Origin of the sequence: Roseibium sp., assembly GCF_051016195.1 — a bacterium.
Taxonomy (GTDB): Bacteria; Pseudomonadota; Alphaproteobacteria; order Rhizobiales; family Stappiaceae; genus Roseibium.
In genome coordinates this window covers 3,536,518-3,651,860 of record NZ_CP134616.1, presented here as the reverse complement: position 1 = coordinate 3,651,860, position 115,343 = coordinate 3,536,518, and the positions used below count along the sequence as shown (strand labels likewise).

Sequence of the window (115,343 nt, the reverse complement as noted above, 5' to 3'; positions counted from 1 at the left end):
GCTTCATGCCGCCAGAGAGCGCCATGATGGGATTTTTGCGTTTGTCCCACAGCGTGAGATCCTTGAGGATGCGTTCAACGAAGGCCCGATCGGGCGGCAGGCCGAACAATCCGCGGCTGAAGGAAACCGTGTCACCTACAATCTCGAACGGTGCCGTGGGCATTTCCTGGGGTACAAGACCGATCATGCGCCGCGCAGCCCGAAAGTCGGCAATTGCGTCATGCCCGCCGACAGTGATGCGTCCCGAAGTCGGCCGCACCAGACCGCAAATCGTGCTGATCAGGGTGGTTTTGCCTGCTCCGTTGGGGCCAAGGAGCGCAAACACCTCGCCTTCCCGGATGTCCAACGACACGGATTTCAGAGCCTGGAAGCCGCCTTCATAGGTCTTTTCCAGATCGCGGACAGAAAGAATGGGCGCCATGAAGACCTGAGCTGACAAGATAATTGAAGTTTTGACCAGACGGCCAAATGCGCGGGTATTGCAACATGTGGGCCGGGAACCTGCAAGATGCAAGGTTGGGTGGTTGTATCGGCATGGGGTCGGTTCGAAAAGCCGGAACCCAGGCGGAACTCCCTTTGGTGTCCGGTTTCAAACCCGCGCCCCAAAACGGCCAAATCCAAAAGGCGGCAGAAATGGCTGTACCTTAGTACAGTGTCTTTCGGTAGCTCTCTTCCAGCTTCTGGTCCATTGCGGTCAGTTCCTCATCGCTCGCAGGCGTCTCGGCTGTTTGATCCGTGATGATTTTCATAAGGGACGGCATGCCGCTGCGGTCCTGAAACCTGTCCGTGTCCCATAGATGCGACCGCCGGAAGGCCTTCGCGCAATGCATGAAGATGCTTGTTATCGTAACGACAATTGCGACTTTGGGACTGCGCCCGTTAACGCTCATCGCGTCGAGCAACTCGGGATCGACAACAAGGGCCGCCTGTCCGTTGACGCGCAGCGTGTCGTCAAAGCCCGGCACGACGAAAAGCAGTCCGACGCTCGGGTTGGAAACGATGTTGACGAGACTGTCGAGGCGGTTGTTGCCGGGACGGTCGGGAATGGCAAGCGTGTGCGGGTCGAGAATCTTGACGAAACCGGGCGGATCGCCGCGCGGACTGACATCCGCCTTGCCGTCCGCGTTTTGCGTCCCAAGGCACAGGAATGGTGAGCGTTCGATGAAGTCCCGGGCATGTTTATCGAGCGTTGCCATGCACTTTTTCGCGGCCAGTTCATGGGTCGGCGGGAACAAGCCCCTCAGCGCAGTCTCATCCTTGATCACATATTCCGGTTTTGGCTCGAACGCTGTCATTTCCTCACCTCGCCGCTTTGAGGCCTCTGCAGAACCAGATCGACGCCATCGGATGACCAGTTTTGTCTTGAGTGAGGCACTGGTTTGGCGCCGTCGCTTATCCCGGCTCGTTCAAGATCGATTGGGTTCGCAAACATGTATGAGGTACGTACCTCGTCTCTCTATACGCTGTCAACGCGAGCGACTTGAACCGGAGGCCTGGCGCCGGGCCTGCTTTTCGTCACCGGTTCAAGGCGGTGCCAATCGCGCAGGACGGCTTCAACACTGTTTCCGATCCGGAAACACTGCGTCATGACGCTTGCAGCTGGGTTTCCCGCGGATCCGCGCTATCTTGAGCGTGAACCAAACTATCGGGAGCCCGGCGCGCAGCACGCCCGCACCAAGCAGGAACGAAATCCATGTCCATCCGTCCGGTCACACATATTGGGTCCACTCAGCCGACACTCGAAGGCGCAGGCGTCAAGCTCGAAAGGGTCTTCGGCTTCCAGGACCCTGAAATGCTGGATCCGTTCCTGCTTCTGGACGATTTTCGAAACAACCGTCCAGAAGACTACCTGGCTGGCTTTCCATGGCACCCGCATCGCGGCATAGAGACGATCACCTACGTCCTAGCAGGCACCGTGGAACACGGTGACAGCCTGGGCAACAAGGGCGATCTCGGTGCCGGGGACGTTCAATGGATGACCGCCGGCCGAGGCATCATGCACCAGGAAATGCCCAAGGGAGATGCCAAGGGCCGCATGCACGGCTTTCAGCTCTGGGCCAACCTGCCCTCCTCGCTGAAAATGACCGAGCCGCGCTACCAGGATGTCACCGCGAACGAGATCCCGGTCGTCACCGACGATGACGGCGCGTCTGCCCGCATCATCTGCGGCGAATTCTGGGGCAAACGCGGCCCGGTCGACGGAATTGCAGCAGAACCCCAGTATCTCGACCTTCATGTGCCGGCGGGACGGAAAAAGCGCTTCAAGGTCGACACCTACAAGCAGACATTCGCCTATGTATTCGAAGGATCCGGCACATTCGAAGGAGCATCCGACCCGTTCGGTGTTCTGACCGAAAAGGAATTCGGCGGCGAAGAACTGAAGATCCGCGACCAGACCGGCGACCGCACGCTCGTCATTTTCGGAACCGGCGACGAAATCGTGGTGCAGGCAGGCGACGAAGGCATCCGCTTCCTGCTGGTATCCGGCGCGCCCATCAAGGAACCGGTCGCCTGGCATGGACCGATTGTCATGAACACACGCGATGAACTGGTTCAGGCCGTAACGGAACTGCAGAACGGCACGTTCATCCGGTAGATACGGGCCGTCACTGTCTCAACGGCGAGCCCGGGACCAGGTTCCCGGAAAACCGTGGCTCAATACGGCGGTCGGACAGCATCATATCGTTTTCCGGCCTTCCGTGACGCATCGGCCGGCGCGGCAAGTTGAACGGCGATTATCCTCCGCCTGACGGAGGCGGCACTTACAGCTCTTCGCAGATGCCGCCGCCTTGTAACGTTCACATTCTCTGGATAGGGGTCTCCGGCAAGCAAAAGGCCGGACCCTCATGCCTCTCAAACTCAGACCCGCCACCCTCGCCGACGCCCCCGTCCTGACCGGCATTCTTCACCGCGCAAAGGCGTCGTGGGGGTATCCGGACGACAAGATGGCGGCGTTTCGCGAAGCCTGGGGTATCCGAGAAACCACGATCCGGTCGATGCAGATAACGGTTGCCGAACAAGATGGGGTACCAATCGCCTTTTCGGGCGTTGTTCCGCAAGACGAAGAGACGCTGCTTGTCGATTACCTGTTTGTCGACCCCACAATGCACGGACGGGGAATCGGAGGTCTGTTGCTGAAACGCGCCGAAGACATTGCCCGGCAGAAAAAGCTCACGCGCCTCTGCCTGGAGTCGGACACCCATGCCGGTACCTTCTACGCAAAGCAGGGCTTTCGAACCTTTGACACCCGTCCAAGCGAGATGTCGCCTGGAAGCGACATGCCCCTCATGGAGAAAAGTCTTCCCGCCTGTGTGCACGAACTCTCGCGTGCTGAGTTAAGTGTCACGAACCGGCCCTGGCGTTTTGAAATCGAATACGCAAACGAAATCGCCGCGCATTTCGAAGAGGCAAAGAAACGGATTTCGCTTTTGTGGAATCGGCGCACGCTGAAGCTGACGGACTACACATTTCAAAACGGTATTTTTGAAGGATCTTGTTCGGAAAGCTCTTATGCTGCGCATCTCGCGTGGCGGGACTGGGGTGCGCCGGACGCCAGCGCTTTCAACCTCTTTGGATCAGCCATCATCCGGAGCCGGGGCGGCGCACTGCTCTACGGTGTCATGGGTCCTCACACGGCAACAGCGGGAATGATCTATCCGCCAGGGGGAAACCTTGACCTGAACGACGTCACGCCTGAGGGCAAGGTGGACGTGATCCGGGCAATCGATCGGGAATTGGAAGAAGAGACAGGACTGCGTGGTGCCGACTTGAGGAGGGCCGAATTGCTGGCTGCCTTCGACGGACCACGAATTTCCATCGCGCGGGTGTTCGATAGCGATGCGGAAACTGAAGATCTGCGACGAAGCATCATGGAGCATTCGGCTGCATCGGAAGAGCAGGAACTCTCCGATATTCATATCATACGGTCTCGCGATGATCTCGATGACCCGGCAATCGTGCCATTCGCGCGTGAAATTGCACATTACCTGTTGCGCTGACGCTGGCCCTGAACCTGGCCCTGGAGCCCGTAGCAAGGTCCGCACCCGAGGCTCTTGGAGGACCGTCAATGGTTTGTTCACCAAGAACACGCGGTAGGGACTGGCGGGACCCGGCCAGACATGCAAAAGTCCGCTCACCCCGGTATCAAGGGTCGGGAGAATCTCCAGGGAGAACAGAATATGGGCCGCCGCTACGCGATCTTGGATGTCTTTACAAACACACTGCTCGCCGGAAATCCGCTTGCAGTGGTTTTGGATAGCGAAGATCTGAGCGATGAGCAGATGCAGAAGATCGCTGGGGAATTCAACCTTTCCGAAACGGTCTTCGTGTTTCCGCCCGAGAACCCTGGCCAGACTGCCAACATGCGGATCTTCACTCCGAAAATGGAACTTCCGTTTGCGGGTCACCCGACCATCGGCACCGCCATTCTTCTGGCGAAGGAACGCTTTGGTGATGTCGATAGCGAGCAGGATGCGGTCGTTGTTCTGAAGCAGAAGATCGGGGCGGTGCGCTGCGCCGTCATCCTGAAACAAAATGCCGCCGGCTTCGCCGAGTTCGACGTGCCGAGCCTGCCCGAGCCCGCCGGACCGACCCACAACATCGAACTTATAGCCGCCGCGCTGGACCTCGAACCGACCGACATCGGTTTCGAAAACCATGCGCCTTCGCGGTTCCAGGTCGGGCCCCCGTTCAACTTTGTGCCGGTGCGCGATCTCGATGCCCTGTCACGCGCAAAACCGGTGACCGCGATGTGGAAGGCCGGTTTCGGCAACGAGGGCCACAGCCGCGCCTATATCTATTGCCGTGAAACCAGATCGCACGACAGCGCCTTTCACGCACGGCTGTTTGCTCCGGACATGGGCAGTCACGAAGACCCGGCAACGGGTGCCGCAGCGGCTGCCTTTGCCGGCGTCGTGAACTTTTATGACGGTCTCACGGAAGGCACCCACCATATCCGTATCGAACAGGGCTTTGAAATGGGGCGGCCATCCCTGATCGACCTGGAAATCGACATCGAGCACGGCGGCATGCACGCGGTTCGCATCGGCGGTCAGGCAACGCTCGTTGCCAGGGGTGAGTTGTTCGTCTGACGGCCGGTCAGTCCTTGTTTTCGCCGGCGGCGGCGCCGTCCTCCCCGGCCTTGGGTTGCGACCGCGCGTTCAGGATACCGGGCAGCACGACGGCGGCAACGATGAGCGCGCCGCCAATCAGGATGTCCGGGGTCATTTCTTCGCCAAGCGCCAGATAGGCAATCACGAAGGTGAAGACCACCGAAAGAACGGCGAGCAATGCTGCCGTTACCGTCGATACGGTCGCCATCGCCTCGTACCACAGATAGTACCCGAACGCCGTGGACAGCACGCCGAGCAAAACCACCAGGAACGCGTCCGTCGCGGTCGCTTCCAATGGATAAAGCAGCAGGCTGGGCGTCAACACGACAGCGCTCGGCAGAAGGATCTTCAACAGAACTTCCATGCGGTCCATGGTCGAGCGTGTCTGCTTGACCGCACGTGCGCTTCCAACAATGAATACGGCCCAGGAAATGCCGGCACCGAGCTCCCAGAAATCTCCGACGAGACTGCCACCCGCGCCGGCGTCGAAATCGTGCCGCACAGTCAGGTAGACGCCGGCAAGCGCCAGGCATGTCGCGAGAACATCGAACCATCGAACCCGTTCGACACCGGCGATGACCAGGAACAGCAGCACGAAGAACGGTGCCGTGTTTTCCAGAACCATCGCGTTCGTGGCGCTGGTCAGCTCAAGGCCGATATGAAAGGTGATGTAGTTCAGCGTGAACCCGGTGCTGGCAAGCAGCGTATGGCGGTCAAGCTGGAATAGGCCGAGGCGTCTGCCGGACAGCTTCAACATGACGAAGATCACGAAGCAGGCGATCCAGAGGCGGAAGACCGCGATCTGAAGTCCGTGAAGATCGCCCGTCAGATACCTGACGATCACGGAGTTGGCACCCATCAGGAAGGCGGCAACAAAGCCGAAGCTCAAGGCGATTGCATAAGGTCTCGTCATCAAGGCTCATGGTAGCGCCTGGGAAAGAACCCGGCAACGTCACCCCCTGCCCGCTCCTGAGACATCGCGGTCTTTACAGCCGGCTGGCGGCGACAGGTGCCCTGGCCGCCAGTCCGAGTGACCTTGAGGCTGACGAATCCTACTCCGCGGCCTCTGCCGGAGCCTTGGGTGCCGTCTTTTCCCACGCCGGTAGCGCTTCCATACGCTGCAGCCAGGCTAGCACCTTCGGAAACTCGAGCAGCGGAACCTGAGACTGCGGGTGAAGTGCCAGGGCCGAGTGACTGCCGACGGCAAAATCAGCGACCGTTGGCGTGTTACCCAGAATGAAGGTCCGATCAGCCAGATGATCTTCAAGAATGGTCACGAAACGGCGGAAATTCTCTTGTCCCGAAGCAACTTTTTCTTCATCCACAGGACCGAGACCGAACACCTGTTTGGCGACGGTTTCCCAGACGATTTCGCCGAGCGCCCGGTTGAAATGCTGCACCTCCCAGGACATCCAGCGCAGCACCTCGATGCGCATCGCATTGTCTGACGGACAGAATGCCTCCGCATTTTGCCGGTCAGACAGATAGATCATGATCGGATTGGCCTCCCACAGCTTGAGCTCACCATCCACCAGAACCGGCACTTTCACGTTCGGGTTGATGGCCCTGAATTCCTCGGTCTGATGCTCCCCTGCGAAGAGATTGAAGTTCCGGATTTCAGTTTCGCCGTCCAGCCCGAGATGATGGATCGCAGCCAGAACGCGGCGGCAATTGGGAGACAGGTCGGTCAAATAGAGTTCCATGATTTCAGCTCCTGTGCATGCCGGTTTCAGGGGTATCCCGCCCGGCCTTGTTGAGCACCTCACCTCAGGGCGACTTTACTCAACCATATAGTTGACTATAATGGAATTAGATGATAGTCAACCAAAAGGTTCACTTATGAGTGTGCAGCAAATGGCCCAACTGGACGCAACTTTTTCGGCACTGAGCGATGGGACACGGCGCGCGATCGTCGCCCGCCTTGCGAACGGCGAGACGACATTGTCGGATCTCGCAGCCCCTTTCGACATGTCACTGACGGCGGTGTCCAAACATCTCAGGGTTCTGTCCGATGCCGGCCTGGTCGACATCGAAAAACGGGGTCGCACCCGTCATTGCCGTTTGCGCGGCGCACCGATCAAGGAAGCCGTCGACTGGTTGAGCAAGTACGAATCCTTCTGGATCGACCGGTTCGATGCCCTCGCCCGTCACCTTGCCAAAGAGGAGAGCGACACATGAGCGTTCAGGAGATCGAAAACCAATTTCTCAAGTCGGAGCCGGGACAGGAACCCGTCATCGTGGAGGGTCTGTTTCGCGCTGCGCCGGCCCGCGTGTTCCGCGCCTTCACGGAACCCGACGAAGTGCAAAGCTGGTTCGTGCCGAAATCAGGCGGTCTGGTTTCGGTCGATATCGACCTCAAGGTGGGTGGCAAGTGGTGCTTTGTCATTGAGAGAACACAGGAAAAACAAATCCACTTCGAAGGCGAATACCTGGCCATAGAAGCACCGAACAGACTTGAGTTCAGTTGGCGACACGTTCAGGAATTCGCCGACGGAACGCGGGAGGCGACCGACAGTTCCCAGGTGGCGATCACGTTCACGGAGGCCGGCAAGGCAACCGAAGTGAAGCTTCGCCACGAGGCGATCAAGACCGAAGATGCCCGCCGCGGTGTCGGTGGTGGCTGGGACGGCTGCTTCAAGCGTCTTGCCGAAATCATTTCCGCTTAACACTTATTGCCGAGGAGAAGGACATGACCCGCCCGCAATTTGTCAGCCGCGAAGACTGGCTGCTTGCCCGCAAGGCGCTGCTCGAGAAAGAAAAGACCTTTACAAGGGAACGGGACGCGTTATCCGCCGCCCGCCGGGACTTGCCGCTGGTCCTGGTGGACAAGGAGTATGTCTTCGACACCGAGGACGGTCGGAGGTCGCTCGCAGAGCTGTTCGGACCGCACCCGCAGCTTGCCGTCTATCATTTCATGTTCGGTGAGAACTGGCAGGAGGGATGCCCGAGCTGCTCCTTCTGGGCCGACAACTACGACCGCCTCGACACGCACCTGGCTGCACGCGGCACGCGGCTGATCGCCGTCTCGAATGCGCCGCTGGAAACACTCCGGGCCTACAAGTCGCGCATGGGCTGGAGCTTTGACTGGGTCTCGACGGCGGGAAACGGCTTCGGGATCGACTTCGGCGTCACCTTCCCCGACAAGAAAGACCCGTCAGGCCGGGGCTACAATTACAGCGGCAACGACACGGTTCATTCCGAGGAACTGCCCGGTGTCAGCACCTTCCTGAAGCTCGACGATGGCCGTGTCGGCCACAGCTATTCCACCTATGGCCGCGGCCTGGACATTCTCAACATGGCCTACAATATTCTTGACCTGACCCCGATGGGACGGCAAGAAGACGACCTGCCCTACCCCCAGGCCTGGGTCCGCCGGCGGGATAGTTATGACGCCGGCGCTGAGGTGTGAAGCTCAAGCCCTCTAGTGCGGTGAATTTGAAGTTCGCATCATTGTTTCAGCAGACTCCGAAGCGAACTTCAAATTCATAAACCGCACTAGAAACATAGACTTGCTAGTCACCTTCTTGAATCTGAAGTTCGTTCGAAGACCGCTGCAAATGAGTCGAACTTCAGATTCAGGTGACTAGTGCGGTGAATTTGAAGTTCGCATCATTGCTTCTGCAGACTCCGAAGCGAACTTCAAATTCGTAAACCGCACTCGAAACATAGACTTGCTAGTCACCTTCTTGAATCTGAAGTTCGTTCGAAGACCGCTGCAAAATGAGTCGAACTTCAGATTCAGGTGACTAGGGTACGGACCCACAAAGCGTGCCGCGTTCAATCGCGGCCGCCGTTCCGTGTGAATACCGCCATCAGCCGGGCTGATCCCATCCAGCCCGGCAGAGAGAAACGAAACTCCGGCAACTGGCTTTGGAACAGAACGCGCTCGGGCTTCTTTCGGTGACGTTGTCGATGAGATTGCAATTCAGCTTTTTTTGAAACCAAAACGTCGAATAGTATTGAGCGATCCGTTGAGCTCTGGAATACTCTAAACATCAGCACTCATTCAGCTCAACGAAGAAACCGTCAATTTCAGTTTTTTTGAACTCGTATTATGAAAATTATTCTTTTGTTTCCGCCACTGCTACTTCTGGCATCCACTCAAATTCTTGCAGATGACATAAGCCACGATCTCCGGTGCCTGCGGGAGTACAACAGCTGGAACGATGTTGAAACGATCATGAACCGCGAAGCGCGGGGCTTCTGCTTTCATGCCAATTCGACCGATCTGCCGGAGCAGCCCGGCCTCCATGTCTTTGATCTGGGCACCGGGACGGGAGTCCTTTCCGTAGAATGTGAAATCGACGACTTGAAGGACATCGAACCAAGCTCAGATCGCTGCGTTCACGTATTCGCAGGCGATGGTTGGGGAGGTGTGAGAGGCAATCACGTCCTGATGCTCAAATCTTGCCGGATCGAAAGCACCCACCCCTGTGATCAATAGATCCTTGAGCACCGTTCCAATTGGCTCATGCGACGGCAAACCCCTCCCATCCGGAACGGGCGAGAGGGGAATCCGGCCGTGAAGCGCTCGCAATCACATGAAATGAATTCGGCTTCACGTCTTGTAATGTGCGCGAAAGGTTTCAGTGCCCGTTAAGCTTCCCCGGCCACTTTCTCCCGATCCAATGGTAAGGAATGGATAAAAGGAGAAGGTCATGGATGTTGGACCAGCAGGTGCAGTACCAGCAAGCACACAGGCACTGAAATCGGAAGCTTATACGTCAAACCCGACCGCACCGGGTCAAACCGAAACACCTGAAAGCAAGGCGCCTACGGCGTCCAGCACCCCGGCGGCACCCCCGCCAGGTCTCGGCGAAACCGTCGACATTCAGGCATAGCCGGTCACGCGGACACAGAAGCCGGTTCCGACGCTCCCGTGCACGTGTCGCGGGACGGGCCAAACAGAAAAGCCCGCCGGATCGGCGGGCTTTTTTTTCTGAGCCAATACTCGGGTTTGAGTGGCCTGAAATACCTTATCGCGCTCCGCGCAGGTACTTGTTGGCGTCTCGGAATGAACGATAAAGCTTCGATGGGAGCCAGCTGAGGCGCGACCGATTGTAGGTCAGGCCATCGCGGACAAGCAGGCAATGGGCTGTGTGTAAATTCATTTTATTCCTCCTTGTGTCCAACAATAGCGCACATAGTGCACCCAAGCAAGAAATTCAATGTTTGACGGTTAATGAAATTCATTAAATTTTATCAATGAGTCCGTCGAAGAAACTGTTACTCAGCGGAATACTGCCGGACTGGAGAGTCTATGACCGGCATTTTGGATCTGCGCATGTCGGGAGACCAACGCGGTCCGTTTTCCGCCCATCGCGCGCTTTCCGGCCGGCACGGACAAGCCCACCGGCTCATGAACGAAAACCTGCTGTTTCTTGATGGAGAAATCCGGTTTTGCCGCGGCAAAAGACGGTAGAACCAGAGACTGTCGCGCTAAAAAGGAAACGGCTTCGCTCCTGGAAGCGAAGCCACAATGCCTTGAGACTGCAGACTATTTTACGATGATGCTGAGCAGCTCCGGATTGCGCACGAGATTTCGCACACCGTGAGCATATTCTTCGTTGAAGATGTTGCCGCTCAGCCAGTAGTCCACGGACGCGATCGAGACTTTTGCGACTTTCGGTCTGACGCTCCAGGTCACGTGGAAGGGAGACCCCTTTTCGTTGTATCCCGGTCCCGTCGTTGATCCGGCATATTGCACGGGCGCGCCTGTGTCGGACGGAATGTTCGGCGCCTGATGAAAACCGCCAACGAGATCCACCTGGGTGAGCTTGACGAAGTCGAGCGCCTCATCATCATTCACCAGGACATAAACCTGCGCCTCGACACGCAGCTGGGGGTTGTTGATCGCCTCACTCAGACAGGAACCGAGTGTCGGGCCCGGATCGACCTTCGCGGTCGTGAAGACATAGTGAACCTCGATCGTGTCGCCCGGCTCAAGGTCGCCGTGGTCGCTGGAGCCGACCTTGTAGTCAAGCGGAGCGAGTTCGGCATCGGTCAGAGCGCCGTTGTATTTGTATCCCGTTCCGTAGCCATGCCCGTCGCCATTGCCGGCATATGTCGTGAATTCACCGCCGCGGTGTTCCGCACTTTCGTGAAAGTGGATGTTGCAGAGGTTCATTCGCACCCGCGGAGGCGCTGCACCAAACAAGCGCGAATTGGCCCCGTGAACGGAGCCGATGTCACGTGGCGACTGGGGCCCGAACCCGGCACCGCTGGTTTGTTTTGCCAGTACCTGCCGCTGATGCGCGACGACTTCGTTCGGAGCTGCCGCACTGCCGCCTTCAGAAGCCGGTGCATTGTCGGTGATGGCGCACGCGCAAACAAGTGCCGCCGCCGTGGCGTGGGAAAGTTTCATAAGGACACCTTTCAATGTCCCCCACACGAAATCTGTTATAAATGCCAGTGACGAAAATTCCAATTCCTAAGTTGCTGAACCACACATGAAATGCAGACTGCAGCCTCCAGAATCCTTAAACGTCTTGCAACCCGGCCCGTCCTGCCGTAAGAACGATCCCGTTAACCACCTGCTCACGCTTTTCCGTCAGGCTGGGTGGCTGAAACGCTGTAATGACCGAAGGCCCTGTTAAGACCCATGATCGCGACACGCGACATCAACGGTTCTAGCTACGACGCGCTGATTGAGCGCGGCGGCCTCATTCTACTTGGCGATCTCCTCCTTCTTAGATGCCCCTGAGCGTCGGCTGATCCGTGTTTTGAACGAGCGGAACGGACACTTAGGGGAGAGACTTGAAAACACCTTACGAATTCCGGATCGCGCCGCGTTGACATCAGCCTGAATTCCCTAGAACCGCCGATCCAAGCCAGGGACGAAACGACATGACTGCCACCCAAGAGACGGACCATATCCGCATCTTCGACACCACCTTGCGCGACGGCGAGCAGTCGCCCGGCGCCTCCATGACGCTGGAAGAGAAGCTGCAGATAGCCGAGATCCTCGACGACATGGGCGTGGACATCATCGAAGCCGGGTTTCCGATCGCCTCCAACGGCGATTTTGAAGCCGTCAGCGAAATCGCCAAGCGGTCGAAGAACTCTGTTGTCGCCGGCCTCGCCCGTGCCATTCACGCCGATATCGACCGGTGCGGTGAAGCCGTCAAGCACGCCGCCAAGGGCCGCATCCACACCTTCGTATCCACCTCGCCTATCCATCTGAAGTTCCAGATGAACAAGTCGCAGGACGAAGTGATGGACATCATCACGGACACGGTGACCCGGTCCCGCAATCTGATTGATGATGTCGAGTGGTCCGCCATGGACGCCACCCGGACACCGATCGACTACCTGTGCCGCTGCGTGGAAGCTGCGATCAGGTGCGGCGCGACCACGATCAATCTGCCGGACACGGTCGGTTACGCCACCCCGGAAGAATACAAGGCCATGTTCGTCGAGATCCGCGAGCGGGTTCCCAACAGCGATCAGGCTGTTTTCTCCGTTCACTGCCACGATGATCTGGGCTTGGCGGTTGCCAATTCGCTGGCCGGTGTCGCGGGCGGTGCCCGTCAGATCGAATGCACCATCAACGGATTGGGTGAGCGCGCCGGCAATGCGGCCCTGGAAGAGATCGTCATGGCCATCCGCACGCGCGGCGACGTCCTGCAATACACGACCCAGATCGACCCGCAATTCATGGTGCGCGCGTCGAAGATGGTCGCCGGTGCATCCGGCTTCGCCGTTCAGTACAACAAGGCGATCGTCGGCAAGAACGCGTTTGCCCATGAAAGCGGCATTCACCAGGACGGCATGCTGAAAAACGCCGAAACCTACGAGATCATGCGGCCTGAAGATGTCGGCGTCAAAGCGACCTCGCTGGTCATGGGCAAGCATTCAGGCCGCCACGCCTTCCGCGACAAGCTGCGCGAATTGGGCTTCGAACTGGGCGACAATGCCTTGCAGGACGCGTTCCGCCGCTTCAAGGATCTCGCCGACCGCAAGAAACATGTCTATGACGAAGACATCGAAGCGCTGGTCGAGGACGAAATCAACATCCTGGGCGAAAGCACAAAGGTCATTGCCCTGACGGTCATCGCCGGAACCGGCGGTCCGCAGAAGGCGATCCTGACCATGGATGTGAACGGTCAGCACATCACCAAGGAAGCGACCGGAGACGGCCCCGTGGATGCGACGTTCAACGCAATCAAGGCAATCGTGCCCCACGAGGCAACCCTGTCGCTCTACCAGGTGCATGCGGTCACCGAAGGAACCGACGCGCAGGCGGAAGTGTCGGTGCGGCTGGAAGCCGAAGGCCGGATCGCGACCGGCAAGGGCGCGGATACCGACACGCTGGTCGCGTCCGCGCGTGCCTATGTCTCCGCCATGAACAAGCTGGCCCTGCGCCAGCAGACCGGCAACCCCGGTGCATTACAGGCGGTTTGAGGATTGCCTTGAAACGATTTCGCAATTGACTGAATGAAAACGCCCCGGGCTCGCCCCCGGGGCGTTCTTTCTTTCGGCAGGATTCCAGGTCCGCACCCGATCCGGTCAGATCAAATCGCTCCGTTCGATCCGGTAGAAGGCGCAAGGGACGCCGTGCTTTTCCCGGTCGAACCAGTGTTTGAAACCGGTCTTTCTCATAACGTGTTGCGACGCGTTGTGTTCTGCATGCGCATAAGCGATCAGGAAAGTGTTATCCGTTGTTTCGAAAAACCATCGGGTCAGCGCTTCTGCAATCTCCGAGGCGTAGCCCTTGCCCCAGGCAGTGCGTTTCAGGCTGTAGGCAAGCTCATAACCGTCAGGATCAGTCATCCAGTCTATGCCGGCACGACCGATATAGTCGCCCCCATGTGTGGTCAGCTTGCAGCGGCCAAACCCTGAACCGTCATTGCGTTCGATGAACTCAAGCAGCCTGACTTTCACCTCGTCGGCGGTCATCGGCCTGGGACCGGGTGAGTGATAGCGGTTCACTTCCGGATCGGAGTGTTGCTCCAGCAGAAACGGAAAATCCGTTTCCTCGAATGGCTCGAGCCGGAGGCGTTTTGTTTCTAGGATTGTATCTGACAAGGCAACCGGCCCCGAAGGAGGGAGAGCGCACGCGGAAACAGTGCGATGTGGCGGATGCAAGCCGCGGGATTGAGGCTCGCAGGCTTTCTAGGACCCTTCAGGCGCTCATGAGGTAGGATTGCATCGACGGACTGAAGAGCTGGAACACGTCAGCCTGCATGCCTTCGATCTTCTTGCTTTCGCGGTGGCTGAAGCCGGCATTCTGCACCACGGCGCGCATGCTTCTGTTGTCGGTCCGCACGACTGCCACGAGATGCGAAAAATAGGTGTTTTCGAAAAACCAGCCGGTCAGCGCAAGGCAAAGCCGCTTGGCCAGGGTGTCGTCCTGATCGAGAATTTCATTGGATAGGCAGTAGTTCAGGCTGATTTCCGAGGTTTCACTGAGCGGCGTGAAGCCTGCCCATCCGAGAAATCGCCCGTCTTCCGCAACCGCTTTCCACTTGGCAAACCCGAGTTCGGCCTGGTTCTGAAGGGCGGAACGGACAAGCTCGGCGGCATCAGCGGAAATGGAACCTGTCGAGAATTCCGTATATCGATTTCCAAATGGGTCGGAGCGAAGGTTTTTGACGAGATTAATATCGGACGGGGAGAAGGGAACAAGCCGCACTGAGCCGCATTCGAGAATAATCGTCTGCACCATGGTCCTCCTCTGAAATCAGATCTTGTCAGGCGGTGTCCTGCCAAGGTCAAGAAACATCCGGAAACGGATGCCGGACGCCTAACCCTGAATTGTGCCAACTCGAAGGCATACAAAAGTATAATGTCAAAAAAGGCAAAAATATATGCGTATTACCAACAGGTTACCTTAAAACACCATGCTGCAGCGCACCGCCTTTAAGTTGACTAAGTTAAATTATAGCTGCGCAACGATCTCATCTGCTCCGATTCCCTCCGATGGATCAATCCGTTGCCAGTGCGGCATTTGATTGCGGAACCAGGTCTCCTGACGTTTCGCGTACTGCCGCGTCGCAACAGTGAGCCTGTGGACGGTCTCTTCATAACCCGTCTCACCGGACAGGAATTCGCGAATCTCGGCGACACCGATCGCCCTCATGGCAGGCAATTCCGAAGATAGTCCTTTGTCCAGCAGCGCTCTGACTTCGCCGATTCCCGCTTCGCCGAGCATGAGGCGGGCACGCTGCTCGATCCGCGCATGCAGCCAGTGACGCGGTGGTGCCAGTACGATCCGGATCGTCTCGTCTGCGGAAAGGAACGGAGCTGTCTGTGCCGAGGCCTGCCAGAATCTCAACGGTTTTCCGGTCGCGACAATCACTTCAAGCGCCCTGGAAAGGCGTTGAGGGTCATTGAGAGCCACCGAGGCCTCCGCGTCCCCTTCCCGTGCCAGCGCGGCACGTAACCCATCCACTCCCTCGCGGTCGCTCAGATCACGTGCAGCCTGACGAACGTCATCGGGTATTTCCGGCATGTCGGCGAAACCGTCGGTCAGTCCCTTGAAATAGAGCCCGGTTCCGCCGACAACGACGGGCGCCCTGCCGTCCGCCCGCAATCCGGCAATCTCAGAGGAAGCGCGCCGCAGCCAGGCGCCGGTCGAGAAAGCGGTGGACGCCGGCAGGATCCCGTAGAGCCGATGCGGCACCAGCTCTTCTTCTTCCGCGCTCGGACGGGCACTGACAATTCGCAGATCCTCGTAAAGCTGCATGGAATCCGCATTTACAATCACGCCATTGCATTCTGCAGCGACTTTGAGAGCGAAAGCGGACTTGCCGCTTGCGGTCGGTCCCGCTATCAGGATGACGCGGCCGTTGTCAGGCTGTTTGCTCTTGCGTTCCAAGGATGCGTCCATGTCTTTTGTTGCCACTTTGGTGTCTACCCCGACGTCTCCGGCCGTCGATCAGGATCTTGTCGACCGGGTCACGCAGGCCCTGGGACAAGAGTCTGCCGCAAAGATCCTGAGCCCTGGAGTTGCTGCCGACGTTCGAATTGAGGGCTCTGACGAAACCGCTGCAGCAACTGCGTCGCGCATTCGCGATATCATCGGCGCGGCACCGGTCGACGTCTTTGTGCAACCTGAGAAGGGTCGCCGCAAGCGCCTTTTGATCGCCGACATGGATTCCACCATGATCCGCCAGGAATGCATTGACGAACTGGCAGCCGAACTAGGGCTCAAAGAAAAGATATCCGACATCACCGAGCGCGCCATGCGCGGTGACATCGAATTCGAACCTGCCTTGCGGGAGAGAGTTGGCCTGCTCGCAGGACTCCCGGTCTCTGCGATTGGTACGGTGCTCAGCAACCGGATTGTGTTGATGCCCGGCGGCCGGACGCTGGTTCAGACCATGAAGGCGAACGGTGCCTATTGTGCACTTGTTTCAGGCGGCTTCACGCATTTCACAAAGTCCGTATCTGCCATGATCGGTTTCGACGAGAACCGGGCGAATACGCTTCTGGAGCAAGACGGCAAGCTGACCGGCAAGGTCGCAGAACCCATTCTCGGTCGCGACGCCAAGCGCGAACGCCTGGAAGAGTTGGTTGCCGAACGGGCTCTCGATTTCAGTGAGACACTGGCGGTCGGAGACGGCGCAAATGATCTTGCAATGATCGAACGCGCTGGTGCCGGCGTTGCCTACCGCGCCAAGCTGGCCGTCGCGGAAGTTGCAGACTTCCGGATCGACCACGGCGATTTGACAGCTCTCTTGTACTTGCAGGGTTACTCGGAAAAGGATTTTGTCCTGAGCTGATCGGCTGCGAGAGCCTAAAACATAAAGGGCGCCATATCGGGCGCCCTTTGTTTTTGCGGAGTTTGCTCCGGATCTATTCGTCTTCGATCCTGACCGGAACGAACCGGACATCACCGGTCGGATTTGACAGAAGCAGCAGAGCAGAACGGCGTCCGTCATCTTTCAGCTTGTCGATTTCCGATGCCACCTCGGCTGGTGTTTCCACCGGCTCCTGGGCAACTTCCTTGATCACGTCACCGGCGGTGATCCGCTTTTCTGCAGCAGACGTGTCCGGCAGAACCTCGGTCACCACAACACCGGTCACGTCGGCATCGATAGAGAACTGCTCGCGCAACTCATCGTCCAGTTCCGCCAGCATCATTCCGAGAACTTCGCTTTTCGCGACGGGTTCCTCGGCCGGTTCTTCGTCTTCGGTAACACTCGCCTCTGTCGGTGTGCTTTCTTCCAGACGTTCAAGGACAACGCTTATGGTGACTTCCTCACCCTTGCGCAGAACGACAACCTCGACTTCCTTGCCAATGGCGGTTTCGGCGACCATGCGCGGCAATTCGCGCATTTCCTCAACTTCATTGCCATCGAACTTGATGATGACGTCCCCGGCTTCGATCTTAGCTTTCGCTGCAGGGCCGTTTTCGGTGACACCGGCCACCAGCGCGCCCATCGCCTCGTTCATGGCAAGGCTCTCGGCGATCTCGTCGGTGACTTCCTGAATGCGGACACCCAGCCAGCCGCGCCGGGTTTCACCGAATTCGCGCAACTGATCGATAACGCGCATGGCGGTTTTTGCCGGAATGGCGAAGCCGATGCCGATCGAGCCGCCGGACGGCGAAATGATCGCCGTGTTGATGCCGATCACGTTGCCCTGCATGTCAAACAGCGGACCGCCCGAATTGCCCCGGTTGATCGACGCATCGGTCTGGATGAAATTGTCATACGGGCCGGAATTGATGTCGCGATTGCGGGCAGAAACGATCCCGACCGTGACCGTGCCGCCGAGGCCGAACGGATTGCCGATCGCCATCACCCAGTCACCGACACGGATCGTTTCGGAATTACCGAAATCGACTGCCTTCAGCGGAGTTTCCGGCTCGACCTTGAGAACGGCCAGGTCGGTTTTCTCATCTGTGCCGATGATCTCTGCACGGAGCGCGGTACCGTCGTTGAAATTGGCGGTGATCTCGTCGGCACCTTCAATCACGTGATTGTTGGTGATGATGATGCCTTCGGTTCCGTCAATGACGAAACCCGAGCCCAGCGACTGAACGCGGCGCGGAGCCTGTTCGTTGTCCCGGTTCTGGCGATTGAAAAATTCCTCGAAGAACTCCTGGAACGGAGATCCGTCGGGCACCTGGGGCATCGGGACCGACCTGCGCCCCTGTACGGTCTGGGCGGTCGAGATGTTGACGACCGCATCCGCCAGGTTTTCCGCGAGGTCGGCGACCGACACCGGACCCTGCGCCTGCGCGATCTGGACCGGTTGAAATGCGACCATTCCGCCAAGCACGAGCCCCGCCGCGGCAAACGCGATCCGGGACATGCGACGGCGAACAAAATTTGGAGCCATAGGGCTTTCTCCTCATCCCTTCCGATAGGACTGTCCGACAATGAACACAGCCGGTAACTTCTAACGACTTGTAGTCAGAATATAGAACGGGCGGGAGATTTTTGCCCCTCCCGCCCGGAAACTTTTCGTTATCCGCGTATGATCCACACAAATATAAGCCCCACGACGGCAACGACGACACCTGCAACGCGCAAGGTCTGGTCCGATGTTTCCAGGGCGCTCCGCATCATGCTTTTCATGCCGCCAGGCATGAGCGCATAAAGAACCCCTTCGATGACCAGAACCAGCCCAAGCGCGGTTACAAAGTCATTCATTGCGCGGCGAGAGAGGGCGACCGGGTCGAGATCCCCGTCCCGCCGTCATCACCGCTCCCGGCCGGCGCATTCACACCGGTCGGGTCCTTGAAGAACCGGAAGAAGCTGGAATCGGGAGACAGCACGAGGCTGGTATCACCTGATTGCAATCCAGATTCATAAGCCTGCATGGACCGGTAGAAGGCAAAAAACTCCGGATCGGCACCGAATGCTTCGGCAAAGATCCGGTTCCGCTCCGCATCGCCGTCACCGCGGATGATTTCTGCATCCCGGTTGGCCTCAGCTTCGATAACCGTCGCATCGCGATCCGCACGGGACCGGATACGGCGGGATTGCTCTTCACCCTGTGCCCGGATTTCCGTCGCTTCACGCTGACGTTCCGTCTGCATCCGTGCATAAATCGCCTGGGAGTTGGCGTCCGGAAGGTCCGCGCGGCGGATCTTCACGTCGATCACCTCGATCCCGAGCTCCTCGGCATTGGCACTGACGTCACGGCGGATGTTTTCCATCACGCCGGACCGGTCGTCACGCACCAGTGCCACGAAACTTGTCCGGCCGACTTCCGAACGCAGCGTCGACTGCAGCAGTGTCGACAGACGCCGGTTGGCCGTCAAAACGTTCTGAACACGCTGGTAGAAGAGAACCGGGTCGGAGATCCGGTAGCGCGCGAACGCATCCACGATCAGCCGCTTCTTGTCCGACGAAATCGGCTCAAGCGGTGGCATGTTGAGGTTCAGGATGCGCTTGTCCAGAAAGACGACGTTCTGAACGAACGGGATCTTGAAATAGAGTCCAGGCTCGGTTTTCGGAGCTTCGGTGATCTGACCGAAGCGCAGAACCAGCGCCTGCTGGGTTGGATTAACCACGTAGACCGACAAGTAACCGACAACGGCAACGACGGCGAGAACAATTACGAGAATACCGCTACGCATGATCAGTTACCTCCTGTCCGCGTGGCGGGCGCGCTGCCGCCTCTGTTCAACTCGTTCAGCGGCAGGAACGGCAGAACGCCGGAGCCTGAAGTGTCGCTGTCGATGATGATCTTGTTGTTGGATCCGAGAACTTTTTCCAGCGTCTCAAGATAGAGACGTTCCCGGGTCACGTCGGGCGCTTTTTCGTACTGTTCGTAGATCTTGCTGAAACGCTGCGACTGACCGGTCGCTTCCGCAATCGTCTGGTCCTTGTAACCGTTTGCCTGTTCCAGAACGCGTGCAGCCTGACCGCGGGCTTCAGGAACGATCCTGTTTGCGTAAGCTTCCGCCTCATTGCGAATACGCTCCTGGTCGGCTCGGGCCGCCTGAACGTCACGGAACGATTCGATAACCTGTGCCGGCGGGTCGACTCGCTGCATCTGCACTTCGGCAATCTCGACACCGGCACGATAGGAATCGAGCGTCGACTGCATCAGCGTGGCAACGTCATTCTGGATCGAAACACGGTTCTCGGTCAGGATGGAGTCAATGTTCGAACCGCCAACGACTTCACGCATCGCGCTTTCCGCGACCGCTTTCACCGTGGCTGCCGGTTCCTGGATGTTGAACAGGTAGTCGGTGACCCCGTCAGTCGTGTTCTTGATACGCCACAGCACCTTGAAGCCAACGTCGACGATGTTTTCATCGCCCGTCAGCATCAGGCTTTCCTCGGGAATGTCGCGTGCACGCACTGCCCCGGAAGTGGAGAAGGTCTCGTCCACACCAACCGTCGTTTCACGCTGAAGTTCGACCGCAGGCTTGTAAACCTCACCGATCGGGTAAGGCAAATTGTAGTTCAGGCCCGGGGATGTCAGTCCGACAACGTCGCCGAGAACCAGCTCAACACCGCGCTCGCCTTCATCAACCGTGTAGATGCCCGTGAGCAGCCAGCCGACAATGCCGATGCCGACCACAATCAGGACTCCCGCGAAACCGATGCCGCCACCGCCGCCGCCAGGAAGCACGGTTTTCATGCGGTCCTGGGTCTTTTTCAGCAGTTCTTCGAGATCCGGCGGGTTGCCACCGCCGCCCCCGCCCCGGTTCGGGCCTCCGCCCCAGGGACCGTTGTTGTTACCGCCGCCGCCGCCGCCCCATGGGCCGCCATTGTTTCCGCCACCCTTCCAGGGGCCGCCGCCGCCTGACTGATTGCTCCAAGGCATCAAGACTTCCTTCTTTGAACTCCGGCGTCAGCCGCCGGACATGGGCTTTCACCCGTTCTGACTCACCGTTGGTTATAGGGAGGTTACCGGAAGCTTTCAATGCGAAGCCCGGCATACTTTCCGCGTAAAACCCATGTGTTTTCCCGTGCCGCAGGTGGTGGGCAATTGTGGCGGTGTCAAGTCGCCGCCACCGAAAGATCTGGGCAAAGGGTTAATTGCCCGCCCCGCACCTTCGGGTCATGTCGACATGCGCAATGCCATCTTCGAGATATTCGTCCGACACAGTCTCGAACCCCAAAGACCGGTAGAAGCCCTCCAGATGGGCCTGCGCCGACAGATCGATCGTACCCGAGGGCAGGATTTGCTCAACCTTTTCGATCCCCGCAAGCATCAGTTTCCGGCCGAGCCCCGTTCCGCGCGCGCGCGGCGCAATCACCACCCGTCCGATCCTTGCCTTTTCCGCCGAAACGTCTTCGGTCACGCGGACGGTTCCGACCAGCGACCCGGACGCCGCGTCACGCACGAGCAGGTGCAGTGCTTCGGGGTCCTTTCCGTCGATGTCCTGATAGAGCGAGTTTTGCTCGATGACAAAGACATCCTGCCGCAGCTTGAGAAGATCGTGCACATCGATCGGCGACATTTGCTGCAGGCGGCACCATTTAGCGCTCTGGGAAGTTTCGAATTCCATTCTGATACTCAGTTCACGCCGGACAGGCGGCGATAGGTCACGAAGGTGAAACCGGCGCTGTCTTTTTCCGTCCGCTCTCCGGCCACACGGTTCACCTCTTCCCACACCCCCGGGTCGATGAACGGGAAACGCGTATCGCCATCCGGCTCCGCATCGACCTCAGTGATCTCCAGACGGGAGGCATCGCCGACTGCCTCAGCGTAGATCTGGCCACCACCAATACAGAAAAATTCACCAACCTCGAGGCCTTCGGCAAGTCGTTCGGCCTTTTCACGCGCGATTGGCCAGGATGTCGCTGTCTCGACACCCGCGGGCGCATAGTCGGGATCACGCGATATAACGATGTGGGGACGGCCCGGCAGCGGCCGCCCGCCAAATGACAGAAACGTCTTGCGTCCCATGATCACCGGTTTTCCGAGTGTGAGGCGCTTGAAATACTTCATGTCGGACGACAGCCTCCAGGGCATGTCGTTATCCGCACCGATGACACCGTTGCGGGCAACGGCAGCTATGAGAACAAGTTCCGGCAAGAGGGTCTCCGAATCCCGTTTCCTTTTCCGAGTGCGCCTCCTAGCATAAAAATCAATGTGCGGAGAGCTTTTCGCGCGCTCTTTTCAAGGGGCCTGTCGGATTTCCCGATCCGTGCGCGTCCTCGGCAAGGAACCCGGCAGGACAGGAAACTTCAAAATGTCAGACTTGATGGAAACCGTGTTGATCGAACGCACCCGGGCCCTGATCCCGGAAACGAACGTCGAGCAGAAAAAGATGTTCGGGTCGACCTGCTTCATGGTCAACGGCAACATGCTTGTGTGCGCATCAAAACGCGGACTGATGGCGCGAGTCGGCAAGGAGCAGGAAGCCGAGGCCCTGACAAGGCCCAATGCCGCCCCCTGCAGGCCGGCTGGCCGGCCGATGCCCGGCTTCATCCGGATCGAGCCCGAAGGTATTGAAAGCGACGCAGACCTCAAAGCCTGGGTCGACATGGCGCGCAATTATGTATGCTCATTGCCTCCCAAAGCACCGAGACCGGGAGGGAAACCGGCCAGGAGGACCGCCTGATGCCATCACAAGGTTTTTCGGCTGAGACATTTGCATTTCTTGCAAACCTGAAGGCCAATAACTCCAGGCAATGGTTTGATGCTCACAAGACGGACTACCAACGGGTCGTCAAGAAACCTGCCGATGGCTTGCGCGCCGATCTCACCGAGAAACTGGCCGGACTGACGGGTCAGGAAACAGTGTCCAAGCAATTCCGGATCAACCGGGATTTGAGATTTTCCAAAGACAAAACGCCCTACAACGCACATGTCAGAATGGCATTCTGGCCCAAGGGCAAGGCGTTTGAAGGAAGAGATGCGCAGCCGCCAAGTTTCTTTGTCTCCTTCGAACCCGAGCACATCCGCCTCGGAACCGGATGCATGGCGTTTTCCAAAGCGGCCCTGGGGTCGTATCTCCAAACCCTCGAAAACGGCAACGGGGACGAAATCGCGGCTCTCCTGTCGGACCTGGAGGCAAGGGGTTTCGAACGGTCGGCGGCGGATCTTTCCAAGCCGCCACGCGGATTTCCGAAAGATCATCAACACGCGGATCTCGCCCGCCACAAGGGACTGGCCGTCTGGATGTCGATCAAGGACACGGGTCCGGTTTCAGGCGGCGGGGCGGCAAGTTACCTCGTCGACGCCTGGAAACCCACACTGGCGTTCTGGACCTGGCTCGTGAACCTTTCCAAAACGTCCTGACCATGAGCAACTCACGCCTTTTCGCCACCACCGATTGCGCAGCCCATCCTTCGAGACAGCGCGCGCGCGCTTCATCAGGATGAGGTCTGGGAGGCGAAGCGGAGGCTTGTTGCGAGTCGGCAACAAATCTATTCGTCGTCATTGCCAGACTTGATCTGGCAATCCATGCCCTGACGTTGCCGCGCGGAAAACATGTGCCAAACAGAAGCGAATCGGCATGGATGCCATGGTCAAGCCATGGCATGACCAGTTGTGTTTAGACGGACCTCACGGCCCTCCTCAGGATGAGGTTTTGGTTTATTGCAATCACTGAAATTCTTATCAAAACACAACCTCATCCTGAGGAGCCGCGCCAGCGGCGTCTCGAAGGATCGGCCGTTGGCTCACAATGTCTTCTTTCCCCTCCGAGCCGCCAATTCAGGAAGCAGTTCATAGTCGCCCCGGATGAGAGCCTCCTTCTTCTCACGTCGCCAACCCTTTATCTGGCGTTCACAAGCAATCGCATCGGTAATCCGGTCGAAAACACAATTGAAGACAAGGGTGACCGGTCTGTGCCGCGCCGTGTAGCCGTCGTGGACACCTTGCTGGTGTTCACTGACCCGGCTTTCCAGGTCTTTCTGCGTAATACCCGTGTAGTAGCTGCCGTTTGAACACCTTAGAATGTAGACGATTGCCGCCATTCGCCCTCTTGTTTGAATTGTGCTTTCAAAAAAATCTACTAAAGATTGAGAAACTCAACAAGTGGCCTATCCTTCGAGACAGGCCTCCGGCCTTCCTCAGGATGAGGTTGTGTTTTCAGCAAAAGCAGCTGTAGCTGCCGCAAACTTTGCCTCATCCTGAGGAGCCGCGCCAGCGGCGTCTCGAAGGATCGGCCGCAAGCACCGATTAACGACACCAACCGCCCTTCAAGCCTTCTGCAGGTTGGCGAGGATGATTTCGAGCCACACCCTGGTTGGCGGGATCCAGGCCATCCAGTTGTTGTAGTTGCCCGAATAGATGACTGCCGCCACATCGGCTTGCGGACAGACGAACAGCCGCTGGCCGCCGTTGCCGAAACCACCGAACCAGGGCACCGGCCCGCCAAGCGCTGCGACCGGAGCCTTCCCGCAAAACCAGAAATAACCGTAGTCGACGCCCTCACCGGTCGCCAGAACGGGCCGGAGCGACGCCCTGAGCCAGGCCTCCGGAACGACGCTGCGCCCCTCCCAGACGCCGTCGTTGAGCACCAGGCGGCCGATTTTCAGAAGATCGGGTGCGGTCAGCCGGACGCCCGAGGCGGGCGAGTGCGTTCCATCCCTGCCCGCGGACCATTTGAACGTCTCGATGCCAAGCGGGTCGAAAAGGACGTTCTTCGCAAATTCCGGAAGCGTTTGCCCGGTGCCGATTTCGATGATCCTGCCAACCAGCGCCGTCGCCCCGCCGCTGTAGATCCAGCGTGTTCCGGGCTCCGCGACGAGATCGCGCTCCAGGATGTAGCGGTAACGATCCGGGGCATGTTCCATGGCGATCTCGCTGTTTTCCGGGTCCGTGTATGGCTTGGTCTCGTCCCAGTCCATGCCGAGGCTCATGGTCAGCGCGTGCTCAATGGTCCTCTCCATCCGCGCAGGGTCTGCGCCAAGGTCCGGATAGCCGGAAAATTCGCTCATTAGCGGCGTGTCGATGCGCGGGACCAGGCCCCTTTCCAGCGCAATGTCGTAAAGCAGGCTAACGATGCTCTTGGTGATCGAGCGCAGGTCATGGAGCGTTTCGGGCCCGAATTCGACATTGCCGATGGGCCGGCCCCAATCCTCGTCGGCTCCCTTGCCGTAGCTCTCAAGAACGGTCTCGCCTCCCCGTTCGGCCAGCACGACATGGAGGTGCCGGAGAAGGCCCGATTCCACGCCAGCCATAAGCTTGCGGCCGATCATCGGATCGAAACCGTTATTCTCGGCAGCGATCGCGTGCGGCGACAGAGATAGCGCATCGGTCGTTGGTGTCATGGGTTCCATCCTGATCGTTCGGCTTTGGCAATTGCTGACAACAGGCTACAAATCAATCTGAACAATATTGCGTCGATATCTGTGTCCCAATCCCGGACTTGACCTTCCAGCGGCTGGAAACATCATAAGACCGCACAAGCCAAGGCCTTCAAACGAAGCGGAGATGGATTTGGATCGCAGGTCATTTTTGAAAACCACGCTCGCCGGATGCGCGGCGGCGGCTTTGCCGCAGGTAACACTTGCGCAGGGTCAGGACGGTTTTCTGGAATTGAGAGCAGCTGCCGGTGAAGCAAAGCTTTATGGCGAGAAGGGCGGCGCCTCTCCCCTTTGGCTCTACAACAACCGTCTCCCGGGACCGGAAATCCGCGTCAAACAGGGCGACCGTGTCAAGGTCCGATTCATCAACGAACTCGACCAGCCGACATCCGTCCACTGGCACGGCATCCGCATCGACAATGCGATGGACGGGGTTGCGGGCGTCACCCAACAAGCAGTCCAGCCCGGCGAAAGTTTCGACTACGATTTCCGCGCACCGGATGCGGGTACCTACTGGTACCATGCGCACAACATGAGCTGGAACCAGGTGCCGCGCGGCCTCGCCGGACCACTGATCGTCGAGGACCTCGACGAGATATTCTCCAGTGATACGGATATCAACCTGGTTCTGAGTGACTGGCGCCTCGATGAGAACGGCGTGCTCGACACGGCGAGCTTTGGTGCACGTCATGATTTCTCTCATGCCGGCCGGCTCGGCAACTGGCTGACGGTCAACGGTGTCTCCCTGCCCGATATCCCCCTGCAGAAAGGCCGCTGGCACCGACTGCGCCTGATCAACGTGTCCGCCTCCAGGATCCTCGACCTCGCCCCGGAACGCATGGGCGCGAAGGTGATTGCGCTCGATGGCCAGACCTTGCCCGAACCGCGCGATGTCTCCGGGATCGTGCAACTGGGCCCCGCACAACGGATGGATCTTGCCCTGAAGCCCATGGAATCAGGCAGCCTTCCGCTTGAAATGATGACCGGACAGCCCTTCGCCTTTGCCAATTTTCAGGTCTCAGATGCCAATGGTCTGGACGGTTCCTTGAGGCTTCCCCCGGTCAACAGGCTGCCGGAACCGGATCTTGCCGACGCTCTTGAACTGCCCCTCGTGATGCAGGGCGGCGCCATGGGCGGCATGCGTGCGCTGCTGCAGGAGCGAACGGAAGACGAGGTCCGCAAGATGGTACAGGACGGCCGGTTCTGGACCTTCAACGGCGTAGCGGGCATGCAGGGCGAGCCGATGTTCAACGCCAGGCGCGGCGAGACGGTCGTTCTGGAAAGCCGTAACGACACCAGCTTCGCACACGCGATGCACATCCACGGGCATCACTTCCGCGTCCTGGAACGGGACGGAGAGCCGCTCGAACACCAGGACTGGCGCGACACTTTCACCACGCAGCCTCAGGAAACGGTCAAGATCGCCCTCGTTGCCGACAATCCCGGCAAGTGGCTGATCCATTGCCACATGCTCGGCCACGCGGCCTCGGGCATGATGACGTGGTTCGAGGTGGTTTGAGCAGCCGGGGGAAAAAGCGTTTACACCGCGATTGGTGCCGCAATATGCGGGTGCGGGTCGTAGCCGACCAGTTCGAAATCCTCGAACCTGAACGCGAACAGATCCGTGACGTCCGGATTGATCCTCATCTCCGGCAGCGGGCGTGCCGCGCGGGTGAGCTGTTCGCGCGCCTGATCGAAATGGTTGGAGTAAAGATGCGCATCGCCGAGCGTGTGCACGAAGTCGCCCGGCTTCAGCCCGGTCACCTGCGCCACCATCATGGTCAGGAGCGCGTAGGAGGCGATGTTGAAGGGTACGCCAAGGAACACGTCGGCAGAGCGCTGATAGAGCTGGCAGGAAAGTTTGCCGTCCGCGACATAAAACTGGAACAGGGAGTGGCACGGAGGCAGCGCCATCTCATCGACCAGCGCCGGGTTCCAGGCCGACACGATCAACCGGCGGCTCTCCGGGCTGGTGCGGATCATCTCAAGAAGTTTTTCGATCTGGTCGATGGACCGGCCGTCCGGTGCCGGCCACGACCGCCACTGATAGCCGTATACCGGTCCGAGCTCCCCATTTTCATCCGCCCAGTCATCCCAGATTTTCACGCCGTTCTCGTTGAGATAACGAATGTTGGTATCACCCGCGAGGAACCAGAGCAGTTCATGAATGATGGATCTGAGATGCAGCTTCTTGGTCGTGACCACCGGAAAGCCCTGGGCCAGATCGAACCGCATCTGGTATCCGAAAACCGACCGTGTACCGGTGCCGGTGCGATCGCCCCTGTCCACTCCCTCATCCAGAATTTTTGTCAGGAGGTCGAGATATTGCTGCACGGCAATGCCTTTCGGACGCGGGTTTGAGTGAATAACGATAACTTCGCAGATTCTCGTGAAAACGCATCCCCTGCCCGGCACTTTCCCCAGATCCCGGTGGCCGAGGTTATGGATGCCACGCAGCCTGTGCTGGCTGCGAAACACGCCTGCAAACGCAAAACCACTTTCAATTCAGGGCTGAAACACTTATATCAGACGTGCTGGTTCGCCAGCTATGGCAATAAACTGTCAGTGCAATAAACCTATCGGACCCGGGGGCGGTACCCGGCGCCTCCACCCAAGCCCACGGGGCTTTCCACCGGAAGAAACGTGAGTTTCGGCGGGGGCGAAATAGGATCGACGAGGGCGTAAAGACTGTGCTTTTGCTCGGCATTGTACCACCGTTATCGGGCTGTTCTAATAGTTGCAAACGACAACTATGCTATGGACAACGCTGTCGCTGCGTAATGCAGTGCCAGTAGTCCTTTAAAGTCCTGTTGGGTTAGCACCGGCAGGCGGGGTTCGAAGGCACCTGGCAACAGAAGCCTTCACTTTTCCATCCCCGAGAAACCAGAGACAAAGGCACAAGTCACGGCGTTATGCATGCATTGACTTAGCCTTCTCAGGAAAGACTCATTATTCTGGTATCACTTGGAAAATTGGCTTTTCTTTTTGCCGAAGGGCCGTCAAGGTGGGATAGACGGCACGAAATCAAAGCAAGATTCGACGAGAACTGATGTCTGAAGACCTTCTGCGATACGATATTCTGATCCAGGACGCACTCCGGGGCGCAGTCAAGAAGATCCTGGCCGAGGTCGGCCGCACCGGATTGCCGGGCGAACATCATTTCTACATCGCCTTCGACACGAATGCGCCGGGCGTTCGCATCTCCCAGAGACTAAAGGAACGTTATCCGCAGGAAATGACCATCGTGCTGCAGCACCAGTTCTGGGATCTGGCGATCGGCGAACATGCGTTTGAAGTTGGATTGTCGTTTGGCGGCGTTCCCGAGAAGCTTCTGGTTCCCTTTTCGGCGATCAAGGGCTTCTTTGACCCTTCCGTTCAGTTCGCTCTCGAGTTCGATCCCGGCAAGACCGCCGAGGAATTGCCTGAAGAACTGCTTGAAGCGGTTGAGGAACTTGCCAAGGCCGAACAGGAACAGCTGGAAAACTCGACCGAGAACACCGGTGACATAAAGGAAGCCGATGCCTCGCCGCCGGAGAAGGACGACGCCGAGAAACCCGCCGCCAAGGCATCCGATGGTGACGGTGGCGGGGAAGTTGTTTCCCTCGACGCATTCCGCAAGAAGACGTGATCAACGGAGACATGGATGAGCGCGGAGATCGTCAATCTGCGCCAGGCGCGCAAGCGAAAGCAGCGCGAGGACAGCGAAAAGCAAGCCCAAGACAACCGTCGGAAATTCGGCCGGACCAGGGCTGAGCGGGACGCTGCGCGCAGACGGCGAGACGAGCTGGAGAAAACGGTCGACGGTCACCGCCTGTCCCCTTCCGACGACGACACAGCCTGATCCTGATGCCGCTTGTCAAAAGGTCCCTGTCCCTTCACGGTCACCGCACGAGCCTCGCGCTCGAGCCTGAATTCTGGGATGTTGTCGACGGCCACGTAAGATCCGAGAAACGGTCGCTCGCCAGCCTGATCGCCGAAATCGACGACAGCCGCGATACAGAGGATCCATTGTCTTCAGCAGTCAGACTGTGGGTGCTGCGCCACGTCAAGGCAACCTGACTGGAGGCTCTCCAGCCTACTGCGCTCCGGGCAGTACCAGCGGAGCGCCCACATCCTGAGTGATCAGGTCCTCTATCGAGACCGGCGGGTCGAGCGGCGGAAGATTGGTGCCCGGTTTGGAAGGCGGTGTGGAGCTGGGAACCGACTGGGTCGTCTGCGGGCCGTCGTCTCCCAGAAGGGCCCGAATCCGCTCCGCGAAAGCTTCGTCGTTCCCGTCCTGCTGCAGGTTGCTCTGCTGTCTCGGCAAGGGAGCTGGAGCTGGTGCCGGCTCGCCCGGCTGGGCAGCCTCCTCTTCGATCCGCTGTTCCGATTGCTGTTCAAGCGCCCGCGCCTCTTCCTCCAGCCTCAGCCGCTCCAGTTCCTCCGCTGCAAGCGCGGCCGCCTCGGCCTCGCGCACGCGCCGCTCCCTTGCTTGTCGCTGACGTCTTAATTCGCGGACAAGCCGGTCTCTTTCAAGGATCTCCGCCTGCAGTTTTTCAACGCGCTCAACTTCCTGCTCGAAGGCACGAAGGGTGAGATAGGCGGTAAACGGCGCGATATCGACGCGGCGCACGGGCGTGTCCACCGGCCCTTCGAACAGCAGTCCAACCTGGGGTTCGGCCCCCGTGACCGCGTCCTCACCCGGATCGATCTTGAGCGAGAAATCGGCATCAAGATCGTAGGATCTCAGATCAAGCTCGGCCGATCCGAAGATTTCCGCCCGGGCTGAATCCACCACGACATTCCGTGCACTCAGCCGGCCGCCAACGAGCGTCAGCGTGCCGTCGACCCGATCGAAAGGCAGACTTCCCGCGCTCATGTGGCTGACGAAGACCTCCCTGATCCGGTCGTCCTGGAGTTCAAGTCCGGCATCGGCCGCGCGCGTCACGAGAGGAAAAGCCTGCGGATTGAGGCCCCGGAAGTCGCCCGCTTCCAGCGAGAATGTCCCGCCTCCATTCAGCCCTGAAACAATTGCGGAAATCGACCGCCCGGCCCCTTCGAATTCAAGAAACAGATCAAGTGTCCCCGACGCAACGGCCCGGTTGCCCGGCCTCCAGGCCAGTTGACGAACATCCGCACGGTCCAGCTTCACGCGCCCGGAGAACGCGGCTTCCGCGTCCGAGCGCTGAACGGACAGGCTCCCCGTCAAGCCGCCGCCTGCAAATGCACCGCTCAAACCATCGAGGCGCATCAGGGTCGGTGAGAGCCGTATCTCCGCACGCGGATTGGAAATCTCCGTCTGATCATCCAGCATCAGGCGGTCTGCTTCAAACGCAAGCGTGACATCAAGCCGGTCCAGAAGTGGTGCGCCGAAGGGAACTGCCGGCCAGATGCTGGAACCGTCCCCGGCGGCGAACCATTGATCAGGTCCCAGAACGAGTTCTGTGAGGCCACGCAAATCCGCCTGGCGTGACACGAGACGCCCGCTGAAACGGCGGTTGCGTTCGCCGGGAGCCGGTTCAAGATCACCGGCCAGCGCACCCTGGAACGTCGTCTTGCCGATGCTGCCCGCCGCATCACTGATTTCTATTTCACTTCCCTGTCCCTTGAAACCGAACGAAATTTCAGCCGGGAGTGTCCCGGTCATCACAGGCAGCACCCGACCGGCCATCAGGGCGATCGGCGCCAGATCGTCAGTCTTCGCGGAAACAGCGACATCGTATGTTGTGTCGGCATCTTTCGTGATCACCAGACCGCCATCCGCCGTCAGCTCGGACGTTCCAATCGCGGCATCCAACTGGACCGCCAACCTGTTCGACGGCACACCTGAAGCGATCACGTAAAGCCGCCCGCCATCGTTTTCGTTCAAGGGGATGATATCGAAGCCGAGTTGCTGCAGAAGCTTGCCGCCGTCAGGACCCTTGAGCCCGACAGAAAGCTGCACTTCAGCGTCGTGCCAATCGTCAACGCGCCCTTTCAACCCTGCGCTGAAAGCCGCTTCCGCTCCGCCGGCTAGCCCGTCCAGCGTGAGCGTCATATCCGTCTCGCCGCCGACCGCCGCTGCCTTGAACTCGCCCTGGAAGCTCGCCGGCACCAGACTCCCAGCCGCTTTCTCCAGCCGGTCCGCGAAGGCACTCTCCGGGAACACGCTTCCAGCCAGCGCAACAAGGCCGGACAAATCCCGCGCTTCCAATTCGCCGGCGACGGCTCCTTCAGGTGCGGAAAAGAGGTTCTTGATCTCGCCCGTCACATCCAGGCGTGCTCCCGCGAGATCCTCGGCAAAGAGCCGGTCGATGCGGACACCGCCGTCCGCATAGTCTGCCTCAAGCGCCAATCCCTTGCCGTCAACACCGCGCGCAACGACTTCCTTCGCCCTGAGGCGCACCGAAACGTTGAGCTCGGGCGTTTCAACCGGCGCGCCGTCGGCACTCGCCTGGGGCCGCATCAGGGCGGCGATGCTCTCGACCGCGTCGAGATCCAGGCGATCCGCCTCCAGGTTGAGCGAAAACTCATCGGCGCCGCTGCGCGGTCTGCGATACGCCAGACCACCGCGCGCTTCCGAACCGGCGAGCGTAAGCCGCAGATTGTTGAGCGCGGCGCCTTCCGGAAGAAGGTTCAGCCTTCCTTCAAGCGCGATCGGCTCCATGGCGGAGGCACTGCCGTCTTTCTGCCGCCACCAGCCCAGGAACGAGCCTGGCTGATCGGAACTGACGGACAGAGCACCCCGGTAGCTCATTGCCGGTTCAAGCCCAAGATCGCCCTGGGTCGCCACCAGGGTGCGCCCGGGCAAACGGCCGGCAAGCCGTGCAACCCGCCAGCCACCCAGCATCGTTTCCAGGTCGAGACGGACATTCTGGATTATCCCGCCACCGGCAACAACCGCGGGCACATCGAGTGAAATCGCACCGTCTATGGGGGGCAAGGGTACGGCACGCAGAGCGGAAATCAGTTGCCCGCCTGCGGAATTGATCTCAACAGGAGCCTGCGGACCGCCGCCAAGAAGACGGTCAAGATCAACCTGCTTTGACCGTGCCCGGACTTCAAATCGCTTGTCACCGGCGTAGACCAGATCGGCACTGCCGCTGACACTGAGGCGCCTGTCCTCCGGTCCGTACCTGAATTCGAACTCCGGCACCGCAACCTCGGCGATGTCAGCCGTGAAGCGGCCTTCGGACGACCAGCTCCTGCCGGCCTCTTCATCGAGCACAATGGAAGCGATGTTGAAGGTGCCGTCGAACGCCGGAGCTGCATCGGTCTGTTGCAGCATCCCGTCGAAGGCGAAGTTCACCGCCCAGTCTGTCGGCGTCAGTTCGCCCTTGATCCGGATCCCGAGATCCTCTTGCGCGCGGCCTGTGGCGATAGACAGGTTGTAGGTCGAACCCTCAAGCGTCAGACTTCCGGTAGCCTTGAACGGCCCGGCAAGGGAACGGGCACTGACGGCAAGATTGCCATCGTCGATCCGGTGGGTCTCGCCGGACCGGGCATCGACGATGGAAAGCGCACCGTCGCGTATGGTGATCTTTTCAAACGCAACGTCTTCGGGTGGAAGATTGGCGAGAGCGCCATCGGACGTGCGGGCGGTCAGCCAGTCCAGCCTGCCGCTTTCATCAAGCGAAAGGGCCAGATGAGGCCGGTCCAGCTCCATGTCGATGACCCGGATTTCCCCTTTCAGCAGAGGCGGCAACTCGATGCGGACGTTGAATTGCGACACGACGAGCAGCGGATCCTCGGCTTCCCCGACGCGCACATCGGAAAAACTGAGCGACGGCGCGGGCAAAAGCCGCAGATCCGCTTCCCCGAGCACAGTGACCTTGTGCCCGAGCGCACGCTCTGCGTAAGATTCGAACGTCGAACGGTAAACAGTCCAGTCAATAAAGAACGGCCCCACCAGCGCTGCGACAAGCACCAGAATGACGGAAATTCCCAACGTGATGTAAACGGAGTTCAGGCCTTGTCTCCTTGCTCACCAAAGTCACCGGCCCCAGCGCGGGACACTTAGCGCATCTTTCCGCTTTCGCAAACAGCTGGCCGGAAAGTTGCATTGACCCCTTACACATAAACCATCGCGGTTAAAACGAGCTTATTGAACTGATTCGATACAATATCATGACTGCGGCAGGATCTTGCCCGGGTTCATCAAATTGTGCGGATCCAACGCCTCCTTGATGGACTGCATGAGTTCGAGCGCCTCCCCGTGTTCGCGCTTCATGTATTTCTGCTTGCCCTGTCCGACACCATGTTCGCCCGTGCAGGTTCCTTCCATGTCGAGTGCACGAATGGCCAGGCGTTCTATGAAAGCCTCGCATGTTTTCATTTCGTCCGGATTGTCCGGATCCACGAGGACCTGAACGTGGAAATTGCCATCGCCCACATGCCCGACAATCGGTGCGAGAAGCCCCTCGGCTTCTATGTCGTCGGCCGTCTGAGTGACACATTCGGCCAGCCTTGATATCGGCACGCAGACATCCGTCGCAACAACCTGCGCGTCCGGCCTGAGCCCGCGTCCCGACCAGTAGGCATCGTGCCGGGCAGCCCAGAGTTTCGAACGGTCTTCGGCAACCGTTGCCCAATCGAAGGGGCCGCCACCGAATTCGTCCGCGATGGCGGAAAAGGTCTCCGACTGCTCCTTGACGCCTGCCTCCGAGCCGTGAAACTCAAGGAAGAGAGTCGGGGTTTCCGCCAGATCCAGCTTCGAATACGCGTTGCAGGCCCGCACCTGCATGCTGTCGAGCAACTCGATCCGCGCGACCGGCAATCCCATCTGGATTGTCAAGATGACAGCCTGGCACGCAGACTGAACGTCGGGAAACGGGCAGACTCCCCCGGAGATCGCTTCAGGCTGACCATGCAGGCGCAGGGTCAATTCGGTAATGATCCCCAGCGTTCCCTCGCTGCCGACGAAGAGCCGGGTCAGGTCATAGCCTGCCGACGATTTTCGTGCGCGCCCTCCGGTGCGTATGACATTCCCATCCGCCGTCACGACCGTGAGCCCGAGCACGGCATCCTTCATGGTCCCGTATCGAACCGCGTTGGTTCCAGACGCGCGCGTCGCGGCCATGCCGCCCAGGCTGGCATCGGCACCCGGATCGATCGGGAAAAAAAGCCCGGTATCCCGGATATAGCTATTGAGCTGCTTGCGCGTCACACCGGCTTCAACCCGGCAGTCGAGATCCTCAGAATTTACTTCAAGAACACTGTTCATTCTACTGAGATCAATGGAAATTCCACCCTCAGGCGCATTTACGTGACCTTCCAGCGACGTGCCCGTCCCGAAAGGTATGACGGGTACATTCGCCTCCGCGCAGATCTTGACCGCTTCGGCAACCTCTTGTGTCGTTTCCGTAAAAACCACGGCGTCAGGCGGCTGGTTCTCCAGCCATGTCGTGGTGTGACCGTGCTGCTCCCTCAAAGCTTGCGAGGTGGCGCACCGGTCTGCGAACCGGGCTTTCAGTCTTTCGATCACACCCGAAACGCTTCCGCTCGGGTCGTCTGAATGCATTACATTTGCTTCGATCGCCATCGCTGACCGTCATCCTTCCTGCGGGCCGAACCTTGGCCCCCTGTGTCTGGTGTGAATATGTTAGCGGAACACAAAAAGGTCAAAGCCAAATCCGGCTTGGCCTCAGCGCGGTGTTGCGCATTTGCAAAGGAGACCCGAATGACAGCGGATTGGGATGAAGGGCCTGTCAGAAGCGCCGTGATGACAGTGAAGGATGACTGGATCGACTATAACGGCCATCTCAACATGGCCTATTACAACGTGCTCTTCGACACTGCGGTCGACCACGTCTTCGAAAGATTGGGAATGGGGCCCGGATATCTCAAGGAACGGGGGGCATCGTTTTTCACCGCCGAGGTTCATGTGTGCTACCTGCGCGAACTGAGCGCCGGAATGCCGGTTGTCGGAACCCTTCAGCTACTCGATTTCGATTCCAAGCGCGCTCACTTCTTCCAGGAACTGCGCCACGCCGAAGAAGACTGGCTGTCGGCAACATCCGAGCAGATGAGCCTCCACGTGGATATGGTTGCCCGCAAGGTCGTCCCCTGGCCGGAAGACATCTGCGCCAATCTGTCCGCACTTGGCCGCGCCCAGGCCGCGCTTACGAGACCTGAAACAGCCGGCAGACGCATCGAGATCCCGAAAAAGGCGACATGACTACACTTTAGGGTGATTTTCGACGATAGAAGCGCAAGTAAACCTGTTCTTTAACGCCGACTCGGGCAAAATGGATCGCAATAGGCAATGTGATCGTTTTCCCGGCCCTAACTTATGCGCAAAATATTTGAAACCGCGGGTCAACTACCGGATATCCTTATCAGTTGGATCACGCCCAACGTGCGCCAGTTCAGGGCAAACAAATTGCCCCTTGTCTGGCTCCTCGCGATCCTTGTAGGGGCCTTGGTTGCGCTCGCCGCAATTGCCTTCAGAACGGCAATCGGGCTGATACAATGGCCCTGGTTACGCACGACAACCGAACTCACGATCCAGGCCGCCGTTCAGCAACCATGGTGGATCATCATGTTGGCACCGGCCGTTGCCGGACTGCTGGTCGGCTGGATCCTGCACAAGTACCACCCCTATCAGCGGGCAGGAGGCGTTGCCGACGTGATCGAGGCACGCGCCTATGGTGGACGCGGTCTGCCGCTCAAGGCGGGTCTCTGGTCCGCCCTTGTGACCGCGATCTCGCTCGGCGGAGGCGCCAGTGCGGGCCGTGAAGGCCCGGTCGTACATCTGGGTGCGACCCTCGGCACGGCGGTGTGCCAGTTCTTCAACCTTCCCGACTCTGCACGCCGCATGCTGCTTGCCTGTGCCGTTGCAAGCGGGGTTTCGGCCTCCTTCAACGCGCCGATTGCAGGTGTCCTGTTCGCGCACGAGGTTGTTCTCGCGCACTACGCCGTCTCCGCTTTCGTTCCGATCGTACTGGCATCCGTCGTCGGCACGCTGCTGTCGCGGCTCTGGTTCGGCAATGTCGCGGCATTCGAAATCCCGCAATACGAGATCACCTCCTATCTGGAGATACCCGCGTTCGCGCTTCTTGGACTGACCTGTGCGGCGGTCGCCATCATCTTTCAGTTCGCGTTGATCGGCACGGACTGGACGGCACGCAACATCACCATGCCCTTGTGGCTCAGACCCGTCATCGGTGGTCTCGCGGTCGGCGCGATTGGAGTTTTTTATCCCGAAATCCTCGGCGTCGGATACGAGGCGACCGACCTCGCCCTGAAACACGAACTGACCATCAACACCATGCTCACGCTCCTGGTCGTGAAGACAGCTGCCACCGCGATCACACTGGCGTCGCGGTTCGGCGGCGGCATTTTCTCGCCATCGCTCTATCTTGGGGCCATGACCGGCGGCGCATTCGGACTGATCGCGGCCTCCGTCTTTCCCGAAATGGCATCCAGTCATGGCCTCTACGCCATTCTGGGGATGGGCGCCGTCGCGGCTGCTGTCCTCGGCGCGCCGTTTTCGACAACGGTGATCGTCTTTGAACTCACCGGTGGCTATGCTCTTTCGATCGCTCTCCTGCTCGCCGTTTCAATCGCGACCGGACTGACACAGGCTGTCCACGGCAAGTCCTATTTCCACTGGCAGCTCGGCATGCGCGGGTGTTTCGTCAATGAAGGCGCGCACCAGTTCCTGAGCGAAACGGTGAAGGTCCGCGATTTCATGGATCCACCCCCGGAAAAGGACGAGGACCGTGTTTTCAACCCGGGCGAGGACGGCCCCTATCTTCATGACACGGACACACTTGAAAGCGCACTCAAGAGCTTCGATTCCTGCGGCAAGGCAACCCTGCCCGTCGTGCGCCACGGCGACGCGACCGAGGTCATCGGTCTGGCAAAACACGTCCGGGGTCTGCGCTACTTCAACGCCGCCCTGATCAAGGCGACCAAGGAAGAGCACCATTAAGCCCAAGTTGCTCAATGCCAATCTGTGGTAACGAATCCAAGCAATCTCCGTCATTCCAGACAGGTGCAGCGCGAGCTGCACAAAGATCCGGATTCCAGATCAGTGTGAGGCCCGGCAGACGATGCTGGCGGGCAATCGCCTCATATCGCTTCCGTCGCCTTTTCCAGCCAAAGACGTTCCTTCGCACCGACAAGCGGACCGATTTCTTCAAGCACGCGCGCATGATAGCGGTTCAGCCAGTCACGCTCGGCACTCGTCAGAAGGGACGCGTCGACCAGACGGAGATCCATCGGCACAAGCGTGATCGTTTCAAACCCGAGCATCGGCCGTTCACCGCCGCCAACAACCCGGGCTTCGGTGACGATCTCAAGGTTCTCGATCCGGATGCCATATTCGCCCGCCGGGTAGTAGCCAGGCTCGTTGGAGAGGATCATGCCGGGTTTCAAGGGAACCGTGCCGGTCTTGGCGATGCGCTGCGGCCCCTCATGCACGCCGAGATAGGCCCCGACGCCGTGTCCGGTTCCGTGATCGAAATCAAGACCGGCCTTCCACAGGTCGATCCTGGCAAGCGTATCGAGCTGGGCACCGCTTGTTCCTTCCGGAAAACGCGCCGTCGAGATTGCAATATGCCCCTTCAGGACCAGCGTGAAATGCCGTTTCATCTCCACCGACACGTCCCCGACCGCAAGCGTTCGGGTAATGTCGGTAGTTCCGTCTTCATATTGACCGCCTGAATCGATCAGGAACGGTCTGCCGACGGGAACTTCCAGATTGCTGGAGCGGCTGACTCGGTAGTGACAGATAGCGCCGTTGGAAGCGGCCGCTGAAATCGTGTCGAAGGAAATATCCTTCAGAACACCGGTTCCACGCCGGAACTCTTCCAGTTTCTGGGCAACCTGGATCTCGTCGAGGCCGCCCTTCGGCGCTTCCTCGTCGAACCAGCAAAGAAATCCGACATAAGCGGCGGCATCACGAAGATGCGCATTGCGTGCGCCCTGCAGTTCCGTTTCGTTCTTGACGGCTTTCGGAAGCAGGACCGGATCCTGAGCCTCGATCAGGTTCCCTCCGGCCTCCGTGATTGCGTCCGCGATCCCGATGCCGGCAAGAGCCGGATCGATCATGACTTTCGCCCCTGTCTTGCCGAGGTCGCTCAGGCCTGTCTTGAAGGCTGCGGGTTCGGAGAGATCAGTGAGCTCGGATAGCGCGTCCCGGACGGAATTGGAGAGTTTCCGGCCGTCGATGAACAGGGAAGGCTTGCCGGATGCCGGCACGGTCGCAAAGGAAAGCGGCAAAGGTGTGTGATCGACGTCGGAGCCCCGGATGTTGAACAGCCACGCGATGGAATCAGGCTGTGTCAGAACGCAGGCATCGGCTTTCTTCTCGCTCAGAACGGCTTGAATTTCCGAGATCTTGTCGGCGGACGCTTTGCCGGCCAGTTCCAGCGGATAAAGCGAAACCTGCCCGACCGGTGCAGCAGGACGGTCTTCCCAGACCGCATCGACCGGATTTTCATTCAAGGTGACAAGTTCGGCGCCCGCCTCCTCGCAGACAGACCGCAACCGGCGCACCTCGCGCACCGTATGAAGCATCGCGTCGATACCGAGTTTTTGTCCGGGTTGGAGGTTTTCCTTCAGCCACTCGGAAACCGGTTCATTGATGAGATGCCGTGCAGCAAAAACATCGAGATCGACCTGGTCACGCACCTGGATGGTGTAGCGTCCGTCAACAAAAATCGCGGCCTTGTCGCCCAGGATCGCTGCAACACCGGCCGAACCCGTAAACCCCGTCAGCCATTGCAGACGGCAATCGTTCGGCGGCACGTATTCGCCCTGATGCGCATCGGCACGCGGAATGAGAAGGCCGTCGAGACCGAGGCGGGCAAGTTCGGCCCTGAGAAGCGCTGCATGCGGCGCTCCGCAGGAGGGATCACTGAGATCATCGAAGGACTGGAACATGCCCGGCACGGTAGTGTGCGGATCAGCATGGATCAACCCGGATATTTTTCAAAACGCGTGCTTGTTCAATCCACTGCCGAACTACGTTTGCAATGCAGCATTTCATTTCGCATATGCGAAATATGCAAGCCTGTCATGCATTTGGAGGCCTACCTGAACGAACCCGCAGGCTGCATATAAAGAGCAACAACGAATAAAGACGTTTCTCCCTAGGGAAGCTCTTGAACTTCAAACGGGAATGATCACGATGACTATCGCAACCACGACTTCGACCCGTACCGGCAGCGGCTTTGTCCGCCGCGCATTCGACCGCATGGTCCAGGCCCGGTCTCACCAGGCGCGCCGCTACGTGAACGGCTACCTCCTGTCCCTCGACGATGCGACTCTGGCCGCTCACGGCTACGACCGCAAAGAGCTGGAACGTGAAGGGTCCCTGACCAATCCGTTCTGAGGGGCTCAGGCGCTAAGTTAAAGCACTGTGCACAAAAAAAAAAGGATCTGCCGGAAACCCGGCAGACCCTTTTTTTGTGTCTCGTCGCGTGTCGAGCGGTTCAGGCCTGATTGCGCCCGCGCACAAGGGTCAGCGTCAGCCAGCCGTCTTTCTCACGCCTGCGATCCAGAACGAACCCCTGGCAGCGGTATGCGGACAGGATGCGCGAACCGTCCTCGATCCGCAGGCCGGACAGGACCAGGGTCGCGGACCGGGCCATCTGGGCCCCGATCGACTTGGACATTCTCATGAGCGGCCGCGCCAGGATGTTGGCGATCACGAGATCAAACGGTCCGTATTCCCCGAACTGCCTGTCCTCGACCCCGTTCGCTGTGAAACCCCGCACCAGGTGACCGGCACCATTCAGCCTGGCATTCTCCAGAGCGGTCCTGGTTGCAACCGGATCGATATCGGTTGCCAGCACGGTCTGCTTGCCTTTGAGCGCGGCGGCAATCGCCAGCACCCCCGTCCCGGTGCCGAGGTCCAGGATACGGTCGTATTCGCGCAGCGATAGCAAGCGGTCGATTTCTTCAAGGCATCCGGCCGTGGTTCCGTGGTGGCCCGTCCCGAAGGCAAGCGCTGCCTCGATTTCAAGGCCGATCGCGCCCGGCGGAACCTTGTCCCGGTCATGGCTTCCATGCACGAGAAACCGGCCCGCGCGTACAGGCTGGAGCCCCTCCAGGCTTTTTTCAACCCAGTTGATATCGGGCAGCTCCTCTGCCTCGACCGGTGCCGCGAAGGCGTCGCTGCCGACACGGTCAAGAACCAGTTCCCTGGCCGCGTCAGCGTCCATGTCGAACAGAAGGATTTCGGCAGACCAGAACGTGCCGTCCTCCGATGCCTCATAAATCGAGACCGGGTTGCCCTCCTCTTCGAAAGCCTGCGAGAGGATCTCCGAAATCCGTTTCGCTTCCAGTTCCTCAGCCACGATCCGAACGCGGATGGTTTTCATGCCGGTGTCTGCCCAGATGGTTTGATCAAGGCGAGCGGTATAGCCTTGCGAGCCGCAACACACCAGCGTCAAAAACAATTGACTGGTCAAATTCGCGAACTGCGCCATGATTCTGGAGAGCGGAGGTGTGTGATGATCGGGAACAGACAGAAAATTTCGACGTTTCAGGCAAGGAACCTGTTGGCGGCTTTCCTTCTTTGTCTCGCAGCCGTCGCCAGCGGCGTCCGTGCGGAGACATCCACCGATGATCTGTTTGAAGCCTTGAAAAGCGCGCCGAGCGAAAAAGAAGCAAGGCTCATCGAGACCGAGATCTGGGAAGCCTGGATAGACGCGGCCCCTACCCCTGAACTGCGCGAGCAAGTTGAAAGCGCCATGCGCATGCGCGGTGAATACAACTATCAAGGTGCGCGCGAAGTCCTGGACAAGGTCGTGGCCGAGGCGCCCGATTACCCCGAGGGCTGGAACCAGCGGGCCTTCATCCTGTTCCTTCAGGGCGACTACGAAGCCAGCCTGGAGGACATAAAACGGGTTCTGGAACTGGAACCGCGTCACTTCGGTGCGCTATCGGGCCAGGCGATGATCTACATAACGCAGGGGCGGGCGGAACTCGCCCAGAAAACGCTGCGCGACGCCGTCAATGTGCATCCTTACCTTAAGGAACGCGCACTGCTCATCAAACCGAAGGGTGTGGATCTCTGATATCCGGCCGGTTTCTGCGCGTCAGTGCCGTTCGACGAAGCTGTCGATGACCTTCTTGACGCCGGCTTTCTCGAAATCGATCGTGAGCTTGTTGCCCTCGATCGAGGTGATCGCGCCATAGCCGAACTTGATGTGGAACACGCGCTCGCCGAGAGAATACTCGGACGGGGTCTCGCTGACGGACTTGGCGACAAGCTCACCCTCGATCGTGAGGGGCCCCTGCCGCTTCATGCGGGCGGACTTGTAGCCCCTGCCTCCTTCAGAAAAGCCGTCATCCGACTGCCGGGCCCGCTGAGCGCGCTGCCAGCCGGGGGTCGAGTAGCTGCCGCGCTCGAACGGATCGTTGCTGTCAAAGCGTGACGGACCGTAGCCGCCGCCGGCATAACCGCCATAGCTCGAAGAGGGTTCTGCTATCTCGACATGATCCGGAGGCAACTCATCAAGAAATCTTGACGGAACGGTTGATTGCCACAGACCATGAATCCTCCGGTTGGAGGCGAAATAGAGCTTCGCACGCTGCTTTGCCCGCGTGATGCCGACATAGGCGAGCCGCCGCTCTTCCTCCAGTCCGGCCCGGCCGCTTTCATCCAGTGACCTTTGATGCGGAAAAAGCCCCTCCTCCCATCCAGGCAGGAAGACCGTGTCGAATTCCAGGCCCTTGGCCGAGTGAAGCGTCATGATCGAAACGGCATCGCTGGCATCGGCGCTGTCCCGGTCCATCACCAGCGAGATATGCTCCAGGAAACCCGCCATGGATTCAAACTCTTCCATCGAGCGGATCAGTTCCTTCAGGTTGTCGAGCCTGCCCGGAGCTTCGGCGGACCGGTCGAGGCGCCACATTTCCGTGTAACCGCTTTCGTCGAGAATGATCTCGGCAAGCTCGGTGTGCCTCAGCTGGTCGAGCTGGCGCCGCCAGCGGTCGAAATTGTCAAGAACGGTCTTGAGTGCATTGCGCGGCTTTGGTTTCAGCTCCTCGGTATCGATCAGCTGCTGCGCGGCCTGCATCAGGGGGATGCGCTCTGCGCGAGCCAGCCCGTGCACGAGCTTCAGCGTGGCATTACCGAGCCCCCGCTTCGGCGTATTGACGATCCGTTCGAAGGCGAGATCGTCCGCCGGCTGCGTGACGCAGCGGAAGTAGGCTAGTGCATCGCGGATTTCCATGCGCTCGTAGAAGCGCGGACCGCCGATGACGCGGTAGTTGAGACCAAGGGTGATGAACCGGTCTTCGAATTCGCGCATCTGGAACGAGGCACGCACAAGCACCGCCATCTGGTTGAGCCCGTGCCCCTTGCTTTGCAGGGCCTCGATTTCGTCCCCGATCGTCCGCGCTTCTTCTTCGGAGTCCCAGACGGAGGCAACGGAAACCAGATCATGGTCCGGTTCGTGAAAATCGGTGAACAGTGTTTTGCCGAGACGGCCTTCATTGTGGGAAATCAGCTGAGAGGCAGCGGCAAGAATGTGACTGGTTGAGCGGTAATTCCGTTCCAGCCGGACCACCGTCGCGCCCTTGAAGTCGTGCTCGAACCGCAGGATGTTGTCGACTTCCGCGCCCCGCCAGCCATAGATCGACTGGTCGTCGTCACCCACGCAGCACACATTCGGGTTGCCCTGCGCAAGCAGGCGCAGCCACAGATACTGGGCGATATTTGTGTCCTGGTACTCGTCGACGAGCATGTAGCGGAACCGGCGCTGATATTCTTTCAGCACATCCGGCTGCGTCTTGAAAAGCGTGATCACGTGCAGGAGCAGATCGCCGAAATCAGCGGCATTCAGGATCGACAGCCGCTCCTGATATTCCTCGTAAAGACGGCGTCCCTTCCCGTTGGCAAAGGCCCGTGCATCACCTTCAGGAACCTGATCGGGCGTCAATGCCCGGTTTTTCCAGCCATCCAGCATCCCGGCAAACGTCTTGGCCGTCCAACGCTTGTCATCAAGGCCTTCCGCCTGAATGATCTGCTTGATCAGACGGATCTGGTCGTCGGTGTCCAGAATGGAAAAGCTCGATTTCAGTCCGACGAGTTCGGCATGCTTGCGCAGGATCTTCACGCAGATCGAGTGGAACGTGCCGAGCCAGGCCATGCCTTCCACATTCCCGCCGACAAAGCCGGAAATGCGCTCCTTCATCTCGCGCGCGGCCTTGTTGGTGAAAGTGACCGCGAGGATTTCCGACTGGCGGGCACGTCCCGTCGCCAGAATATGGGCGATGCGTGTCGTCAGAACCCTCGTCTTGCCGGTTCCGGCCCCGGCGAGAACGAGAACAGGACCTTCGGTTGTTTCGACGGCGAGCCTCTGCTCCGGATTCAAGCCGGTGAAATAGTCAGGTGCTTTCCGCGCGGCCATTGCCCTGGCGGCGATCCCGCCAGCCGCGCGTGGCGGGACAGGCGCAGCTTCCCCACGCGGCTCTGCCGGCTGAAAAGGATCGTCAAAGGAATCGTCGTACCCGCCCGGGTCTGCCATGATGCGCTGGTCCAGTTCCACAAGAGCCGGCAGGAACACCCTGTCCCGGCCCTAAAGAACAATATAGCAACAAAATGTTTCTGGCGAGGCAGGAAAACATCAATAAATGGGGACAAGGCAAGGTGCTGGAGTGAAGGAACTTGCTGGCTCTTTCGCGATAATATCGCGCACTGACAAGCCCGCAGCAAAAGAAATCCCGATCTTACTGTGTAGCGAGCCGCGATGACAAACAAGGCAAACATCCGAAACAGATTCTGTGTCTTCAAACAATCTCCCAACTTGTCATTCCTGCGAAGGCAGGGATCCAGTAAACACAAGCGCCTGCGGCCCAACTCAGACCGGGGGTACTGGGTCCCGGTCTTGCCGCTCCGCGGCAAACCGGGATGACAACAAAGGAGCAAGCGCGAAATGGCATGCGTGGTCGACAGGCGAAAGACCTCATGACTTGTCATCCCTGCGAAGGCAGGGACCCAGTAAACACAAGCGCCTGCCGTCTAACCCGACCGGGGGTACTGGGTCCCGGTCTTGCCGCTCCGCGGCAAACCGGGATGACAAATTTGGTTACGCGAGCCTGATAAAGAGGTCTTCCCAATTCGGGTTAAGCTCCTCAATCAGCCGAATTTTCCAGGCTCGCTTCCAGCGCTTGATCTGCTTTTCACGCTTGATCGCCTGTTCAATATCATCATGCACTTCGTAGTAGACGAGACTGCGAACAGCGTGTCTCGCGGTGAATGTGCTTCCCAATCCTTCTCGGTGCAAAGTGACCCGCCCCATCAGATCGTTGGTGACGCCGACATAAAGAGTGCCACCTAACTTGCTTGCAAGGATGTAGACATAGAACTGACAATCAACGTGCATTGTTGATTTCTACAACCAGAAAATGATAAACGCAATCTCACGGACTTATTATCCCTGTGTCCGCTTTAGCGAACATTGAGTCCGGCAATGATCAAGTTGCCGCTCGCGCGACAAGCTGGGATGACAAATTCAAAACATGCGCGAACCGGCATGCGTGGTCGACAAGCGAAAGACCTCACGACTTGTCATCCCTGCGAAGGCAGGGACCCAGTAAACACAAGCGCCTGCAGTCCAACCCCGACCGGGGGTACTGGGTCCCGGTCTTGCCGCTCCGCGGCAAACCGGGATGACGACCCAGAAACATGCGCGAACCGGCATGCGTGGTCGACAAGCGAAAGACCTCACGACTTGTCATCCCTGCGAAGGCAGGGACCCAGTAAACACAAGCGCCTGCAGTCCAACCCCGACCGGGGGTCCAGGGTCCCGGTCTTGCCGCTTACGTGGCAAACCGGGATGACAATCGCTTCCTCAGGATGAGGCCCCCGTGCCCGAGCTCCACCTGCTAAAAAGCCAGGCCCCGGCAAAAGAAATCCCGGCTTGCCGTGAAGCGAGCCGGGATCTCGAGATCAGTGTCGGGGCCGTGGGAGACTTACGCGGCCTCTTCGCCGCGCTCGTCTTCGTCACGGACCTCTTCAAGGAACGTGTTCACCGCTTCGGACAGGCTCGATGCCACCTGTCCGAGTTGCTCGGCGGAAACGCTCAGCGTTTCGGACTTCTGCCGAGTCTGGTCGATCGATCCGGAGACGCCGGAGACGTTCGTCGCAGCCGCCTTGGCGCCGTCCGAGGCAAAGGTGATGCTCTGGGTGATCTCGCTTGTGGCCGCGTTCTGTTCGTCAACCGAAACCGCGATGGTATCGCTGACAGACCGGACTTCCTCGATCTTTTCCACGATTGAACGGATCGCGGCAACGGATTTCTGGGTTGAACTCTGAACACCGGAAATCTGGCTGGCGATCTCGTCGGTTGCCTTGGCGGTCTGGGTGGAGAGTTCCTTCACCTCCGCCGCGACAACCGCAAATCCCTTGCCGGCCTCGCCGGCGCGCGCCGCCTCGATGGTCGCGTTCAGGGCGAGAAGGTTGGTCTGTTCGGCAATGGCACGGATGATTTCGACGACTTCGCCGATCTTGTCGGCGGTTTCCGCAAGAAGCGAAATGTCCTTGTCGGCGGCCACAGCCGTCTCCGCCGCAACGGAGGAAATTTCGGTTGCGGAGGCCGCCTGTCGCGAAATCTCGCCGATGGAAGCCGACAGCTCAGCCGCCGCAGAGGCAACCGTCTGGACGTTGGTCGTTGCTTCCTCCGTCGCGGAATTCGCGGCCCGTGCGCTTTCGTCGGCGTGGAGTGCGATTTGCACCATGTCCTGGGCGTTGCTGCTGACGCCTTCGGTTTCCGATGCGAGTTGCGTCTGAATGGTCAACACCGATGATTCAAAATGATGAATGGCGTTTTCCAACTGGGCCCGGCGCTGCGCACGCAGGACACGTCCGGCCTCGGCTTCGTCTTCCAGCTCCTTCTGGCGGACCAGCTTGTCGCGGAAGACTTCTGATGCCCGGGCGATATCGCCGATTTCATCGGGACGGTCGGTGTCGGAGACCGTGACATCGAGATCGCCCTCGGCGAGCGCGGAGATCGCGTCGCGCTGGCGGCCAAGCATTTTGCTGATCGCAAAGACCTGAAAGACAGCGAGCGCAAGGGCAAGACCGGTCAGGACAACGGCTACGACGATCAACCAGAAGATCTCGGAGCTGAGCTGCGCGGAATCGGCATCGGCTGCCGCTTCCGCCCTGTGAATGAGCTTGTCGGAAAGCCCTTTCATGAGATTGAGACGCTTGGTTGCCATGGCGAACCAGACACCGCCTTCAAGCCCCTGGGAATCCTTGGTTTCCGGCAGAGTGTGGATCAGTTCGCGCCAGGTAAGAGCCTGCTCGACTTCTGGTCCCTTTACCATCTCCTTTAGCATGGCCTTGTGCTCGGGAAGCGCAACGGATTTGAACTCCTTCAGGAATGCCGCTTCACCGCCGTAGTGGGTGAGGACTTTCTTGAAGGTCGAATGGTTCACCTCGCCTGTCTGGTTGAACTCATTCAGCAACGCAGCACCGTTGGCACGTTCCAAGCCGCCTGATTCCATCGCCTCGACAATCGTGAGGTATGGCAGGAGTTCAGCCGTAATTTTCTGCGACGGACTGGATTCCGTCGTGAGCCCGATCACATGGACGAGCTCGTGTATTTCCGCCGTGTAACCCTTAATGACATCGCCAGCCGAAAACTCCTTGGCATCGATCGCCTTGCGAAACCCATCGGTCTTTTGGACCTGTTCGGCCGTGTGCTGAAGATTTTTCAGCATGTCTTCGTCGTTGAGGCTGATAGCCGCCAGATGCTCGTCGAAAACCTTCAATGCGGCATCGGATTTCGGCCGCTGCGCATCAAGTTTGGCCTTAACTTCAGAATCGTAGCCCGACTTGATGTAACTGACGCTCATTCCGCGTTCTTTTTGAAGTTCGTGGATGAGATTGCCGCTGTCCTCTGCGATCCGGGTCAACGGCCGCATGTAATCGTGATGCTCAAGTTCAACGACTTTTTCGTAGACACTCAAGGTCGCGAATCCGATAACCGCTAGCATCGGCACACCCGCAAGCATAGCGATCTGCAGCTTGATACGTTTCATTTGTTGGTCCCCTCAGGAGCAGAGATCTTTCCTCCAAACTGCCGGGGCGGAATTACTTGTTACTTAACGTCAGAAACAAACTTGGCCGATTGCGACACTAATTTCGTAAAATGCCAACTTTATCAATTTCAGGTAGCAAGGCTAAATTTTATCCAATTGTCACTTTTGCCAAGTAAAGCCGTCGGACACACAAAGACCAACCGCGAAGAAATAACAGATTCGACCATATTTGACTGTTGTCTCGGGTGTGCGATGCGGCACCTGTCCCTGATCTTCCATATCTCAGATGAAAAGGCGCCAAGGCGCTAAAAGAACCGGTTCAAGCGCCCACCAGATCGAACCAGCCATCCTCTGAAATCACGTCCACCTGAAGATCCTGGGCCTTTTTCAGTTTGGACCCTGCTCCGGGACCGGCAACAACAAGATCGGTCTTCTTGGACACCGAACCGGAGACCTTGGCACCGAGACGCTCCGCCATCGCCTTGGCCTCGTCGCGTGTCATCCTCTCCAGGGAACCGGTGAAGACCACCGTCTTGCCGGCGACGGGGGATCCGGACGCATCGACCTTCTCCGCTTCCTGTGGCGAGACCTCAGCCAGAAGCGCATCGAGCTGTCCTCGATTGTGCCCCTCGGCAAAGAATTCGACCAGAGCCTCCGCCACGATATGGCCGATCCCGTCAATATCGTTCAGATCCGTCCAGGCATCGCTTTCAGGGTCATGCGCGGCTGTCATGGCATCGTAAAAGGCGGCCCAGGAACCATAGGCGCGAGCGAGCAGCTTGGCGTTGCCTTCACCAACATGACGGATCCCGAGGGCAAAGATGAAACGGTGAAGCTCGATGTTGCGGCGCGCGGTGATCGCCTCGAACAGGTTCTTCGCCGAGAGCGCCCCCCACCCTTCCCGGTTTCGCAGCTTGGTCAGCGCACGTCTGTCGCGCTCCTCGAGCGTGAAGATATCGGCGGGAGCCATCACCAGACCGTCCTTGTAGAAAGCATCGACCTGCTTGTCTCCGAAGCCTTCGATATCGAAGGCATTGCGGGAAACGAAGTGCTTCAGCTTTTCAGTCGCCTGCGCTGGACAGATCAGCCCGCCCGTGCAGCGGCGTACGGCATCCCGGCGGCCTGTCTTTTCGTTTTCCTCGCGTACGGCATGACTGCCGCAGGCAGGACAGACGGTCGGAAACTCGAACATCACGGCATCCGCCGGGCGTTTTTCGAGATCGACATCGACGATCTGGGGAATGACGTCTCCGGCCCGCTGGATCTTCACCGTGTCGCCGACACGGATGTCCTTGCCGTCGCGGATCGGTTCCCCGTCTTGGCCAATCCCCTTGATGTAATCTTCGTTGTGAAGCGTCGCGTTGGAGACGACCACCCCGCCAACCGTGATCGGTTCGAGCTTGGCCACCGGTGTCAGGGCGCCGGTCCGTCCCACCTGGATCTCGATGTCGTTGAGAATGGTATAGGCCTGCTCGGCCGGAAATTTGTGCGCGATTGCCCAACGCGGCGACCTTGACACGAAGCCGAGGCGTTCCTGCAGATCCAGCCGGTCAACCTTGTAGACAACACCGTCAATATCGTAATCGAGCCCGGCCCGGTTTTCCTCGATCCCGTGATAGACCTTCAGAAGTTCATCTACGGTCTCGCAGCGTTTCATCAGCGGATTGGTCTTGAAACCCCAGGAGTTGAAGCTTTCGACCATCCCTGTCTGGGTCTCGGACGGCATCTCGCTCATCTCACCCCAGGCATAGGCGAAGAACCTGAGCGGCCTTGATGCGGTGATTTCGGACTTCAGTTGCCGAAGCGAGCCTGCAGCCGCATTGCGCGGATTGGCGAAGACCTTGCCGCCATTTGCCTCCATCCGCGCATTCAGGTCCTGAAAGTCCGTGTGTGCCATGTAGACTTCCCCGCGGATTTCCACGACGGCCGGAACGTCTCCACGGAGCACTTCCGGAATGTCCTTGATGGTCCGGGCGTTGGCCGTCACGTTTTCACCTGTCGTGCCATCGCCGCGAGTTGCCGCATAGACAAGCTCTCCGTTTTCGTAGCGAAGCGACAGGGATAGTCCGTCGATCTTGGGTTCGGCTGTAACCGCAAGGGCTCCCATCAGCGGATCGAACTTCAGGAAGCGGCGCACACGCCCGACAAAGTCCCGCACATCCTCGTCGTTGAAGGCATTGTCCAGGGACAGCATCGGCACGACATGCGAAATCTTGCCGAACCCTGAAGCCGGTGCCGCACCGACCTGCACCGATGGGCCATCGCTCGGCACAAGATCCGGAAATCGCTCCTCGATGGCCAGGTTGCGGCGGCGGAGCCCATCGTAGTCGGCATCGGAAATCACCGGAGCATCGTCCTGGTGATAGAGCCTGTCGTTTTCGGCAATCTCCCTGGCAAGACGCCGCAGTTCCTGCCGGGCCTGCTCGGTTGTCAGATCCTCGACGCGGATGCCTTTCGCATCCTCGGTGCCGGTCGCGTTTTCACTCATGCGGGCCTCTACTCGGCTACGGTCAGAAGCCTGCGGGCGGCAGCCCGGGCTTCCTCGGTAATCACGCTGCCCGCAAGCATACGGGCAATTTCCTCGCTGCGATGATCGTCGTCAATCTGCTGGACTCGGGTCGCCACCCGATCGGGCTGCGTTGCTTCCTTGGCGATCAGAAAGTGCCCATCCGCCCGCGCGGCGACCTGTGGCGCATGCGTGACGGTGAGCACCTGTACATTCCCTGCGAGCCGCGCAAGACGCACCCCGATTGCTTCTGCAACAGCGCCGCCGACGCCCGTATCGATTTCATCGAAGACAAGCGTCGGCGCCGACCCCTTGTCCGCCAATGACACCTTGAGCGCCAGCAGGAAACGGGAGAGTTCGCCACCTGACGCCACTTTCATCATCGGGCCGGGGCGCGTTCCCGGGTTTGTCTGAACGTGAAACTCCAGCTGATCGATGCCCGCGCGTGCGCGGGTTTCAGGGTCGCTGGACATTTCGACGATGAAACGCGCGCGCTCCAGCTTCAGATCCGGCAGTTCGACTTCGACCGCTTTTTCCAATGCCTTTGCCGCCTTGGCACGCTTGGCCGATAATTTTGCAGCTGCAGCGTCGTAAGCGGCCCTCGCCTTTTCGGCGGCCGCCACAAGTGCCGACAGTTTGTCTTCACCTGCATCGAGGTCGGCAAGATCCGCCGTCATGCGCTGACACAGCGCCTCAAGCTCGTCGACCGGGACCGAAAATTTGCGCGACGCCGCCCTGAGCGCAAACAGCCTCTCCTCGACGCTTTCAAGCTCGCGCGGGTCGAACTCCGTCTCGCGCAACGCGCTTTCCAGTCCGCTGCGCGTTTCCTCAAGCTGATCCAGCGCCTCTGCCAGCGTTCTCACCGGCTGTGCAAGCAGTTGGGGGACCTGATCGGACTTCCGCTCCAGCCGCCTCAAGAGACTGGCGAGTTCGGGAATCGGAGACGCGGACCCGTTGAGCGTTTCAAACGCCTCGTTGAGATCACCGGCGATCTTTTCAACCTGCATCATGTCGGTGCGCCGGGCTGCAAGGTCTTCTTCTTCACCCGGTTGCGGTTTCAAGGTGCCGAGTTCATCCGCCGAGGATCGCAGGTAATCGGCTTCCTTGCGCGCGGCTTCGATCCGCCGCTCGTGTTCGACCACCGCCTTTTCTGCGCTTTTGAACGCACCGTGCATGGACGAGAGTCTTTCCGCGTCACCGGTCAATCCGCCGAATTCATCAATTAGCGCGCGGTGGCTCTCCGGATCGACAAGTGCGCGATCGTCATGTTGTCCGTGGATTTCAACCAGAAGGCCACCTGCCTGCCGCAGAAGCCCGGCACTCACCGGCTGATCGTTGACGAAAGCGCGCGTGCGGCCATCGGAGGTCTGGATCCGCCTGAGAATTACATCACCGTCATCGTCGACGTCGTTTTCGCGGAGGAAGGCTCTCACGGGGTGCTGCCCATCTACGTCGAACACGGCTGTAACCTGCCCCTGTGGCGCTCCCTCGCGTACGAGATCAGCATCGCCGCGCGCACCGAGTGCAAGCGACAGGGAGTCAAGCAGAATGGATTTGCCGGCGCCTGTTTCACCGGTCAGAACCGACATGCCGGAGGCAAAATCCAGATCGAGACGGTCAATGAGAACGATGTCACGAATAGACAGCGTGACCAGCATAAAGGCGAGCTCCCCAGACTAAGTTGCGGACCACCATATAGGAGGACCGAGTCGTCTTTCCAGAACCCGTTAGATACTCCTGAATGCGCGGCTAATCCAGCTGCCAGAATCTTCAGATGGCTCGTAACCGCCCTTGTTCAGAAGAGAATAGGCGTCCTTGTACCACTGTGTGTCAGGATAGTTGTGGCCGAGAACCGCAGCTGCCGTCTGGGATTCGTTGACAACGCCGAGCGCGTAATACGCCTCGGTCAGGCGGAAGAGCGCTTCTTCGACATGCCGGGTGGTCTGGAACTCCACGACCACAGCCCGGAAGCGGTTGATGGCAGCAACATAGTTGCGGCGCTTCAGATAGTACCGCCCGACCTGCATTTCCTTGCCGGCAAGCTGGTCCTCGACGATACGGAGCTTTTCTTCCGCATCCGGTGCATACTCGGATTCGGGGAAACGCTGGATCAGTTCCGTGAACGCACCGGCAGCGCGTCTCGTCACGGCCTGGTCGCGCGTGATGTCAGGCATTTGCCGGAAATAGCTCTGTCCGGCGAGGTACAGCATATAGGCCGAATCCTCGTCTCCCGGATAAAGCGTCACGAAACGCCGGGCCGCCGTGACGGTCTCCGGGTACTTGCCGCGCGAATAATTCAGGAAAGCAAGATTGACGAGAGACTTCTTGGAATATTCGGAATAGGGATAGAGCTTGTCAATCTCTTCGAACTTGGTCGTGGAATCGCGCAGCTTGCCCTGCGCGCGCAGGGCCAGCCCCTCGTTGAAAAGGACTTCGGGCGGCGTATCATTCAGAGCAAGCTCGTCAAGATCCTCCTTGCCGCTGCAGGCAGCCAGCAGCAGAGGCGTCGCGAGAACGGCCAATGTCAAAAGAGATTTCATGCTCAAGGTCCTGCTCGAACCAGAAACAATTCCAATTCCGTTCACACCCAAACTCCCGAGCCGTTTCCGGCCCATGCGGCCAGTCAGATTTTCCGGCCTGTATTAACTGACAGGAGTGTTTACCGGAATTCACCGGTTCCCGTCACGCCCTCGATGGCCATCTGACGGTTTTTTTGAGCTTTTTTATGGCAACATGCCCAAATTGCAGTGAATTCCGAAGAATCCGCCAACCTGCCGAACCGACTGACCGGGAAGATCAGGAAACGTCCGGTCCAAAGGCGGCAGCCGCTGCCAACCCGCCCTTGCTGACCTGACCAACCTGGCGGAAAGCCGGAGCTTCGACGATTTCGAAAGCACCCGGATCTTCAAACAGCTTGACCAGAATCGAATGGTTCATCTTGTGACCGCCCTTGTAGGACCGGTACATGCCGAGAATAGGCAAGCCTGCAAGTGCCAGGTCTCCGACGGCATCCAGCGCCTTGTGACGGGCGAACTCATCCGGCCAGCGCGTGCCTTCCGGATTGAGCACCTTGTCTTCGGAAATCGCAACGGAATTGTCCAGGGAAGACCCGAGCGCAAAGCCCATTTTCCAGAGCTGCTCCACATCCTTGACGTTACCGAAAGTCCGGGCGCGGGACAGATCATCGCGGAAAACGGAGGGTGTCATCTCGGACACATATTGCTGTCGTCCGATCACGGGCGTTTCGAAATCAATGGTGATATCGAATTTGGTTCCATCATGCGGGTGCAGCTCGCACCACGCGCTGCCATTGTCGACACGAACTTTCTTGTTGATCTTGAGGTAACGGCGTCCACGGTCCAGCTTCTTGAGACCGACTTGCTCGATGGCTTCGACGAAGATGGCGCTGCTGCCGTCCATGATCGGCATTTCGGGTCCGTCGATCTCGACGATGACATTGTCAACGCCCATCCCGAACAGCGCTGCCATGAGATGCTCAACGGTGGATATGCCGTCCTGCGAAGGATCGCCAAGGACCGTGCACAATGCCGTAGCGGTCACTTGATCCCAGAGCGCGCGCACTTCCGTGGCACCTTCCTGGTCTGTTCGCGAAAACACGATACCGGTCCCGGCATCGGCTGGCACAAGTGTGATCGACGCCGGTTTGCCGGAATGAACGCCGATACCGGTCAGTGTTACCTGCTCGGCCAGCGTCGTCTGTCGGTCAACATGTGTGGTCATATACCCCAACCCTTCCGGTTTGCGAACGCGAAGTCCTTAATTTGCCCAAATGCACATACGGACTTTTAACGATCACCAGTTGGCCGCGAAGATAGTCGCGTTCCCCCACAGAGCGAAATAAAGCTTTATTACGGTTTGTAACGATTCACAGGCTCGCAAATTACTGAATTAAAAGAGAAAATTCTTACCTTACGGAAGCGGCCCGGAACGTGTGTTCCGGGCCGCTGCGATCAGGGAAGAAGATCGCGAACGAATCAGTTGGCCTGGCGGCGCAGGAACGCCGGAATTTCCAACTGATCGTCATCCGCGGCACTGACCGGCTTGGGTGCAGCACGGCCGGTTTCGTCAAGTTGCCCCGCCGCACCGGATGCGGAGGTCCGTGCCTGCGGTGCACGCGGCGCGGCCATCGGAGCAGGCTGCAGCTGAGGAGCCTTGCGGACAACCGGCGTCTCTACCTCCTGCTCTTCCTCATCTTCCCGGCGGCCGAGACCGCTGGCGAGACGGCGAAGAAGACCCATCGGGCGACGCTCGTCGTCACCGAAGTCCTCGCCGGCATCATGCTGGGCAGCCGGTGCCGGGTCGGCGGCAGCCGGTTCAGCCTGCTGTGTGGCAAGCTCGGATTGCGGGGCTGTAGCCGGGGCGTGCTGAGCGCGAATTTCACGCTGAGCGATCGGCGGGAAGTCCTCGACGCGTGGCATCCGCGGCGCGGGACTGTGCTCTTCTGCGACGGGCGGAATGTACGGCTGGCTGACCGGTTCGTCCTCAACAACCGAGGTCGGAGTTTCTTCCTCGATATCGATCATCGGGCTTTTCGCCGTCATGGAAGTACCAGTCGGCTTGACCCGCTTGATCTGGACATCCGGATCGCTTGCCACGGCGACCGAAGCCGGCTCGGGGATGGCAAGCTCTTTTTCCAGGTTGGCGACAGCCTGCGCGGCAGCCGTCTGCGCGCCAGATTTTTCCGCGGCCGGGGCAAGCTTGGCCGGCGCCGCATCCGCGGTGCGGACAACGGCAGGGATATCGGAGCTCAAGGCCTGTTCAGCGGGAGAGGGAAAAGGTGCGGCTTCAAAACCCGCCTCCTTGTCGATCCCCGTTGCCACGACAGAAACGCGAATGATGCCGTCCAGCGTTTCGTCGAACGTCGCACCGAGAATGATATTGGCGTCGGAGTCGACTTCCTCGCGAATCCGCGTTGCCGCTTCGTCGACTTCAAACAGCGTCAGGTCGTTACCGCCGGTGATCGAAATCAGCAGGCCCTTCGCGCCCTTCATGGAGGACTCGTCAAGCAGCGGGTTCGCGATGGCAGCCTCGGCGGCCTGCTGTGCACGTTTTTCGCCGCTTGCCTCGCCGGTTCCCATCATCGCCTTGCCCATGCTGCGCATGACGGAGCGGACATCGGCGAAGTCAAGGTTGATGAGACCTTCCTTGACCATCAGATCCGTTATGCAGGCAACACCTGAATAAAGGACCTGGTCGGCCATCGCGAATGCGTCGGCAAACGTGGTCTGCGCATTGGCGATCCGGAACAGGTTCTGGTTCGGAATGACGATGAGCGTGTCGACATTGCGCTGCAACTCGTCAATGCCGCTATCGGCGATGCGCATGCGCCGCGCACCCTCGAACTGGAACGGCTTGGTGACAACGCCGACGGTTAGTATACCCTGCTCGCGCGCTGCCCGTGCGATCACCGGCGCCGCGCCGGTGCCTGTGCCGCCGCCCATGCCGGCGGTGATGAACACCATGTGCGAACCGGACAGGTGATCGTTGATTTCATCGATCACCTCCTCGGCTGCTGCCGAACCGACTTCAGGCTGCGAACCGGCACCGAGACCTTCGGTAACGGCCACGCCCATCTGGACCAGACGGTCCGAGTGGTTCATTGCCAGGGCCTGGGCATCCGTGTTGGCGACGACGAAGTCGCACCCCTGGAGGCCGGCTGTGATCATGTTGTTGACGGCGTTTCCGCCCGCGCCGCCGACGCCGAAAACCGTAATGCGCGGTTTCAGCTCCTGAATGTCGGGCATCTTAAGGTTGATGGTCATATTATCCTCGCGACCCATTGGCTCCCCCGGTACGGGAGACCCCTCTTCTTCCCTAACTTCAGCTGCCATGCCTGGCAGCTCCAATTCGTGGCTGTCGTCTTCTTGGCTCATGTCGTCAGAAGCTTTCCCTGATCCACTGGCCCACACGAGCCAGGTAACCAGATTGTCCGCTCCACCCGGTTCGACGGTTCTTGTGCTCGAACTGTTCGATCTGGGCGACCTGCGGATAAATCAAGAGGCCAACAGCGGCGGCAAACGCCGGACCTTTGGCAGCCTCGGGAAGACCGGCGACGCCTAATGGCCGGCCAAGACGGACGTTGCGCCCCAGTATGTGACGCGCAACCTCTCCAAGACCCGTGAGCTGACTGGCACCCCCTGTCAGAACGATCTGTTTGCCGACCCGGCCTGCAAAGCCGGATGCGGTCAGCCGATCCCTCACGAGTTCAAGGATTTCTTCCACGCGCGGCCGGATGACACGGGTCAGCGCCGAGCGCGGGATTTGATTGGGCAGTTCGTTGTCGCTTTCGAGCGGCGGCACCGTCAGAAGATCGCGCTCGTCCGAACTGGACGCCAGCGGCGACCCATAAAGTGTCTTCAGGCGCTCCGCGTCCTGGAGCCGGGTTGCGAACGCCCGGGCGATATCGGTCGTGACATGGTTGCCGCCAACCGCGATCGCATCGAGATGCACCATGTGTCCCTCGACAAAAACGGACAGGGTGGTCGTACCGCCGCCCATGTCGATACAGGCCACACCGAGTTCGGCCTCATCGTCGACAAGCGTCGACAGGCCGCTGGCAAACGGCGTGGCAACCATTGTCTCCACGTGTAGATGCCCACGGTTGATGCACAGTTCGAGATTGCGAACCGGGGGGACTTCCGCGGTCACGACCTGCATGTCGACGCCGAGCTTTTGCCCCATCATGCCGCGTGGATCGCGAATGCCGCGGCTGCCGTCCAGGGAATAGGAAATCGGCAACGCATGCGTCACCGCCCGTCCCTCGGTGACCGAATGACTGGAACCCGCCGACAGGACCCTTTGAATATCGGCTTCCGAAACGCTCTCGCCCGCCAGCGGCACACCTGCGCTATAGACCTCGCTTTGAAGCCGTCCGCAGCTGATGTTGGCGATCAGAGATTCAACCGTCACGCCCGCCATCCGTTCAGCGCTGTCGACCGCGAGCCGGATTGCCTGTTCGGCGGCGTCCATGTCGACCACGACACCGGACTTGATCCCGCGCGAACGCTGATAGCCGTAGCCGAGAACCTCGACCTTGTGGGACCGGCTGGACAGCACGGATTTCTCATCCTGCGGCACGAGCTTCGCGATCAGGCAGCAGATCTTGGTCGATCCGACATCCAGCACCGACATGATCACCGAGCGCCGCGTCGGCAACGGGCGCATCTTGGGCAGGTAAAGGTTCTTGTCGGAGCGGCTCATGTGTCCTGCTCCTTCTTGCCGGAGCGGTTGCGGCCGCCCGTCATGATCTTGCGCTGCTCGGCGGCTTCGTCGGACAGCCTGACGGTGACCCTGTCGGCAAGGCGCATGTCGATCGCAACGATATCCCGGGAGAGCAGTCCGCTGTCTTCGTCCATTTCAACCAGATCCGCCAGCGCGGCCTGGTATTTCTGTTCCGGCAGACGGATTGAAATGCCGTTTTCCAGCTGAAGATCCCAGCGCCTGTCGCTGACGAGAAACGCGGCGCGGACACGCGGGCGCAGTTCAGGCACTGCTTCCAGCGCTGAATTGATTTCCGATGCCCTGCGCTGCGCCCCATGGTTCACGACAAGAAGGAGATTGGCGTATCTGCCATCGACATCATCCGTGATCACGTCGCCAGCCTGGTTGACGATGGACACGAGATCGCCGCGCTGCCAGAGCGCGTAGGGCACTCTTTCCTCGATTTTAATCTGAAGCGTGCTCGGATAAAGCTTCATGACAGAGGCGTTCTTGACCCATGCCATCTCGTTCAATCGCGTGCGCGCACCGGCCGCATCAAACAGAGCCAGCGACGTGCCTTCATGAATCTCGAGTGCTTCGAGGATCTGGAATTCGTTGATTTCGCGCTGCCCGGAGAGCTTCACGGCTTCGATGCCGAAGCCGGCAGCAGACAGGAGCGCGTCGGAGACAACCCGGCCATGGCCACCTATGACTATTCCATAACCAATTGTTAAGGTTAAGAAACCGAGCGCAGCTGCAGAACCCGTCCACCGCGGAAGCTCGGCCAGCCGACCGGCCGAACGCCAGACCGGCTGCCTGTGCAAACGCGAAACGCCACGGCCCCGCGGAGCCAGTTCGGCTTCCAGCGGTGTCAGCATTTCCCTATTCCATTTGCGACCTAGCGACAGCAACTCGCGTCCTCAACCATCCAACTGACCAGATCCTTGAAACTCATCCCCTTGTGGGCGGCCATTTCCGGCACAAGAGAGGTGGGCGTCATGCCTGGCTGTGTGTTCACTTCTAGGCAGATCAGGGTCCCGGATCCGTCTTCGCGTTCGTCGAATCGAAAATCGGCACGCGAAACACCGCGGCAACCCAGGGCCTGATGCGCCTTGACCGCTAGTGTCTCTATGGTTTGGTAAACAATCGGTGAAATTTTTGCAGGAAGAATGTGTTTTGATCCGCCTTCAACATATTTTGCATCATAATCGTAGAAGCTGTGACCCATCGGCACGATGTCGATGACACCCAAGGCCGTATCATCCATGACCGCGCAGGTCAGTTCCCTGCCTTCGATGAACTTTTCGCACATGAGTACATCCGGGTACGGCCAGTCCTGCCGGCTCAGCTCTTGAGGCGGAAACTCTTGATCTTCCTTGACAATCAGGACTCCAAAGCTGGACCCCTCATTGATCGGCTTAAGCACGTAAGGCGGTTTCATAGGGTGTTCGCGCAAGATGTTGTGACGGTTGACGATTATGTCTTCCGTAACCGGCACGCCAGCCGCCTGCATCACCGCTTTCGCCTTGATCTTGTGCATCGCAAGGGCCGATGCCATAACTCCCGAGTGCGTGTATGGAATATTAAGAAACTCTAAAATTCCCTGGATGCAGCCGTCTTCGCCGAAGGGTCCGTGAAGCGCATTGAAGGCCACATCGGGTTTCAGATTCTGGAGAACTTCCGAAATGTTCCGGTCAACATCCAGACGGGTTACCCCGTAGCCCGCCTCTTCGAGCGCATCGGCGCACTCGCGTCCGCTGGTCAGACTGACCGGGCGTTCGTTGACCCAGCCGCCCATGAGAACGGCAACGTGCTTCTTGGCCATCTACCCGGCCTCCCCTTCCAGTCCTAAGAACGGCTCGACCGCCCCGGTATCTCCGAACCGGCCAAGTCGCTTGATTTCCCACTCAAGGCGGATACCGCTGTGCTTCAACACCCGCGCCCTGACGGTTTCGCCCAGCAATTCAAGGTCGTGACCTGTGGCAGACCCCGTGTTGATCATGAAATTGCAGTGCATTTCCGACATCTGCGCACCGCCGACGCGCAAGCCCCTGCAGCCCGCCGCATCGACTTCCTTCCAGGCGGACGTTCCGGGAGGGTTCTTGAATGTTGACCCGCCTGTCTTTTCCCGGATCGGCTGCGCCTTTTCCCTGTGATCAACAACGTCGGCCATTTCCTGACGAACGGACGCCTCGTCCCGGGGCACGCCTTCAAAGACAGCCGAGGTGAAGATGAGATCCTTCGAGGCGGAAGAGTGCCTGTAGGCGTATCCCATTTCGGCATTCGTCAGCACACGCTTTTTGCCTTCGCGGTCGATTGCCGTGAGTTCCACCATGCGCTCGCGGGTCTCCGTTCCGTGAGCACCGGCATTCATGCGCAAGGCACCCCCGAGACCGCCGGGGATGCCCGTGTAAAACGCAAAACCGCCGAGGCCGGCCTTGGCAGCGGCTTCCGACAGTCGTTTGTCGGGCACCGCGGCACCGGCCTCGAGGCGGGTTTCGCCGATCTGATCGATGGAGCCGAATCCCTTGGCGCTCAGGCGGATGACGACGCCCTCCAGGCCGCCGTCGCGGATCAGGAGGTTGGAGCCGAGCCCGACAGGCAGGATCGGGATATCTTTGGGAAGTCTGGCCAGGAAGACGGCAAGATCTCCCTCGTCCGCAGGCTGAAACATAAGCTGCGCCGGGCCACCCGTCCGGAACCAGGTGACCGCCGACATCGGCTGATTGGGTGTGAGTTTGCCGCGTATGCCCTCGTCAAGGCCCGGATGGAGCTCCAGAAGATCGGGAAAACTCATTTCAATCCCCTAAAGCTCTTCAAGCTGCTTGGGCAGCGCGTAGGCCCACTGCGTGATGTTTCCCGCACCGAGACAAACAACGAAATCCCCCGGCTCCGCGAGTTCCCTGACTGCTGCGGGCAGCTCTTCAGGACCTTCGATCGAGCGCACGTTGCGGTGTCCCCGGGTCTTCATGCCCGACACAAGGTCGGTGTGAGAGGCTCCGTCTATGGGCTGTTCTCCGGCGGCATAAACCGGCGTGATGATCACCGCGTCCGCGTCGTTGAAACAGTTGGAGAAATCGTCGAAGAGACTTTGCAGCCGTGTAAATCTGTGAGGCTGCATGACGGCGATCACCTTGCCGCTGGTAGACTCGCGCGCGGCATGAAGGGCCGCCTTGATCTCGACCGGATGGTGTCCGTAATCATCGAAGATCTGCACGCCATTGACGGTACCGGTGTGCGTGAAGCGGCGCTTGACGCCGCCGAATTCCGAAATGCCTTTCTTGAGATCTTCCGCGCCGACGCCGAGCTGCGAGGCAACCGCGATGGCCGCCGTCGCATTCGAGACATTGTGCAGGCCCGGCATTGGCAGGACCAGGTCTGTCAGTTCGACAACCTCCTCCGTGCGCCGGTCGCGGATGGACACGGAGAATGTCGCCTTGCCGCCGTCCATCGAGACGTCGGTGTAGCGCACATCAGCCTGGGGGTTGGTGCCGTAGGTCACGACGCGCCTGTCCTCGATCGTCCCGATCATGGTCTGGACTTCTGGATGGTCCAGGCACATGACGGCGAAACCGTAAAACGGGACATTATCGATAAATTGCCGGAACGCTGCCCGAACGCCGTCGAAATCGCCGTAGTGGTCGAGATGTTCCGGATCGATATTGGTCACGATCGCAACATCTGCAGGTAATTTCACGAACGTTCCGTCACTCTCGTCTGCCTCGACCACCATCCAATCGCCGGTGCCCATGCGCGCATTGGTTCCGTAGGCATTGATGATGCCGCCGTTGATCACCGTCGGGTCGAAATTGCCTGCGTCCAGAAGCGCGGCGACCATGGACGTGGTTGTCGTTTTTCCATGTGTTCCGCCAACCGCAATGGCCTGCTTGAAGCGCATCAGTTCGGCCAGCATTTCGGCGCGGCGCACCACGGGAATAAGTTTTTCGCGCGCAGCGATCAGTTCCGGGTTGTCCTTCTTGATGGCAGACGACACCACGAGGACTTCCGCGTCGCCGATATTTTCGGCGCGGTGTCCAACTTCGACTTGAATGCCGTGGGAGCGCAAACGCTGGACGTTGGCGTTTTCCGCCATATCCGAGCCCTGCACTTGGTATCCGAGAGTCTTCAGGACCTCGGCGATACCGCTCATGCCGATGCCGCCGATCCCGACAAAATGGACCGGCCCGATATCCTGCGGCATCTTCATGGCCGTTCTCCTTTTTTTGTGGCCACCTGTTCGACAAGGTCCGCCAGCCGGCTGACCGCGTCGGGTTTGGCCACTTTCAACGCGTTCGCCGCAGCTTCAATAAGCTTGTCCGGCGCATTCATCAGTTTGGTGATTTCTTCGGCAAGCCTCTCCGGGCTCAACTCGGCTTGACTGATCGGCCATGCACCCCCGGCTTGCTCAAGCACCTTGGCATTCGCAGCCTGATCCTGATCGATCGCACCGGGCAACGGCACGAGGATTGAGGGACGTCCGAGAACGCTGAGTTCGCTGACCGAAGACGCGCCCGACCGGCACAGAACAAGATGGCTGTCTGCAATGCGTTTCGGCATGTCCTGAAAAAATGACGCGCATTCCGCGCTGATACCGAGCTTCCTGTAGACCTCCTGCACACGGCCTATGTCCTCAGGGCGGCACTGCTGCACGATGGACAGTCGGTTTTTAAGGTCATCGGGCAACTGCTCCACGGCGGGAGGCAGAAGGTCAGAGAAGAACCGCGCGCCCTGTGATCCGCCAAAGACCAGCAGCTTGAAGTTCCCGTCTGGCGCGGGAGCAGCGTAAGGCTGACCCGCAGCCTCCAGAACCGCATCACGGACCGGGTTGCCGGTCTCAACCTGCTTGCCAGCGAGATCGCCCGGCAAATTTTCCAGCGGAACGCTTGTCGCGATTGCGGTCACTCCCTTGGCCAGCATTTTGTTGGCACGCCCCATGACCCCGTTGGCTTCATGCAGGATTGAGGGTGTACCGGTCAGGCGGGCCGCATACATGGGCGGAAATGTCGGATATCCCCCAAACCCGGCTACGACGTCCGGCTTGAGCTGCTTGATGAGCGAGCGCGCCTGCAGCGTGCCCAGAAGCAGACTGAGCGCGGTCTTTGCGAGCGAGATCGGGTTTCGGCCCCGGATCGTTTCAGACGCGATGATATGAACTTCGCGCGCCGGGAATGCCGTTCCGTACTTGTCGGCCCGCTCGTCCGTCGCCAGTTCGACAATCCACCCGCGCCGTCCAAGCTCGGAGGCAAGAGCCTGTGCCGGAAACAGGTGGCCGCCGGTGCCACCGGCGGTAAGAAGGACTGTTTTGCTCATGTCACGCGGCAACTTCAGTTACATCAATGATGAAGGCGAAAGCCGGCTGACCGTCACCGCTTCCGAACGCGACGGCTGCGGCCTTCTGCGCGTCAGAGCGAGAATGGCACCGGCCGTCATCGCCGAAGACAGCAGCGAAGATCCACCGTAGGAGATGAAGGGAAGCGTCATGCCCTTGGACGGCATGAGGTGCAGGTTCACAGCCAGGTTGATCGTCGCCTGCAGGCCGAACAGCACGACAAGCCCGGCAGTTGCAAGACGGCTGAACGCATCCTGGTCGCGGCTTGCATGGCTCAGCCCGCGCAGAACCACGAACGCGAATACAGCAACCACAAGGAGGCAGACAATCACACCGAACTCTTCGCCGACAACGGCAAAGATGAAATCCGTGTGGCTGTCGGGAAGTATGCGTTTCACGGTGCCCTCCCCGGGGCCACGTCCGAACCAGCCACCGGCAAGAAAGGAATCCATTGCGGTATCGACCTGGAACGTATCCCCGGAACTCGGGTCCAGGAACCGGTCGACGCGATTGGTCACGTGCGGGAGGAACGCATAGGCCGCAAAAAGGCCAATCACACCGATCAGGCCAAGCGCCACGATGATCAGCCAGGAAATCCCGTTCAGGAAAAACAGTCCCGCCCAGACCAGTCCGAGAAGCATGGTCTGGCCGAAGTCCGGCTGTGCAATCAGCAACGCCGCACATACGGCAAAAAGCACGAATGCGAACAGAACACCGGGCACTTCGCGCCGGCGGCCGCTCTCGGAGAGGAGAAACGCAATCAGCACAACGAAGGCGGGCTTGAGAAACTCCGACGGCTGCATCGAGAAGCCCGCGATATAAATCCAGCGCCGCGCGCCCTTCGCTTCAAAGCCGAGGAACAGCGTCGCAATCAGAAGAACGAGCGAGACCACGAACAGAATCAGCGCAGCGCGCCTGACCATGCGCGGCGTCATGAGCGACCCTGCCAGCATGACGGCAATGGCCGGGATAAGAAACAGCGCCTGCCGCTTGACGAAATAGAGTGTGTCGATCCCGAGCCTTTCGGCAACAGGCGGGCTGGCGGCAAAGGACAGAACGACACCTCCCACCATTAGCAGACCGAAAGCGGCAAGGAGGTAATGATCAACGGTCCAGAGCCATTCCGCGAATTTGCTGCGATCCGCGCGAGATACCATTATGCGACCTCCTGCGAGTTTCCAGCGCCCGGCAAGGCACGCACCGCATCGACAAATGCCGCGCCGCGCAGTTCGAAATTCGGATATTGATCGAAGCTCGCACAGGCCGGAGACAAGAGGATTGCAATTTCCTCCGCGCCGTCCTCCGCAGCCTCGCTGGCCGCGTCAATGACGGCCTGGGGCAGGGTTCCGCTGATTTTGTAGGGGACGCGGCCTTCCAGCACATGGGCGAAATCATCGGCGGCTTCCCCGATGAGGAAGGTTTTCGCGATCCGCGGAAAATACTCATCCAACGACGAGATCCCGCCTGCCTTGGCACGTCCGCCTGCAATCCAGTAAATCCGATCGAAGCTGGAAAGCGCTCGTGCGGCCGCGTCGGCGTTGGTCGCCTTGGAATCATTGACGAACAGGATACGTCCGCGCTTTGCGACAATCTCCATGCGATGATGAAGCCCCGGAAACGTGGTCAGCGCGGCCGCGATCTTCTCCGACGGCAGTTCCAGAGCGCGAAGAGCCGCAAAAGCAGCAGCAGCGTTCTGGCCATTATGGTCGCCGCGCAGACTGTCGACTCCGCCCAGCAGTGCCACCTGCTTCTGGGTTCCGCTATGTGCCTCGATCAGGAAACCATGCGACGCATAGATACCTTCGGTAAGCTCCCGCTCTCCGGCAATCCTGCACACCGGCTTGTGTGCAAGTTCCAGCCGGTCCGCAATCATGGAAGACAGGCGATCATCAACGCCGATTATCGCCACTTTTGAACCGGCAACGAGCCTTTCCTTGATTGCGGCGTAGTTTTCCATGGTTCCGTGCCGGTCGAGATGGTCGGCCGACAGGTTCATGTGCACGCCGATGCTCGGGTCGAGCGTCGGAGACAGATCGATCTGGTATGACGAACACTCGACGACATAGTGGCGTCCGGGCACGGGTGGTTCCAGTTCGAGAACAGGCGTTCCGATGTTCCCGCCCACCTGGACATCAAGTCCGAGGTCGCCAAGAAGATGGGCGATGAGCGCGGTTGTCGTCGATTTGCCGTTCGTCCCGGTGATCGCGATGAAGGGAGCGGACAGACACTGTTTCCGCCGCTCCCGGCAGAAAAGTTCCACATCTCCAATAATCTCGACACCGGCTTCGCGCGCAAGGTCGACGGTCCAGTGCGGCACCGGATGCGTGAGCGGCACACCGGGGGACAGCACGAGCGCGGCAACATCGTTCCAATCAATCGTGCGCAGATCCTGCGCTGCGAGGCCCTCGTCAGCCGCCTGCCGGACGCGTGCCTCGTTGTCATCGTGACACAGCACCGCGGCACCGCCCGCTTTCAGGGCACGCGCCGTCGCCAGGCCGGATCCGCCGAGCCCGAACAGCGCTACCTTCATGCCCTGAAATGTCGTGACGGGGATCATGCGGCCTACCTCAGCTTCAGCGTGGCAAGACCGAGAAGGGCAAGGACAACGGCGATGATCCAGAACCGGATCACCACCTGGCTCTCCGTCCATCCCATCATTTCAAAATGGTGATGGATCGGGGCCATCCGGAACACCCTCTTTCCTGTCAGCTTGAATGAGATCACCTGCACAATCACCGAAACCGCTTCAAGCACGAACAGGCCGCCGATGATCGCGAGAACGATTTCGTGTTTGGTGGCCACGGCGATCGCGCCAATCATGCCGCCGAGAGCCAGAGACCCGGTGTCGCCCATAAAGATCGCCGCCGGGGGCGCATTGAACCAGAGAAAGCCGAGCCCGGCGCCGATCACGGCACCGCAGATCACGGCGAGTTCGCCGGTTCCCGACACATGGTGGATCTGAAGGTAATTCGCGAAGACCGCGTTCCCCGACAGATACGCGATCAGTCCGAAGGACGCGCAGGCGATCATGACCGGAACGATCGCAAGCCCGTCGAGTCCGTCGGTAAGGTTCACGGCATTTCCCGCGCCCACCATCACAAAGGCGGCAAATGGAATGAAAATCAGCCCGAGATTGAGCGTGAAGTCCTTCAGAAACGGGAAGGTGATTGCCTCGGAAAACTCGGACGTATCGAGGATCGTTACGGCATAGGCCGCCACCGCCGCTATCAGGAATTCCAGCCCGAGCCGCGCCTTGCCGCCAAAACCGGTATGCGAGGATTTCGTGACCTTGAGATAGTCGTCATAAAACCCGATCCCGCCGAAACCGAGCGTGACGCCGATGACAACCCAGACATAGGGGTTGGAAAGGTCCGACCAAAGAAGTGCTGCAACCATGGCGCCCGACATGATCATCAGCCCGCCCATCGTGGGTGTGCCCTGCTTGGTGAGCAAATGGCTTTCAGGTCCATCGGCCCGGATTGGCTGGCCGTGGCCCTGACGGATACGCAGGCTTGAGATGATCTTCGGCCCGAACAGGAAAACAAAGAACAAAGCGGTCATGATTGCACCGCCCGTGCGGAACGTGATGTATCTGAACACGTTCAACGCTGAAATCTGATCCGCAAATTGCCCCAAAAAATAAAACATCAGCTATCCCTTATTCCGCCGCGGTATCGTCCGCGGGCGGATATTCCTTTTTCAGGGCCTCCACGAGCGGCCCCATGCGGGTTCCGAGCGATCCCTTGATCATAACGACGTCACCGGGCCGGACGTCCCTCAAAATCACGTCTTCCAGATCTTTTGCGTCCTCGCTGTAATGCGACCGCAATTGCTGTGGCAGCCTTTGCCAGAGTGCGTGCATATGCGGGCCTGCACAGTAAACAGCATCAATCTGGGCCTCCGTGATCGGATCAAGCAGTTCGGCATGCAACCTGTCTGCCTCCGGACCCAGTTCGCGCATGTCGCCGATGACCGCAATCCTGCGGCCTGGCCGCGTGACCGGGGTCTCGCCGATCACTGAAATGGCAGCCTGCATGGAAGCCGGGTTGGCATTGTAGCTCTCGTCCATAAGGTCGAATTCACCACCGGGCATCACAAGTCTGCTGACTTCACCACGCCCCTTTGGCGGCTTCATGCTGTCCAGTGCAAGCCCGGCCTTCGCAAGGTCCGCGCCAACGTCAAGCACGGCAGTCAGCACCGCCAGACTGTTTTTCACCACGTGCCTGCCGGGAGCGCCGACCTTGTAGGTGATCTCCGTGCCGAGAATGGAGGCGTCCACGCTCGAGCCGCCAGCATAGCTGACGACGTTCTCCACGTGACTGTCCGCCGATGGCTCCAGGCCGAACGTCTGAACCCTTGAGACGCCTGCAGTGGTGGCAAGAAAGCGCAGGAGATCGTACTGGCGATTGTCCTTGTTGAGGATGGCAATGCCATCGGGTTCCAGCCCCTCGAAAATCTCGGCCTTGGCCTGCGCAATCTTTTCAACCGAATCGAAGAACTCAAGGTGAACCGGTTGAACCGTTGTGATGATCGCGACATGCGGCCGAACCATTTTCACCAGCGGCGTGATCTCGCCATGGTGGTTCATCCCGATTTCAAAGACACCGTATTCGGTATCGGCGGGCATGCGCGCAAGTGTCAGCGGGACGCCCCAGTGATTGTTGAAAGACGCGACGGACGCGTGCACCTTGCCGGACTGCTCCAGCGTGATCCGGAGCGCTTCTTTCGTGCCGGTCTTGCCGACCGATCCGGTGACGGCAATGATCCGGGCGTTCGTGCGTGCACGCGCTGCGACCCCGAGCCGCCGCATCGCCTCCAGGGGATCTGCAACAACGACAAATCTTCCGTCTCCCGGAAGCTCGGAAAGCCTGCCTTCGGCTACGACAGCAAGGGCAGCGCCTGCTTCGAGCGCCGCGCCGACATAGTCATGTCCGTCGAAACGGTCTCCCTTGATGGCAATGAATGCATCGCCTGGTTCAAGCGACCGGCTGTCGATCGAAATCCCCGTGATCTCCGCATCGGCCTCACCCATGACGCGGCCGCCGGCTGCCTCGGCAAATGCATCCAGTATCCAGAGAGGGTCGCTCATGGTTCTCCTTGTAGGCTTATCGCGCGCTGCACGGCGTCGTGATCGGAAAAGGGAATCACTGTGTCGCCAACAATCTGGCCGGTTTCGTGGCCCTTTCCGGCAACGCACAGGATATCGCCGGCCTGAAGCCCGCGAACACCCTCGGCGATGGCTTCCATCCGGTCGCCGATCTCAAGCGCGCCGGGTGCTCCCGACATGACGGCGCTGCGAATGGATGCAGGATCTTCCGAACGCGGGTTGTCATCCGTGACGATGACAAGATCCGCGTGACGGGCCGCGGCTTCTCCCATGAGTTTGCGCTTGCCCGGGTCGCGATCTCCGCCCGCGCCGACAACGACCGCCAGTTTTCCGGTCGCAATGGGGCGCAGCGCGGCAAGTGCGTTGTCCAGCGCGTCCGGCTTGTGCGCGTAGTCGACGAACACAAGACCGCCTGCTTCCGTTCGGCCAGCCAGTTCCAGCCGCCCTGGCGCGCCTTTGAGATTTTCAAGGGCGCGCAGTACAAGGCCCATATCCGTACCGGCGGCGATTGCAAGCCCGGCTGCAATCAATGCATTGGAAACCTGAAAGCGCCCGATCAGAGGCAGCGTGACCCTGTATTCGCCGCGTTCCGTCTGCAGCGCGAGTTCCTGACCAGCTCCTTCGGTTCTGAGCCCCGTCAATTTCAGATGCCGCCCGGTTTCTCCGACCTCGAAGACCGGCAAACCACGCTTCCCGGCAATGTCGACAACCCGGTCCGCATATTTTTCACCCGGATCTACGACGACGGTTCCGCCTTCGGGCAGCAAGGCATCGAACAGGCGGAGCTTGGCGCGCAGGTAATCCTCGATGGTCGGATGGTAGTCCATATGATCGCGGCCCAGATTGGTGAAGGCCGCCGCCGTAAGGCGCACGCCGTCCAGCCTGTACTGGTCCAATCCGTGCGATGAGGCCTCAAGGGCTGCATGGTTGATCCCTTCCGCCTCCAGCTCGCTCAGTTCCTTGTGGAGAGCCACGGGATCGGGGGTCGTCAAACCGCCGTAGGTGACGCCATCGGCCTTGACGATGCCGAGTGTGCCGAGGCTTGCAGCCGGATGACCCGCCGCCTGAAAGATCTGCCGGACAAAATGCGCGACCGAGGTCTTGCCGGCGGTGCCCGTGACCGCGACGATCACGTCCGGCTGCCGGCTGTAGTATCGGGCTGCAAAACGGGCAAAGACCCTGCGGGGTTCGTCCTCGGCGATGACCGCAACGTTACCGGGGACCTGTGCCGTAACGGCATCAGCAGCGTCCCGGGCGCACAGGACCGCAACCGCTCCGGCTGCAACCGCATTCGGAACGAAACGTGTCCCGTCTACGGCTGACCCCTTGAAGGCGGCAAACAGGTATCCGGGTTGCACGGACCTGCTGTCAGCGGTGAGCCCCGTTATTTCAAGACCTTTCGCCTGAATCGGCAAGGGAATGCCGTCGGCCAAGTATTCAAGATCCATTGCACCTGATCGTTCGGTTTGTGCGTCGTCATTGTGAATGCGCTAGCACCGGTAATCGGCTGCGACCCCGCCGGTGCCTTGCTTCCTTATGTCTCCTTAATAGGAAATCTCGATCGGTTCATCCCCCTTGCCGAAACGTGGCATCACACCGAGCATCGGGGCTGAGCGTCTCACGATTGCGGCGACCGTCGGTGCCGCGTTCAATCCCGCGGTTGCACCAATGCCCTTGCGCTCTGGTTTGGGTTCGTCGATGACCACGAGAACAACGTATCTCGGATCATCCATCGGAAAGGCTGACAGGAAGGAATTGCGCCGCTTGTTGCTGACATAACGGCCGTTTTCAATCTTTTCCGCAGTGCCGGTCTTGCCGCCGACCGTGTACCCGGGCACGTCTGCGCGGCGACCGGATCCGTTCAGAACATTCAAACGGAACAGGTATCGCATCATGCGGCTGACATCTGGAGAAATAACTTGTTTTCCAACCACTTGCGCCTGTTCCTGAGACCGGGGCAGGAACGTGGGTGGAAGCAGTTTGCCGCCATTCACCACAGCCGCGGCAGCAACCGCCGTCTGCATCGGGGTAACAGACAGGCCATGGCCGAAGGAGATGGTCATGGCGGCCAGCTCATTCCACTTCGGAGGCAGAAGCGGGGCCGCGTTTTCGGGCAGTTCCGTGGTGAGCCGCTTCGTCAGGTGAAGCCGCTCCAGGAACTCCTTCTGTCGTGCAACCCCGGTTGCCAGCATCATCTTGGCCGTACCGATATTGGACGAGTAGATGAAGATCTCGGGCACGGACAGGATGCGGTTTTTCCCGTGGAAATCCGAAATCGTCCGCCCCGCAGCACGAATCGGACGCGTTGCATCGAAGCTGTCATTGATTGAGACAGATCCGGAATCGAGGGCCATCGCAGTTGTGAACGCCTTGAACACCGAGCCCATTTCGAAGACACCGCCGGTCGCACGGTTCAACCGGTCGCGCTCAAGGGCCTGAGACCGGTCGTTCGGGTCGTAATCCGGCAATGACGACATGGCGACGACTTCGCCTGTTTTGGCGTCCAGAACGATGCCGGCGGCGGCAATTGCGCGGTAGCGCTCCATTGCCTTGACCAGTTCGTCGCGGACCACGTGCTGAACGCGTAGGTCCACGGAAAGCCTGACCGGCTCCATCGACTTGTCGGACGCAAATCCCAGCGACTGCAGATCCGCCAGCCACTCGTCGTCAATGTGCTTTTCAATCCCGGCAAGACCCTGATTGTCGACATTCACAGATCCGACAATGTGCCCCGCTGTCGGACCACCCGGATAGAACCTCTGGTTTTCAGACAGGAAACCGATGCCCGGAAGGCCGAGATTGTGGACCTCGTCCGCTTTCTGTGGCGTCATTTCGCGCTTCAGCCAGACAAACCCGGCACCGCTTTCGAGGCGGCGACGCACCAGCTTTTCGTCCAGCTCCGGCAAGGCCCTTGTCAGCCCCTCGACCGCTTCGTCGACATCAATGATCCGGCGCGGCTCCGCATAAAGCGACGCGGTCTTTATATCGGTAGCGAGGATCTCGCCGTTCCGGTCAATCAGGTCCGGTCGGGAAGCGTTGACGGAATCTTGTGCCGAGATCCAGGCGCGAGACGGCGCTTCTTCCATCTGAGCCAGATGCACGAGCCGCCCGGCTATTGCGGCATAGACACAGGCGAATGCCATCATCGCGACGATGACACGTGACCTCACCGCGCTCGAAGAGACCGAGCCGCGCGCGATCCTCGGGTTGGAGCGCTTGACCTGAAGAAAGCTTGCCGGTTCGCTGACGATCGTCATCGGGGCCCCCTACTGGATCGCAGCCGATGAGCCGGCATAGCCGCCCATCTGGTTGGAACCGCCGATTGGTTCAAGCATGACAGGACGCGCCGGAAGGTCTTCGGGAACAACGATCTGCTTCACGTCGAGCGCATCCAGTTCGAGATAGGTGTTGTACCGTTCGACAAGCCCCTGAAGCCGGTCGGGCTTGTTCAAGAGGCTCCATTCCGCCTTTAGGTTCCGGATCGCGTTACGCTCTTCATCGATCTGTCGTTGAAGTTCGGCGACCTTGGCAGCAGACTTTGTCGCCGCCAGTTTCATGTCGTAAACGGTCGCTGCACCGATCACGACGGCGAGAATGAACAGGATGTTCAGCGTGCGTACCATCGTCAGCCCCCAAGCCCGTGAAATTCCGCGAGCCGCGGAACACCGGCAGCGTGAATATCCATGGCGCGCGCGGGCGCATTCGTGCGCCGCCCCGCCCTCAGCTTTGCCGAGCGCGCCCTTGGATTGCCTGCCGTCTCTCCTGCCTTTGCCTCAACTGCCTTGCGGGTCAGAAGCTCGAACGTCGCCGGAGGAACCTCCTCCTCCGGCATGTGGCGGGATCCGCCGCCGCGTGTTCTGGTCCGGTCCTGGAAGAACCGCTTGACGATCCGGTCTTCCAGCGAATGGAAGCTCACCAGCACGAGACGCCCGCCCGGGCGCAAAATACGTTCCGCTGCGCCCAGCGCTTCGGCGGCCTGGTGCAGTTCGCCGTTCACGTAGATCCGCAGCGCCTGGAACGTGCGCGTCGCGGGGTGGATCTGTGCTTTTTTGGGCGACCGCCCGAGAACCTTTTCGACAAGCTCTGCAAGTTGAAGCGTTGTTTCGAACCGCTTCTCTTTGCGCGCGTTATCAATGGCATGCGCGACGGAGGTCGCCCGCTTCTCCTCGCCGAGTAAACCGATGACCCGGATCAGGTCCCTGACCGGCAGATCATTGACGACATCGGCGGCAGACGGGCCTGCCCGCTCCATCCGCATGTCCAGCGGTCCATCGCGCAGGAACGAGAACCCGCGTTCCGCTTCATCCAGTTGCATCGACGAAACGCCGAGATCGAGAACAACACCATCGACAGCGTCAAAACCGCAGCTGCGCGCATGATCTTCAAGATCGGAAAACTGGCCGGATACGAGCATCAGCGCGCCTTGCGCTTCCTGCTCCAGAACACGCCCTGCGGAAATTGCGTCAGGGTCACGATCGATGCCGACCACCCGCGCACCCTTCGCCAATATGGCGCGTGTATACCCACCTGCGCCGAATGTTCCATCGACAATCAATTCACCGGGTTTAGGATCAAGCCAGTCCAGGACCTCACTCAGGAGAACCGGCACGTGGCGCTCGGGTCCGCCAGCGGCAGAAGCAGCGTTTCTGTCGCCGAGCCCCATCATGACGGCTCTCCCTGTGAAGGTGCGGGGCTTTGCCCCGACAACATCGCGAGCGCACGTCTTTGGGCCTCAGCGCGGTACTCGCGAAACTTTTCCGGCTCCCAGATCTGAAACTTGTAATTCAACCCGACGAAGGTGACCTGATCGGTAATCCCGGTATGCTCTTTGATCATGTCGGAAATGGTCACGCGTCCATCCCCATCGATTTTCGGGTTCTCGCTTGCGCCGAATAGGGCGACCGCCAGGGCATCATGGTCCGGAGACAGCTTTGCAAACGCTTCGGAGCGCTTGCTGATTTCCGCAAGCAGATCGTTTCCGCCGGCGTCGACGGCGTCGCAATGCGCAGATGTGATGCAATAAAGTCCTTCAAATCCATCTCTCGCCAAGACCGACCGGAAGGGTGCCGGGATCGACACGCGACCCTTGGCATCCAGCCGGTTGGTAAAGTGAGAAACAAATCCGGCCATAAATCCCCTTCAGACAGGTCCCCACCTGTCGAAATCCCCTAATCACCCTTCGAAAGAAACGGTCAACGCGACCAAGGACATGCAATTTGCAAAACCAGCTCCTGCCGAGCCGTCAATTTATGCCCCGGACCGCGTCAATATGGGTCCGCATCCCCCGTTCTGGGTCATTATGGGATATCATGGGAAAACATGGGCAGTCAATGGATTCCCATGGATTCTGGCTGGATTTGATCGCTCACGACCCCATCGCATGACGTTAATTGAAACATGCTTAATGAAGCCTTGACAGATTTAAAGAATCAGATTCGCAGGATTACGGAGGTTTTGACTTTCACGCTGCCTCAACCCGGCAAAAACTGCCGCCCGAAACGGCCTGTGTGAATGACCTGTGGAGAACAAAAACGCCGCGCAGATGCGCGGCGTTTTCAATGCGATGGCGCTCGTGCGGATCAGCCGAGCAAATCGGAATTTCCAAGACTCTCCAGTTGATCGGCAACCCCGCCGGCATCCGTAACAACTGTGTTCCAGCCGGCTGCCCTCAGATTGGCCAAAGACAGGTCCTCCGCCTGAACCCCTTCCAGAAGCAGACTGTGACCGCCATTGTTTTCGACCGTGATCTGAAGGCCTTCGGAAGCCTCCTTGATGGAAATGTCCGATGCTCCAAGACTGCTGAAATTCAGACTGTCTTCTGCCGGGTTGAAGGCCTTGACGGCGAACTTGCGCCCCCAGTCCCAGGTCACCAGGACAGTGTCTGCTCCATCCCGAAGCACGATGTCGCCGCCAGTGACCGGTGGAACGACCGGTTGATCCGGGGTATCGGGGGTATCAGGTGTTTCCGGCGGCACGGGCTCCGACCCGGTACCGACGCCGTCTCTCACCTGATGACCATCCGTCGTCTCACCCGGAGGTGCCTCGGGGGTCAGGAGGGCACTCCGCGAGACCAGCGTGACATCATCCTGATCGAAACCGAACGGCGCTTCCAGATTGTCTTCCATCACCTGGTCATGATGGAATTCGACATTGCCCGGGATGAGGTTGGATTTTGAAACGCCGGTGAAGACAAAACTCTGCCCACTCGGCAGGGAGCTGATGACCATGCCCTCATGCGTATCCTCCACGCTCAGACGCTCCCGCGTTCCGAAATACAGGAAACTGATCTTCTGCGTCGCCGGGTCAAAGCCGTTTATGACTTCGCTTTCGCCGTATTCATGAGAGCGGAGGTAGACCGTGTCGCTATCACGCGGCCCGATCCCGGTCTCCCAGGAGAGAATTCCGCCAAGGTCCTGCCTGAGATGTTCGTTGCCGACAACTCCGAAACTCCCGATCGACAGCTCGGAAAGCTGTACCCCCTGGAGGATCTGCATGCCCGGCCCCCACGGATTGTCGATCACTGGCTCGCCCGCAGGTGTCATGGTCAGGATCAGGCCATGAACCGACGCGTTACCGAAGTCGATCTCGTCCGCCGCAGGATTGAAGCCGATGATATCGTCCGCGCCGAATTCAGCCGCCCATGTCACGCCGCCCAGCGCGCTTGCGCCGGAGGGAACCGGCGGATTGGACCCGTCTGTGTCGTAAACAACATCGAAGCCGCCCGTGTCGGGGGTCTCAACCGATTGCCCGAGCAGCGTTGCGACCTCATTCAACGCGGATTCCTCGGCAACCATGAAATTGTTCATGGTGAGGTCCGCGGCATCAACGCCGACGAGAACTGTCTCACTCGCAATCTCTCGCGTCGGGGTCAGAACACGCACTGTCAGGCCAGCGGAAACATCTGCAATCGTTTGCGGATAATCCGCGAACTCGAGCCGTTCCGCGATGATGCCACCTTCCAGATGGAGCATGTCCGTGGCCGGATTGAAGGTTTCGATCACCCGAGACGGGCTGCCCGGCATGATCATGATCATCTGAGGCGCGACCGGATCTCCCGGACCGGCCGGATCCGGATCGACAGGATCATCCGGATCTGCGGGACCCGAGGTACCGCCGCCGATGAGGGACAGGATCTCCTGACCGGTCGCCTCGCTCAAGATCGTGAAGTTGTTCGAAGAAAGGTCTCCCGGAACAACACCTTCCAGCGTCAGAGTCTGATTGTTGGACGCCATCGTGAAGACGGTGTTGCCACCTTCTTCCGCCATCTCGATCGCCTCAGGACCGAACCAGTCAATGAAGATCGTGTCGGTTTGCGGATCGAAGTCTGCGATGCTGCGGTTCGTTCCCCAGGACCAGGTGATCACCACGCTGGCCGTCGCAGCCGTCACACCCGCCGTGCCGTTCCAGCTGTCGGGCGTTGCCGGTGGCGCCGGGGTATCAGGAGTGTCCGGTTCGTCCGGGCTGTCCGGCTCATCCGGCACATCCGGTATTTCCGGTTCGGCAGGCTCGTCAGGTGTGTCCGGCTCGTCAGGTGCCCCCGTATCCTCACCGACCAAAGCCAGAACCTCAGCTGCCGCCGTTGCATCGAGGATCGTGAAATTCGCGCTGGTCAAATCGCTCAGCTGGACACCGGCAAGTGTCGTGGTCTGGTTGTTGGAGGGAACGGCAAAAACGATACCTTGGGCCGTTTCCGAAACGACCAGATCCGCAGCGCCGATCCAATCAATGAAGATCGTGTCGTTTGCCGGATCGAAACCGGTCACGACCTCGTCCCGGCCCCAGGTCCAGGTGATGACCACATCGGCGTCGTTTTCCGAAACGCCCGCATCGCCATTGCCGCCCGGGTCACCTGTTCCAGGTGTTCCCCCCGGCATTTCACCCGGTGTGCCGAGCCCTTCATCACCGGTGAGCCGGTCTTCATAGAAGGAGATCATCTCAGCGATCGAAGGCGAGGAATAGCCGCCGAATTGATCGATGTACTGAAGGATCGATGTCCCGTATTCGTCCGTGCTGACGGCTCCGCCCTGAAGGAGAGACGCCGTGCCCCAAGCGCCCCGCAGGTGGGCCGCCGCCAGAATGCCGGTCAGCGTCAGCTCCACGGTGACGGTCTGACCGGTCTGGGTATAGCTGGCCGTCTGGCCGATGAAATCGCTCAGAGACTGGCCGCTGCCGGCGAGCTGCGTTTCCAGAACCTGAAGATTGTAACCAAAGGCCTCCTGGATCGCGACGGTCTGTGCTTCCTTGGTCGTGAATTCCTCGAGCGAGGTCACGCCATTCTTGCCGGTCCAGGTTCCGTCCCAGGTATTCGTTGCCGCCCCGTTCCCGTAAAAGACGCTGTCATCGTAATAACCGAGATCAATCAGCAGAGCCTCGCCGAACTGGAAACCGACGAACCCGAGCGAGTTCATCGACTGGTACGCCATTGTTTCCCATTCGGCGTCCGTTAGTTGCGACCAACTGGTATATTGCGGAAACCGGGTCTCGACGCCGCCTCCGGCCCACTGGTCCAGCTGCCAGTCCTGAATGACCCCGGCATTGTAGCGGTCCCTGTCCCAGCCCGATTCAAAGGCAAGCAGCACAGCAAGAAAATCCTCAAACGTGCCTTCCATCTTTCTCCCACCTGTATTGATTGAAACGAATCAAGGCTAGGCAGTAAGAGAGATAGCAACATGGACAAAAGATTAAATATTCAAGGTGATTAAGTGACCGAAGAGCCACAATTTTTGCAAATTTTAATTTAAAAAATTAAACGATTACATAAAACACCTAAGATGAGAATTCCTTCCATCCGGTCGAAAATTTATCTGGAAATTCTACGCAAAACACGCGTCCCAGATCAGCAGAAGAAGCGCCGGCGCAATGTCTCCCGGGGCACTTCCCCGAAACGGGCCTTGTAGGCCTGCGAGAACCGTCCAGCATGCCGATGCCCGGACCTTTCGGCGATCTCCGATACGGAGCGATTGCCGTTGTCCGCCAACAACAGGTGCCGCGCGAAATTGAGACGCACGTCCTGGAGATGTTCCATCGGACTGCATCCCAGCTCCCGCTTGAACAGGATCTGCAGATTGCGCGGAGTTGTCCTTGCGAACGCACAGATATCCAGCAGGCTGATGTCCTGATCGAACCTTTCGTTGATCAGTGTCAACGCTCTCTTGACGGCTGCAGGGGCAGCTCCTGTTGGCGTCTCATTGACAAAATGTGACATCGTGTTGGGCTGCGCTTCCAGCAACGACGTAACCAGAGCCTCTTCCAGTTGCCCTTGCTGAAGGCATTTCGGGTCACGGAATACATGCCCACCCGCCGCAGCTCCGAATAGGCCACGCAGTCGCTTTGCCCAAACGGCGACCGCAGTCCGTTTCATGTCGAGACCCGGATGGAAACGGATCGCGCTTACGCCAAGACCTGTCATGCGGGTGGCAATTTCGGCGACGTAGGGTCTTTCGATCTGCACCAGCACCTGTTCACACCCTGCACGCCAGCGCATCGTGGTATGCCGGTCCGGGTTCAGAACCACCCCCATGGAAGGTGTCGAGCAGACAGAACGGGTGCCGTTACGCACGTCCGCCCTGCCGGCAATCGGTATCTGGATCAGATAGAAGTCGGACAGTTCGCCCGGATCGATGGTTACGTCGGCCCCGTAGCGGATGTAATTCAGGGAAACACGCTTGCCGTCGACCCTGTTCTGGCAGGCATTGAAGTGATCGCCGGCAGACATCCGCTCAAGCCTGTGACTGCAGAAACTGCGCGCGACGATGTCGCGTGCTTCGTCAACGTCAAGCGTTTCAAAGCAGTTGAAGTCGCCAAGCGGCGGTTGGTGTGCGAACCGTAGCATGCCAAATCATGCCGCGCGCCTGCAGTCCGTTCAAGCATTTGGGCCGGTCAAAGCGGCGAATTACTGCATCTCGTCAGATTTTTTCGCAATCTGGATAAAACATTCCGGGAGCCGCAGTTAGCATTTTTACCGCCAATAGATTGCTTCTCGGAGGGGAACGAAATGCAAAATGGAGCTGGTATTACATCCGCGGGCGCAGGCCTTGACGACATCAGTTGGAACGTCGTCGGTCAGACCTACAAACCCAAGGTTCACAGCGCCAACGTCTTCATCTGGCACGCCGTGGTTCCGGCGGAGAGCTTTGTCCCGCCGCATGTCCACCCGACCCAGGACGAATGGATTGTCATGCGCGAAGGCGAGTTGGAAGTCGAAATGGGCGGCGAGACCCATGTGGCGAAAGCGGGCGACACCGTGAGGATGCCGATGGGGGAAGCACACGGGATTTTCAATCGGTCCGGCAACACAGCAACCTGCGTCTTCGGCGTTGCCCCGGCGCGCAAGCTGTTCGACCTGTTCGTTGCCCTCAACGGCGTCACCGATCCGCAGGAGCTCGTCAGATTGTCAGCGCTGCACGAAGTCGACTTCCTCCCCCCACCGGATCAGGCTTGAACGGATCTCAAGGTTTCAGGAGGGATTTGACATGACCAAGCGCAAGAACGTCGCCATCATCGGCGGCGGCGTGAGCGGCCTTGCCGCTGCCAAGGCTTTCGATGAACGCGGCCACCGGGTTTTCGGGTTTGAGCGAAGCCACGATTTCGGTGGTGTGTGGGAACCGTCCCGGTCCTATCCTGGCGTTCAGACCCAGTCTCCGAAGGATCTGTACCGGTACACTGATCTTGCCATGCCGGATGACTATCCCGAATGGCCGAAAGGACCACAGGTCCATGCCTATCTTCATGCCTATGCCGACAGGCACAAGCTGGCACGCCTCTTTCGGCTTAACACGAATGTCCGTTCCATGGATCGACGGCAAGACGGGGAGCTCGGCTGGACCCTCACCATCGAGGCCGGCGGCAATGTTCAGACGCAGGACTTTGATTTTGTCGCGGTTTGCACGGGTCAGTTTTCCGACAAGAACATCATCACGCATCCCGGTCAGGACGCCTTCGAGGCTTCAGGGCGAAAGGTCATTCACAGCTCTGAATACACCGACCCGGCGACGGCAGAAGGCAAGAACGTCGTGGTTCTCGGAGGCTCCAAGTCCGCAACGGATATTGCCGTTAACGCCGCCGCAAGCGGCGCGCGCTCGGTTACTCTGGTCTATCGGGAGCCGGTCTGGCGGGTCCCCTATTTCGTCGGCGGCATTAATTTCAAGCGGCTTCTCTACATGCGCGCGCAGGAACAACAGTTCAACGGGTGGGGAGGTTCACCCGTGGGCAAGGCGCTCTTTACCGCGTTCAAGCCGTTGATCTGGGCCAACTTCCGGGGTCTTGAGACCCTGCTCAAACTGCAACTCGGGCTGAAGAAATGGGACATGGTGCCCGACGCACCGATCGAGAAGGAGGCGTCCTGTTCACTGCCCATCGTCACGCCGGGCCTTTTCGAAGGTTTCAAGGACGGCTCAATCAAACCCGTCAGAGCAACCATCGACCACTACGAGCAAGATCACGTTGTCCCGACGAATGGCGACAAGGTCCCCTGCGATCTGTCGATCCTCGCCGTCGGCTGGAAGCTCGGCGTCCCCTACCTCGCACAGGCGTTTCAGGACAAGCTGATCGAGCCTGACGGTCAATACCGTGTTTACAGGTTGGCCGTGAACCCCGATTTGCCCGACATGGGCTTCGTCGGTTTCAATTCCAGTTTTTGCACCATCCTCTCCGCCGAGATGATCGCAAACTGGCTTGTGCGCTACGCGGACGGCAAACTGGTCCGGCAGCCGAGCGCTACGGAAATGACGCGGAACATCGAGGATATGCTTGAGTGGCGCCGCAAGGAACGGCCGGCTGCCAAGGTCTATGGCGGATTGTGCTCCGCGCCTTTCCATTTCCGGCATTTTGACGAATTGTTGTCAGACATGGGGGCCCGGAAGACGAAACGGTCCAACCCGTTTGCCGAACAGTTTTCCTATCCGGACGCAGACGCCTACGGAGAATTTCTGGCAAGCGCACCGCAATACGCAGCCGGATAGGAAAGAAATGCCAGCCGGCCTGTAAGCCGGGTTCTGTATGGCCCGTCGAAACGGACGCGACAGCCATTCATCTGGGATGCCCGTTACCGGGCACCTCTCGCAACCAACCCGGACAGCTGGCCTGGAAACCGGCCTGCTCCGGGATTTCTCCCGGATCGTGCTGTCCCTATTCGGTCTTGCTCCCGGTGGGGTTTACCGTGCCGCCGCTGTTACCAGAAGCGCGGTGGGCTCTTACCCCACCCTTTCACCCTTACCCCGGCAGGCCGGGGCGGTTTGCTTTCTGTGGCACTTTCCCTGAGGTTGCCCTCGCCGGATGTTACCCGGCACCGTGTTTCCATGGAGCCCGGACTTTCCTCTCCCGCGGCCTTTCGGCGCTTGCGGCAGCGGCTGTCCGGCCGACTGGCGCTAGCGGCTTAAGTGTCTTTCGGTTGAAGGTCAAGCAGGAGCACCTGCAAAACCCCGGCGCTGAAGAATGGCGCCTTTCTCAAGGACAGTGCGTTTTCACGTTTGGGTGAACATGTCTGCCACACCCAGATTTCTGCGGTTTTTCTATCTGGCTTTATTTTTGACTACTCAGTACAGAATACCCATATGCCGTTTGCAAGAGATTGGCATAACGGGTGTCGACCACCCTGAATCGGAGACCAGACATGACGGAATTCACACTGCACACCCAGGAAACCGCCCCCGAAGCCAGCCGCCCGCTGCTGGAAAATTCGCTCAAGGCGTTCGGCATGATCCCGAACCTTCACGCGGTGATGGCAGAGTCGCCCGAGCACCTGGAGGCCTATCAGAAACTTCATGAGCTTTTTCAAAAGACGAGCCTGTCCGTCGTCGAACAGACAGTGGTCTGGATGACGATCAACGTGGAGCACGCCTGTCACTACTGTGTGCCGGCGCACACGGCGATCGCACATATGCAGAAGGTCAATGACGGTGTCGTCGAAGCCCTGAGAAATGCAGCGCCGCTCGAAGACGACAAGCTCGAGGCGCTGCGCCAGTTCACATTGAAAGTCGTCCGCCAGCGTGGAGTTGTCTCCGATGCCGACGTCAACACTTTCCTGTCGGCGGGCTATTCCAAGCGTCAGGTACTCGACATCATTCTTGGCGTTGCCCAGAAAGTCATGTCAAATTACGTGAACCACCTGGCAGACACACCGGTTGACGCGCCGTTCAGGAAATTCGAATGGCAACCGGCGGTCGCCGCAGCACAATGAATGACCGGCTCCGGCAGTGCACTGCCGGAGCCCGCCCATAAACAGAGACAAGATGGCCGGACGCCCCAAAACATTCGACACCGAAAAAGCGCTGGACGCCTTCGTCGACGTATTCTGGTCGAAGGGCTACCAGGGAACATCGGTAGATGATCTGCAGGACGCTGCAGGCATCAAGCGCGGCAGCTTCTATGCTGCGTTCGGCTGCAAGGACGACGTCTTCCATTGCGTTCTCGAGAAGTACTGGAATGAGGCCACCCGGCTGGGACTGGACCAGATGGATGCGGAAGCTGAGCCGCTTAAGGCCGTTGCTGCGCTCGTGCGCCATGTCGGCGTTTTCATGACACAAAATACCCCGCGCGGCTGCCTGTTGCTGACCTCTTCAGGGGCGGTGCTCAATGATCGCGGTGACGGAAACAAGCCGGTTCGCGAGCGCATGAAGATGCTTGAACGCAGGATTTACGGCGTACTTGCGAGAGAGAACGGCATCCGGGACGAAGCCAAGGCCCAGGAACTGACCGCATTTGCGCTTGCCTGCCTCCTCGGGCTGAACGCACTTGCCCGCAATGACCAGGATCATGACAAGATTCTCGCCGCGGCAAACTATGCCGCCGACAGCATCGAAAACAGCGCGGCCTGACCGGCAGGACCCAAAGCGCATCCGTTCCGTAAAAATACTGCGTCGCACAATATTCATTTCTCATGAGCCCCGGCAGGCGCTAACCTTCTTTCGACGGATCGAACTGCAAGGACGCGCTCAATGAAACAGGCCATCAAGGCGGCCCAGGCCGCCGAGCTCATTCCGGACGGATCGACCTTGTTGATCGGCGGTTTCATGGGGGTTGGCTCCCCTCACCGGCTGATCGATGCGATCGTCGCAAGGGGAACCCGGAACCTGACCGTAATCGCCAACGACACCGCGATGCCCGGCCGGGGAATCGGAAAGCTTGTCTCGGCAGGCGCTCTTTCCAGGGTTGTCGCCTCCCATATCGGGCTCAATCCGGAAACCCAGCAGAAAATGATCTTGGGCGAAATTGAGGTCGACCTGGTCCCGCAGGGCACGCTGGTTGAACGGATCCGCGCGGCAGGCGTTGGTCTTGGCGGCATCCTGACGCCCACTGGGCTCGGGACACTGGTCGAGGAAGGCAAGCAGATCGTCACCGTCAGGGGACGGCCGTTTCTGCTGGAAGAGCCTATCCACGCGGATTTTGCATTGATCGCGGCACACCAGGCCGACTATGTGGGCAATCTCGAGTATTCGCTCACTGCCCACAATTTCAATCCGATCATGGCGCTGGCGGGAGAGACCGTGATTGCAGAACCGCAGACAATCGTACCTGTTGGCGTTATCTCGCCCGACAGTGTGAAAACACCCGGTATTCTCGTGGATCATCTTCTGGAGAGACAGCCCGATGGAAGCTAAGGAAATCATCGCGCGGCGCGTGGCACAGGAAATTGAACCCGATTCCCTGGTTAATCTCGGCATCGGCTTGCCCTCCATGGTGGCCAATTATCTGCCCAAGGAAGTCAATGTCTTCTTCCAGGCCGAAAACGGCGTCATCGGCCTCGGCTCCAGACCGCCTGAAGGTATGGAGGATCCCGATCTGACCGACGCGGGCGGCGGCTTTGTCACAGCCGTTCCAGGCGCCGCGTCGATCGACAGTGCCATGAGTTTCGGCCTGATCCGCGGCGGACACCTCGATATGACGGTTCTCGGCGGGCTCCAGGTGGACGAGCGCGGCTATCTTGCCAACTGGATGGTGCCGGGCAAGATGATTCCGGGAATGGGAGGAGCCATGGACCTTGTTGCAGGCGCGAAACACGTGATCGTGGCGATGGTTCACACGGCAAAAGGCAAACCGAAAATCCTGCACGAATGCACGCTTCCGCTCACAGCCCAGCGCCGGGTGAGCCTGATCGTGACCGAAATGGCCGTGATTGAGCCGACCGAAGATGGCCTGGTTTTGAAGGAAACGGGCCCCGACGTGACCATCGACGACATAATCTCCGCGACGGAAGCCAGCCTGATCGTGCGTGGCGACGTTCCCAAGATGCGTCTGTGACCGTAGGAATGACCCCGGCCGCAGTCAAACAGGAAGCACGTCCAATAGATCGCCGATGGTGTTCACGCCATCAGCTATCTGGCGCGGCGTTGCGTCGGCAAAACCGATGATGAGGCCCGGCTTGCGGGTTTCGCCCTGATAGCAATTGCTCAAGGGAGAGACCGAAAATCCACGTTCCTGCATTGCCTGGGCAAAGGCGACATCGTCGACCGGTTCCCGGAACAGCATCGCAACCTGGACGTTGCCGTTCGGAACGCCAACGTCTACCCGGTTGCCGAGACGTTCCTGCAGTGTTTTGACCAGCAGCGTTCCGCGTTCCTCGTAGACCTTGCGGATGAGCTTCAAGTGTTTCTGAAAGCCTCCGCTGTCGATGAACTGCGCCAGCGCGACCTGGACCTGAACGCTTGCCGCACAGCCCATGTTGCGCATCAATTGCTGCAACGGCTGCGCAAGACTGGAAGGCACGACGCAATAGGCCAGCCGCAGGCCCGGCAGAAGACTCTTGGAGAACGTTCCGAGATAAATGACCTGACCTTCTTCCGCGAGCCCATAGAGCGCCGCGACGGGTCTGCCCTCGAACAGGAACTCGCTGTCATAGTCATCTTCCAGAATAACTGCACCGGCGGATCGCGTCGCCTCCAGCAGGGCCAAGCGCCGCCCGAGGGGCATGCGCGTACCAAGGGGGTACTGATGCGACGGCGTCACGTAGATTAGTCTCGGCCGCGCGCCCGTGGACGGGAGGCGATCAACGTCAGCACCCATATGATCGACGGGCAGCGGGTGCACGTTCAGCCCGGCCACGTGAAACGCGGTCCTGGCACCCAGATAGCCGGGCTCTTCCAGCCACGCATTGTCACCAGGCTCGGAAAGCGCGAGCGACAACAGCGACAGGCTTGCCTGCATGGAGCTTGTCACGAGGATCTGGTCCGGATTGGCGCGAACGCCGCGCTCCGACGCGAGGTGCCGCGCCAGCTGTTCCTTCAATGCCGGAACGCCGGAGTAGTTGCTGTATTGCAGATCCGGGCCACGTTCCATGCGCGCAGCGCGGCGCAAATGCCGCGCCCACTCCTCGTAGGGAAAACAATCCAGCGCCGGGGCTCCAGGTTGAAGCGCTCCATGCCGGGTCGCCCAGCCGTCGCCGCGCACATTGGCCGACATGTGCCGTCCGCGTGCAGACAGATCAAGCTGGACGCCGGCGTCGCTCCGGGGTCCGTAATTTCCTTCGAGCGGCAGATCGTCGCTTATCCTGGGCGCCGCACCGGCTCTCAACGTGATGACACCTTCGGCCTGCAGCAGCTCGTAGGCCGCATTAACGGTGTTGCGGGCTACATCCAGCGATGCCGCCAGCCGCCGGGTCGACGGCAGTTTCGCACCCTTCGTCAACAGGCCGGTGCGCACCGCATCTCGAAAGCCGCGATAGATCTGCTCCGACAGGGCCACCGGCCCGGACCGGTCGAGCGACAGGATGCCTTCGGGAAAAACTGGTTCTGTCATTTTCCAAAAACCGGATCTTTTGAAAATCCAGTTTATCGGAGAAACCGGTGATTACAAGATCCACCCCACTTGGAGCAAACCATGTCCACACTCGAAAGGCGGCAAGCCGAGGACAAGCCGCGCTATGCAAAGATCCGGCAAATGACCCGGGGAAGCTATGATCGGGAACTCGTTTATGAAATTCTCGATGCGGGTCTCGTCGCCCATTGCGGTTTCATTCACGAAAACAGACCGATGGTGATCCCGATGGCCTATGCCAGGATCGACGACAATCTGTACATACACGGCGCAAGCACGACCCGCATCGTCAAGAACAACGCGCAGGGTGTCCCGGCAAGCTTGACCGTGACCCTGCTCGACGGCCTCGTCGTGGCCCGCTCCGCCTTCCACCATTCCATGAACTACCGCTGCGCGATCGTGCACGGCACGGCGCGCTTGGTGGAAGACAAGGAAGAGCAGGTGCGGGCGCTGGCCGCGATAACCGATCACATGCTCCCGGGCCGCTGGGACGAATGCAGGGTAATGTCGGCAAAGGAACACAAGGCGACCGGCGTGCTGGTATTGGACATCGAACAGGTCAGCACCAAGGTGCGCACAGGCGGCCCCGTCGACGACAAGGAAGATCTCGGCACCGATCTATGGGCGGGCGTCGTGCCCGTGACGACAGCGCTGGGTCAACCCTTTGATGCCTATGACGTGCCTGAAGGCACATCTGTGCCGGCCTCGATCCCGGCAGCCCGTAGCAAGTTCGCCTGAACGAAAAAACCCCGCTGCCAATGCAGCGGGGCTTGGTCTTGCCCACGGGAAAGCCTGGCTTTCCCCCTTTTTCGATCGTGACCTCCCTGCCACAATCAGCTGGAAGACATGATGCGCTTGACCTTGCTGCAATATTTGCGGCTGACCGGGTTCATGCGCTTGGCATAGTGACCGGCATTGTAGCGCAGGATTGTACCGCACAGATCGCCATTGGCTCTCTCATGCGCGCCAGCCAGATACTTCATGCCCCATTCGATGTTCGTTTCCGGGTCGTAGAGCGCTTTGGCGGAGCCGCGATAGCCAATCCCCCGCGCCGTTGCCGGCTTGATCTGCATGAGACCGACTTCGCCCGCCCGACCGCGTGCACGCGGATTGAAGTTGCTTTCAACTTGCACAACGGCTTTCGCGATCTTGACCGGAACACCGTGCTTGGTAGCGGCCTTGCGGATCAGCCTGGAAAAATCATCCTTCTTCGCAGATGTGTTTTTCGCTTGAGCGCTTTTGGTCCGCGCTTTCGATTTGGTCTGCGCGGCCTTCTTGACGTTGGTCTTGGAAGCCGTCTTTGCCTTTGCCGTCGACGCCTTTTTCGGTGCCGAGGTCTTGGCCTTCTTCTTCGTGGTGTCCTTCTCCGGTTTGACCACGTGCAGGATGGGCTTGGAACCCGATCCGACTTCTTCCCGTGCCGCGATCTTCTCCGAGTTCTCTTTCATTTTCTCCGGATCGATCACGTGCAGAATGGGATCCGATCCCGAGCTTGCAGCCGTCGCGAACGGCGTCGCGGTGGTCGTTGCGAAGGCGAAAAGACAAAGCGCCCCAGTGAGTTTCGTAAATGACCGTAACATTCGTCCAGCCCTTTTGGTTTTTGTTGCGGTTAAATTCGGGGCGGAGAATTGCCGGACCGATTGGACCAAATTGAGCGCAGAAAAATCACGATTTATGTCAAATTATTTCAAAATTTGACCTGAAAACTGGCTCGAATTTGTCGGTTCCCACTGTTTGTGACCAAATCACGCCCGGTTTCCGGCAATTTGCCGGCACTGAAGAGAAAATCTGTGACACCTGAAAAATTTTTCGTCTGATTTGCTGCGCTGCAAAATCACAAACAAACCAAACGGATCTGAATCTGAAAGGGTGAAAAGTAAACAAATACAACGTCTGATTTCGCTCTCGGCTTTGCAGCCGCGCCACAGACTAGGCAGAAAATGACGGGAGCTTTCGCAGTAGCGAAGTAAGCGTTTCTATCGTCGAATGATCGGCCACACCATCGAGCTTGTCCGGGCGAAAGTGGCGCTGGAATGCCGTCACCGCATGGCGCGTCTTCGCATCGAAGGTTCCGTTTATGTCGATATCGTATCCGTAAAGGCCCAGCATCGACTGCAAGGCCTCCACGGGTTGGCCTTGATCCCCTTCCTGCATGAGCAGACCGGCGACGATCTGGTGCGGTTCGACATAAAGACCAACCCCGGCTTCCGCCAGGCGCTTCCAGGGAAAAAGTTCGCCGGGATCTTCCTTGCGTTCGGGTGAAATATCCGAATGGGCAAGCACCATCCAGGGCAGGATGTCATGCCTGCGGCAGATGTCCTTCGCCAGGGCAGCAACGGCATCAATCTGCCGCACGGGAAACGCGCGGTAGCCGAACTCGTGACCCGGATTGACGATTTCAATCCCGATAGAGCGGGAGTTTACGTCCGTCTCCCCTTTCCAGAAGCTCTTGCCCGCATGCCAGGCACGCCTTGCCTCGGGAACGCATTGCAGAATTTCACCGTCTTCATGAACCAGATAATGCGCTGATACTTCCGCCCGCGGATCACACAGCCGTTGCAAAGCCTCGTCTCCACTTTGCATCCCCGTGTAGTGCAGAATGAGCATGTCGATGGGAGCACCTGGTGCGCGCTCGCCGTGATTGGGCGAAGGGTGCACGCGTGCAGTCACGCCGGTGTCGGTTGCAACGCTCATATGCCTCTTTCCGCGCGGATTTTTGCCCAGGCGTCGTTGAGCGCCGCAAGCCGGTCGTTTGCGATCCTGACAAACTCCTCCGGAACACCTCGCGCCATTATCCTGTCCGGATGGGTTTCCTGCACCTCGCGGCGGTAATGCGCCTTCAGTTCCGAATCGCTTGCCTCCGGCCCAAGCCCCAGAATTTCATACGGATTCCCGTCCTTGCGAACGTGTCTGGCAAGAACTTTCGAGAATTCCCGTTCATCAAGACCAAAGACGGAGGCCACCCGCGACAGATAACCGACTTCGCTTTCATGAACGACACCATCGGCCTTGGCGATGTGAAAGAGCCCATCCAGAATGTCGACAAGGGTTTTCCGGTCATACGGGAACAGATCCGCGAGCTTCTTGGCGTAGACTTCAAATCCCGCGACATCTTCCTGTGCCAGATTGAAAAGGCGGGTCACATTGCGTTCCTCTTTCGGAGGAACCTCGAAGAGCTCGCGAAAAGCTATGATTTCGTCGGTCGTGACGACACCGTCAGCCTTTGCCATCTTTGCTGACAGAGCAATCATCGCAACAGTGAAGCCGACACTGCTGGTCCCTTCCGGACGTGCCAGCACAAGCTGAACAAGCCGATCGACAACCTGCGCGCCGCCGGTGCCGATAGCGCTCACAATAGTGCCGATGCTGCTCCAGACGCTCACCAAAAGCTCCTGATGTGCTCAAAGCTCGAAGCGGCAGAATGCCTGCTTCGCTTGGAATCAATGCCGGTCACGAGTCTTATCGGCAGTCGTCGTCTTTGACTAGGAGTGACATCGCGCGAAAAAGAACATTCCTCAGATACGCTCAGGCAACGCGTCAAACAATTTGCTGCAAAACACTAAGGACTTCTTCCAAGGATTCATGATGGTTAAAGGATTTCCCCTTAGATTCGGCCTATACGTGTTCGTTTGACGGTACTGCGCCGGATGGCAATTCCACTCGTTAGAAGCAACATTGTCATATTTTTCGTCTCCATGACGCTGGTCTTGACGCTGGCGCTTGGCGTCTATGTGAGCAATCGTCTGCTGACCCATTGGCTGCTCGTCGGGGGGCTTGAGCAGGACTACATCCATCAAAAAACGGACATCCGGAGCATCCTTGCTTCTCATACCGTGGAGACACAAAAACACCCGCTGGAAGAATTGCAGGGCCTGCGTCCTTCGCTGTCGAACGAAACACTTGCAAAGCCATCGGTGTCATCGCGGACAATCGCGGAAATCCGGAAGGTTCTGGAGCACAAATACGTCGACTCGACCATCCTGGACACAAGTCTGGTTTATCCGTCTCAGGAGCTTGAAGACAGTGCCGGCCTGCCGAAATTTGCGCAAATTGACTGGCTGGCAGAAAACAAGCTGACGTCGGTCCGCACATTGAACCACGCGTGGGCAGCGTTCAATTCTGACCGTCCGCTGACGATCGTGCCCGACATGACGTGGTTCGGGGCCTTCGGATCCAACGCGATCGTTGTCTTCAATCCCGACAAGTCCGACGGTGTGTCCCCCAGTCTGGTCTTGCTCGTGACGCAGTCCGGTATCTTGAAGAGCCTGTCCGGCCTGATCTGGTCGATCAGCGCAGCGATCGGCGTTCTTTGCCTGATTTCCTTCGCGTTCGCGGCCATCCTCCTTTGGATGCGGTTTTATGACCAGGTGCGCACAAACAGCAATTTCCAGTATCTCGCCCATCATGACACCTTGACGGGACTACCGAACCGGGCCGTGTTCAATGCCAAGCTGGCAGAGGCCTTGCGCCTGGCCCAGGCTAAGGCATCCAACGTGGGTGTAATGCTGATCGACGTCGACAAGTTCAAGGAAATCAACGACACCCACGGTCACGGCATCGGGGATGTGTTCCTCCAGGTTGTCGGGGAAAGACTGCAGACCGTCTTTCACAAGCATCTTGTCGCGCGTTTGTCCGGTGACGAGTTTGCGGTCCTGATGACCTCGGTCTCCGATCCGGCCCGCATGACCCGGCTGGCCGCGGACATGATCGCGGCAACGAATGCCCCTTGCATCATTGACGGAAACGAAATCAAACTGTCCCTGTCCATCGGGATCGCGCGTGCGACCGACGGATCCTGGCGGGTTTCGCGTCTGCTGCACTGCGCGGACCTTGCGCTTTACAACGCCAAGCACAGCGGCCGGTCGACTTTTTCCTGGTATACGCCCGGGCTCGATGCCGAAGCCCAGAAACGCAAGGAAGTCGAGAACGGATTGGTCAAGGCGCTGAAGCTTGATCAGTTCAAGCTCCTCTACCAGCCGCAGTATGCGCTGCGCGACGGAACCTTGCGCGGTTATGAGGCACTGGTTCGCTGGGAGCATCCGAGCAAGGGCGAAATCAGACCCGATCTGTTCATTCCAATCGCTGAAGACTGCGGTCTGATCGATGAGATAGGCACTTGGGTGCTCAACAATGCATGCCGAGAAGCAATGCTGTGGGAAGACCTGAACCGGCGCGTTGCGGTGAACGTATCGGCGGCCCAGTTCGTTGCAGGCGAAACCCAGAAACGGGTCGCCCAGGCGCTCCACAGTTCCGGTCTCGATCCGAGCCGTCTGGAAATCGAGATCACCGAAAGCCTACTGATATCGAATACGGAAGCCGTGATCGAGACGCTCCGGCAGATCCACGACATGGGCGTGTCCATCGCCATGGATGACTTCGGCACCGGCTATTCTTCGCTCAGCTATCTCAGCCTTTTCCCGTTCGACAAGATCAAGATCGACCAGACCTTTGTCCAGAATCTTGGCAAGGATCCCAGCACGGACGCAATCGTCACCTCGATCGTGGGACTTGGCCGCTCGCTGAATGTCACGATCACGGCTGAAGGGGTCGAGACCGAAGAACAGGCTGTCCTTTTGAGCGCCGCCGGCTGCGATCTTGTGCAGGGCTATATGTTCGGCAAACCGGACAGCGTGAAACGTCATGAATCAGACTACCCGGTTTTCCCGCACAACGAAGAGGGCGGCTTCTGGTTCCCGCAAAAACGCAAGGCAGTTGTTGAACCGCCGAAAATCACGCTTTCACCGTCCCTTGCCCAGTATGCCAAGATATCTGACACCGCTTCCGCCGACGAAGAACAGGAGAGCGTCACCGGCTAAGGCCGGCATCAGAGGTCCGGCTTAGCGTCTTCAAGATCAGCGGACCACGCTCTCGGCGGCCCGCGCAACCATGTCATTCGCCGCACGCTCTGCCTTCCGCTCCGAATACCGGTCGACGAGATAGTCGGAACGGCCGCGAACAAGCAGCGTGAACTTCATCAGTTCTTCCACCACATCAACCACCCGGTCATAAAGCGGGGATGGCTTCATCCGACCGTCATCGTCAAACTCGAGATAGGCCTTGGGCACGGATGACTGGTTGGGGATTGTCACCATGCGCATCCAGCGCCCGAGAACGCGCATCTGGTTGAGCGCATTGAAGGACTGCGAGCCACCCGAGACCTGCATCAGGGCAAGGGTTTTTCCCTGGGTTGGCCGAACCGCGCCGGTGCTGAGCGGTATCCAGTCGATCTGGGCTTTCAAAATGCCGGTCATTGCGCCATGCCGCTCCGGCGAACACCACACCTGCGCTTCCGACCACACGCTGAGATCCCTGAGTTCCCGGACCTTGGGGTGATCGGGATCGGCATCGTCCGGCAAAGGCAACCCGGATGGATCGAAAATCCTCGTCTCCGCCCCCAATGCATTCAGGAGCCGCTCTGCTTCCTGTGCCAGAAACCGGCTATACGAGCGATCCCGCAAAGAGCCGTAAAGCAGCAAAACGCGAACGGGATGGGTCGGCGTGTCGGTTTGTTCAAGCAATCCATGCGGGACCGGGTGAAAATCTCCGGCACTCAGGTTAGGGAGGTCATCCAGCTTCATCTCAGCCTTACTCATTTGCCGCTCCGGGCCCGACTACCTGACCGTCCTCTTTGGTGAATGTTCCGATATCGGTCGGCAGCAGATCCATCACCTTTTCGGATGGACGGCAAAGCCGGACACCCTTTTCAGTCACGACGATGGGCCGGTTGATGAGGATCGGGTGCTCCATCATGAAATTGATCAGTTCATCGTCCGACCATTTGTCCTCATCGAGGCCAAGTTCATCGTAAGGTGTTCCCTTCTGCCGGAGGAGATCGCGGACGGAAATGCCCATTTTCGAGATCAGCTCAACGAGCGTCTCACGGCTTGGCGGCGTTTTCAGATATTCTACGACCTCGGGCTCGACACCGGCCTCGCGGATCATGGCAAGCGTGTTTCTGGACGTCCCGCATTTCGGGTTGTGATAGATGGTGATCGTCATCGTTTGGTCCTGTCAAAGGGATTTGGAATGAGGCGGCTTGAGGTCGACAAGCCCACAAATCTCGGGGTTGTTCGCACAGCAGTCTTCCATAAGAAAAGCCAGAAGATCCCTCATCTGACCATAGTCGACGGCATAGCGGATAAGGCGGCCTTCCCGATGCGCGTTCAGCAGCCCTGCGCGTTCGAGCGTCGTCAGGTGAAAGGACATTCGGGTCGGCTGTACATCGAGCTTTGCCGCAATCGTGCCTGAAGGCAGCCCGTGCGGTCCCGCGCTCACCAGCAGTCTGAATGCGGCGAGCCGGTCTTCCTGTGCGAGGGCTCCAAGTGCGGATATGGCTGCTGTCTGTTTCATATTTCGATACTACAAGAAATTTTGTAGTATACCACAGCAAAAAACGCGTGGCAGACGTTTCAAATTTACATGGCTGCCGCCGCACGCGCGGCCTGGTCGTAGTTTCCGGACACGAGCCGCAACGTCGCCGCCAGCCGGGATAATTCGTTTTCATCGAGGCCCAGCGCCTTCATCGGTTCGACCAGCAAGGCTTCGCGCAGCCGCCTGTATTCAAGACAGGCGGTTTCGCCCGCCGTGGTAATCTCCGCCGTTTTCTCCTTGCCGCGGCGGCCGGACGAGATCAGCCCTGCCTTTTGGAGTTTCTTCATGGCGTAAGTCACGGTGTGCGTGTCTTCGATATTCAGAACGAGACAGATATCAGAGAGCGTTTTCGCCCGTCCCCGGTGATTGATCGTATGCAGCACCAGGACATCGAGCGGACCAAGCCCCTCCGAACCGCTGGCCGCGATGCAACGCACCATCCAGCGATGATAGGCGTTCACCATCATGGTGACGGCAAATTCGATTTCCGAGAGTGCCGGCATTGCCCCGGATGCAAGATGCGCAGCCGATACGACGGGTCCGATTGGACTGTCACTCTTGGTTCCGGACTTTCCCGACACTGTCTTGACCTCTCCTTAGGGCATAATCAGTTGCTCAGCATCGACTGCGGAAGCCAAAGAGCCAAGCCCGGGAACGCAACAATCAGCACAACGGCAAGAATCATCAACAGGAAGAATGGCAACGCCATGCGCGCGACAGAGAAAATGTTCCGACCTGTCATGCCCTGCAATACAAAGAGATTGAAGCCGACCGGCGGCGTAATCTGGCTCATTTCAACGACCAGAACCAGATAGATGCCGAACCAGATGAGGTCCAGCCCTGCCTGCTCCACCATGGGCAGGATCACAGACGTAGTCAGCACCACGACCGATATCCCATCCAGAAAACAGCCCAGCACTACAAAGAACAGCGTCAGTGCAATAAGCAGCGCATAGGGCGACAAGTCCATCGCTCCGATCCATGATGCAAGTTCGCGCGGGATTCCGGTGTATCCCATGGCAACCGTCAGGAACGCGGCACCTGCCAGAATGAAGGCGATCATGCAGGACGTGCGCGTCGCGCCCATCAGGGCATCCACGAAGCTCCTGCGCGAAAGCGTTCCAGAGCCCCAGGACAAGAGCAGCGACAGGGTCACACCGATCGCGGCCGCCTCCGTCGGAGACGCCAGCCCCGCGTAGATGGAACCGATCACCCCGGCAATCAGGCCAATCACCGGGAACAGGCGCCGTGTTGCCTTCAGGCGCTCGAAGAACGGAACGGCGGCTTCTTTTAACGGCATTTTGGACCGGTTCAGCAAGGACCAGACAGCGACATAACCCATGAAGAGCAGGCAGAGCATCGCGCCCGGCAGAACACCTGCCATGAACAGGCGGGCGATCGATTGCTCCGTCGCGGCGCCATAGACGATCAGGATGATCGACGGCGGGATCAGAAGCCCAAGTGTTCCGGATCCGGCGAGCGTACCGATGGCGATCCGCTCGTCGTAGCCGCGCTGCTTCAACTCGGGCAAAGACATGCGGCCAATGGTGGCCGTGGTTGCGGCGGACGACCCGGAAACAGCAGCGAAAATACCGCAGCCAAGTATGTTTACGTGCAGGAGCCGGCCCGGCAGATTGCGCATCCAGGGGGAAAGACCGGCGAACATGTCTTCGGAGAGCCGGGACCGGAACAGGATCTCACCCATCCAGATGAACATCGGCAACGCCGTGAGGTCCCAGGAGTTCGCCGCTCCCCAGATGGTCGTTGCCATGACCGGCCCGGCCGGAACCGAGACCAGCGCTATCATGGCAGCCAGCGCCACACCGAGAAGAGCAACAGCAACCCAGACACCTGTCGCCAGGGCGGCGAGCATTCCCAGGCCGAGAAACAGTGCGATCAACGAGAGGTCCATTATTCTTTCCCCTCGATCGGGTCGCCCTTGACGACGACTTCAAAGCTCGGTTGACCAGCGGCAAGGATCTGCACGAGATCGTCGAAGAGGGAAATCGAGAAAACGAGCAACCCGAGTGTCATGACGATCTGCGGATAGACGAGTGGAATGGGAATGATGCCGTAGGAAGTTTCGTTGTAGCTGTAGCTGTCAAACGCCAGCCATCCAGCATGCCAGGTGAAGTAGCCCGCAAGCGCGGATGCAACGGCAATGGCCCAGACGTTCAGAAACCGGGCAAGTGCGGACGGGACGGCCTGAAGCAGGATCGAGACACGGATGTGATCGCCGTTGCGAAATGTTCCTGCCAGTGCCAGAAACGAGGCCCCAACCAGCAGAAACCCGGCGATCTCCGCAAGTGACGGTACCTGCATGCCCAGGGGCTCCATGCCGAAGAGTTTCCTTGCGCCGTCGAACAGCCGTCCCAAGACCTGAAAGACCACGAGGCTGGCGATCACCACGAGGCAGCAGGCAGCCAGTGCTGTTGACGCCTGATAAAGCGAATTCAAAGCCTTACGCATCGGTTTCCCCTACCGGATAAGCAGCTTGTCAGATGAAAACGCCGGGCTCTTCGGGCCCGGCGTTCGTACTTGTTGTTGTTTAGTTCTTGTAAGCTTCGATGACGGCCGCACCGGCTTCGCCGGCGTTTTCCTGCCATTCGGCGGCCATGGTTTCACCGATTGTGGCAAGATCCTCGATCAATTGCTTGCTCGGCTGCACCACCTTGATGCCGTTTTCGATTAGCACGTTGGTCTTGGTTTTGGTTTCAACCTTCGATGCTTCCCAGCCGCGCTTTTCGGCAAGCTCGGCAGCTTCCAGAACCGCGGTCTTTTCTTCGTCACTCAGACCATCGAACGCGCGCTTGTTCACAATCACCATGTTCTTTGGCAGCCAGGCCTGGGTGTCGTGGTAGTGCGTCAGGAAGTCCCATGCCTTCGAGTTCGCGCCGGTGGACGGCGATGTGATCATGGCTTCCACACGCCCGGTGGAGAAAGCCGTCGCGATATCCGGCACCTCGACCTGGGTCGGGACGGCGCCGGCAAGCTGCGCGAGACGCTCTGTGGCGGCATTGTATGCGCGGAACTTGAGGCCCTTAAGGTCGTCTCCCGAAACAACTTCTTTCTTGGCAAAAATACCCTGCGGCGGCCACGGCACGGCAAACAACAGGTGCAGGCCCTGCTCGCTCAGCTTCTCTTCAAGACCTGCCTTGGAAGCCTGATAGAGTTTCCATGCCTCGTCGTAAGACGGCGCCAGGAAAGGTACGGAATCCACGCCAAAAACGGCATCTTCGTTCGCGAGACGGGAAACCAGGACTTCACCGATGGGCGCCAGACCCTTTCGGACCGAATTCTTGATTTCCGGATGCTTGAACAGGGAGCCCGCGGAGTGAACCGTAATGGTCAGGGATCCATCGGTCTTCGCTTTGACGTCATCGGCAAACGCCGAAATGTTCTGCGTGTGGAAGTTGCTGTCGCCATAGGGGGTTGGCATGTCCCACTTGGTTTCGGCCGAAGCAACGGTCAGACCGGCAAGACCGAAAACGGCAGCGGTCGCCAGACGGACAGCGGATTTGTTCAAAATACGTGAATGCAGCATGAAATTCTCCTCTTGGAAGCCGGATTCATTCCGGCCTGATGCTGTTTCCGGCGCCTTGTTCTCAACAGCTCGGAAAAGCGCATCTGCCGCAAAGCTAGACTCAAAAACTCAAAACATCAACATTTTATCGATAATTTATCATCGAAAAATCAACAACAGATCGTACTTTCTTCTTTGATGTGAATTGTCTAGCGTCGCTAATTCATTGGAGGAGAACAAAAAAGTGCTGCAGACGACCGGTGATGGCCGCTCTACCAGTATCGTGAGTACTTTGCTTCTTGTCGTTGTTCTTGTCGTGGCCGCTGCTCTTCGGTTGCATGACCTGGACAGAACAAGCATCTGGTACGATGAGGCGGTCAGTTGGAGCCAGTCGAACGGGTCCTTGACGGCTCTTCTTGCCTCGGTCGCCACCGACAACTACCCGCCTTTGCACAACATTCTTCTCTGGCTGACGATACCGGTCATCGGTGACAGCGAAACGGCGCTTCGACTGCCCTCCGCCGTTCTGGGAGTATTCGCGGTCTTGCTGACTTTTCTGATCGGCAAATTGCTTACCGGACGGATCACCGGGCTGACCGCAGCGGCCTTGCTCGCGCTTTCGCCGTTCCACATCTGGTATTCGACCGAGGCCCGCATGTATGCGCTGCTGGCAGCCTGCGGTCTCGCGTTTCTTCTCTCGACCCTGAAAGTTCTGAGAACCCCATCATCCCTCTGGCTCACCTTGCTCGCGGTCTCAGGAACTCTCTTTCTCTACAGCCACGTCTATGCGCTCCTTGCCTTCGCTGCAGTCGGAACCGTTTGCGCGTGCTTTGCCCTGCGGGACCTCACTCTCGGAAAGTCTTTTGGCCAGTTACATGCCTTGCACGCATGCCTGGCGATGGGCATCAGCACCATCGCTTTTCTGCCCTGGCTCTACCTTCTGGCGATACGCGCGAATTCTGTCGCCGAGGCCGGTTTCTGGATCGCATTTCCGGATCTTCCCTTCCTGAATGCCATGGTGTTCGGCATAACAGGTTCCCTGGTTCTCTTCTGGCTGCTTGTCTGCCTTGCCGTCCTCAGCACGGTTCCAGCCAATTGGCGGAGCCAGTCGCAGGAAAAGCCCTCACACACCAACCCGTACGCGCTCGCAGTTTGCATCGCCTATACGTTCGGCCCCGTGGCACTTGCCTACCTCTACTCCTTGTTTGTGCAACCGATCCTGTTCGATCGCTACCTCATTGCGTCCTGGCCTGGTCTGTTGTTGCTGGCCTCCGCCGGCGCGCATCGCCTCTCCCCGAAACTCGTTCCCGCGGCACTTGTCGCGATCTCCCTCGTCCTCACATTTCCCGAGCTCAAGTTCACCCTGACGGAGAAGATCCGGCCGGACTGGCGCGGAATAACCGAGGCTTATCTTTCGGAGCGCTCGGCGAGCGATCGGCTTATGCTGTTCAAGGGGTTCGCCGCGCCTGCATTGGCATACTACCTGAGGGCACCAGGCGGTTTCGCAACGGCAGAGACGCCCGAAGACATCCCCAAGATTGAGTCTGCCTCTGACGCAGGCAATAACTGGTTGCTTGTGGTACACACCAATCCGCAAGAACTGGCGGATGCGAAAGAAGCCTTCGGCACGGTAGAAGCCGAACCTTTGGCGCGCACCTTTGGCTGGGGTGCCAGCGGCCTGTCTCTTTACAGGAAACCTGCACAGAACAAAGTGGAGACCATCCCTGAGAAAAGCGATTAAAACACTGATTTTGATGAGCTTCTAAATTTCTACCGTAGAATTCAGAATTTTCTCATCGACAATTTATCGATAAAATGTCAACATAACGCTACAAACGTTCAAACCTGAACAGGCCGAAGCTGAAACGCATTGAGAATTTCAGTTTGAGACATCAGAGGAAAGAAAATGACAGCGAAGTGGGACTTTTGGATCGACAGGGGCGGCACCTTCACGGATATCGTCGGCCGTTCGCCTGACGGAACACTGCACCCGCACAAAGTACTGTCGGAAAATCCGGAAGCTTATCGTGATGCCGCGATCCAGGGCATCCGCGAACTGCTCGGAGTTGACAAGGGCATGCCCATTCCGTCCGACAAGGTCGCAACAGTCAAGATGGGCACCACGGTGGCAACCAATGCCCTCCTGGAGCGCAAAGGGGAACGCACGGCACTGTTCATCACTGCCGGGTTCCGCGACGCGCTGGAGATCGGCTACCAGGCCCGCCCCAAGATCTTCGCCAAGGAAATCATAAAGCCGGAATTGCTTTATGAGCGCGTTCATGAAATCACCGAACGCGTGCGCACGGACGGCACCATCGAGACGGCGCTTGACGAAGGACAGGCCCGTAACGAAATGCAGGCAGCCTGGAACGCCGGGATACGCTCAATCGCCATCGTCCTGATGCACGCCTACGCCTATCCGCAGCACGAAAAAACACTCAGGGAGGTCGCGGAAGCGATCGGATTCCCGCAGATTTCTGTTTCCCACGAAGTCTCGCCGCTGATGAAACTTGTCGGACGCGGCGACACCACGATCGTGGACGCGTATCTCTCACCGATCCTGCGCCGTTATGTCGAACAGGTTCAGGCGGAACTCGGCGAAGGTCCACGGCTGATGTTCATGCAGTCTTCCGGCGGACTGACCGCTGCGGACCTGTTCCAGGGCAAGGATGCGATCCTGTCCGGACCGGCCGGCGGGGTTGTCGGTGCGGTCGAAACCTCACGCATGGCCGGGTACGACAAGATCATCGGCTTCGATATGGGCGGCACATCCACGGATGTCTGCCACTTCGAGGGAGACTACGAACGGGCTTTCGAAACCGAGGTCGCCGGTGTGCGCATGCGCGCACCGATGATGATGATCCACACGGTGGCGGCCGGAGGCGGCTCGATCCTCCACTACACCGACGGCCGCTTTCAGGTCGGCCCGGACTCGGCTGGCGCCAACCCCGGCCCGGCCTGTTACCGGCGCGGTGGACCGCTGACGGTTACCGACGCCAATCTCATGACGGGAAAACTCGCACCTGCCTTCTTCCCGAAGATCTTCGGCCCCAATCAGGATCAACCGCTGGATGGGGACACGGTCAGGGAGCAATTCGAAGCGCTGGCTGCTGAAATCGGAGATGGCCGTACGGCGGAAGAAGTCGCCGACGGGTTCCTCAAGATCGCGGTCGAAAACATGGCGAATGCGATCAAGAAAATCTCGGTCCAGCGCGGTTATGACGTTACCGAATATGCGCTTACCTGTTTCGGCGGAGCCGGCGGACAAACAGGGTGCCGGGTTGCCGACAGCCTTGGCATGACCACGGTTATCCTCCACCCGTTCTCCGGAATTCTTTCCGCCTACGGCATGGGTCTCGCTGACATTCGCGCCGACCGGCAGAAAGCGGTCGTCAAGACGCTGACGGAAGATCTGTTAGCGGAGCTGGCGGCTCTCAGAAACGAATTGGCAAGTCAGACGGAAGCCGAACTCGAACGGCAGGCTGTCCCCGCTGCAGCCCGCCGCTCCACGGCAACGGCTCATTTGCGCTACGACGGCACGGACACGCCACTACCTGTTCTGCTTGACGGCGTTGCGGAAATGCGAGCGGCGTTTGAAGACGCCCACAAGAAACAGTTCGGTTTTGCCTACGACAACAAGCCGATTGTTGTCGAAGCGCTAGAAGTCGAAACGGCGGGCGGCGGCGCCGGCCTTGTCGAACCGGATCTCAGTCTGTCTTCGGAAAGCCCTGCAGCTGCGGAAACGGCCCGTCTTTACTCTGATGGGTCATGGCACGACGCGGGCATCTACAAACGCGATGCCCTGAGGCCCGGCACGCGCGTCTCGGGGCCGGCCGTTATCATAGAACCGCATGCCACAATCGCGGTCGAGGACGGCTGGCAGGCGGAAGTCAATTCCAAGGATCATGTCATCCTGAAACGCGTTGTCCCGCTCAAACGGGCAAGCGCCGTCGGCACCCATGCCGACCCGGTGATGCTGGAAGTGTTCAACAACCTGTTCATGTCCATTGCCGAACAGATGGGCGTCACGCTTCAGAACACGGCTTATTCCGTCAACATCAAGGAGCGCCTGGATTTCTCCTGTGCCGTCTTCGATGCGGACGGCGCCCTTGTCGCGAACGCCCCGCACATGCCGGTTCACCTCGGTTCAATGGACCGGTCGGTCGAGACGATCATCAAGCTGAACAAGGGCAAAATCAAACCAGGCGACGTGTTTGCGCTGAACGCTCCTTACAACGGCGGCACGCACTTGCCCGACATAACGGTCGTGTCGCCGGTCTTCGATGACGACGGCAACGAGATCCTGTTCTGGTCCGCCTCGCGCGGTCACCATGCGGATGTCGGCGGTTCGGCGCCGGGCTCGATGACCCCGCGTGCAACCAATGTCGATGAAGAAGGTGTTCTGTTCGACAACTTCAAGATCGTCGACGAGGGCCATTTCTGCGAAGCGGAACTGGTGGAACTCCTCACCAATCACGCCTATCCGGCCCGGAACCCGCATCAGAATGTTGCCGACCTTTCCGCACAAATTGCCGCCAACGAGAAAGGCATCCAGGAGCTGCGCAAGATGGTCGCGCATTTCGGGCTGGACGTCGTCCAGGCCTATATGGGCCACGTTCAGGACAATGCAGAAGAAAGCGTGCGCCGCGTTATCGAGGCCCTGAAGGATTCAGAATACGAGTATCCAACCGACCAGGGATCCGTGATCAAGGTCAGGATCTCCGTCGACAAGGCAAGACGCGAGGCAACTGTCGACTTCACCGGAACCTCAGGCATGAAGCTGAACAATTTCAATGCGCCCGAACCGGTGACGCGTGCTGCGATCCTCTATTGCTTCCGCGTCATGGTGGACGGTGACATACCGATGAACGCGGGCTGTCTCAAGCCGATCAATATCGTCATCCCTGATGATTGCATGCTACGACCCTCCTATCCTGCCGCCGTTGTTGCAGGCAACGTGGAAACCTCGCAGCATGTTACCAACGCGGTCTTTGCAGCGCTGGGTGCCATGTCCAACGCACAGGGAACGATGAACAACCTGACATTCGGCAACGACACCTATCAGTACTACGAAACCATCTGTTCAGGCTCTCCCGCCGGGCCCGGCTTCAACGGAACCGATGGCGTCCATACCCACATGACCAATTCGCGGCTGACCGACCCTGAAGTGCTTGAATTCCGCTTCCCGGTCCTGCTTGAGGATTTTCACATCCGCAAAGGCTCAGGCGGCAAGGGAACATGGTCTGCAGGTGACGGCACCCGGCGGACATTGCGCTTCCTGGAAAAAATGGACTGCGCAATTCTCTCATCGCACAGAAGCATCAGGCCCAAGGGCCTGAATGGCGGAGAAGACGGCGAGCTCGGACGTACGGAAGTGCGCCGTTTCGATGGCGCGATTGAAGTCCTGGAGGGCTGTGACCAGACCGTACTCGAGCCCGGCGAAGCCGTGACGGTGATCACCCCGACTGCGGGAGGCTGGGGTCAAGTCTGATCGCAACCATCTTTTTTGTCCTGATGCAAAAGGCCGCTCTCATCCGGAGAGCGGCTTTCTTTGTTTGATCAACCCAAACACCGTTATTTCTAGCTGTACGTGAAATTTACAACTAAGTCCTGAGGGAAAAGATTTAACCGAATCTTCAACGGACCATCGCCTAAAATAAATGAATTATGTCGCGTTTTCAGATAATTCAGAAGAATTGCGAGACAGTAATGGTTCGACTATCAAATCCGATCCAAACGTCGGCTGCAGCCAAAATTCTCTCCTTGGTTGCATTTCTGTGTATCGGCATGGTTGTGGTCTCCTCCGTCTCGATTGTCCAGATGAACCTGATCGGCAAGGAACTTGCCAACATTGCGGAAAAGGACATTCCCCTCACTGAGGCGATCAGCCATGTAACCAATCATCAACTGGAGCAGGCCGCATTGGTTGAACGCATGATGCGGGTCGCCGGTGTGAGTTCGGAGACAGAAAAAACCGGCTTCAGGTCCATGAAGACCCGCCTTCAGAAACTTGAGCTTCAGGTTGCAGACGAAATCCTAAAAGTTGAAAGACTTGCTGAGTACGCGTTGGCAAACAGCAGCTCGGAAGCCGAGCAAAAAGAATTTTCCATGGCCGTCCGTCAGTTGAAACGGATCGAGAAGGAATACGCTCAATACAAGTCCCATGTCGATGAAATCATGCACCTTGTCGAGATCAACGACTACGACGCAGCCAAGACGCTTCTCGCGACCCTGGAAGCAGAACAGGAGCGTCTTGACCACGAACTCATCGCACTGCTGGAAGAGATTGAAAGCTTCACACAAGCCGCAGCGCTTGCGGCGGAAGCGCATGAAAAACAGGCCCTTGAGCAGATCATGATCGTGTCTGCGATCACTTTCCTTGTTTGCCTGGTGGGGTCGATCCTCTTTGCGCGCCTCGTGATTTCCAATCCGTTGAAAGACGTGTCGGGCGGACTTTCCGAACTCGCCAAAGGCAACACTGACATCAAAGTGCGCGTCCGCTCAAGAGACGAAATCGGCCAGGTTGCAGAAGCTTTCGAGGCCTTCCGGATCAACATGATCGAGATGAAGCGCCTGCAGGAACAGGCCCGCGAGGAAGAGATTCAGGCTGAAGCAGACAGGCGCGACACGCGGCTGCGGCTTGCCGACGAACTGGAAGGCCAATTGATGGAAAGTTGCGAGGCTGTGGTGCTGGTTCTTAATGACCTGACCGAAGGGGCACACGAACTCACGCGGAACAGCGACGAAACCATAGACCGTTCCAACACCGTGGCCGCGGCTGCCGAAGAATCAACGGCCTGCGTCCAATCCGTCGCCTCCGCTTCCGAGGAACTCGCAAGTTCGATCCAGGAAATCAGCCGCCAAGTCACGCTTGCCAATGATTCTACGTCACAAACCACCGAACGGGCGGTGACCTCCAATGGAACGGTTGGCCACCTCTCATCCGCCGCGGAGGAAATCACCGAGGTTCTTAAGCTCATCAGCTACATCGCTGACCAGACGAACCTGCTGGCGCTCAACGCGACAATAGAAGCAGCCCGCGCCGGGGAAGCCGGCAAGGGGTTCGCGGTGGTTGCCTCCGAGGTCAAGGCGCTGGCCACCCAGACGGGTCAGGCGACGGATCAGATCGGATCGCAACTCAGCGGCGTACAAACCGGCGCTTCGACCTGTTCGGAAGCCATCTCGAAGGTGGTCACATCTGTCAGCGCGATCCAGGAACAGATCTCCGGTATCGCCTCAGCGATTGAGGAACAGAACGCTGTTACCTCGGAGATCGCGAAAAACGCCACAGAGGTTGCCCATGGCAGTGCTGATATCTCAAGGAACATCATCGAGGTGAACCAGGCCGCGCAACTTTCAGGCAAAAGAGCAAAGGAAGTATCCCACAAAGTCGATGACGTTTCGGAGCAGATCGCAACCATCAGAAACGGGCTTGCCGATTTCCTTGGCCATCTGCGCGCTGCCTGACCTCTGTTCGTGCAAATGGCCGGAACAGAGTTCCGGCCATTTGCACCTTGCAAGATCAGCCGCACCCGGCATCGCCTTGCTGCACCAATCGCGCTCGCAGGTCGGGAATAACTTTCTGCCCCGCGTCGCTCACTTCAATGACGGTTTTCTCCCGGATCGGCTGCCTGAATGCCCTTTTTGACGCGGATCGCACATGAATGGCACCGGCTTCCAACAAATTGTGCACCATCGCCCGTGAGACCGACAATCCCTCGGCAAGGACGCGATCGAGCCGAATTTGAAGGTTTGCCGGGTTCACGAGAACCAGCTCCAGGGTGCTCTCGACCGATTTTGTCTTGGACAGGATTTTCTTCTCGATCTTGTAGGCATCTGCGCTGCCGGGCCTGAAACCGTCGCTTCGGGTGGGCGGTTGCGCCGCAAAGGCGCGTGCAAGTCTGGCATTGTTTTCCTGAAGCGCGTCGATCGTGGCTGACGGGAGTGAGCGAACCGGACGGCGTTCGAACAGTGTGCGGTTCCAGCGATTGCCGCACGCAAGACAGGCATAGATCAGCCAGGCATCGAGACGGTTTCCGTTGGCATTCAGCCGGAACTTTTCTGTCGACACGAAAGAGGTGACGCTGTCGCAACGGGCACAGCGGCGTTCAATCTGAAGGGTATTTGCGCCCAGGATCTTCCATTGAACGTAAAGAGGAAATGACATTCCGTCGGTCTTCCCTTTGAAGGAAGTCCGTCACCGGTCAGTCGGGTATCCGCAGGCGTGAACACCGGCAGACATCGGTCTGGCTCGCAGGGGGAATCAGGTTGATTGGGCGTATCGGAAAAGCAATACGGCAGGGCCAAGCCACACCGGTCCCGATCCGCCGCATGACGAACACGTCAGAACGTCGCTCGATAGAGCGACAAGCGGATACGAAGACCGGTCAGAGCGTAGGCAAGATAATCGTCCTGATTGAAAAGGTGTCTTGTTCTAGCCGAAGCTGCCGGCCTGAACAAGGCGCGCTGCGGCCGGAGATCAGTTCCCACGCGCCTTCTTGGCGAGTTCGACAAGGACCGGCCGCAAGGCTGCGGGTTTTTCCAGTGCATTCTCGAACCACAAGCGCTCGATCCTGTCTCCAGCGACCAGATCCAGCCCTTCCGGGTCAAGACCGGACAAACGCCAGTTGGCCGCCGCGCCCTTGCACAGGACTTCTGCGTAGAGCTTAATCGCATCGGCGTGGTCGTCGTTCATGTGTTCCACCGCGCCCTTTTCCATCACCTGCCAGCCTTGTGCATCGCCGAGTGTGGTCAGGAGATCTGACTGCTGCAGTTCAAACGCCTTGCCGAAGCCGCCGTTCAGGCTCGCCCGCTTGAGTTCCAGCCTGAAAAAAGCGAAATCACCGAAATCAACATAGAGCTCCGCTTTCGGATGACGCGCCAAGTAGCGCCGCCTCAGGCGTTTGTGTGTTTCGCTTTTCCGCTCGATGCGTACTGCCGAGCAGAACAGGGAAATTCTGGCATGGGCCAGCGGATCGCCCTTCCCGGGCTCCCCGACCAGCAGCGAGCAGTTCGGCGTCTCGAGAATTGCCGACGTATGTCCGGACAAGGTGCTGGTCAGGATGATGGGCGTGCCGTCGATATCTGTGGCGAGGGCGACGCGGCTGGCAAGCGGATGACCGGTGCCCGCTTCAATTGCTGCCAAAGCCCCGAAGCGCGCCTTCCGGATCAGGTCCTTCGCCGTGCGGCGTGACTGATCGTTGGTTTCGCGGATAGGCGACATCGGTTCCTTTGTATTCTCGTTGCCCGCGCTCACACCTGTCTCCTGAGGGTTTCCTGATGGCCAACTGTTCCTTCGCAAGGCAAGAAACACCACAGCGCGAACCTGAACGCAAGATGAACGGGCATCTCAGAACCCGTTCAGGGCCGGTATGCGAATGTCCCCTCATCAGTCACGGCGCCGGACAAAAGAGGCGCAGGCATCTGGAGAAGAAAACGATGAAAACCTTGAGCAAACGCCTGATTGCTGTCGCCCTGTCCGGCGCCCTTCTCGTTCCGGCAATTGCAACAGCCGAGGCCGGCCCGAAACGGGGATGGAAGGGCCATCATCACGGTGGCTATCACTACAATCACAAGCGCCACAGAAACAACAACAATGTCGGCGCAGCAGTCGCGGCTGGTGTCATCGGTCTTGCTGCGGGCGCCATCCTGCTCGGCGCAGCCAACCGCCCGGCATATGCCGGTCCGCCGCCGCCTCCGGCGACCTACTACCCGCCCGCGCCCTACCCGGGACAGGTTCACGGTGCGGCTGGATATCAACCCTGGAGCCCGGCTTGGTACCAATACTGCTCTTCCAAATTCCGGTCGTTCAATCCCTCGACCGGCACCTACACCACCTATCGGGGCGAGCAGCGTTTCTGCCAGTAACTTTCCGAGTTCGCCCCGCACCTTCCGGCAGCAGGCAGCCCGTCAGCCGAACTGACTTCCGCCTGCTGCCGCTTCTTTGAAGATTTCAGTCAACCGGAACGTCGCCTGAATTTCCGCAAGGCAGAAAATCAGGCCACGCCTTTGGTCACGGTGCCCAAGCCTCTGATACCACACAGGGTTCGTTTGGATGAGTAGTCCGCATGGGCCCGAGTCGGGCACTGTGACCGCCCCGTTCACAATCCCACTCACTGACAGATCAGATAAGTGCAGCTCTTTCCGTGGCAGCCGATGTCGACATGCAGGTGCGATTTGTGAAATTCATCGCCTTCCGGACTGAGAACGGTCGTGAACCGCGCGCATGCGCTTTCGTGAATGTCCTTCAGAAAGCGGCCTTGCGGCGTGTCTTTTCCCCAGTCAGTCTCCACTGAAACAGATGCTCCCTCGTGCATGGAAAAGCCCGAGATATCCACCGCTTTGCCTAGCGCATGCTCAGACAGTTTGCCGTCCGGCTGGTTGTTGCGCCGGCGGCACTGGTAGCCAGGACCCGTGGCAATCGACTTGATGCCGCCATCGAAATGCTTTTCGGCAACCGGCAGCACATCGTCCTGAAGCCACTGCGAGAGTGTTTTTGCAAACTGACAGGAAACTGTGACGGATCCTTTCAGGACCACCGTAGAACTTTCCCTCCGGATGCCTGTCAGCCTGACGGGGCTTTCGATGCCGCAGCCAGCATCTCCGGAGAATTCGCCACGAACCGGAGGAATGCTCTCAAAATCCACGCCGGAAAGGTCGCAGGACGCGGATTTTTTCGCCGGCGAGTTGTCTGCATCAGGGGTTTGGCCGGGCTTCGGCTTAGGAAGTGGAGAGGCGGTCGCTTTCCCGGTAACCGTCTGCCCGGCAAGCGGCTTGGGTGCGGGGACAGGCTCGGCAGCAAATGCATGTGCCGACATCATGATCACACTGGCGGTTGCCCGAACCCCGAAGCGCAGCATCCTGTTCATTCGCCCCTCTTGACTTGCAGGCATGTTTCATATGTGGCTGACTGCCGATGAGCATCCCCCAGCGCATTTCGAATGTCGAGACACCCGAATGACACTTGAACTCTTTTCCGCATATGTTGTGGCAACCCTCATTGTCCTGGCGATACCCGGACCCACGATCATGCTCGTGATCAGCTATGCCCTGACCCAGGGAAGGCGATCGGCATTTGCCAGCGTTCTCGGCGTCGGTCTCGGCGATGCAACCGCCGCCGCGGTCTCCCTGCTGGGTCTGGGCGCGATTTTGGCAGCCTCCGCTACAGCGTTTTCGGTTCTGAAATGGGTCGGAGCTGCCTATCTGGTGTGGCTTGGTATCAAGATGTGGCGAAGCCGCCCCGCCGTGCAGAACGTGCAGCAGATGGAGCACATTTCCGCGCGGAAGATTTTCTGGCATGCCTATGTCGTGACATCGCTGAACCCGAAAGGCATCGTATTCTTCATGGCGTTTCTGCCACACTTCATCGCGCCGCAGGCAGCTGTTGCGCCTCAGCTTTTCCTGCTCGGAACCACATTTGTCGTGCTGGGTATCCTGAACGCAGCCGTCTATGCGTTTGCTGCGGCGGCGATCGGTCAGAAGCTCAGGAGCCCGTCATTGCTTCGACTGGTCAACAGGGTTGGCGGCGGCTTTCTGATTTCAGCGGCTGCCATGACGGCAACACTGCAAAGATCGACCGGTTAGAGGTGCTGTGCAGCCTTAGGGTACGGCCCCATAGATGAAGCCGATTTGGCGGCAGAAATGGCAAAATCTCGGGAGGAAGCGTGTGCAGAGCGGGCTTTTAGCCCTGTCAAGCGCGGTGACGCTGCGAGGTAAAGCCATTTTGCAGTCCTTCGCAGTTGGTCAAAACGATCCAAACCAAATTGACTTCAGTTATGGGTTCTTACCCTACCGGCTCGCCGCGAATGCCGTTGCGCGCTTGACCTTCGGCTTCGGCCGTTTTCGTGTCTCTTCTTCGGTCTTCAGGCCGAAAGAGGCACCGGACTTCTTCAGTGTTTCCAGGGAACGCTTGGCCCCCTCCTCGCTGAGCGCCGCGTAACGCTGTATCGCCGCGTTCAACTCCAGACCGCCGATGCGCAGCCGGCGCGCGCGCATTGTCAGAATGTCCTTATAGGCCTCTGCCGTCACGCCATTGGCCCTGCATAGAATGATCAGCGGTTTGTCGCTTGCGCTGAATAGCAATTGCGAGACCGCCGCCGGCGGCAAATCACTGACCTTGGCCAGCAGCATCCCCAACTCGGCCGTCCGGTCGGCGCGCGCAAAGGACGTGACTGCATCGTCGATCCTGGTCTTGTTTCCGAGGACGTCGTTGATGAGCGCATTTGATTCCTCGCGCGCATCATCAAGCTTGTGCGCGCGAGCGGCCACTTCTGTTGCAGCACGTTGCGCAAGCAGATTCACAAGCGTGTTGTCGGCACCTAGCGCGGTGATCCGCTCCTTAAGTGCGTCGGTGAGGAAGGGCAGCAAGGCGTGCGCCGCTTCCTCAGGCAAATCCGGACGATTGACCAGTGCTGACTGAATGGACTCGTCGGAGCGCGCCTTCTCGACGAGCTTCAGGAACGATGAGTCAGCAAACTCCGCGCCTTCATTTTCCGCGACCCTCTTGAGCACCTTGCTGTCACCGCGATCGACAAGAACGGTCGTGACAGCCTTGTCGACCGTCTTCCTGCCGGCAATTGCACCCAAATGCGACATAGAAGCGTTGGACGCGATATCGACAAGGTCGTCGCTGGTCAGCGCCGGACTATGTTCGAGGACCGGTTCGGCCACCGAAATGGAGTCGTTGCCCAATTTGACCATCAGTTCATGAGGTGCGTCTTCTTCATGGCAAACTCGCTTGGCAAGGATCATGCGGGTCTCTTCTTCAAGCTGCCCGAGAACCTTCAGGACGATATCGCCGAAGAGAAGGCTGATCTGCTCATCGCGTTCCTTGCCGGCACCGACGAACATGTCCGTCAGCGCACCGATGAGGCCTTTGCGCCCGGTAGCACTGGAATCCTTTGCCAGTTCCGCAAGTTTCGACAGATTGATCATTGCTTCTCCGAAGCGCACGACACGCCTTCTCGGAGGCTAGCAGAAGCTTCTTAACAGGACGCTACTGGTTTTTCCGTACTCCAAAGCGGACCCGGCGAAGCATGCAACGCGGCTTGATATCGATAACAGGCTGTCAAGGCGAGTGGCGAAATCAAAAAAGTTCTGGCGCTCCCACACAAACATTGTCTCATTTTTTTGACATCTAGTCGTTCGTTATCAACGCGTTAAGGAGAGGGTTAGCTGAAAATGCAATCTATTGGTGTTCTTTTCTCGCCGCAATGCAGCAACTTTTTTGCTTCGCTTCGTCGATTCACTGTCCTAGTATCACTTGGTCAACGTGAGGTAATCGGGAGCGGACAGATGACTCTAGCGCGGAACCTGAACAGGATTGCCTTTGTCGCAGCATTTGTTTTTCTAGCTGCAATTGTTGTTGGGATTATCTGATCCAGCAACAGGAACGAGTATAAAAACAACGCCTTAGAGCGAAACTCGGAATTGTGTTGATAGACAATTTTGACAGTACCGGACAGTCGAGCCCGCCGCACCAGAAGGTGTCGGCCGGCACCGATTGTCGGCACGTTGTTTTCTTTTGTGACGATCGCGTCGGACACCATGCCCGACGCGACGTGCTCCTAGGTTTGCGAAGAATTCTCTCCGGATCAGCAGAACGCTGCAATTAATGAGTGCAAAAATCTCACTCAGTGAGACCGAGTGTGCGCGTTTTATCCACATGAGCGGCCAAATCAGTCGCCGGCTTACGCGGCAAGCGCCAACGTTTGTGCAAGTGCGTCCTCTTTTTTGGACGGATCAGCCATGAGCTGGTCTGCCGCAATGATCGTGACATCCTTGATCCCGACAAAGCCAAGCACGTGTTTCAGATACGTTACTGCAAAATCGATCTCGGACCCCACTTTCGTTCCACCGGACGCAACAAGGACGTAGGCTTTCTTGCCCTCAAGCAGACCGACCGGGCCGTTTTCAGTGTACTTGAATGTTTCGCGCGCACGCGCGATTTGATCGATCCAGGCTTTCAGCGCGGCTGGAACCGAAAAATTGTAGATCGGCGTTCCGATCACGATCGTGTCGGCAGATTTCAGTTCATCAACCAGTTCGTCGGAAAGAGACAACTTCGCTTGTTGCTCTTCATTCCGCTCGGACGGATCGGTGAAGTTGGCTCCGACCCATTCTTCATCCAGGAATGGCAGGCCCGTCGAAACGTCACGGATCAGGACTCTGGCGTTCGGATCCTTGTGCGTCAGGCGGTCGACCAGCGCGCTGGTCAGTTCCCGGGTCACCGAGTTGGTTTTGCGGGCGGAAGCGTCGATATGAAGAATTGTATTGGCATCGTTCGTCACGTTCGTTCTCCTGTTCAAGACCGCCCAAGCGGTTTGTTCCTGAGAAACAGATAATAAGAGAAAAAACGTATAACTAGGCCAATTTAAGTGAACAGTCTGTTGACCGTGAGCACCACTGGTCACAAATCTAACGACCATTCCGGAAACACAAGATATTTCGGAAGCCTAGTTGTGGAATCAAAAAAAGGTCGTTCATTCCATCGATCCTGAAACTGATTGTGTTTGGTCACCAACCAGTCTCAAGAGCTCAATGTGAGGGAACAACCTTTTGGAATTCACACCTAGCCGCGCTGACCGACATACCGCCGCGCACCCTCCGGCATCTCCATTTGCGCATGTTTCACAGCGTATTGCCGAAGCTTTTCGGCAACGTGCTCGCCCGGCAAGGAACTTCCTCGCGTTTTGAGATCAACATGAAGCAGGAACGTTTCCACGGTTGCGACCAGTGGGCCATCTGCCTTTTTCAGGAAGTGGAACAGATGCAGCTTCTTCCCCTCACCCTGCAATACCTGGGTCGTTACGATGAGGCGTTCACCTTCAAGCATCTCATCGAGGTGGCGGATATGCGTTTCCACCGTGAAATAGCTTCGGCCGGATGCAATATAGTCTGCATCCGCACCGATCATTTCCATGAACCGGTCGGTAGCTGCCGCCCCCGCTTCCAGGTAGTGGGTCTCATTCATATGGCCGTTGTAGTCCACCCAGCTTTGCGGAACATGCCTGCTGCCGGTCACCGGCAGGACGGGATCCTCGTGCGCGGACAACGAGGCTTCGTGCCGATTGATCACACCACCGGCTCCACTATCCGTTTTTTTCAGGGCACGTATCATTCCGACGAGGTTGTCGTCGCGCTTGCGTTCAAGCTCGCGAATGGACATGTGGCCCGACTGGGCATCGGACTGTCCCGCGATCAGATCCACCAGTTCATCAGTGAATTCGGGAACATCCATCAGTTTTGTCCAGGGCCACTTCAATGCAGGGCCGAACTGGGCCATGAAGTGCTTCATGCCGGCCTCTCCACCGGCAATCCTGTAGGTCTCGAACATTCCCATTTGTGCCCAGCGGATGCCAAACGCCATGCGGATGGCTTCATCGACTTCTTCGGTGGTCGCAACGCCGTCCTTGACGAGCCAGAGGCTTTCACGCCAGACCGCCTCCAAAAGACGGTCGGCGATATGCGCATCGATTTCCTTGCGCAGGACAAGCGGAAACATGCCCAGATCGCGCAAGATACCGGCAGCCTTGGCCGTTGTTGCACTATCGCCCACCAGTTCCACGAGCGGCAAAAGGTATACCGGGTTGAAGGGATGGGCAACGATCGCCCGCGCACCCTGACTGTTCAATTCAGACGGTTTGAAACCGGACGTCGACGAGCCGAGCACCGCGTCGTCCGAGGCCAGGCCGCAAATCTCTCCAAGCACCTTGTGCTTCAACTCAAGCCTTTCCGGGATGCTCTCCTGTATCCAGTCAGCATCCTCGACAGCGCCTGCAAGGCTGTCGTGAAACGTCAGCTTTCCTTCCGGCGGCAACAGCCAGTCGTAAAGGGACGGAAGGCTTCTGCGCGCATTGCCCAGAACTTCGTTTATCTTGCGCTCGGCCTCCGGATCGGGATCGTAAACCGCCACATCCCAGCCGTTTAGCAGAAAACGGGCCGCCCAGCCGCCACCGATCACCCCACCGCCGACGATGCAGGCCTTCATTTTGGTGCCCTCTTGGTCAGCCCGAGCAGAGTACGAACGTCCTCGGGACCCATGATCTTCGCACCCATTCCTTCGACGACGTTTACGGCCTTCTCGACCAATTGCGCATTGGTGGCAAGAACACCTTTTTCCAGGAAGAGATTGTCTTCCAGACCCACGCGAACATTCCCGCCGGCCAAAACGGCTGCGGCGGCGTAAGGTATCTGATCCCGCCCCAAGCTGAACGCTGACCAGGCCCAGTCTCTCGGTATGGCATTCACCATGGCCATCAGCGTGTTCAGGTCGTTCGGCGCGCCCCAGGGAACGCCCATGCACAGCTGAACAAGCGCAGGAGAAGCAAGCGTGCCTTCGCTCACCAGTTGTTTGGCGAACCACAAATGCCCGGTGTCGAACGCCTCGATTTCCGGTTTGACACCGAGTTCCGTCATCATGGATCCCATCGCCCTCAACATGCCGGGCGTGTTCGTCATGACATAGTCTGCCTCGGCAAAGTTCATGGTCCCGCAGTCGAGCGTACAGATTTCCGGAAGGCACTCTGCAATGTGTGCCATGCGTTCAGCTGCGCCGATCATATCCGTCCCGGCTGCGTTGACCGGAAGGGGTACTTCCGTTGAACCGAAAACAATATCGCCGCCCATGCCGGCGGTCAGATTGAGTACCACATCCACGTCGGCCGCCCGGATGCGGTCAGTCACTTCCCGATAGAGCTCCAGGCGTCTGGAGGGGACGCCGGTTTCCGGATCGCGCACATGGCAGTGAACCAAGGCAGCACCCGCCCTTGCAGCATCGATCGCGCTGTCGGCTATCTCTTTCGGGCTGCGTGGAACATGCGGTGACTTGTCCTGTGTCGATCCGGAACCTGTAACAGCGCAGGTGATGAAAACGTTGCGGTTCATTTGTAGCGGCATTGTTCGTCTCCTAGCGGCCCTTCCAGACCGGATCTCGTTTTTCTGCAAAGGCCTTGGCACCCTCAAGCTGGTCCTCAGAGCGATAAAGCGTCTCGACGGTTTCGAACTGGCTTTTGGTGATGCGGTTCATGGCATCCTGGAAGGTCATCGCCTCTGCTTCCCTCACGACTTCCTTGATCGCGGCATAGACGAGCGGCGGCCCAGACGCCAACAATTCGGCGAGGGTCCAAGCCTCCTGCATGAGCCGATCGGCAGGATAGACGTGATTGATCAGTCCCCAACGCGCTGCTTCCTGCGTGTCGATCCAACGCCCGGTCAGCAGCATTTCCATCGCAATGTGATAGGGGATGCGTTTGGGCAACTTGATGCTGGCGGCATCGGCCACGGTCCCGGAACGTATCTCGGGCAATGCAAACTCGGCATGCTCGGCAGCCAGAATAATATCCGCCGAGAGCGCCAGTTCCAGCCCGCCGCCGCAACAAATGCCGTTGACTGCCGCAATGACGGGCTTGTTGAGCCCACGCAATTCCTGCAGGCCTCCAAACCCGCCTTTTCCGTAGTCTCCGTCGACCGCGTCGCCGTCTGCGGCTGCCTTCAGGTCCCAACCGGGGCAGAAGAACTTTTCCCCTGCGCCGGTGATGATCGCGACGCGCAAGTCCGGATCATCGCGAAAATCCGTGAAGACGTCCCCCATCAGCCGGCTTGTTTTGAGATCGATCGCGTTGGCTTTGGGTCGATCCAGGATCACCTCGAGGATCTGGCCTTCCTTTCGAACCTTCAGCGGACTATCCATCGCACGTCTCCTCACCTTTGATCAATGCGTCTGCAGCGATGGCAAAATTCTCGCCGCAGAGCAAAGGATTGATTTCCACTTCGGCAACCGGCACCGACAATGCAAAGGATTGAACGGCCATGACAGTGTCAATGATCGCCTCACGATCACATGCAGGCTGACCCCGATAGCCGTCAAGAAGACGCGCTAACTTGAGACCACCCAGCGCTTCGTTCACCTCATGCCGTGAAACCGGCAAGATCAACGAAGCCGTATCCTGAAGAAGCTCTGCCAGCACTCCTCCTGCAGCGAGTGTCAACACATAACCGTGGGCGTCGTCACGAACGAGACCGACCAGCAGTTCAGCAACAACATCACAGACCATTTCTTCAACCAGAAAGGCTTTCGCAGGCATACGTGACCCTGCTTCTAAAACCTGATTTCCGGATGTCAGTTCAAGTGCGACAGCACCGGCCTCGGTTTTGTGCGCGACGCCGGTTCCCTTGAGAACGACCGGAAACCCCAAGCCCTCTGCTGCCTCAACCGCCTCTCCCAGGTTGTTTGCAGCACCACTTCTGGGTACGCGCACACCGTGTCTTTCGAGAATTTCCTTGGACCTCTTCTCTCCGATCTCGGCGGGCGCGAGCGGTTCAAGCGGAATATGCACCGCGCCTGCACTCCCGGTCCGGCCTGCCATTGAGACCGCTGCGAGGGCCGCGAGCCCATCATCCATGCCGACCATCGGCACGATTTTGCGCGCCAGCAAGTCAGCCGCCAGATCCTCCGGCATGGTCTCTGGCAGGGAGCTGAGTATTCCCATGGGTTTGCCGCTTCTGGACTTCGCCGCTTCCACCGCATCGATGACCTTCAGCCATTCCCCGGCCGAACATCTGTCCAAGCGCGGGAAATCGAGAACAACGATGCCGAAGGAGGCCTCCCCTTCAAGCATCGCCACAAACACGGAACCCATCGCCTCCACGTCTCCCCAGACATAGGTGTGGTAGTCCAAGGGATTGGCCAAAGCCACTTTTGGACCGAGCAAACCTTGCAGTTTGCTTTTCTGTGACGAATTGAGCACCGGAAAAATAACTGGAAGATCGACGGCAGTATCGGCAATGAGGCTTGCCTCTCCTCCGGAGCAGGACATGGAGACGATCTTGTTGTCTGACAACATTCCCACCGCGTGGACCAGTTTGAGTGATTCCAGAAAAACGGAAAGGCTCTTGACTTCTACAATGCCGAGCTTCGCAAGCAAGGCACTTGCTCCGGCGGAGCTGCCGGCAAGCGATGCCGTATGCGAAATCGCTGCAGCGCGTGCCTGCTCCGAACGGCCGATCTTCAGAACCACCACGGGTTTGCCGGCTTCGTGCGCCCTATGCGCAAACCGCACAAACTCGGACAGGTCATCCAGCCCCTCAATGTGCAGACCGATGGCCGTCACGCGCGCGTCGTCAAGCAAGGCATCTGCCACGGCGGACAGCCCGCGTTGGGCCTGGTTTCCCACGGTAAGAAGATAGGCAACCGGCAGCCCGCGCGCTTGCATAGTGAGGTTCAGCGCAATGTTGGACGATTGCGTCAGGATAGCAACACCACTTTCTGTGGTCTTCAGTCCATGCTGATCCGGCCAGAGTGCTGCGCCGTCAAGCGCATTGATGAAGCCATAGCAGTTCGGCCCCAGGATCGGCATGTCACCGGCGGCTTCGATCAGGGCATCCTGCAGGATTTCGCCGTCTTCGAGTTCGGCAGCCGCTTCCCGAAAACCGGATGCGAAGCACACTGCGCCACCGGCACCCATATTTGACAGGCTTTGTACAATCTCGATCGTCGCGTGCCGGTTGACGCCGATAAAGGTTGCATCGGGAACAAACGGAAGCGCTTCGATCGAGCGCACGGCCGGGAATCCACCGATCTCATTCCTGGTGGGGTGCACAACACCCACCTGACCGTCAAAGCCAAGCTTCCTGCACTCTTCAACCACATTCGAACACCAGAATCCGCCACCGACCACAGCGATGGATTTCGGACACAGGAGCTTTTGCAGGCCCTGCATGGACTAGGCTCCGAGAGGTCTGAAAAGATCGCGGCTGATGATATGGCGCTGGATTTCGCTGGTTCCGTCCCAGATCCGTTCCACGCGTGCATCACGCCAGAACCGTTCGATCGGAAAATCATCCATCAGGCCCATGCCGCCATGGATCTGCAAGGTCGCATCTGTCACTCTCGCAAGCATTTCTGTGGCATAGAGCTTGGCGCTGGCAATTTCCCTGTTGGCAGGCAATTGTTGATCGAGCCGCCATGCGCCCACAAGCGTAAGCCAATCGGCCGCATCGATTTCGGTGATCATGTCTGCAATCTGAAAGCTGACACCCTGGAATTTCGCAATGGCCTGGCCGAATTGCTTGCGCTCCGCCGCATAGGCAACGGCATGGTCGAGACACCTGCGTGCCCGCCCGACACTCATTGCCGCAACGGTCAGACGGGTCGCATACAGCCATTCGTTCATCACGGCAAAGCCGCCATCAACCTCTCCAAGAACCTGTGCATCGGGAAGCCGGCAGCCGTCGAAATAAAGAATGTAGTTCTTGTAGCCCCGGTGACTGACGGAGTTGTAGCCT

The 115,343-nt window shown here is 58.8% G+C and carries 101 protein-coding genes and 2 other RNA genes (2 of these 103 only partly in view); 35 read left to right on the top strand and 68 right to left on the bottom strand.

Features of this window, described 5'->3' with window-relative positions; genetic code table 11:
- Positions 1-421, bottom strand: partial view of an ABC transporter ATP-binding protein gene (locus RDA78_RS16645; protein ID WP_434050937.1) — the beginning only. Its footprint begins 503 nt before the window's first position; only the first 421 of its 924 coding nucleotides appear in the window; it begins with the start codon at positions 419-421; the stop codon falls past the left edge of the window.
- 223 nt (positions 422-644) lie between these two features.
- On the bottom strand, positions 645-1,295 hold the full coding sequence (locus tag RDA78_RS16640; RefSeq protein WP_434050936.1) for a pyridoxamine 5'-phosphate oxidase family protein: 651 nt from the start codon (positions 1,293-1,295) through the stop codon (positions 645-647).
- 398 nt (positions 1,296-1,693) lie between these two features.
- Here RDA78_RS16640 and RDA78_RS16635 point away from each other — a divergent pair, with 398 nt between their 5' ends.
- From RDA78_RS16635 to RDA78_RS16625, 3 genes are all read left to right on the top strand, one after another.
- Positions 1,694-2,596 carry a pirin family protein gene (locus tag RDA78_RS16635; protein ID WP_434050935.1) on the top strand — a complete coding sequence of 301 codons (903 nt, stop codon included), beginning with the start codon at positions 1,694-1,696 and terminating at the stop codon, positions 2,594-2,596.
- Between the two features lie 250 nt (positions 2,597-2,846).
- The gene (locus RDA78_RS16630) at positions 2,847-3,998 is read left to right on the top strand and encodes a GNAT family N-acetyltransferase (RefSeq protein WP_434050934.1); all 1,152 of its coding nucleotides are present in this window, start codon (positions 2,847-2,849) and stop codon (positions 3,996-3,998) included.
- Positions 3,999-4,178: 180 nt separating this feature from the next.
- On the top strand, positions 4,179-5,090 hold the full coding sequence (locus tag RDA78_RS16625) for a PhzF family phenazine biosynthesis protein (RefSeq protein ID WP_434050933.1): 912 nt from the start codon (positions 4,179-4,181) through the stop codon (positions 5,088-5,090).
- A 7-nt stretch (positions 5,091-5,097) separates the two neighbouring features.
- Here RDA78_RS16625 and RDA78_RS16620 read toward each other — a convergent pair whose 3' ends face one another.
- Both RDA78_RS16620 and RDA78_RS16615 read right to left on the bottom strand, forming a co-directional pair.
- On the bottom strand, positions 5,098-6,024 hold the full coding sequence (locus tag RDA78_RS16620; protein WP_434050932.1) for a DMT family transporter: 927 nt from the start codon (positions 6,022-6,024) through the stop codon (positions 5,098-5,100).
- A gap of 139 nt (positions 6,025-6,163) precedes the next feature.
- The gene (locus RDA78_RS16615) at positions 6,164-6,814 is read right to left on the bottom strand and encodes a glutathione S-transferase family protein (RefSeq protein ID WP_434050931.1); all 651 of its coding nucleotides are present in this window, start codon (positions 6,812-6,814) and stop codon (positions 6,164-6,166) included.
- Between the two features lie 151 nt (positions 6,815-6,965).
- Between RDA78_RS16615 and RDA78_RS16610 the strand changes: the two genes are divergently transcribed.
- The 6 genes from RDA78_RS16610 to RDA78_RS16585 all read left to right on the top strand — a co-directional run bounded on the left by RDA78_RS16610 (position 6,966) and on the right by RDA78_RS16585 (position 10,533).
- Positions 6,966-7,289 carry an ArsR/SmtB family transcription factor gene (locus RDA78_RS16610; RefSeq protein ID WP_434056164.1) on the top strand — a complete coding sequence of 108 codons (324 nt, stop codon included), beginning with the start codon at positions 6,966-6,968 and terminating at the stop codon, positions 7,287-7,289.
- Complete coding sequence (locus tag RDA78_RS16605) at positions 7,286-7,777, top strand: SRPBCC family protein (RefSeq protein ID WP_434050930.1); 492 nt, start codon at positions 7,286-7,288, stop codon at positions 7,775-7,777. Before RDA78_RS16610 ends, RDA78_RS16605 begins: the two co-directional genes overlap by 4 nt.
- Positions 7,778-7,800: 23 nt before the next feature.
- On the top strand, positions 7,801-8,520 hold the full coding sequence (locus RDA78_RS16600; RefSeq protein ID WP_434050929.1) for a DUF899 domain-containing protein: 720 nt from the start codon (positions 7,801-7,803) through the stop codon (positions 8,518-8,520).
- 645 nt (positions 8,521-9,165) lie between these two features.
- Positions 9,166-9,555, top strand: a complete 390-nt coding sequence (locus RDA78_RS16595; protein WP_434050928.1) for a hypothetical protein — start codon at positions 9,166-9,168, stop codon at positions 9,553-9,555.
- A gap of 214 nt (positions 9,556-9,769) precedes the next feature.
- Positions 9,770-9,952 (top strand): hypothetical protein, encoded by a 183-nt coding sequence (locus tag RDA78_RS16590; protein ID WP_434050927.1) that lies wholly within the window; start codon positions 9,770-9,772, stop codon positions 9,950-9,952.
- A 419-nt stretch (positions 9,953-10,371) separates the two neighbouring features.
- A complete protein-coding gene (locus tag RDA78_RS16585) occupies positions 10,372-10,533 on the top strand; it encodes a hypothetical protein (protein ID WP_434050926.1) in 162 nt (53 codons plus the stop codon).
- 75 nt (positions 10,534-10,608) lie between these two features.
- Here RDA78_RS16585 and RDA78_RS16580 read toward each other — a convergent pair whose 3' ends face one another.
- The gene (locus RDA78_RS16580; RefSeq protein WP_434050925.1) at positions 10,609-11,475 is read right to left on the bottom strand and encodes a delta-class carbonic anhydrase; all 867 of its coding nucleotides are present in this window, start codon (positions 11,473-11,475) and stop codon (positions 10,609-10,611) included.
- 482 nt (positions 11,476-11,957) lie between these two features.
- On the opposite strand from RDA78_RS16580, the gene RDA78_RS16575 reads away from it, so the two are divergent.
- A complete protein-coding gene (locus RDA78_RS16575; RefSeq protein ID WP_434050924.1) occupies positions 11,958-13,514 on the top strand; it encodes a 2-isopropylmalate synthase in 1,557 nt (518 codons plus the stop codon).
- A gap of 105 nt (positions 13,515-13,619) precedes the next feature.
- On the opposite strand, the gene RDA78_RS16570 is transcribed toward RDA78_RS16575, so the two are convergent.
- From RDA78_RS16570 to miaA, 3 genes are all read right to left on the bottom strand, one after another.
- Entirely contained in the window at positions 13,620-14,138 is a 519-nt protein-coding gene (locus RDA78_RS16570) for a GNAT family N-acetyltransferase (RefSeq protein ID WP_434050923.1), read from the bottom strand.
- A 97-nt stretch (positions 14,139-14,235) separates the two neighbouring features.
- Positions 14,236-14,778 carry a GNAT family N-acetyltransferase gene (locus tag RDA78_RS16565; RefSeq protein WP_434050922.1) on the bottom strand — a complete coding sequence of 181 codons (543 nt, stop codon included), beginning with the start codon at positions 14,776-14,778 and terminating at the stop codon, positions 14,236-14,238.
- Between the two features lie 213 nt (positions 14,779-14,991).
- Positions 14,992-15,942, bottom strand: a complete 951-nt coding sequence (gene miaA, locus RDA78_RS16560; RefSeq protein ID WP_434050921.1) for a tRNA (adenosine(37)-N6)-dimethylallyltransferase MiaA — start codon at positions 15,940-15,942, stop codon at positions 14,992-14,994.
- Here miaA and serB point away from each other — a divergent pair.
- Positions 15,941-16,837 (top strand): phosphoserine phosphatase SerB, encoded by an 897-nt coding sequence (gene serB / locus RDA78_RS16555; RefSeq protein WP_434050920.1) that lies wholly within the window; start codon positions 15,941-15,943, stop codon positions 16,835-16,837. The two genes, miaA and serB, sit on opposite strands and share 2 nt — an antisense overlap.
- Before the next feature lie 73 nt (positions 16,838-16,910).
- Here the strand turns inward: serB and RDA78_RS16550 are convergent, their stop codons facing one another.
- The 6 genes from RDA78_RS16550 to RDA78_RS16525 form a co-directional block, all read right to left on the bottom strand.
- Positions 16,911-18,401 carry a DegQ family serine endoprotease gene (locus RDA78_RS16550; RefSeq protein ID WP_434050919.1) on the bottom strand — a complete coding sequence of 497 codons (1,491 nt, stop codon included), beginning with the start codon at positions 18,399-18,401 and terminating at the stop codon, positions 16,911-16,913.
- 128 nt (positions 18,402-18,529) lie between these two features.
- Positions 18,530-18,715: a DUF2065 domain-containing protein gene (locus RDA78_RS16545; protein WP_434050918.1), complete on the bottom strand. Its 186-nt coding sequence runs from the start codon at positions 18,713-18,715 to the stop codon at positions 18,530-18,532.
- Positions 18,712-19,647 (bottom strand): protease modulator HflC, encoded by a 936-nt coding sequence (gene hflC / locus RDA78_RS16540; RefSeq protein WP_434050917.1) that lies wholly within the window; start codon positions 19,645-19,647, stop codon positions 18,712-18,714. The genes RDA78_RS16545 and hflC overlap by 4 nt, the downstream gene beginning before the upstream one ends.
- A gap of 2 nt (positions 19,648-19,649) precedes the next feature.
- Positions 19,650-20,846 carry an FtsH protease activity modulator HflK gene (gene hflK / locus RDA78_RS16535; RefSeq protein WP_434050916.1) on the bottom strand — a complete coding sequence of 399 codons (1,197 nt, stop codon included), beginning with the start codon at positions 20,844-20,846 and terminating at the stop codon, positions 19,650-19,652.
- A 211-nt stretch (positions 20,847-21,057) separates the two neighbouring features.
- Positions 21,058-21,534 carry a GNAT family N-acetyltransferase gene (locus RDA78_RS16530; RefSeq protein WP_434050915.1) on the bottom strand — a complete coding sequence of 159 codons (477 nt, stop codon included), beginning with the start codon at positions 21,532-21,534 and terminating at the stop codon, positions 21,058-21,060.
- 8 nt (positions 21,535-21,542) lie between these two features.
- Positions 21,543-22,064, bottom strand: a complete 522-nt coding sequence (locus RDA78_RS16525) for a dihydrofolate reductase (RefSeq protein ID WP_434050914.1) — start codon at positions 22,062-22,064, stop codon at positions 21,543-21,545.
- A 157-nt stretch (positions 22,065-22,221) separates the two neighbouring features.
- Between RDA78_RS16525 and RDA78_RS16520 the strand changes: the two genes are divergently transcribed.
- Both RDA78_RS16520 and RDA78_RS16515 read left to right on the top strand, forming a co-directional pair.
- Positions 22,222-22,593, top strand: a complete 372-nt coding sequence (locus RDA78_RS16520; RefSeq protein WP_434050913.1) for a TfoX/Sxy family protein — start codon at positions 22,222-22,224, stop codon at positions 22,591-22,593.
- Positions 22,593-23,273: a DUF2461 domain-containing protein gene (locus RDA78_RS16515; protein ID WP_434050912.1), complete on the top strand. Its 681-nt coding sequence runs from the start codon at positions 22,593-22,595 to the stop codon at positions 23,271-23,273. The genes RDA78_RS16520 and RDA78_RS16515 overlap by 1 nt, the downstream gene beginning before the upstream one ends.
- A gap of 383 nt (positions 23,274-23,656) precedes the next feature.
- Here the strand turns inward: RDA78_RS16515 and RDA78_RS16510 are convergent, their stop codons facing one another.
- Both RDA78_RS16510 and RDA78_RS16505 read right to left on the bottom strand, forming a co-directional pair.
- Positions 23,657-23,953, bottom strand: coding sequence for a GIY-YIG nuclease family protein (locus RDA78_RS16510; RefSeq protein WP_434050911.1), 297 nt, complete (start codon positions 23,951-23,953; stop codon positions 23,657-23,659).
- A 225-nt stretch (positions 23,954-24,178) separates the two neighbouring features.
- Complete coding sequence (locus RDA78_RS16505) at positions 24,179-25,252, bottom strand: serine hydrolase domain-containing protein (RefSeq protein ID WP_434050910.1); 1,074 nt, start codon at positions 25,250-25,252, stop codon at positions 24,179-24,181.
- A gap of 163 nt (positions 25,253-25,415) precedes the next feature.
- Here RDA78_RS16505 and RDA78_RS16500 point away from each other — a divergent pair, with 163 nt between their 5' ends.
- A complete protein-coding gene (locus RDA78_RS16500) occupies positions 25,416-26,807 on the top strand; it encodes a multicopper oxidase domain-containing protein (RefSeq protein ID WP_434050909.1) in 1,392 nt (463 codons plus the stop codon).
- A gap of 20 nt (positions 26,808-26,827) precedes the next feature.
- Here the strand turns inward: RDA78_RS16500 and RDA78_RS16495 are convergent, their stop codons facing one another.
- Positions 26,828-27,622 (bottom strand): thymidylate synthase, encoded by a 795-nt coding sequence (locus RDA78_RS16495; RefSeq protein ID WP_434056163.1) that lies wholly within the window; start codon positions 27,620-27,622, stop codon positions 26,828-26,830.
- A 160-nt stretch (positions 27,623-27,782) separates the two neighbouring features.
- Here RDA78_RS16495 and ssrA point away from each other — a divergent pair.
- The 4 genes from ssrA to RDA78_RS16475 all read left to right on the top strand — a co-directional run bounded on the left by ssrA (position 27,783) and on the right by RDA78_RS16475 (position 29,347).
- Positions 27,783-28,154: a transfer-messenger RNA gene (ssrA, locus tag RDA78_RS16490) on the top strand.
- A gap of 183 nt (positions 28,155-28,337) precedes the next feature.
- Entirely contained in the window at positions 28,338-28,916 is a 579-nt protein-coding gene (locus RDA78_RS16485; RefSeq protein WP_434050908.1) for an SspB family protein, read from the top strand.
- Positions 28,917-28,931: 15 nt separating this feature from the next.
- Positions 28,932-29,129, top strand: a complete 198-nt coding sequence (locus RDA78_RS16480) for a DUF4169 family protein (RefSeq protein ID WP_434050907.1) — start codon at positions 28,932-28,934, stop codon at positions 29,127-29,129.
- Between the two features lie 5 nt (positions 29,130-29,134).
- Positions 29,135-29,347, top strand: a complete 213-nt coding sequence (locus RDA78_RS16475; protein WP_434050906.1) for a ribbon-helix-helix domain-containing protein — start codon at positions 29,135-29,137, stop codon at positions 29,345-29,347.
- Positions 29,348-29,363: 16 nt separating this feature from the next.
- Here the strand turns inward: RDA78_RS16475 and RDA78_RS16470 are convergent, their stop codons facing one another.
- A complete protein-coding gene (locus RDA78_RS16470; protein ID WP_434050905.1) occupies positions 29,364-33,173 on the bottom strand; it encodes an AsmA family protein in 3,810 nt (1,269 codons plus the stop codon).
- A 198-nt stretch (positions 33,174-33,371) separates the two neighbouring features.
- Complete coding sequence (locus RDA78_RS16465; RefSeq protein WP_434056162.1) at positions 33,372-34,766, bottom strand: FAD-binding oxidoreductase; 1,395 nt, start codon at positions 34,764-34,766, stop codon at positions 33,372-33,374.
- Between the two features lie 159 nt (positions 34,767-34,925).
- Here RDA78_RS16465 and RDA78_RS16460 point away from each other — a divergent pair, with 159 nt between their 5' ends.
- Entirely contained in the window at positions 34,926-35,423 is a 498-nt protein-coding gene (locus RDA78_RS16460; protein ID WP_434050904.1) for a thioesterase family protein, read from the top strand.
- Between the two features lie 114 nt (positions 35,424-35,537).
- Entirely contained in the window at positions 35,538-37,181 is a 1,644-nt protein-coding gene (locus tag RDA78_RS16455; RefSeq protein WP_434050903.1) for a chloride channel protein, read from the top strand.
- 140 nt (positions 37,182-37,321) lie between these two features.
- On the opposite strand, the gene RDA78_RS16450 is transcribed toward RDA78_RS16455, so the two are convergent.
- Positions 37,322-39,136 (bottom strand): aminopeptidase P family protein, encoded by a 1,815-nt coding sequence (locus tag RDA78_RS16450; RefSeq protein WP_434050902.1) that lies wholly within the window; start codon positions 39,134-39,136, stop codon positions 37,322-37,324.
- Between the two features lie 247 nt (positions 39,137-39,383).
- Between RDA78_RS16450 and RDA78_RS16445 the strand changes: the two genes are divergently transcribed.
- Positions 39,384-39,587, top strand: a complete 204-nt coding sequence (locus RDA78_RS16445; protein ID WP_434050901.1) for a hypothetical protein — start codon at positions 39,384-39,386, stop codon at positions 39,585-39,587.
- 100 nt (positions 39,588-39,687) lie between these two features.
- Here RDA78_RS16445 and RDA78_RS16440 read toward each other — a convergent pair whose 3' ends face one another.
- Positions 39,688-40,578: a 50S ribosomal protein L11 methyltransferase gene (locus RDA78_RS16440; RefSeq protein ID WP_434050900.1), complete on the bottom strand. Its 891-nt coding sequence runs from the start codon at positions 40,576-40,578 to the stop codon at positions 39,688-39,690.
- Between the two features lie 132 nt (positions 40,579-40,710).
- Between RDA78_RS16440 and RDA78_RS16435 the strand changes: the two genes are divergently transcribed.
- Complete coding sequence (locus RDA78_RS16435) at positions 40,711-41,277, top strand: tetratricopeptide repeat protein (protein ID WP_434050899.1); 567 nt, start codon at positions 40,711-40,713, stop codon at positions 41,275-41,277.
- A gap of 21 nt (positions 41,278-41,298) precedes the next feature.
- Here the strand turns inward: RDA78_RS16435 and RDA78_RS16430 are convergent, their stop codons facing one another.
- The 25 genes from RDA78_RS16430 to RDA78_RS16310 form a co-directional block, all read right to left on the bottom strand.
- Positions 41,299-43,734, bottom strand: coding sequence for an ATP-dependent helicase (locus RDA78_RS16430; RefSeq protein WP_434056161.1), 2,436 nt, complete (start codon positions 43,732-43,734; stop codon positions 41,299-41,301).
- A gap of 561 nt (positions 43,735-44,295) precedes the next feature.
- Positions 44,296-44,592, bottom strand: a complete 297-nt coding sequence (locus RDA78_RS16425; protein ID WP_434050898.1) for a GIY-YIG nuclease family protein — start codon at positions 44,590-44,592, stop codon at positions 44,296-44,298.
- A 589-nt stretch (positions 44,593-45,181) separates the two neighbouring features.
- Positions 45,182-47,254: a methyl-accepting chemotaxis protein gene (locus tag RDA78_RS16420; protein WP_434050897.1), complete on the bottom strand. Its 2,073-nt coding sequence runs from the start codon at positions 47,252-47,254 to the stop codon at positions 45,182-45,184.
- Between the two features lie 319 nt (positions 47,255-47,573).
- Entirely contained in the window at positions 47,574-49,742 is a 2,169-nt protein-coding gene (ligA, locus tag RDA78_RS16415) for an NAD-dependent DNA ligase LigA (RefSeq protein WP_434050896.1), read from the bottom strand.
- An 8-nt stretch (positions 49,743-49,750) separates the two neighbouring features.
- Positions 49,751-51,418, bottom strand: a complete 1,668-nt coding sequence (recN, locus tag RDA78_RS16410) for a DNA repair protein RecN (protein ID WP_434050895.1) — start codon at positions 51,416-51,418, stop codon at positions 49,751-49,753.
- Positions 51,419-51,487: 69 nt separating this feature from the next.
- Positions 51,488-52,300, bottom strand: a complete 813-nt coding sequence (locus RDA78_RS16405) for an outer membrane protein assembly factor BamD (RefSeq protein WP_434050894.1) — start codon at positions 52,298-52,300, stop codon at positions 51,488-51,490.
- A gap of 256 nt (positions 52,301-52,556) precedes the next feature.
- Complete coding sequence (lpxC, locus tag RDA78_RS16400) at positions 52,557-53,501, bottom strand: UDP-3-O-acyl-N-acetylglucosamine deacetylase (protein ID WP_434050893.1); 945 nt, start codon at positions 53,499-53,501, stop codon at positions 52,557-52,559.
- 254 nt (positions 53,502-53,755) lie between these two features.
- Positions 53,756-55,543: a cell division protein FtsZ gene (gene ftsZ, locus RDA78_RS16395; protein WP_434050892.1), complete on the bottom strand. Its 1,788-nt coding sequence runs from the start codon at positions 55,541-55,543 to the stop codon at positions 53,756-53,758.
- 115 nt (positions 55,544-55,658) lie between these two features.
- Entirely contained in the window at positions 55,659-56,981 is a 1,323-nt protein-coding gene (gene ftsA / locus RDA78_RS16390; protein ID WP_434050891.1) for a cell division protein FtsA, read from the bottom strand.
- The gene (locus RDA78_RS16385; protein WP_434050890.1) at positions 56,978-57,859 is read right to left on the bottom strand and encodes a cell division protein FtsQ/DivIB; all 882 of its coding nucleotides are present in this window, start codon (positions 57,857-57,859) and stop codon (positions 56,978-56,980) included. Before RDA78_RS16385 ends, ftsA begins: the two co-directional genes overlap by 4 nt.
- A gap of 20 nt (positions 57,860-57,879) precedes the next feature.
- Positions 57,880-58,806: a D-alanine--D-alanine ligase gene (locus RDA78_RS16380; RefSeq protein ID WP_434050889.1), complete on the bottom strand. Its 927-nt coding sequence runs from the start codon at positions 58,804-58,806 to the stop codon at positions 57,880-57,882.
- Positions 58,807-59,778: a UDP-N-acetylmuramate dehydrogenase gene (gene murB, locus RDA78_RS16375; protein WP_434050888.1), complete on the bottom strand. Its 972-nt coding sequence runs from the start codon at positions 59,776-59,778 to the stop codon at positions 58,807-58,809.
- A 9-nt stretch (positions 59,779-59,787) separates the two neighbouring features.
- The gene (gene murC / locus RDA78_RS16370) at positions 59,788-61,188 is read right to left on the bottom strand and encodes a UDP-N-acetylmuramate--L-alanine ligase (protein ID WP_434050887.1); all 1,401 of its coding nucleotides are present in this window, start codon (positions 61,186-61,188) and stop codon (positions 59,788-59,790) included.
- Positions 61,185-62,291: an undecaprenyldiphospho-muramoylpentapeptide beta-N-acetylglucosaminyltransferase gene (gene murG / locus RDA78_RS16365; protein ID WP_434050886.1), complete on the bottom strand. Its 1,107-nt coding sequence runs from the start codon at positions 62,289-62,291 to the stop codon at positions 61,185-61,187. The genes murC and murG overlap by 4 nt, the downstream gene beginning before the upstream one ends.
- Positions 62,292-62,309: 18 nt before the next feature.
- Positions 62,310-63,467, bottom strand: coding sequence for an FtsW/RodA/SpoVE family cell cycle protein (locus RDA78_RS16360; protein WP_434050885.1), 1,158 nt, complete (start codon positions 63,465-63,467; stop codon positions 62,310-62,312).
- Positions 63,467-64,867, bottom strand: a complete 1,401-nt coding sequence (murD, locus tag RDA78_RS16355) for a UDP-N-acetylmuramoyl-L-alanine--D-glutamate ligase (protein ID WP_434050884.1) — start codon at positions 64,865-64,867, stop codon at positions 63,467-63,469. The genes RDA78_RS16360 and murD overlap by 1 nt, the downstream gene beginning before the upstream one ends.
- Positions 64,868-64,872: 5 nt before the next feature.
- A complete protein-coding gene (mraY, locus tag RDA78_RS16350; RefSeq protein WP_434050883.1) occupies positions 64,873-65,958 on the bottom strand; it encodes a phospho-N-acetylmuramoyl-pentapeptide-transferase in 1,086 nt (361 codons plus the stop codon).
- 10 nt (positions 65,959-65,968) lie between these two features.
- A complete protein-coding gene (locus tag RDA78_RS16345; protein ID WP_434050882.1) occupies positions 65,969-67,399 on the bottom strand; it encodes a UDP-N-acetylmuramoylalanyl-D-glutamyl-2,6-diaminopimelate--D-alanyl-D-alanine ligase in 1,431 nt (476 codons plus the stop codon).
- Positions 67,396-68,865, bottom strand: coding sequence for a UDP-N-acetylmuramoyl-L-alanyl-D-glutamate--2,6-diaminopimelate ligase (locus RDA78_RS16340; RefSeq protein ID WP_434050881.1), 1,470 nt, complete (start codon positions 68,863-68,865; stop codon positions 67,396-67,398). The genes RDA78_RS16345 and RDA78_RS16340 overlap by 4 nt, the downstream gene beginning before the upstream one ends.
- Before the next feature lie 96 nt (positions 68,866-68,961).
- Complete coding sequence (locus RDA78_RS16335) at positions 68,962-70,674, bottom strand: peptidoglycan D,D-transpeptidase FtsI family protein (RefSeq protein WP_434050880.1); 1,713 nt, start codon at positions 70,672-70,674, stop codon at positions 68,962-68,964.
- A 9-nt stretch (positions 70,675-70,683) separates the two neighbouring features.
- Positions 70,684-71,040: a cell division protein FtsL gene (gene ftsL / locus RDA78_RS16330; RefSeq protein WP_434050879.1), complete on the bottom strand. Its 357-nt coding sequence runs from the start codon at positions 71,038-71,040 to the stop codon at positions 70,684-70,686.
- A 2-nt stretch (positions 71,041-71,042) separates the two neighbouring features.
- Positions 71,043-72,083, bottom strand: a complete 1,041-nt coding sequence (gene rsmH / locus RDA78_RS16325; RefSeq protein WP_434050878.1) for a 16S rRNA (cytosine(1402)-N(4))-methyltransferase RsmH — start codon at positions 72,081-72,083, stop codon at positions 71,043-71,045.
- Positions 72,080-72,547 (bottom strand): division/cell wall cluster transcriptional repressor MraZ, encoded by a 468-nt coding sequence (locus RDA78_RS16320; RefSeq protein ID WP_319383139.1) that lies wholly within the window; start codon positions 72,545-72,547, stop codon positions 72,080-72,082. The genes rsmH and RDA78_RS16320 overlap by 4 nt, the downstream gene beginning before the upstream one ends.
- A gap of 449 nt (positions 72,548-72,996) precedes the next feature.
- Positions 72,997-76,026 (bottom strand): hypothetical protein, encoded by a 3,030-nt coding sequence (locus RDA78_RS16315; RefSeq protein WP_434050877.1) that lies wholly within the window; start codon positions 76,024-76,026, stop codon positions 72,997-72,999.
- Positions 76,027-76,253: 227 nt separating this feature from the next.
- On the bottom strand, positions 76,254-77,249 hold the full coding sequence (locus RDA78_RS16310; protein WP_434050876.1) for a helix-turn-helix domain-containing protein: 996 nt from the start codon (positions 77,247-77,249) through the stop codon (positions 76,254-76,256).
- Positions 77,250-77,411: 162 nt separating this feature from the next.
- Here RDA78_RS16310 and RDA78_RS16305 point away from each other — a divergent pair, with 162 nt between their 5' ends.
- Together RDA78_RS16305 and RDA78_RS16300 are read left to right on the top strand one after the other, a co-directional pair.
- Positions 77,412-77,858 (top strand): cupin domain-containing protein, encoded by a 447-nt coding sequence (locus RDA78_RS16305; protein ID WP_434050875.1) that lies wholly within the window; start codon positions 77,412-77,414, stop codon positions 77,856-77,858.
- A 31-nt stretch (positions 77,859-77,889) separates the two neighbouring features.
- Entirely contained in the window at positions 77,890-79,377 is a 1,488-nt protein-coding gene (locus RDA78_RS16300) for a flavin-containing monooxygenase (protein ID WP_434050874.1), read from the top strand.
- A gap of 6 nt (positions 79,378-79,383) precedes the next feature.
- On the opposite strand, the gene rnpB is transcribed toward RDA78_RS16300, so the two are convergent.
- An RNA gene (gene rnpB / locus RDA78_RS16295) (RNase P RNA component class A) lies at positions 79,384-79,780 on the bottom strand.
- A 247-nt stretch (positions 79,781-80,027) separates the two neighbouring features.
- Between rnpB and RDA78_RS16290 the strand changes: the two genes are divergently transcribed.
- The 4 genes from RDA78_RS16290 (at position 80,028) to RDA78_RS16275 (ending at position 82,654) form a co-directional block, all read left to right on the top strand.
- The gene (locus tag RDA78_RS16290) at positions 80,028-80,594 is read left to right on the top strand and encodes a carboxymuconolactone decarboxylase family protein (protein ID WP_434050873.1); all 567 of its coding nucleotides are present in this window, start codon (positions 80,028-80,030) and stop codon (positions 80,592-80,594) included.
- 52 nt (positions 80,595-80,646) lie between these two features.
- Positions 80,647-81,231, top strand: a complete 585-nt coding sequence (locus RDA78_RS16285) for a TetR/AcrR family transcriptional regulator (RefSeq protein WP_434050872.1) — start codon at positions 80,647-80,649, stop codon at positions 81,229-81,231.
- Between the two features lie 120 nt (positions 81,232-81,351).
- Complete coding sequence (locus RDA78_RS16280; RefSeq protein ID WP_434050871.1) at positions 81,352-82,014, top strand: CoA transferase subunit A; 663 nt, start codon at positions 81,352-81,354, stop codon at positions 82,012-82,014.
- Positions 82,004-82,654 (top strand): 3-oxoacid CoA-transferase subunit B, encoded by a 651-nt coding sequence (locus tag RDA78_RS16275; RefSeq protein ID WP_434050870.1) that lies wholly within the window; start codon positions 82,004-82,006, stop codon positions 82,652-82,654. The genes RDA78_RS16280 and RDA78_RS16275 overlap by 11 nt, the downstream gene beginning before the upstream one ends.
- A gap of 24 nt (positions 82,655-82,678) precedes the next feature.
- Here RDA78_RS16275 and RDA78_RS16270 read toward each other — a convergent pair whose 3' ends face one another.
- The gene (locus tag RDA78_RS16270; RefSeq protein WP_434050869.1) at positions 82,679-84,148 is read right to left on the bottom strand and encodes a PLP-dependent aminotransferase family protein; all 1,470 of its coding nucleotides are present in this window, start codon (positions 84,146-84,148) and stop codon (positions 82,679-82,681) included.
- A gap of 81 nt (positions 84,149-84,229) precedes the next feature.
- On the opposite strand from RDA78_RS16270, the gene RDA78_RS16265 reads away from it, so the two are divergent.
- Positions 84,230-84,904: a pyridoxamine 5'-phosphate oxidase family protein gene (locus tag RDA78_RS16265; RefSeq protein ID WP_434050868.1), complete on the top strand. Its 675-nt coding sequence runs from the start codon at positions 84,230-84,232 to the stop codon at positions 84,902-84,904.
- A 95-nt stretch (positions 84,905-84,999) separates the two neighbouring features.
- Here RDA78_RS16265 and RDA78_RS16260 read toward each other — a convergent pair whose 3' ends face one another.
- The 3 genes from RDA78_RS16260 to RDA78_RS16250 all read right to left on the bottom strand — a co-directional run bounded on the left by RDA78_RS16260 (position 85,000) and on the right by RDA78_RS16250 (position 87,549).
- Positions 85,000-85,614, bottom strand: a complete 615-nt coding sequence (locus RDA78_RS16260) for a transglycosylase SLT domain-containing protein (RefSeq protein WP_434056160.1) — start codon at positions 85,612-85,614, stop codon at positions 85,000-85,002.
- A 481-nt stretch (positions 85,615-86,095) separates the two neighbouring features.
- Positions 86,096-86,860 carry an N-acetylmuramoyl-L-alanine amidase gene (locus RDA78_RS16255; RefSeq protein ID WP_434050867.1) on the bottom strand — a complete coding sequence of 255 codons (765 nt, stop codon included), beginning with the start codon at positions 86,858-86,860 and terminating at the stop codon, positions 86,096-86,098.
- Positions 86,857-87,549: a TerB family tellurite resistance protein gene (locus tag RDA78_RS16250; RefSeq protein ID WP_434050866.1), complete on the bottom strand. Its 693-nt coding sequence runs from the start codon at positions 87,547-87,549 to the stop codon at positions 86,857-86,859. Before RDA78_RS16250 ends, RDA78_RS16255 begins: the two co-directional genes overlap by 4 nt.
- Before the next feature lie 264 nt (positions 87,550-87,813).
- Between RDA78_RS16250 and RDA78_RS16245 the strand changes: the two genes are divergently transcribed.
- Positions 87,814-89,982: a putative bifunctional diguanylate cyclase/phosphodiesterase gene (locus RDA78_RS16245; protein ID WP_434050865.1), complete on the top strand. Its 2,169-nt coding sequence runs from the start codon at positions 87,814-87,816 to the stop codon at positions 89,980-89,982.
- A gap of 36 nt (positions 89,983-90,018) precedes the next feature.
- Here RDA78_RS16245 and arsH read toward each other — a convergent pair whose 3' ends face one another.
- The 7 genes from arsH to RDA78_RS16210 all read right to left on the bottom strand — a co-directional run bounded on the left by arsH (position 90,019) and on the right by RDA78_RS16210 (position 95,081).
- Positions 90,019-90,759, bottom strand: coding sequence for an arsenical resistance protein ArsH (gene arsH / locus RDA78_RS16240; protein WP_434050864.1), 741 nt, complete (start codon positions 90,757-90,759; stop codon positions 90,019-90,021).
- Positions 90,752-91,165, bottom strand: a complete 414-nt coding sequence (arsC, locus tag RDA78_RS16235) for an arsenate reductase (glutaredoxin) (protein WP_434050863.1) — start codon at positions 91,163-91,165, stop codon at positions 90,752-90,754. Before arsC ends, arsH begins: the two co-directional genes overlap by 8 nt.
- A 12-nt stretch (positions 91,166-91,177) precedes the next feature.
- A complete protein-coding gene (locus tag RDA78_RS16230; protein WP_434050862.1) occupies positions 91,178-91,516 on the bottom strand; it encodes an ArsR/SmtB family transcription factor in 339 nt (112 codons plus the stop codon).
- Positions 91,517-91,581: 65 nt separating this feature from the next.
- Positions 91,582-92,040, bottom strand: coding sequence for a winged helix DNA-binding protein (locus RDA78_RS16225; RefSeq protein WP_434056159.1), 459 nt, complete (start codon positions 92,038-92,040; stop codon positions 91,582-91,584).
- Between the two features lie 104 nt (positions 92,041-92,144).
- Complete coding sequence (locus tag RDA78_RS16220) at positions 92,145-93,449, bottom strand: TRAP transporter large permease (protein WP_434050861.1); 1,305 nt, start codon at positions 93,447-93,449, stop codon at positions 92,145-92,147.
- Positions 93,449-94,006 carry a TRAP transporter small permease gene (locus RDA78_RS16215; RefSeq protein WP_434050860.1) on the bottom strand — a complete coding sequence of 186 codons (558 nt, stop codon included), beginning with the start codon at positions 94,004-94,006 and terminating at the stop codon, positions 93,449-93,451. The genes RDA78_RS16220 and RDA78_RS16215 overlap by 1 nt, the downstream gene beginning before the upstream one ends.
- Positions 94,007-94,085: 79 nt before the next feature.
- Positions 94,086-95,081 (bottom strand): TRAP transporter substrate-binding protein, encoded by a 996-nt coding sequence (locus tag RDA78_RS16210; protein WP_434050859.1) that lies wholly within the window; start codon positions 95,079-95,081, stop codon positions 94,086-94,088.
- A gap of 223 nt (positions 95,082-95,304) precedes the next feature.
- Between RDA78_RS16210 and RDA78_RS16205 the strand changes: the two genes are divergently transcribed.
- From RDA78_RS16205 to RDA78_RS16195, 3 genes are all read left to right on the top strand, one after another.
- Entirely contained in the window at positions 95,305-96,801 is a 1,497-nt protein-coding gene (locus tag RDA78_RS16205) for a glycosyltransferase family 39 protein (protein WP_434050858.1), read from the top strand.
- A 165-nt stretch (positions 96,802-96,966) separates the two neighbouring features.
- Positions 96,967-100,551, top strand: a complete 3,585-nt coding sequence (locus RDA78_RS16200) for a hydantoinase B/oxoprolinase family protein (RefSeq protein ID WP_434050857.1) — start codon at positions 96,967-96,969, stop codon at positions 100,549-100,551.
- A gap of 218 nt (positions 100,552-100,769) precedes the next feature.
- On the top strand, positions 100,770-102,527 hold the full coding sequence (locus tag RDA78_RS16195; protein ID WP_434050856.1) for a methyl-accepting chemotaxis protein: 1,758 nt from the start codon (positions 100,770-100,772) through the stop codon (positions 102,525-102,527).
- A 55-nt stretch (positions 102,528-102,582) separates the two neighbouring features.
- Here the strand turns inward: RDA78_RS16195 and RDA78_RS16190 are convergent, their stop codons facing one another.
- On the bottom strand, positions 102,583-103,227 hold the full coding sequence (locus RDA78_RS16190) for a DUF1062 domain-containing protein (protein ID WP_434050855.1): 645 nt from the start codon (positions 103,225-103,227) through the stop codon (positions 102,583-102,585).
- 312 nt (positions 103,228-103,539) lie between these two features.
- Positions 103,540-104,316 (bottom strand): HugZ family protein, encoded by a 777-nt coding sequence (locus RDA78_RS16185; protein ID WP_434050854.1) that lies wholly within the window; start codon positions 104,314-104,316, stop codon positions 103,540-103,542.
- A gap of 182 nt (positions 104,317-104,498) precedes the next feature.
- Here RDA78_RS16185 and RDA78_RS16180 point away from each other — a divergent pair, with 182 nt between their 5' ends.
- A complete protein-coding gene (locus RDA78_RS16180) occupies positions 104,499-104,927 on the top strand; it encodes a BA14K family protein (RefSeq protein WP_434050853.1) in 429 nt (142 codons plus the stop codon).
- 245 nt (positions 104,928-105,172) lie between these two features.
- Here the strand turns inward: RDA78_RS16180 and RDA78_RS16175 are convergent, their stop codons facing one another.
- Positions 105,173-105,928 (bottom strand): extensin-like domain-containing protein, encoded by a 756-nt coding sequence (locus RDA78_RS16175; RefSeq protein ID WP_434050852.1) that lies wholly within the window; start codon positions 105,926-105,928, stop codon positions 105,173-105,175.
- Between the two features lie 88 nt (positions 105,929-106,016).
- Between RDA78_RS16175 and RDA78_RS16170 the strand changes: the two genes are divergently transcribed.
- Positions 106,017-106,643, top strand: coding sequence for a LysE family translocator (locus RDA78_RS16170; RefSeq protein WP_434050851.1), 627 nt, complete (start codon positions 106,017-106,019; stop codon positions 106,641-106,643).
- Between the two features lie 204 nt (positions 106,644-106,847).
- Here RDA78_RS16170 and RDA78_RS16165 read toward each other — a convergent pair whose 3' ends face one another.
- From RDA78_RS16165 to RDA78_RS16135, 7 genes are all read right to left on the bottom strand, one after another.
- Entirely contained in the window at positions 106,848-107,993 is a 1,146-nt protein-coding gene (locus RDA78_RS16165) for a DUF2336 domain-containing protein (protein WP_434050850.1), read from the bottom strand.
- Between the two features lie 755 nt (positions 107,994-108,748).
- A complete protein-coding gene (locus tag RDA78_RS16160) occupies positions 108,749-109,348 on the bottom strand; it encodes an FMN-dependent NADH-azoreductase (RefSeq protein ID WP_434050849.1) in 600 nt (199 codons plus the stop codon).
- A gap of 281 nt (positions 109,349-109,629) precedes the next feature.
- Positions 109,630-111,048 carry a carnitine 3-dehydrogenase gene (locus RDA78_RS16155; protein ID WP_434050848.1) on the bottom strand — a complete coding sequence of 473 codons (1,419 nt, stop codon included), beginning with the start codon at positions 111,046-111,048 and terminating at the stop codon, positions 109,630-109,632.
- A complete protein-coding gene (locus RDA78_RS16150) occupies positions 111,045-111,956 on the bottom strand; it encodes a 3-keto-5-aminohexanoate cleavage protein (RefSeq protein WP_434050847.1) in 912 nt (303 codons plus the stop codon). Before RDA78_RS16150 ends, RDA78_RS16155 begins: the two co-directional genes overlap by 4 nt.
- Positions 111,957-111,966: 10 nt before the next feature.
- Complete coding sequence (locus tag RDA78_RS16145; RefSeq protein WP_434050846.1) at positions 111,967-112,749, bottom strand: carnitinyl-CoA dehydratase; 783 nt, start codon at positions 112,747-112,749, stop codon at positions 111,967-111,969.
- On the bottom strand, positions 112,742-114,778 hold the full coding sequence (locus RDA78_RS16140) for an acetate--CoA ligase family protein (RefSeq protein ID WP_434050845.1): 2,037 nt from the start codon (positions 114,776-114,778) through the stop codon (positions 112,742-112,744). The genes RDA78_RS16145 and RDA78_RS16140 overlap by 8 nt, the downstream gene beginning before the upstream one ends.
- A gap of 3 nt (positions 114,779-114,781) precedes the next feature.
- Positions 114,782-115,343: the final stretch of an acyl-CoA dehydrogenase family protein gene (locus RDA78_RS16135; RefSeq protein ID WP_434050844.1), read on the bottom strand. The gene runs 599 nt beyond the window's last position; only the last 562 of its 1,161 coding nucleotides appear in the window; the start codon falls outside the window, past its right edge — the gene reads right to left on this strand; its stop codon occupies positions 114,782-114,784.

Excerpts from the sequence above, each read along its gene's own strand:
- RDA78_RS16195 (WP_434050856.1), top strand. The coding sequence starts at position 100,770 with ATGGTTCGACTATCAAATCCGATCCAAACGTCGGCTGCAGCCAAAATT.
- RDA78_RS16215 (WP_434050860.1), bottom strand. The coding sequence starts at position 94,006 with ATGCGTAAGGCTTTGAATTCGCTTTATCAGGCGTCAACAGCACTGGCT.
- RDA78_RS16565 (WP_434050922.1), bottom strand. The coding sequence starts at position 14,778 with ATGGTGCAGACGATTATTCTCGAATGCGGCTCAGTGCGGCTTGTTCCC.
- RDA78_RS16220 (WP_434050861.1), bottom strand. The coding sequence starts at position 93,449 with ATGGACCTCTCGTTGATCGCACTGTTTCTCGGCCTGGGAATGCTCGCC.
- ligA (WP_434050896.1), bottom strand. The coding sequence starts at position 49,742 with ATGAGTGAAAACGCGACCGGCACCGAGGATGCGAAAGGCATCCGCGTC.
- RDA78_RS16275 (WP_434050870.1), top strand. The coding sequence starts at position 82,004 with ATGGAAGCTAAGGAAATCATCGCGCGGCGCGTGGCACAGGAAATTGAA.
- murD (WP_434050884.1), bottom strand. The coding sequence starts at position 64,867 with ATGATCCCCGTCACGACATTTCAGGGCATGAAGGTAGCGCTGTTCGGG.
- hflK (WP_434050916.1), bottom strand. The coding sequence starts at position 20,846 with ATGCCTTGGAGCAATCAGTCAGGCGGCGGCGGCCCCTGGAAGGGTGGC.
- RDA78_RS16335 (WP_434050880.1), bottom strand. The coding sequence starts at position 70,674 with ATGACGATCGTCAGCGAACCGGCAAGCTTTCTTCAGGTCAAGCGCTCC.
- RDA78_RS16595 (WP_434050928.1), top strand. The coding sequence starts at position 9,166 with ATGAAAATTATTCTTTTGTTTCCGCCACTGCTACTTCTGGCATCCACT.
- RDA78_RS16575 (WP_434050924.1), top strand. The coding sequence starts at position 11,958 with ATGACTGCCACCCAAGAGACGGACCATATCCGCATCTTCGACACCACC.
- RDA78_RS16465 (WP_434056162.1), bottom strand. The coding sequence starts at position 34,766 with ATGCATTCAGACGACCCGAGCGGAAGCGTTTCGGGTGTGATCGAAAGA.
- recN (WP_434050895.1), bottom strand. The coding sequence starts at position 51,418 with ATGCTGGTCACGCTGTCTATTCGTGACATCGTTCTCATTGACCGTCTC.
- RDA78_RS16430 (WP_434056161.1), bottom strand. The coding sequence starts at position 43,734 with ATGGCAGACCCGGGCGGGTACGACGATTCCTTTGACGATCCTTTTCAG.
- arsC (WP_434050863.1), bottom strand. The coding sequence starts at position 91,165 with ATGACGATCACCATCTATCACAACCCGAAATGCGGGACGTCCAGAAAC.
- RDA78_RS16455 (WP_434050903.1), top strand. The coding sequence starts at position 35,538 with ATGCGCAAAATATTTGAAACCGCGGGTCAACTACCGGATATCCTTATC.
- RDA78_RS16380 (WP_434050889.1), bottom strand. The coding sequence starts at position 58,806 with ATGGCCAAGAAGCACGTTGCCGTTCTCATGGGCGGCTGGGTCAACGAA.
- ftsZ (WP_434050892.1), bottom strand. The coding sequence starts at position 55,543 with ATGACCATCAACCTTAAGATGCCCGACATTCAGGAGCTGAAACCGCGC.
- RDA78_RS16245 (WP_434050865.1), top strand. The coding sequence starts at position 87,814 with ATGGCAATTCCACTCGTTAGAAGCAACATTGTCATATTTTTCGTCTCC.
- ftsA (WP_434050891.1), bottom strand. The coding sequence starts at position 56,981 with ATGAGCCGCTCCGACAAGAACCTTTACCTGCCCAAGATGCGCCCGTTG.
- RDA78_RS16340 (WP_434050881.1), bottom strand. The coding sequence starts at position 68,865 with ATGGATCTTGAATACTTGGCCGACGGCATTCCCTTGCCGATTCAGGCG.
- RDA78_RS16210 (WP_434050859.1), bottom strand. The coding sequence starts at position 95,081 with ATGCTGCATTCACGTATTTTGAACAAATCCGCTGTCCGTCTGGCGACC.
- RDA78_RS16600 (WP_434050929.1), top strand. The coding sequence starts at position 7,801 with ATGACCCGCCCGCAATTTGTCAGCCGCGAAGACTGGCTGCTTGCCCGC.
- RDA78_RS16510 (WP_434050911.1), bottom strand. The coding sequence starts at position 23,953 with ATGGCGGCAATCGTCTACATTCTAAGGTGTTCAAACGGCAGCTACTAC.
- lpxC (WP_434050893.1), bottom strand. The coding sequence starts at position 53,501 with ATGACCACACATGTTGACCGACAGACGACGCTGGCCGAGCAGGTAACA.
- murG (WP_434050886.1), bottom strand. The coding sequence starts at position 62,291 with ATGAGCAAAACAGTCCTTCTTACCGCCGGTGGCACCGGCGGCCACCTG.
- RDA78_RS16440 (WP_434050900.1), bottom strand. The coding sequence starts at position 40,578 with ATGAAAACCATCCGCGTTCGGATCGTGGCTGAGGAACTGGAAGCGAAA.
- ftsL (WP_434050879.1), bottom strand. The coding sequence starts at position 71,040 with ATGGTACGCACGCTGAACATCCTGTTCATTCTCGCCGTCGTGATCGGT.
- RDA78_RS16150 (WP_434050847.1), bottom strand. The coding sequence starts at position 111,956 with ATGCCGCTACAAATGAACCGCAACGTTTTCATCACCTGCGCTGTTACA.
- mraY (WP_434050883.1), bottom strand. The coding sequence starts at position 65,958 with ATGTTTTATTTTTTGGGGCAATTTGCGGATCAGATTTCAGCGTTGAAC.
- RDA78_RS16260 (WP_434056160.1), bottom strand. The coding sequence starts at position 85,614 with ATGAAAGAGAACTCGGAGAAGATCGCGGCACGGGAAGAAGTCGGATCG.
- RDA78_RS16175 (WP_434050852.1), bottom strand. The coding sequence starts at position 105,928 with ATGAACAGGATGCTGCGCTTCGGGGTTCGGGCAACCGCCAGTGTGATC.
- RDA78_RS16520 (WP_434050913.1), top strand. The coding sequence starts at position 22,222 with ATGTCAGACTTGATGGAAACCGTGTTGATCGAACGCACCCGGGCCCTG.
- RDA78_RS16460 (WP_434050904.1), top strand. The coding sequence starts at position 34,926 with ATGACAGCGGATTGGGATGAAGGGCCTGTCAGAAGCGCCGTGATGACA.
- RDA78_RS16270 (WP_434050869.1), bottom strand. The coding sequence starts at position 84,148 with ATGACAGAACCAGTTTTTCCCGAAGGCATCCTGTCGCTCGACCGGTCC.
- RDA78_RS16385 (WP_434050890.1), bottom strand. The coding sequence starts at position 57,859 with ATGCTGACACCGCTGGAAGCCGAACTGGCTCCGCGGGGCCGTGGCGTT.
- RDA78_RS16405 (WP_434050894.1), bottom strand. The coding sequence starts at position 52,300 with ATGAAATCTCTTTTGACATTGGCCGTTCTCGCGACGCCTCTGCTGCTG.
- RDA78_RS16485 (WP_434050908.1), top strand. The coding sequence starts at position 28,338 with ATGTCTGAAGACCTTCTGCGATACGATATTCTGATCCAGGACGCACTC.
- RDA78_RS16170 (WP_434050851.1), top strand. The coding sequence starts at position 106,017 with ATGACACTTGAACTCTTTTCCGCATATGTTGTGGCAACCCTCATTGTC.
- RDA78_RS16315 (WP_434050877.1), bottom strand. The coding sequence starts at position 76,026 with ATGGAAGGCACGTTTGAGGATTTTCTTGCTGTGCTGCTTGCCTTTGAA.
- RDA78_RS16475 (WP_434050906.1), top strand. The coding sequence starts at position 29,135 with ATGCCGCTTGTCAAAAGGTCCCTGTCCCTTCACGGTCACCGCACGAGC.
- rsmH (WP_434050878.1), bottom strand. The coding sequence starts at position 72,083 with ATGATGGGGCTCGGCGACAGAAACGCTGCTTCTGCCGCTGGCGGACCC.
- RDA78_RS16505 (WP_434050910.1), bottom strand. The coding sequence starts at position 25,252 with ATGACACCAACGACCGATGCGCTATCTCTGTCGCCGCACGCGATCGCT.
- RDA78_RS16480 (WP_434050907.1), top strand. The coding sequence starts at position 28,932 with ATGAGCGCGGAGATCGTCAATCTGCGCCAGGCGCGCAAGCGAAAGCAG.
- RDA78_RS16530 (WP_434050915.1), bottom strand. The coding sequence starts at position 21,534 with ATGGAATTCGAAACTTCCCAGAGCGCTAAATGGTGCCGCCTGCAGCAA.
- RDA78_RS16625 (WP_434050933.1), top strand. The coding sequence starts at position 4,179 with ATGGGCCGCCGCTACGCGATCTTGGATGTCTTTACAAACACACTGCTC.
- RDA78_RS16145 (WP_434050846.1), bottom strand. The coding sequence starts at position 112,749 with ATGGATAGTCCGCTGAAGGTTCGAAAGGAAGGCCAGATCCTCGAGGTG.
- RDA78_RS16580 (WP_434050925.1), bottom strand. The coding sequence starts at position 11,475 with ATGAAACTTTCCCACGCCACGGCGGCGGCACTTGTTTGCGCGTGCGCC.
- RDA78_RS16445 (WP_434050901.1), top strand. The coding sequence starts at position 39,384 with ATGACTATCGCAACCACGACTTCGACCCGTACCGGCAGCGGCTTTGTC.
- RDA78_RS16550 (WP_434050919.1), bottom strand. The coding sequence starts at position 18,401 with ATGGCTCCAAATTTTGTTCGCCGTCGCATGTCCCGGATCGCGTTTGCC.
- RDA78_RS16585 (WP_434050926.1), top strand. The coding sequence starts at position 10,372 with ATGACCGGCATTTTGGATCTGCGCATGTCGGGAGACCAACGCGGTCCG.
- RDA78_RS16590 (WP_434050927.1), top strand. The coding sequence starts at position 9,770 with ATGGATGTTGGACCAGCAGGTGCAGTACCAGCAAGCACACAGGCACTG.
- RDA78_RS16360 (WP_434050885.1), bottom strand. The coding sequence starts at position 63,467 with ATGGTATCTCGCGCGGATCGCAGCAAATTCGCGGAATGGCTCTGGACC.
- RDA78_RS16165 (WP_434050850.1), bottom strand. The coding sequence starts at position 107,993 with ATGATCAATCTGTCGAAACTTGCGGAACTGGCAAAGGATTCCAGTGCT.
- RDA78_RS16200 (WP_434050857.1), top strand. The coding sequence starts at position 96,967 with ATGACAGCGAAGTGGGACTTTTGGATCGACAGGGGCGGCACCTTCACG.
- RDA78_RS16635 (WP_434050935.1), top strand. The coding sequence starts at position 1,694 with ATGTCCATCCGTCCGGTCACACATATTGGGTCCACTCAGCCGACACTC.
- arsH (WP_434050864.1), bottom strand. The coding sequence starts at position 90,759 with ATGAGTAAGGCTGAGATGAAGCTGGATGACCTCCCTAACCTGAGTGCC.
- serB (WP_434050920.1), top strand. The coding sequence starts at position 15,941 with ATGTCTTTTGTTGCCACTTTGGTGTCTACCCCGACGTCTCCGGCCGTC.
- RDA78_RS16545 (WP_434050918.1), bottom strand. The coding sequence starts at position 18,715 with ATGAATGACTTTGTAACCGCGCTTGGGCTGGTTCTGGTCATCGAAGGG.
- RDA78_RS16310 (WP_434050876.1), bottom strand. The coding sequence starts at position 77,249 with ATGCTACGGTTCGCACACCAACCGCCGCTTGGCGACTTCAACTGCTTT.
- RDA78_RS16285 (WP_434050872.1), top strand. The coding sequence starts at position 80,647 with ATGGCCGGACGCCCCAAAACATTCGACACCGAAAAAGCGCTGGACGCC.
- miaA (WP_434050921.1), bottom strand. The coding sequence starts at position 15,942 with ATGGACGCATCCTTGGAACGCAAGAGCAAACAGCCTGACAACGGCCGC.
- RDA78_RS16605 (WP_434050930.1), top strand. The coding sequence starts at position 7,286 with ATGAGCGTTCAGGAGATCGAAAACCAATTTCTCAAGTCGGAGCCGGGA.
- RDA78_RS16180 (WP_434050853.1), top strand. The coding sequence starts at position 104,499 with ATGAAAACCTTGAGCAAACGCCTGATTGCTGTCGCCCTGTCCGGCGCC.
- RDA78_RS16620 (WP_434050932.1), bottom strand. The coding sequence starts at position 6,024 with ATGACGAGACCTTATGCAATCGCCTTGAGCTTCGGCTTTGTTGCCGCC.
- RDA78_RS16290 (WP_434050873.1), top strand. The coding sequence starts at position 80,028 with ATGACGGAATTCACACTGCACACCCAGGAAACCGCCCCCGAAGCCAGC.
- RDA78_RS16640 (WP_434050936.1), bottom strand. The coding sequence starts at position 1,295 with ATGACAGCGTTCGAGCCAAAACCGGAATATGTGATCAAGGATGAGACT.
- RDA78_RS16435 (WP_434050899.1), top strand. The coding sequence starts at position 40,711 with ATGATCGGGAACAGACAGAAAATTTCGACGTTTCAGGCAAGGAACCTG.
- RDA78_RS16320 (WP_319383139.1), bottom strand. The coding sequence starts at position 72,547 with ATGGCCGGATTTGTTTCTCACTTTACCAACCGGCTGGATGCCAAGGGT.
- RDA78_RS16155 (WP_434050848.1), bottom strand. The coding sequence starts at position 111,048 with ATGAAGGCCTGCATCGTCGGCGGTGGGGTGATCGGTGGCGGCTGGGCG.
- RDA78_RS16420 (WP_434050897.1), bottom strand. The coding sequence starts at position 47,254 with ATGAAACGTATCAAGCTGCAGATCGCTATGCTTGCGGGTGTGCCGATG.
- murB (WP_434050888.1), bottom strand. The coding sequence starts at position 59,778 with ATGAGTTTTCCCGATCTTCTGGAGCTCCATCCGGGCCTTGACGAGGGC.
- RDA78_RS16300 (WP_434050874.1), top strand. The coding sequence starts at position 77,890 with ATGACCAAGCGCAAGAACGTCGCCATCATCGGCGGCGGCGTGAGCGGC.
- murC (WP_434050887.1), bottom strand. The coding sequence starts at position 61,188 with ATGAAGATGCCGCAGGATATCGGGCCGGTCCATTTTGTCGGGATCGGC.
- RDA78_RS16265 (WP_434050868.1), top strand. The coding sequence starts at position 84,230 with ATGTCCACACTCGAAAGGCGGCAAGCCGAGGACAAGCCGCGCTATGCA.
- RDA78_RS16515 (WP_434050912.1), top strand. The coding sequence starts at position 22,593 with ATGCCATCACAAGGTTTTTCGGCTGAGACATTTGCATTTCTTGCAAAC.
- RDA78_RS16305 (WP_434050875.1), top strand. The coding sequence starts at position 77,412 with ATGCAAAATGGAGCTGGTATTACATCCGCGGGCGCAGGCCTTGACGAC.
- RDA78_RS16225 (WP_434056159.1), bottom strand. The coding sequence starts at position 92,040 with ATGCCGGCACTCTCGGAAATCGAATTTGCCGTCACCATGATGGTGAAC.
- RDA78_RS16190 (WP_434050855.1), bottom strand. The coding sequence starts at position 103,227 with ATGTCATTTCCTCTTTACGTTCAATGGAAGATCCTGGGCGCAAATACC.
- RDA78_RS16280 (WP_434050871.1), top strand. The coding sequence starts at position 81,352 with ATGAAACAGGCCATCAAGGCGGCCCAGGCCGCCGAGCTCATTCCGGAC.
- RDA78_RS16140 (WP_434050845.1), bottom strand. The coding sequence starts at position 114,778 with ATGCAGGGCCTGCAAAAGCTCCTGTGTCCGAAATCCATCGCTGTGGTC.
- RDA78_RS16345 (WP_434050882.1), bottom strand. The coding sequence starts at position 67,399 with ATGAGCGACCCTCTCTGGATACTGGATGCATTTGCCGAGGCAGCCGGC.
- RDA78_RS16610 (WP_434056164.1), top strand. The coding sequence starts at position 6,966 with ATGGCCCAACTGGACGCAACTTTTTCGGCACTGAGCGATGGGACACGG.
- RDA78_RS16255 (WP_434050867.1), bottom strand. The coding sequence starts at position 86,860 with ATGAGCGTTGCAACCGACACCGGCGTGACTGCACGCGTGCACCCTTCG.
- RDA78_RS16500 (WP_434050909.1), top strand. The coding sequence starts at position 25,416 with ATGGATTTGGATCGCAGGTCATTTTTGAAAACCACGCTCGCCGGATGC.
- RDA78_RS16615 (WP_434050931.1), bottom strand. The coding sequence starts at position 6,814 with ATGGAACTCTATTTGACCGACCTGTCTCCCAATTGCCGCCGCGTTCTG.
- hflC (WP_434050917.1), bottom strand. The coding sequence starts at position 19,647 with ATGCGTAGCGGTATTCTCGTAATTGTTCTCGCCGTCGTTGCCGTTGTC.
- RDA78_RS16630 (WP_434050934.1), top strand. The coding sequence starts at position 2,847 with ATGCCTCTCAAACTCAGACCCGCCACCCTCGCCGACGCCCCCGTCCTG.
- RDA78_RS16230 (WP_434050862.1), bottom strand. The coding sequence starts at position 91,516 with ATGAAACAGACAGCAGCCATATCCGCACTTGGAGCCCTCGCACAGGAA.
- RDA78_RS16425 (WP_434050898.1), bottom strand. The coding sequence starts at position 44,592 with ATGCACGTTGATTGTCAGTTCTATGTCTACATCCTTGCAAGCAAGTTA.
- RDA78_RS16450 (WP_434050902.1), bottom strand. The coding sequence starts at position 39,136 with ATGTTCCAGTCCTTCGATGATCTCAGTGATCCCTCCTGCGGAGCGCCG.